85 protein-coding genes and 3 pseudogenes (1 of these 88 running past the window's edge) are annotated in these 115343 nt (G+C 46.9%); 46 read left to right on the forward strand and 42 right to left on the reverse strand.

Going from position 1 to position 115343, the window contains the following annotated elements; genetic code table 11:
- Window positions 1-4: 4 nt before the first annotated feature.
- From malG to malE, 3 pseudogenes are all read right to left on the reverse strand, one after another.
- Window positions 5-280: pseudogene (gene malG / locus AOT11_RS15870) on the reverse strand (maltose ABC transporter permease MalG); the annotation flags it as partial.
- Window positions 281-298: 18 nt separating this feature from the next.
- Window positions 299-1873: pseudogene (gene malF, locus AOT11_RS15875) on the reverse strand (maltose ABC transporter permease MalF).
- A 71-nt stretch (window positions 1874-1944) separates the two neighbouring features.
- A pseudogene (malE, locus tag AOT11_RS15880) lies at window positions 1945-3122 on the reverse strand (maltose/maltodextrin ABC transporter substrate-binding protein MalE).
- Window positions 3123-3791: 669 nt separating this feature from the next.
- Here malE and malK point away from each other — a divergent pair.
- The 10 genes from malK to AOT11_RS15935 all read left to right on the forward strand — a co-directional run bounded on the left by malK (window position 3792) and on the right by AOT11_RS15935 (window position 15582).
- Window positions 3792-4907: a maltose/maltodextrin ABC transporter ATP-binding protein MalK gene (gene malK / locus AOT11_RS15890; RefSeq protein ID WP_011082430.1), complete on the forward strand. Its 1116-nt coding sequence runs from the start codon at window positions 3792-3794 to the stop codon at window positions 4905-4907.
- Window positions 4908-5321: 414 nt separating this feature from the next.
- The gene (locus tag AOT11_RS15895; RefSeq protein ID WP_017422404.1) at window positions 5322-6722 is read left to right on the forward strand and encodes an undecaprenyl-phosphate glucose phosphotransferase; all 1401 of its coding nucleotides are present in this window, start codon (window positions 5322-5324) and stop codon (window positions 6720-6722) included.
- A 34-nt stretch (window positions 6723-6756) separates the two neighbouring features.
- Complete coding sequence (locus AOT11_RS15900) at window positions 6757-7971, forward strand: outer membrane beta-barrel protein (protein WP_017422403.1); 1215 nt, start codon at window positions 6757-6759, stop codon at window positions 7969-7971.
- 13 nt (window positions 7972-7984) lie between these two features.
- Window positions 7985-8518, forward strand: coding sequence for a polysaccharide biosynthesis/export family protein (locus AOT11_RS15905; RefSeq protein ID WP_017422402.1), 534 nt, complete (start codon window positions 7985-7987; stop codon window positions 8516-8518).
- Between the two features lie 19 nt (window positions 8519-8537).
- Window positions 8538-10718: a GumC family protein gene (locus AOT11_RS15910; protein ID WP_026050764.1), complete on the forward strand. Its 2181-nt coding sequence runs from the start codon at window positions 8538-8540 to the stop codon at window positions 10716-10718.
- Window positions 10719-10741: 23 nt separating this feature from the next.
- Entirely contained in the window at window positions 10742-11782 is a 1041-nt protein-coding gene (locus AOT11_RS15915; protein WP_017422400.1) for a glycosyltransferase, read from the forward strand.
- A gap of 217 nt (window positions 11783-11999) precedes the next feature.
- A complete protein-coding gene (locus AOT11_RS15920) occupies window positions 12000-12833 on the forward strand; it encodes a putative capsular polysaccharide synthesis family protein (protein ID WP_017422399.1) in 834 nt (277 codons plus the stop codon).
- A complete protein-coding gene (locus tag AOT11_RS15925) occupies window positions 12830-13861 on the forward strand; it encodes a glycosyltransferase (protein WP_017422398.1) in 1032 nt (343 codons plus the stop codon). Before AOT11_RS15920 ends, AOT11_RS15925 begins: the two co-directional genes overlap by 4 nt.
- A gap of 10 nt (window positions 13862-13871) precedes the next feature.
- Window positions 13872-15185: an MATE family efflux transporter gene (locus AOT11_RS15930; protein ID WP_026050765.1), complete on the forward strand. Its 1314-nt coding sequence runs from the start codon at window positions 13872-13874 to the stop codon at window positions 15183-15185.
- A gap of 73 nt (window positions 15186-15258) precedes the next feature.
- Window positions 15259-15582, forward strand: a complete 324-nt coding sequence (locus AOT11_RS15935) for a VanZ family protein (protein ID WP_011082421.1) — start codon at window positions 15259-15261, stop codon at window positions 15580-15582.
- 186 nt (window positions 15583-15768) lie between these two features.
- Here the strand turns inward: AOT11_RS15935 and AOT11_RS15940 are convergent, their stop codons facing one another.
- The 7 genes from AOT11_RS15940 to AOT11_RS15970 form a co-directional block, all read right to left on the reverse strand.
- Complete coding sequence (locus AOT11_RS15940; protein WP_017422396.1) at window positions 15769-17109, reverse strand: HlyD family type I secretion periplasmic adaptor subunit; 1341 nt, start codon at window positions 17107-17109, stop codon at window positions 15769-15771.
- The gene (locus AOT11_RS15945; protein ID WP_017422395.1) at window positions 17102-18814 is read right to left on the reverse strand and encodes a type I secretion system permease/ATPase; all 1713 of its coding nucleotides are present in this window, start codon (window positions 18812-18814) and stop codon (window positions 17102-17104) included. Before AOT11_RS15945 ends, AOT11_RS15940 begins: the two co-directional genes overlap by 8 nt.
- A gap of 44 nt (window positions 18815-18858) precedes the next feature.
- Window positions 18859-19431, reverse strand: a complete 573-nt coding sequence (gene cabA, locus AOT11_RS15950) for a biofilm matrix calcium-binding repeat protein CabA (protein WP_017422394.1) — start codon at window positions 19429-19431, stop codon at window positions 18859-18861.
- Window positions 19432-19718: 287 nt separating this feature from the next.
- A complete protein-coding gene (locus tag AOT11_RS15955) occupies window positions 19719-20378 on the reverse strand; it encodes a LuxR C-terminal-related transcriptional regulator (RefSeq protein WP_017422393.1) in 660 nt (219 codons plus the stop codon).
- Window positions 20379-20572: 194 nt separating this feature from the next.
- Window positions 20573-21238, reverse strand: coding sequence for a LuxR C-terminal-related transcriptional regulator (locus AOT11_RS15960; protein WP_026050768.1), 666 nt, complete (start codon window positions 21236-21238; stop codon window positions 20573-20575).
- A gap of 175 nt (window positions 21239-21413) precedes the next feature.
- On the reverse strand, window positions 21414-21614 hold the full coding sequence (locus AOT11_RS15965) for a hypothetical protein (RefSeq protein WP_011082415.1): 201 nt from the start codon (window positions 21612-21614) through the stop codon (window positions 21414-21416).
- A gap of 47 nt (window positions 21615-21661) precedes the next feature.
- Window positions 21662-23575, reverse strand: a complete 1914-nt coding sequence (locus AOT11_RS15970) for a methyl-accepting chemotaxis protein (protein WP_026050769.1) — start codon at window positions 23573-23575, stop codon at window positions 21662-21664.
- A 299-nt stretch (window positions 23576-23874) separates the two neighbouring features.
- On the opposite strand from AOT11_RS15970, the gene AOT11_RS15975 reads away from it, so the two are divergent.
- The 6 genes from AOT11_RS15975 to AOT11_RS16000 are packed head-to-tail and all read left to right on the forward strand — an operon-like array spanning window position 23875 to window position 30689.
- Window positions 23875-24831, forward strand: a complete 957-nt coding sequence (locus tag AOT11_RS15975) for an AAA family ATPase (RefSeq protein WP_026050770.1) — start codon at window positions 23875-23877, stop codon at window positions 24829-24831.
- A 3-nt stretch (window positions 24832-24834) separates the two neighbouring features.
- A complete protein-coding gene (locus AOT11_RS15980) occupies window positions 24835-25752 on the forward strand; it encodes a DUF58 domain-containing protein (RefSeq protein WP_017422389.1) in 918 nt (305 codons plus the stop codon).
- Window positions 25753-25757: 5 nt separating this feature from the next.
- Window positions 25758-26228, forward strand: a complete 471-nt coding sequence (locus AOT11_RS15985; protein ID WP_011082411.1) for a DUF4381 domain-containing protein — start codon at window positions 25758-25760, stop codon at window positions 26226-26228.
- A complete protein-coding gene (locus AOT11_RS15990; RefSeq protein WP_017422388.1) occupies window positions 26221-27192 on the forward strand; it encodes a vWA domain-containing protein in 972 nt (323 codons plus the stop codon). Before AOT11_RS15985 ends, AOT11_RS15990 begins: the two co-directional genes overlap by 8 nt.
- A complete protein-coding gene (locus AOT11_RS15995) occupies window positions 27185-29047 on the forward strand; it encodes a vWA domain-containing protein (protein ID WP_172840615.1) in 1863 nt (620 codons plus the stop codon). The genes AOT11_RS15990 and AOT11_RS15995 overlap by 8 nt, the downstream gene beginning before the upstream one ends.
- 10 nt (window positions 29048-29057) lie before the next feature.
- Entirely contained in the window at window positions 29058-30689 is a 1632-nt protein-coding gene (locus AOT11_RS16000; protein WP_017422385.1) for a BatD family protein, read from the forward strand.
- 83 nt (window positions 30690-30772) lie between these two features.
- Here the strand turns inward: AOT11_RS16000 and AOT11_RS16005 are convergent, their stop codons facing one another.
- The 5 genes from AOT11_RS16005 to AOT11_RS16025 all read right to left on the reverse strand — a co-directional run bounded on the left by AOT11_RS16005 (window position 30773) and on the right by AOT11_RS16025 (window position 36677).
- The gene (locus AOT11_RS16005; protein WP_172840616.1) at window positions 30773-32875 is read right to left on the reverse strand and encodes a sensor domain-containing diguanylate cyclase; all 2103 of its coding nucleotides are present in this window, start codon (window positions 32873-32875) and stop codon (window positions 30773-30775) included.
- Between the two features lie 266 nt (window positions 32876-33141).
- Window positions 33142-33891 carry a phosphate ABC transporter ATP-binding protein PstB gene (gene pstB, locus AOT11_RS16010; RefSeq protein ID WP_020480156.1) on the reverse strand — a complete coding sequence of 250 codons (750 nt, stop codon included), beginning with the start codon at window positions 33889-33891 and terminating at the stop codon, window positions 33142-33144.
- Window positions 33892-33949: 58 nt separating this feature from the next.
- Entirely contained in the window at window positions 33950-34813 is an 864-nt protein-coding gene (gene pstA, locus AOT11_RS16015) for a phosphate ABC transporter permease PstA (RefSeq protein ID WP_026050772.1), read from the reverse strand.
- A 21-nt stretch (window positions 34814-34834) separates the two neighbouring features.
- Entirely contained in the window at window positions 34835-35767 is a 933-nt protein-coding gene (gene pstC, locus AOT11_RS16020; protein WP_026050773.1) for a phosphate ABC transporter permease subunit PstC, read from the reverse strand.
- 88 nt (window positions 35768-35855) lie between these two features.
- Window positions 35856-36677 (reverse strand): phosphate ABC transporter substrate-binding protein, encoded by an 822-nt coding sequence (locus tag AOT11_RS16025; RefSeq protein WP_011082403.1) that lies wholly within the window; start codon window positions 36675-36677, stop codon window positions 35856-35858.
- A gap of 469 nt (window positions 36678-37146) precedes the next feature.
- Here AOT11_RS16025 and AOT11_RS16030 point away from each other — a divergent pair, with 469 nt between their 5' ends.
- Window positions 37147-38790, forward strand: a complete 1644-nt coding sequence (locus AOT11_RS16030) for a methyl-accepting chemotaxis protein (RefSeq protein ID WP_017422382.1) — start codon at window positions 37147-37149, stop codon at window positions 38788-38790.
- Window positions 38791-39101: 311 nt separating this feature from the next.
- On the forward strand, window positions 39102-40991 hold the full coding sequence (locus AOT11_RS16035; RefSeq protein WP_017422381.1) for a methyl-accepting chemotaxis protein: 1890 nt from the start codon (window positions 39102-39104) through the stop codon (window positions 40989-40991).
- A 110-nt stretch (window positions 40992-41101) separates the two neighbouring features.
- On the opposite strand, the gene AOT11_RS16040 is transcribed toward AOT11_RS16035, so the two are convergent.
- The 6 genes from AOT11_RS16040 to AOT11_RS16065 all read right to left on the reverse strand — a co-directional run bounded on the left by AOT11_RS16040 (window position 41102) and on the right by AOT11_RS16065 (window position 51201).
- Window positions 41102-41662, reverse strand: coding sequence for an Lcl C-terminal domain-containing protein (locus tag AOT11_RS16040; protein ID WP_026050774.1), 561 nt, complete (start codon window positions 41660-41662; stop codon window positions 41102-41104).
- A 1-nt stretch (window position 41663) separates the two neighbouring features.
- Entirely contained in the window at window positions 41664-43115 is a 1452-nt protein-coding gene (locus tag AOT11_RS23950) for an Lcl C-terminal domain-containing protein (RefSeq protein WP_017428823.1), read from the reverse strand.
- Between the two features lie 21 nt (window positions 43116-43136).
- Window positions 43137-45422: a proprotein convertase P-domain-containing protein gene (locus AOT11_RS16050; protein ID WP_017422380.1), complete on the reverse strand. Its 2286-nt coding sequence runs from the start codon at window positions 45420-45422 to the stop codon at window positions 43137-43139.
- A gap of 16 nt (window positions 45423-45438) precedes the next feature.
- Window positions 45439-47574: a TonB-dependent hemoglobin/transferrin/lactoferrin family receptor gene (locus AOT11_RS16055; RefSeq protein ID WP_017422379.1), complete on the reverse strand. Its 2136-nt coding sequence runs from the start codon at window positions 47572-47574 to the stop codon at window positions 45439-45441.
- Complete coding sequence (locus tag AOT11_RS16060; protein WP_017422378.1) at window positions 47575-49629, reverse strand: prolyl oligopeptidase family serine peptidase; 2055 nt, start codon at window positions 49627-49629, stop codon at window positions 47575-47577.
- 228 nt (window positions 49630-49857) lie between these two features.
- Window positions 49858-51201 (reverse strand): DEAD/DEAH box helicase, encoded by a 1344-nt coding sequence (locus AOT11_RS16065; protein WP_017422377.1) that lies wholly within the window; start codon window positions 51199-51201, stop codon window positions 49858-49860.
- Window positions 51202-51557: 356 nt separating this feature from the next.
- Here AOT11_RS16065 and AOT11_RS16070 point away from each other — a divergent pair, with 356 nt between their 5' ends.
- The gene (locus tag AOT11_RS16070) at window positions 51558-51836 is read left to right on the forward strand and encodes an Lpp/OprI family alanine-zipper lipoprotein (protein WP_011082394.1); all 279 of its coding nucleotides are present in this window, start codon (window positions 51558-51560) and stop codon (window positions 51834-51836) included.
- Between the two features lie 20 nt (window positions 51837-51856).
- On the opposite strand, the gene AOT11_RS16075 is transcribed toward AOT11_RS16070, so the two are convergent.
- Genes AOT11_RS16075 through AOT11_RS16090 form a run of 4 tightly spaced genes read right to left on the reverse strand, consistent with a single transcriptional unit; the run spans window position 51857 to window position 55942 of the window.
- Window positions 51857-52774 carry a L,D-transpeptidase family protein gene (locus AOT11_RS16075; protein WP_017422376.1) on the reverse strand — a complete coding sequence of 306 codons (918 nt, stop codon included), beginning with the start codon at window positions 52772-52774 and terminating at the stop codon, window positions 51857-51859.
- A complete protein-coding gene (phrB, locus tag AOT11_RS16080; protein WP_026050775.1) occupies window positions 52775-54184 on the reverse strand; it encodes a deoxyribodipyrimidine photo-lyase in 1410 nt (469 codons plus the stop codon).
- Window positions 54185-54192: 8 nt separating this feature from the next.
- Complete coding sequence (locus tag AOT11_RS16085; RefSeq protein ID WP_017422374.1) at window positions 54193-54999, reverse strand: MerR family transcriptional regulator; 807 nt, start codon at window positions 54997-54999, stop codon at window positions 54193-54195.
- Window positions 54989-55942: a YbgA family protein gene (locus AOT11_RS16090; RefSeq protein WP_026050776.1), complete on the reverse strand. Its 954-nt coding sequence runs from the start codon at window positions 55940-55942 to the stop codon at window positions 54989-54991. The genes AOT11_RS16085 and AOT11_RS16090 overlap by 11 nt, the downstream gene beginning before the upstream one ends.
- Before the next feature lie 415 nt (window positions 55943-56357).
- Between AOT11_RS16090 and deoD the strand changes: the two genes are divergently transcribed.
- From deoD to AOT11_RS16135, 9 genes are all read left to right on the forward strand, one after another.
- Window positions 56358-57068, forward strand: a complete 711-nt coding sequence (gene deoD, locus AOT11_RS16095; RefSeq protein ID WP_011082389.1) for a purine-nucleoside phosphorylase — start codon at window positions 56358-56360, stop codon at window positions 57066-57068.
- A gap of 50 nt (window positions 57069-57118) precedes the next feature.
- On the forward strand, window positions 57119-58588 hold the full coding sequence (locus AOT11_RS16100; RefSeq protein ID WP_026050777.1) for a lactate dehydrogenase: 1470 nt from the start codon (window positions 57119-57121) through the stop codon (window positions 58586-58588).
- 160 nt (window positions 58589-58748) lie between these two features.
- Window positions 58749-60248 (forward strand): tetratricopeptide repeat protein, encoded by a 1500-nt coding sequence (locus AOT11_RS16105; RefSeq protein ID WP_017422372.1) that lies wholly within the window; start codon window positions 58749-58751, stop codon window positions 60246-60248.
- Entirely contained in the window at window positions 60229-61812 is a 1584-nt protein-coding gene (locus AOT11_RS16110) for a GGDEF domain-containing protein (protein WP_015727569.1), read from the forward strand. The genes AOT11_RS16105 and AOT11_RS16110 overlap by 20 nt, the downstream gene beginning before the upstream one ends.
- A gap of 206 nt (window positions 61813-62018) precedes the next feature.
- A complete protein-coding gene (locus tag AOT11_RS16115) occupies window positions 62019-62399 on the forward strand; it encodes a DUF3302 domain-containing protein (protein ID WP_017422371.1) in 381 nt (126 codons plus the stop codon).
- 2 nt (window positions 62400-62401) lie between these two features.
- Window positions 62402-63532 (forward strand): HlyD family secretion protein, encoded by a 1131-nt coding sequence (locus tag AOT11_RS16120; protein ID WP_015727567.1) that lies wholly within the window; start codon window positions 62402-62404, stop codon window positions 63530-63532.
- A gap of 233 nt (window positions 63533-63765) precedes the next feature.
- Entirely contained in the window at window positions 63766-64314 is a 549-nt protein-coding gene (locus AOT11_RS16125) for an ECF-type riboflavin transporter substrate-binding protein (protein ID WP_017422370.1), read from the forward strand.
- A 6-nt stretch (window positions 64315-64320) separates the two neighbouring features.
- On the forward strand, window positions 64321-66045 hold the full coding sequence (locus AOT11_RS16130; RefSeq protein WP_017422369.1) for an ABC transporter ATP-binding protein: 1725 nt from the start codon (window positions 64321-64323) through the stop codon (window positions 66043-66045).
- Window positions 66042-66884, forward strand: coding sequence for an energy-coupling factor transporter transmembrane component T family protein (locus AOT11_RS16135; RefSeq protein ID WP_017422368.1), 843 nt, complete (start codon window positions 66042-66044; stop codon window positions 66882-66884). Before AOT11_RS16130 ends, AOT11_RS16135 begins: the two co-directional genes overlap by 4 nt.
- A gap of 57 nt (window positions 66885-66941) precedes the next feature.
- Here AOT11_RS16135 and AOT11_RS16140 read toward each other — a convergent pair whose 3' ends face one another.
- Window positions 66942-68123 (reverse strand): MFS transporter, encoded by a 1182-nt coding sequence (locus tag AOT11_RS16140; protein ID WP_017422367.1) that lies wholly within the window; start codon window positions 68121-68123, stop codon window positions 66942-66944.
- Window positions 68124-68274: 151 nt separating this feature from the next.
- On the reverse strand, window positions 68275-71541 hold the full coding sequence (locus AOT11_RS16145; protein WP_026050778.1) for a S41 family peptidase: 3267 nt from the start codon (window positions 71539-71541) through the stop codon (window positions 68275-68277).
- A 288-nt stretch (window positions 71542-71829) separates the two neighbouring features.
- Here AOT11_RS16145 and AOT11_RS16150 point away from each other — a divergent pair, with 288 nt between their 5' ends.
- Window positions 71830-72330: a GNAT family N-acetyltransferase gene (locus AOT11_RS16150; RefSeq protein ID WP_017422365.1), complete on the forward strand. Its 501-nt coding sequence runs from the start codon at window positions 71830-71832 to the stop codon at window positions 72328-72330.
- Window positions 72331-72384: 54 nt separating this feature from the next.
- Here the strand turns inward: AOT11_RS16150 and AOT11_RS16155 are convergent, their stop codons facing one another.
- A complete protein-coding gene (locus AOT11_RS16155) occupies window positions 72385-72660 on the reverse strand; it encodes a GNAT family N-acetyltransferase (protein ID WP_017422364.1) in 276 nt (91 codons plus the stop codon).
- A gap of 178 nt (window positions 72661-72838) precedes the next feature.
- On the opposite strand from AOT11_RS16155, the gene AOT11_RS16160 reads away from it, so the two are divergent.
- Window positions 72839-73585 carry a flagellar brake protein gene (locus AOT11_RS16160; RefSeq protein ID WP_017422363.1) on the forward strand — a complete coding sequence of 249 codons (747 nt, stop codon included), beginning with the start codon at window positions 72839-72841 and terminating at the stop codon, window positions 73583-73585.
- Between the two features lie 71 nt (window positions 73586-73656).
- Here the strand turns inward: AOT11_RS16160 and AOT11_RS16165 are convergent, their stop codons facing one another.
- Window positions 73657-75285 carry a methyl-accepting chemotaxis protein gene (locus tag AOT11_RS16165; protein WP_017422362.1) on the reverse strand — a complete coding sequence of 543 codons (1629 nt, stop codon included), beginning with the start codon at window positions 75283-75285 and terminating at the stop codon, window positions 73657-73659.
- A 208-nt stretch (window positions 75286-75493) separates the two neighbouring features.
- The gene (locus tag AOT11_RS16170; protein WP_011082374.1) at window positions 75494-75841 is read right to left on the reverse strand and encodes a hypothetical protein; all 348 of its coding nucleotides are present in this window, start codon (window positions 75839-75841) and stop codon (window positions 75494-75496) included.
- A gap of 259 nt (window positions 75842-76100) precedes the next feature.
- Between AOT11_RS16170 and AOT11_RS16175 the strand changes: the two genes are divergently transcribed.
- Window positions 76101-77204: a mechanosensitive ion channel family protein gene (locus AOT11_RS16175; RefSeq protein ID WP_017422360.1), complete on the forward strand. Its 1104-nt coding sequence runs from the start codon at window positions 76101-76103 to the stop codon at window positions 77202-77204.
- A 127-nt stretch (window positions 77205-77331) separates the two neighbouring features.
- On the opposite strand, the gene AOT11_RS16180 is transcribed toward AOT11_RS16175, so the two are convergent.
- The 7 genes from AOT11_RS16180 to AOT11_RS16210 all read right to left on the reverse strand — a co-directional run bounded on the left by AOT11_RS16180 (window position 77332) and on the right by AOT11_RS16210 (window position 98630).
- Complete coding sequence (locus AOT11_RS16180) at window positions 77332-78054, reverse strand: carbonic anhydrase (protein WP_026050779.1); 723 nt, start codon at window positions 78052-78054, stop codon at window positions 77332-77334.
- Window positions 78055-78286: 232 nt separating this feature from the next.
- Entirely contained in the window at window positions 78287-79195 is a 909-nt protein-coding gene (locus AOT11_RS16185; protein WP_017422358.1) for a PstS family phosphate ABC transporter substrate-binding protein, read from the reverse strand.
- Between the two features lie 27 nt (window positions 79196-79222).
- A complete protein-coding gene (locus AOT11_RS16190; RefSeq protein ID WP_017422357.1) occupies window positions 79223-79846 on the reverse strand; it encodes an OmpA family protein in 624 nt (207 codons plus the stop codon).
- Between the two features lies 1 nt (window position 79847).
- Complete coding sequence (locus tag AOT11_RS16195; RefSeq protein ID WP_017422356.1) at window positions 79848-81158, reverse strand: TolC family outer membrane protein; 1311 nt, start codon at window positions 81156-81158, stop codon at window positions 79848-79850.
- 17 nt (window positions 81159-81175) lie between these two features.
- Window positions 81176-82504, reverse strand: a complete 1329-nt coding sequence (locus AOT11_RS16200; RefSeq protein ID WP_017422355.1) for an HlyD family type I secretion periplasmic adaptor subunit — start codon at window positions 82502-82504, stop codon at window positions 81176-81178.
- Window positions 82501-84654: a type I secretion system permease/ATPase gene (locus tag AOT11_RS16205; RefSeq protein ID WP_017422354.1), complete on the reverse strand. Its 2154-nt coding sequence runs from the start codon at window positions 84652-84654 to the stop codon at window positions 82501-82503. The genes AOT11_RS16200 and AOT11_RS16205 overlap by 4 nt, the downstream gene beginning before the upstream one ends.
- A gap of 11 nt (window positions 84655-84665) precedes the next feature.
- On the reverse strand, window positions 84666-98630 hold the full coding sequence (locus AOT11_RS16210; protein ID WP_017422353.1) for a T1SS-143 repeat domain-containing protein: 13965 nt from the start codon (window positions 98628-98630) through the stop codon (window positions 84666-84668).
- A 301-nt stretch (window positions 98631-98931) separates the two neighbouring features.
- Between AOT11_RS16210 and AOT11_RS16215 the strand changes: the two genes are divergently transcribed.
- The 5 genes from AOT11_RS16215 to AOT11_RS16235 all read left to right on the forward strand — a co-directional run bounded on the left by AOT11_RS16215 (window position 98932) and on the right by AOT11_RS16235 (window position 103473).
- Window positions 98932-99294: a YgiW/YdeI family stress tolerance OB fold protein gene (locus AOT11_RS16215; RefSeq protein ID WP_026050781.1), complete on the forward strand. Its 363-nt coding sequence runs from the start codon at window positions 98932-98934 to the stop codon at window positions 99292-99294.
- A 203-nt stretch (window positions 99295-99497) separates the two neighbouring features.
- Window positions 99498-100532 (forward strand): IS110 family RNA-guided transposase, encoded by a 1035-nt coding sequence (locus AOT11_RS16220; RefSeq protein WP_017420759.1) that lies wholly within the window; start codon window positions 99498-99500, stop codon window positions 100530-100532.
- A gap of 326 nt (window positions 100533-100858) precedes the next feature.
- Window positions 100859-101779, forward strand: coding sequence for an IS5 family transposase (locus tag AOT11_RS16225; RefSeq protein ID WP_017420116.1), 921 nt, complete (start codon window positions 100859-100861; stop codon window positions 101777-101779).
- 514 nt (window positions 101780-102293) lie between these two features.
- Window positions 102294-102716: a hypothetical protein gene (locus AOT11_RS16230; RefSeq protein ID WP_017420115.1), complete on the forward strand. Its 423-nt coding sequence runs from the start codon at window positions 102294-102296 to the stop codon at window positions 102714-102716.
- A 52-nt stretch (window positions 102717-102768) separates the two neighbouring features.
- Window positions 102769-103473, forward strand: coding sequence for a hypothetical protein (locus AOT11_RS16235; protein ID WP_017428794.1), 705 nt, complete (start codon window positions 102769-102771; stop codon window positions 103471-103473).
- A gap of 114 nt (window positions 103474-103587) precedes the next feature.
- Here AOT11_RS16235 and AOT11_RS16240 read toward each other — a convergent pair whose 3' ends face one another.
- Window positions 103588-104520, reverse strand: a complete 933-nt coding sequence (locus AOT11_RS16240; protein ID WP_017420113.1) for a LysR family transcriptional regulator — start codon at window positions 104518-104520, stop codon at window positions 103588-103590.
- A gap of 113 nt (window positions 104521-104633) precedes the next feature.
- On the opposite strand from AOT11_RS16240, the gene AOT11_RS16245 reads away from it, so the two are divergent.
- The 6 genes from AOT11_RS16245 (at window position 104634) to AOT11_RS16270 (ending at window position 110265) form a co-directional block, all read left to right on the forward strand.
- Window positions 104634-105770, forward strand: a complete 1137-nt coding sequence (locus AOT11_RS16245) for a VarG family subclass B1-like metallo-beta-lactamase (protein WP_026050396.1) — start codon at window positions 104634-104636, stop codon at window positions 105768-105770.
- Between the two features lie 213 nt (window positions 105771-105983).
- Window positions 105984-106712, forward strand: a complete 729-nt coding sequence (locus AOT11_RS16250; protein WP_017420112.1) for a MipA/OmpV family protein — start codon at window positions 105984-105986, stop codon at window positions 106710-106712.
- A gap of 249 nt (window positions 106713-106961) precedes the next feature.
- Complete coding sequence (locus AOT11_RS16255) at window positions 106962-107426, forward strand: hypothetical protein (protein WP_017420111.1); 465 nt, start codon at window positions 106962-106964, stop codon at window positions 107424-107426.
- Window positions 107427-107462: 36 nt separating this feature from the next.
- On the forward strand, window positions 107463-108086 hold the full coding sequence (locus AOT11_RS16260; RefSeq protein WP_017420110.1) for a hypothetical protein: 624 nt from the start codon (window positions 107463-107465) through the stop codon (window positions 108084-108086).
- 116 nt (window positions 108087-108202) lie between these two features.
- On the forward strand, window positions 108203-108718 hold the full coding sequence (locus AOT11_RS16265; RefSeq protein ID WP_017420109.1) for a lipocalin family protein: 516 nt from the start codon (window positions 108203-108205) through the stop codon (window positions 108716-108718).
- Between the two features lie 1121 nt (window positions 108719-109839).
- Entirely contained in the window at window positions 109840-110265 is a 426-nt protein-coding gene (locus AOT11_RS16270; RefSeq protein WP_017420108.1) for a hypothetical protein, read from the forward strand.
- Between the two features lie 135 nt (window positions 110266-110400).
- Here AOT11_RS16270 and AOT11_RS16280 read toward each other — a convergent pair whose 3' ends face one another.
- Entirely contained in the window at window positions 110401-110679 is a 279-nt protein-coding gene (locus AOT11_RS16280; protein ID WP_017420107.1) for a type II toxin-antitoxin system RelE/ParE family toxin, read from the reverse strand.
- Window positions 110676-110960, reverse strand: a complete 285-nt coding sequence (locus AOT11_RS16285; protein WP_011082348.1) for a type II toxin-antitoxin system TacA family antitoxin — start codon at window positions 110958-110960, stop codon at window positions 110676-110678. Before AOT11_RS16285 ends, AOT11_RS16280 begins: the two co-directional genes overlap by 4 nt.
- A 217-nt stretch (window positions 110961-111177) precedes the next feature.
- Here AOT11_RS16285 and AOT11_RS16290 point away from each other — a divergent pair, with 217 nt between their 5' ends.
- The 4 genes from AOT11_RS16290 (at window position 111178) to AOT11_RS16305 (ending at window position 113480) form a co-directional block, all read left to right on the forward strand.
- Window positions 111178-111786: a hypothetical protein gene (locus AOT11_RS16290; protein WP_017420106.1), complete on the forward strand. Its 609-nt coding sequence runs from the start codon at window positions 111178-111180 to the stop codon at window positions 111784-111786.
- Window positions 111787-111920: 134 nt separating this feature from the next.
- Window positions 111921-112454: a hypothetical protein gene (locus AOT11_RS16295; RefSeq protein ID WP_017420105.1), complete on the forward strand. Its 534-nt coding sequence runs from the start codon at window positions 111921-111923 to the stop codon at window positions 112452-112454.
- A gap of 185 nt (window positions 112455-112639) precedes the next feature.
- A complete protein-coding gene (locus tag AOT11_RS16300) occupies window positions 112640-112903 on the forward strand; it encodes a hypothetical protein (RefSeq protein WP_011082346.1) in 264 nt (87 codons plus the stop codon).
- A 76-nt stretch (window positions 112904-112979) separates the two neighbouring features.
- Window positions 112980-113480 carry an opioid growth factor receptor-related protein gene (locus AOT11_RS16305; protein WP_017420104.1) on the forward strand — a complete coding sequence of 167 codons (501 nt, stop codon included), beginning with the start codon at window positions 112980-112982 and terminating at the stop codon, window positions 113478-113480.
- 79 nt (window positions 113481-113559) lie between these two features.
- Here the strand turns inward: AOT11_RS16305 and tdh are convergent, their stop codons facing one another.
- Both tdh and AOT11_RS16315 read right to left on the reverse strand, forming a co-directional pair.
- On the reverse strand, window positions 113560-114591 hold the full coding sequence (gene tdh, locus AOT11_RS16310) for an L-threonine 3-dehydrogenase (protein ID WP_017420103.1): 1032 nt from the start codon (window positions 114589-114591) through the stop codon (window positions 113560-113562).
- A gap of 114 nt (window positions 114592-114705) precedes the next feature.
- Window positions 114706-115343 carry the 3' portion of a glycine C-acetyltransferase gene (locus tag AOT11_RS16315; RefSeq protein WP_011082341.1) on the reverse strand. Its footprint extends 556 nt past the window's final position, so only the last 638 of its 1194 coding nucleotides appear in the window; its start codon lies off the right edge, out of view — the gene reads right to left on this strand; its stop codon occupies window positions 114706-114708.

The raw sequence follows: 115343 nt of genomic DNA on the forward strand, positions 1-115343 counted from the left end.
TACCTGCGACTTTTACCGAGTTCCATAACCAAGTGAGAACTGGGCAATGGCGGTGCGTAACAGAGCCATCTGCATTCGTCACCGGAGAAACCAAGAGCCAGCTTCCAGTGCTCCAATGACGGGTTATCTGGAATTAAGCTACCTGTCGCGAAGTTACCCTCACGGAACGAGATTGCCACGATCATCAACAAAGGGAAGATGATCATCGATAAGAAGGTCCACAACGCAATATGGGTTGCCCATACGCGGTATTAAGTGATTTACCTTGTACCATTGCCATGTTGTATGCTCCTTACCTTTAGTTCTGAGACAGCTTTGTGAAACGCAGGTTAAGTAGAGCCAGCGCGCCAACCAGTAGGAAAATCAGTGTTGCGATAGCACTTGCCAAACCGAAGTCTTGGCCGCCGCCGCCTTCAAACGCGATGCGGTAGGTGTAGCTCACCAACAAGTCGGTGTAACCGCAGGCTCTGAAGTACCAATCATGTTTGGACCACCTTGCGTCAACAACTGGATCATGACGAAGTGTTTTGAAGTTAAATGCAAAGCTTGCAATGGCCAGTGGAGTCAACGGCTTAATCATCAGCCGGCAACGTCACACGCGAGTGAAGTTTTGCACGAAATTGGCGCCATCAATCGCCGCAGGCTTCTTCACAAGTCTTCTCCGGAATCGCTTTCAATAGACCCATACAAAGGATCATCATGTAAGGGAAGCCAAGCCAAGTGTTCACAATCAGCACCATGCTTTTTGCCATGATGGGATTCAGAGAAACCAACTCGGGCTGATGCCAAACAGCGCCTTTAGCACCATGTTGATCTCACCAAAGCTTTGGTTAAACAGACCTTTAAAGATCAATATTGAGATAAACGCAGAACCGCATAAGGCAAAATCAGCAATACACGATAAATAGCACGGCCTTTTAGCTCTTCCCATTGCACGACACTCGCCAGCACCAAGCCAATCATGAGAGTGAGCACTAGGTGAGAATTGAGAAAACCACTGTCCAGATAAAGATACTGATGAATGGCTCTTTGATGCCGTCATCTTTCCAAACACGTTCAAAGTTATCGGTACCAATTTGCCACCACAAAACCTGGAGAGACGGTGTTGCCAACAAAGTTGCCTGCTTCATCCATCGCTTGTAAAAACCCACGTCCATATTCGGCTTGAGCAGTTCGCCAGTCTGATTGTTCTTCAGCGTTTCACCATCCGCTTGCATGGTCGTAAAGCGGCACCACACCAGCAAACTTGCGTAAGCCACTCATGCGGATGTCATCACCATTAGCCAAAGTGCAAATCGATGCTGCTCAGTGCAGTACGGTTGCTAACAATAGTCTTAATCGGCTCTTCTGTGCCTGTCACCGCATCCACTGGAGAAAGTCTAGATCGCTGATGGCGCTCCAAGAACAAACTCAGGTGTCGACAGTAGGACGTGCCATCTTTAATGACAATACGGTGACCAGAATCGGTTTTATACAGCGTAAACGGATAGCTTTCACCACTTTGGAAAGTACGGTCCAAAAGCACGCTTTGTGCACGATCGAGAGAAAGCTGGTTTTTAGCGCTGTAGTTGGTAAACGCAAGACCAACGGTGTATGCCAAAGGAAGAGGATGAACAAAATCATCCCGGCAATACCCGGATAAATGTAGCGATGAGCGTAAGTTTTTTTACTACCAAACACATACAACGCCAATGCGGTAAGAATCACGGTCAACATTGCAAAAGCAACCTCACCGCGAGAATACATTAGAATCGTTGCATAACCATTAATAAGACCGACCGTGCCAAGAAGCGCCATTTAATAAACACTTTTTTGCTGCCGGCAGGCTGGCTGCTGGAGCTGTCATAGCATCTGTACCTTGAACTGACTGCATAGGAACCTGCTAGCGATTATAATAAAAAGAAAAGAAAAGTAAGAGGAGTTACCCCTCCTTAAAAAGTTACATTATTTTGTCATTTGTTTTTCTGCGTCAGCCAGAGCAGCATCCACAGTTTGACGACCATCCACTACGTTAACGATCGCGTTTTTCGCCGCACCCCAGAATGCATTCATTTGTGGGATATTTGGCATGATTTCGCCTTCATTGCGTTGTCCATTGTCGCCGCAATACGAGCATCTGCATCAAGCTCACGTTGGAACGAGTTCAGTCAACAGCACCTAGCGGCTTATCGTTGTTCACCATACGTAGGCCATCATTTGTCAGTAGGTAGTTCTCAATGAACTCTACCGCTAGGTCTTTGTTTGGTGATGCCGTTGAGATGCCCGCAGTAAGAACGCCAACGAAAGGCTTAGAAGATTGACCATTGAACTTAGGCAGTGTAGTCACACCGTAGTTGATACCAGACTTCTCAATGTTGCCCCACGCCCAAGGACCGTTGATGGTCATCGCCGTCTTGCCTTGGTTAAATGCAGATTCAGAGACTGAGTAATCCATGTCTGGAAAATGATGCCTTTCTCAACCAGCGATTTAACGAAGTTCATTGCGTCTTTCACGCCATCTTTCGCGATGCCTGCGTCCTTAACGTCGTAACCTTCAGAAGTGTATTTGAACGCGTAACCACCATCAGCTGCCATTAGTGGCCATGTGAAGTACGTTCTTTTAGGTTCCACATGATGGCAGATTTGCCTTCTTTCTTCAGTTTCGCGTTTAGCGCTTCCACTTCTTCCCAGCTCTTTGGTGGGTTTGGAACGATATCTTTATTGTAGATAAGAGATAGAGACTCTACCGCGATTGGGTAGCCGATGATCTTGCCATCGTACTTCACTGCGTCCCATGCGAAATCCACAATGCCTTCTTGAACTTGTTTAGAAGGTTTGATTTCAGCCAACAGACCCGCTTCTGCGTAACCACCGAAACGGTCATGCGCCCAGAATACGATATCAGGACCGTCACCCGTTGCTGCCGTTTGTGGGAATTTATCTTGCAGCGCATCTGGGTGAGCAACCGTCACTTTAATACCTGTGTCTGCTTCAAACTTTTTGCCTACTTCTGCTAGACCATTGTAACCTTTGTCACCGTTGATCCAGATAGTCAGTTGTCCTTCTTCAATGGCAGCGTGTGCACCGAAAGAACCCAGTGCAACAAGAGTACCTAGTGCGACAGCGCTTAGAGCATTTTTCATGTTCGTATCCTTTTTATATTTTGATGTAGGGCTACTCCACAGAGGATGAGCCGTATTTCGACGTATATCATCTGAAAAAACCTGCTCTGTCTCATCCTCCTATCCTCTACGCCCCAGATATTATGGCGTATTTTCGTGATCTACATCGTCAGAGGTAAGAGAGCAAAATCACAAAAACGGCACTCGATGCGATCGAATTCACATTTAATGACGCGATTATTGTGATATTTGCCCACTCTGGGGGAAGAGGCGTAGCCCGCCCTCCTCCTTTTCTACTCCCCCTACAATTAATTGCCGTAGGAGGATGTAGGCAAGTGCTATATCGAAGAAACTGCACCCATCCAAGAGTGGATGGTAAGAACCCTTTCCCAGCAGGCCAACTTGGTCACTGTTTTTGCTGGTTTTCATTGCCATACGAGTGGAATGTCATTAGTTAAGATGTTAGTGGTAGTTTGTTATTCACGGGGGAGACATCTTGATGAATGTGGGGGAGAAAACTCGTATTTGGCTATGATGGGTGGCACTTTAATATAGGAACTCCATTTTTAAAGTGCCGCCCTGTTTTCTTACTGTTGCTTAACTTACCGATTCCTACTGTTACTGTCCGGCTCCATAATTCATATAATGATGGACAGTGAATTATAAAAAAATTGATCGAGGACGAGCTAAATGGCGAGTGTCACGTTAAAAAATGTTTGTAAAGCGTATGGCGACGTATTGATTTCTAAAAACGTTGATCTTGAGATCAACGAAGGCGAATTCGTAGTATTTGTCGGTCCATCGGGTTGTGGTAAATCGACATTGCTTCGTTGTATTGCAGGGTTAGAAGACATCACCTCTGGCGATCTTTATATCGGTGAAGAGCGTATGAATGATGTAGAGCCATCGAAACGTGGCGTAGGCATGGTTTTCCAGTCTTATGCACTTTATCCGCACCTAAATCTCTATGACAACATGTCATTCGGCCTTAAGTTAGCGAAAGCAGACAAAAAAGAGATCGACAAACGCGTAGAGCAAGCCGCTGAAATCCTACAACTTGGCCACCTACTCGAGCGTCTGCCAAAAGCCCTTTCGGGTGGTCAGCGTCAACGCGTGGCAATTGGTCGTACCCTTGTTTCACAGCCAAAAGTGTTCCTACTCGACGAACCCTTGTCTAACCTAGACGCAGCTCTACGCGTGCAAATGCGTGCCCAGATTACCAAACTGCAACGTCAACTTGGCTGTACCATGATTTACGTTACGCACGACCAAGTCGAAGCAATGACCATGGCTGACAAAATCGTGGTACTCGATGGCGGTTTTGTCTCTCAAGTTGGTAAACCCCTAGAGCTGTACCATTACCCTGAAAATCGTTTTGTTGCTGGCTTCATTGGTTCGCCAAAAATGAACTTTATGAGTGTGCAAATCGTGGATGTAGAGAGCGAACGCGTTCAAGTTAAGCTATCAAACGGCGTGACTTTCTGGGTCCCTGTGGATGGAACAACCGTCAACAAAGGTGATCGCATGTCTCTGGGAGTACGTCCTGAGCACCTAGTCTCCTCTGCACAAGGCGACGCAGTGATCGATGGTGAAGTGATGATCGTCGAGAAGCTGGGTAATGAAACGCAAGTCTACCTCAACCTAGAGAGTGCCGATGCGGATGTAATCTACCGCCAACCAGATACGTTGGACGTGGATTCTGGCGATCGCTTAGAAATTGGTATCCCAGCTCATCGCTGCCACCTATTCCACAGCGATGGCCGTGCGTGCAAGCGCCTATTTAATGAAAAAGGCGTAGAGCGTTAATACTATTTTAATCTTCATGTCTTTAAAGGCCTCTTCCTAGATAAGAGGCTTTTTTGTTTTTTATGCTATACCGACATTTCTTTGTATTTCTGACACTTTCTACTGATTATTCTCCGCTAGCATCTTGCACTATAGTTTTTCTCATTCCGCAATAACTAACACTTTTCTCGTTTTCTCGATTTTAGGTATTAGATTTTTATGATTTAGGTCTATTAACCGAAGGTCGAAATTTCATTCTTAATTCCACTAACCAAACTCACTCAAATTCTTACACTTCCTTGCAACTGTTGTTGATATTTCGCGAGGCAAATTGCGTCATATCAAACAACAGACACCATCACATTGAACTGTTAGCACGACATTGAGAAACGACACTCAAGGGCGGTAGCGTGCCAAATTTGACGGAATGACATTATGAATAACAAAGGATTGATTCGCTCACATGAGACTGAATTTTCTTTTCTGTATCGCTTGGCAGATCTAACGATCATCATCGGCTTTATGGCCTTGCTGACACTTTATCATTTGGCTGCCATTCCAAAAGACTACCTGATGTTAGCAATCGTCTCAGGGCTCATCTTTATTCTCTTTGCCGAAAGCGCGCAGCTGTATCGCTCATGGCGTACCAGTTCGATTCGACAACAGCTCACCTTGGCCTGCGCAGCGTGGCTAGCAACAAGTTTGCTGCAAATTGCCATTCACTTCTTCACCAAAACTCTGGATACCTACAACGAAGATATTGTAACCCCTTGGTTACTTATTACACCGATTCTACTCATGTGCTGGAGGATACTTTTTCGCTCGACTTTATCTTACCTCCGTCGCTTGGGACTAAACACACGTACCGCTATCATTGTTGGCCAAACACCGCATGGCATCACCTTGGCCAATGAACTAAAAAATCACACTGAGCACGGCGTGATCTTTCAAGGTTTCTATGATGAAAGAACCGTCGAGCGAGACGAGAGCAATGCAGACTATCCGATCAAAGGCAATGTTGCAGACGCATTGAGCAAAGCGAAAAATGGCGAAGTCGATTACGTCTATATTGCGATGCCAATGCACGCTAACGAACGTATCGCCAAGTTTCTACACCAGTTTTCAGACACCACCGCAAACACCTATCTCATTCCTGATTTCTTTACTTACAATCTGCTTCACTCTCGTTGGGATCAGATTGGGCAAGTCCAAACTCTCAGCGTCTTTGACACTCCGTTTGCCGGTTTTTCATCATGGCTTAAGCGTTTTGAAGATATCGTTTTTTCCAGCCTAATACTGCTGTTAATTTCACCAATCCTCATTGCAATCGCCATTGGTATCAAGTGCACATCTCGCGGTCCCGTGATTTTTAAGCAAGATCGATATGGTCTAGATGGACGCAAAATTCGCGTATGGAAATTTCGTTCCATGACGACCATGGAGCAAGGCTCTGACGTAAAACAAGCAACAAAAAATGACCCTCGGATTACACCATTTGGCGGTTTTCTGCGCCGTACGTCACTCGATGAGCTGCCCCAGTTCATTAACGTACTTCAAGGAACCATGTCCATTGTTGGCCCTCGTCCTCATGCGGTTTCGCACAACGAAGAATATCGCCAGATCGTTGATCGCTACATGCTTCGCCATAAGGTAAAACCAGGCATCACAGGATGGGCGCAAATCAACGGTTATCGTGGCGAAACCGACACCCTAGACAAAATGGAAAAGCGCGTTGAGTTCGACTTGGACTACATCCATCGTTGGTCAATTTGGATGGACATCAAAATCATCTTTCTCACCGTGTTTAAAGGCTTTACTGGTTCTAATGCTTACTAAGCCATACAGCCAATACTTAGTAAAAGGAATGACGATGAAACGCTATACCGGATTTGCCTTAGGTTTGTTACCCGTTTGGGTGGGTGCGGTCGAGCCACTTGCGTTTACGACCGAATCCGGCATTGAGTTTATCCCGACACTTCATACTTACTATCGATTTGATGACAATATCGCCAAGCAAGAAGCTGAATCCTCTCATGTCTCCACGATAGGTGTAAAACCCGCCCTATTGGCAAGGATTGACCGAAATCAGTACAAAGCGGATTTTATTTATGTTGCAGATTTTGGCCGTTCTTCAGATGAGCAGAATGACTATTTAGACCACAAGTTTCAAACAACCAATTATTTTACTTTTAATCATCGTAATCGTTTGGTTTTGGATTACCAGTTCCGCTTGGGTCACGAAACGCGTGGAGAAGGTCTGACCGAAGGTGAACAAATATCCTTAGCACTTCCAGAGCTCATCACATTTCAATCGAATCAGTTGAAAAGTAACTATGTGTTTGGTGCTATTGGTTCGCAAGGAAGGCTAGAGTTTGGCCTTAACTATTTAGACAAAACGTTTACCAAATATGAAAACGGCACCAGCACTCTGACAGCAACCAAATACAGCGATTTTAGAACCCCGTCTCTCCATAGTGAGTTCTACTATCGTCTGCGCCCTGAAACGTATTGGTTAGTCGGCTCCCAGCTTCACCTCACTGAGTATTTACATGAACGAGAATCCGTTGCCTCACGCGATGGAACCAGTACTTTTGTTTATACCGGTGTTAGTTGGGAAATAACCGGTAAAACCAAAGGCACCGCCAAGCTCGGCTATCAGATCAAGGAGTTTGATGACAAGCAACGCGCTACATTCGAAGGACTCAGTTGGGATATTGGCCTCAGTTGGCAACCTCAAGAGCATACGATCTGGACTTTGTTAACCACGCAAGCCGCGGTCAATCCAGAACAAGACGGTGACTACAACCTACAAACTCGCTACTCACTTCAGCTTGACCAAGCATGGAACAGTTATTTCGTCACGTCCCTAAAAGGACTCTATCAACAAGACGATTACACTGGCTCCTACCAAAGTGGCGTACTACGAAAGGAAGAGCGGTTTCAGCTTAGCGCAGAAGCCCAATACCAATTCCGGCGCTGGGCGAGAATTGACGCGGCTTGGCAGTACCAAGACAAAACATCCAACTGGTCTGGATACAGCTTTGATCAACACATTTGGACAGTGACCGCTAGGCTGTCGTTATAAGCATGGAGCAAACATGAAATTTTTACTCAAGGTGCTACTAGGGTTAAGTCTGATTCTGGCACCCTATGTCTCTGCATCAATATCCGACGCGGGCTACCAACTAAATAGTGGCGATTCGATATCCATTTTGGTGTATGGCGAGGATGACTTATCGATTCCCAATATTTTACTCACCTCCGATGGCCAAATTGACTACCCCTATTTAGGCCGAGTGCTGGTAAAAGGGAAAACCCCTAAAGAACTAAAAGAAGAGATCGAGCAAAAGCTAAAAGGGGACTATTTAGTGAACCCCAAAGTCATGGTCTCGATTAATAAGTTCCGCGCCTTTTATGTTAATGGCGAAGTAAGGCGTCCCGGTAGTTTTGAATATCAACCTGGATTGACCATTGAAAAAGCCATTGCCATTGCCGGAGGGCTAACAGACAGAGCCTCTCGTAGCAATATTCATCTCACACAAAGCCAAAATGGCGAAACCATAAAAAAAGTCTCACTAAGCCAGAAAGTGTCTCCTGGCGATATTGTCGTAATTGAACAGAGCTTCTTCTAGAGTGAACGGATACACTGCAATGAATGAAAATCAAACAAACCGTTATTACATCGGTAATAAAGAATTGTTCCAATTTGGAAGTTATCTAAAGGTCCTCAGAAAGCATTGGTTTAGTATTGTCACCCTTTCTTTGGTGATTACGTTAGCCGCAACTTGGTTTATCTATTCAAAACCATCGATTTACCAAGCGACGGCCACCATTTTAATTCAGGAAGAGCAGCGCAACGCATTATCGATCGAGGAAGTCTATGGTCTAGATACCACCAAAAAAGAGTACTTTCAGACACAAATAGCGATACTCCAATCTAACCACATCGCTGACAAGATCATCCAACAATTTGATCTTACCAATCATCCACACTTTACGGGGTCAAGCTCGCTCAAAACAAAGCTTAATGAGCTTAAGTCCGTTCCTTTGATACAAGATCTGTTGAATGTTTCACCGAACCCAACGGAAACCAATGAGTATCACTCTTCCTATTATGAAGCGTTACAAAGCTACAAAAACAGAGTTGATATTGATCCGATACGCAACACTCAGTTGGTCAAAGTCAGTTTCCGCTCCGCCGATCCGAAACTCGCAGCAGAAATCGCCAATGCCATCGGTCAAGCCTATATTGATTCCAACTTTGAGGCGAAACTGGCAGTAACGCAAAATGCAACCAATTGGCTGGACAGTAATGCCAGACAATTGGAAGACAAACTACACAAGTCAGAACAAGCACTACAACAATTTCTCACCACAGAAGGCCTCGTCGACATCAATGGCATCGATGATATTTACGCGAATGAATTGGAAGAGCTGAGTAAAAAACTCAACATTGCGATAGAAAAGAGAATTCAAGCACAAACCCTAAGTGATCTTCTGCTGCGAAAATCCGCACAAAACCTCGATAGCCTGCTTTCGATCGATGAGTTCGCTAATCAAGCCCAAATACGCGAACTCAAAATGCTGGAGAGTAACGCAGAGAAATTAGTGGGTGAACTTTCACAGCGTTATGGCCCTAAACACGACAAAATGATTCAAGCAAAAGCCCAATTACAAAATATCCAAGCGCGTTCGCAACAGTTGATCATGGAAATGGTGCTGAGCAAACAACAGGATCTCAAAGTAGCTCAGAGCTTTGAAAACAGCATTCGTCGAGAAATGAGCAACAAGAAGGCCGAAATCCAATTAGTGGGCGGAAAAAAAGCGGAATATGAGAAACTCAAACGAGATGTTGAAAGTAATCGAGAACTGCTCAAAGCGTTTGTAAACCGCGAAAAAGAGACCACGGCGACCAGTGATTTTCGTAACGTCAATGCTCGTTTTACAGACAAAGCTCTCGAACCACTTTTCCCTATTGCTCCGCAACGACTAAAACTCGTCATCATCTGTGCGGTGTTTGCGCTGTTTTTCTCATCTGCCGCAGCCATCATCTTAGATATGATTAAAGACGTGATCCGTACACCCGAAGATGTTGAGAACAAACTCGGTTTAAGCTGTATTGGTACCATACCTTACGTTCGCAGTCGCAAATTACGTAAACCAGGCGTCAGTTTCCAAGCCTATCTTGATCCTCAAAATCGCGTGTTTAGCGAAGCGTGTCGCTCCATCCGAACCTCGCTACTGTTACGTCTGGTGAACAGTAAGCAAAAAGTCTTGGTCTTTACGTCAGCCATACCTGAAGAAGGGAAAACCGCCACTTGTATCAACATCGCATCGACCTTCTCAAACTTAGAACGTGTACTTTTGATCGATTGCGATTTACGCCGACCTTCGCTAGAAAAACGTTTCAATATTCCCGCACAAGTTCCGGGTTTAAGCAACATCCTGACTATGAACACACCTTTAGAAGAGTGCATCGTTCGAATCGAAGAAGCGAATCTCGACGTCTTAACCGCGGGTCTGCTTCCGCCAAATCCACAAGAATTGCTGTCGTCAAAGCGATTCCAAAATCTCCTAAACACACTACAGGAAAAATACGATCGCATCATTATTGATACTCCTCCACTGCTTTCCGTCAGCGATGCATTGATTCTTGGCCAGTTGGCTCAAGGATTGATTACCGTCATTCGCTCAGACTCTACCAAAGTCGCTTTGGCTAAAACGGCGCTGTCGAAACAACGTCAGCACGATATTCCTTCATTTGGCGTTGTTATTTCTCAAGCAACAACACCACAAGAGGAAGCCCACTATGTCCAAAAATACGCTTATTAACTTGAGATAAAGAACGAAGCATCATGAGAATTTTACATATTATCAATGATCTATCTAAAAATGGTGGCGCGCAGAAGTTTTTGGTCGACCTCGTTACTGGCGAAGAGGCTAAGTACGACATAAAGATTCTGGTGCTTTGCCACGAAAATGATTATCTCGAAACGCTCAGTCATCATGGCATTGAGTGTTATGTATGGCAAACACTCACCTTTAAGGAAAAATGGGCTTTGTTTCGCTGGCCAGACATTGTTCATGGGCATCTTTATCCGTCGATCTATCTTGCACTGCTTGCCTTAGGTAAGAAAAAGCTGCAGACAGAACACAGTTCAAGCAATAGAAGACGCGACTATCCGGCATTTAAGTTTATGGAGTATCTCTTGTATCTAAGCCACGATCTTACCGTCAGTATTAGCGAGAAGGTGCAGGAAGAGTTGATCAAGTTCATGCCGAATTTTCGTCAGAAATACAAAGTCATTAACAATGGCGTTGATCTGTCATGCTTTTCGATGTCCGCGAGAACAGGCATCAAACATCCGGCTCAAATCAAAATAGGCATGGTGGGTCGACTGCATGAGCATAAAGATCATGAAGCGCTGATTAGAGCCGTCGCCCTACTCCCAACACAATACCAGTTACACCTAGCTGGCGATGGCCAAAAGCGAGAGGCGCTGGAATCTCTCGCTCAGCAGTTAGATATCACGAATCGAGTGTTTTTTCATGGTGTCGTCACCGATATCCCTACTTTCTTAGAGCAAATGGATCTCTATGTACAGTCTTCCCTCATTGAAGGATTTGGGTTGGCGGCTGTAGAAGCCATGGCGGCAGGTTTGCCTGTATTGAGCTCGAATGTTCCAGGATTGGATGATGTCATCGGCAACGCTAGTTATTTATTTGAAGTTTCTAACAGTGAAGAACTGGCGAATAAAATAATTCAAGTTTGCGACAGTAATGAGAATTATAGTGTAGCGAGTAAATATTCCATTTCACGTTGCAAGGAATTTACCATTGAGAAATTTAGAGACAGTTATTATAAAGCTTATGATGGACTATTCATCCAAGGATGATTAACCGTCAAAATTTCAATACCAACCCATAAAAATTATTTTCAAATATTATTTATATACCCAAACAACTTGGAGTTGCAGCCAACACCGCTGCAGTTTCAAGTAGGAAGGGTATATAAATTAAAGAAATACCATTCTTATTAATATTATTTTATTAATCAAAAATCATTCATCAAACCTGTGCTCAATCGCACGTTATAATCTATGGAATGGAACTATGAAATACTCATTGAATAGACAGTTTGAGAAAAATAAAGAGCTCAAATCCGATAATTTCGTCTTGGTGTACCAAATGGGAAAAGTCGGATCTTCTTCTATTGAGCATACGTTGAGTGACTACAATATACCTAGCTATCACATTCATACATTTGACGATCATGAAGAGTTTCAAATGTATCACAATCGTCAGGACGTCAAAAAGTTCTTTGATTTTAAAAATCGGACGATGTACCGCGTTATCCTGAATCATAGAAAACGACTTTTACAGAATCGAAATCATCTAAAAATCGTTACGCTTGTTCGAGATCCGATTGCCACTGTTCTCTCTCGTTTTTTCCAAGACCTTCATATTCAGTTTATCGAAGGAAAAAAGAACGATTCCATTCATCGAGACATGGAGAGGACTTATCAACATCTCGAGTTTTGTTTCGACCATTATATTAACCTTAATTACTTCGCGAATTGGTTCGATAATGAATTAAATAAAAATTTTGGTATTGACGTCATTAAAAGTGACATTGATAACAAGGAACAGTTTTATCTTTTCAAAAACAAGAAAACAGAAGTGATGCTAATAAAGTGCGAACATCTTAATAAATTAGATAGTGACATCGCTAAATTCCTCAACGTTGATGGCTTTATTTTAAAAAACAGTAATGAAGCAAAAAACAAGTGGTATTCAAATATCTATAGTCATTTCAAAAACAATTACGACTTTTCAAAGCTATTTTACATGTACGACCTACCACTCTACCGTCATTTATATTCAGAGGAAGAGAGAGCTCAATTTAAGAACAAATGGTTAAAGACACCAGGGACGAGTCAAAAATGAAAAAAGTACTGCATATTACAGAAGCATTTGGCGGTGGTGTACAAACTGCACTTTATAGCTACGTTTATTCATCAAGGAATGAACCTATTGAGCATCACCTTTTTGCCCGAGCCCGTGAAGAAGATTCTACGAAAGAAAACGGTAACAACCAATTTCAATCTTCCACCTTCATTGATGGTAATCTGGTTCAATTTTTCTTGAGTGCCAATCAACGTATCAAACAACTCCAGCCGGAGGTGATCCACCTCCACTCCAGCAAGGCGGGATTTCTTGGGCGATTTTTGACTGTGGGCAATGCAAAACTTATCTATACCCCGCATTGTTACGCGTTTGAACGAGAAGACATCTCGGTATATGCACAAAAATTCTATCGAATACTCGAAGGGATTCGCATTAAGAAATTTACTGCGATTGCTGGATGCAGCCAGCGTGAATGCGATTTAGCCATTTCGTTGGGAGCCAAAAAAGCGGAGTTACTGAATAACTACGTCACCTACCAATCTAACGCCGGCAACAGTGTTCCACGAGGCGAAAAGATAAACCTTGTAGCCTTAGGGCGAGTGGCGAAACAAAAAGATCCCCAATTTCTTTGTCAAGTTGCTGAACATATCTTGCAGCATAACTCTGCTATTCAGCTGAACATTACTTGGATAGGAGGCGGGGACCCTTCGTTAGAACAGCAGTTGCGTGACAAAGGTATCGAAGTCACTGGTATGTTGCCAAGAACAGAAGTGGTAGAACGCCTTCGCAATGCGGACATCTATTTACACACAGCAGCATGGGAAGGGATGCCTCTTACCATTCTCGAAGCGGCTAAACTGACTCGTCCTATGGTCATTCGCAAAATCGGCGCAACAAAAGATCTGGATTACCCATTCCTAGCCAGTACCCCGCAAGAAATGGCAAAACAGATCATCCACTGCGTAGAACACTTCGATACCATTCCATTCCAACAGTACTGTAGTGATATGAACAACACCTACAGTGAAGAAAAACAAAGATTGGCGCTCAGCAGCCTATATATTTGAGAATCATTTTATGCTCAGCGCGCTTAATCAAAAATTGTCTGGTTTGTCCCATGAGAAAAAAAAACTCGTTTCAATTGGGGTACAGACAGGGATCATGCGAATTTTATCGGCCTTGTTTGCGTTTATACTCACGATTGCTGTTGCAAGGTTCTCAGATGCCACGGTCGCCGGACAATTTTTCTATCTTTTTAATTTGGTCTCCTTCGTTGCTATCGTCAGTCAGCTTGGATTCAATGTTTCATTGGTGAAATACAATGCCATCGCTTTCAGTCAGAATTCGATACAGCAACAGAGCGAAAACTATACCATCTCAGTGCAAAGAAGTTTGGCCTTCTCTTTTTCTCTGTGCATTTTAGCCTTCATCGTTCAATTTACCTTTGGCGCATCACTCATCAATGTAAACATCACTCCTAGCCTCTTCGCTTTGTTTTCACTCACCATTCCACTTATCGTGTTAGCACAACTCAATAGCTATGCCTTACAAGCGATACGCCATGTTACTCCTGCGATATTTGCTTTGCAGATGGGTGTGAGCTGCTTTCTAGTCTTGTTCATTACGATATTGCATTTCTTTGAGATCATTAGTCTGATAAGCATGTTGCTGGCTCTGCTACTTTCAGCCTCTATGGTTGCATTGATATCAACGATCCAATGGCTTCGTTCAGGTCAATACTCCACTGTGCCCTTACCCGTTGCCCATAATGCGGAATTAACCGACAGTGCAAAACAGGTTTGGATTGGCAATATCTTTACCAACGTGATCCAGTGGGGCAGTTTGATCATCGCGGGATTCTATCTAACTGACAGCGATCTGGGTTTATTGGCTGCAGCTCAAAGGACTTCGCTGCTCATTGGATTTGTGCTGATCAGCGTGAATTTTATTGTCGCTCCAATGTTTGCCTCCTTATATCAGCAAGGAGAGATGAAAAAACTGAAAAAACTAAGCACCAACGCTTTCCGACTCAATATTTCTCTTTCTCTCATTCCAGTCATTGCTTGTACCTTTTATTCACAAGAAGTCATGACTCTCTTTGGTGCAGAGTTTGAGTCTGCAGGTATCTTGTTAGCCATATTGGCGCTTGGGCAGTTGGTGAATGTCGCCACCGGCTCGGTTGGCTTTCTCCTGTTGATGAGTGGCTACGAGAAAACAATGAAATACATCACCATAGCCTCTGGGAGCATTGCCATTATTTTGCTTTTGGCCCTGAGCCAAATGTATGGGGTGATTGGTGCCGCCAGTTCAATTGCAATCGGTATGGCAATACAGAATTTGGCCGCACTTTACTATGTAAAACGATACTTAGGCTTTGTACCCATCGGATAGAGACATGAGAAAATTAGGATTATTTGTCGTTTGCATCATGACAGTTTCACTTTCACTATGGAAAAGTAGTGGAATGGAAAGCCATGTTTACGAACAATTTGAATACTATATTGGTGGGAGCCGTGCTCTTCATTCCACATTAAGCTTTTTAATCGCTTACATGGCTGTTCTCGCTTTCCCTTCAATGTGCAAAGCCATATCCAATGACATATTTGCAATTCGACTTCTAGTCTTGTTGCTTTTTATTGTGTCACTCGATGAGCTATCGCAACTGTTTTTAAGCCATCGCACGTTTTCGACATCCGATATGATGACAAACTGGTTTGGAATTACTACTGGCTATCTTCTGGCTCGTCTTTATCTGTTTAAGTTTAAACCTTTGCTCAAGCAGCATTAAGTTCTCGAATAAACGTCGCCTACTGTGGGTACTATCTCGCAGTTCGACATGACCATTGCAGCCAAACACGATCCGATGACAATAAAAAAGGAGAACCTGAATTCTCCTTTCCTCATCCTCACTCACTTCACCTAACACTCACCGACCACATCTCGACACATCAGTAATTATTCGATCTCCACACCATTACTCTTCTCTGAAAGCACGATTAAAACTTTCTGTAATCGGTTTGAGAAGATAACTGATTGGTGTCCGTGGCCGAGACAAGATAAGCACTTCCGCATTCATTCCCGCCGTTAACTGATGCTGCTGAGCATCTTGGTCATTCAACGCAATTCTCGCCAAATAGTAGTCTTCTTTGTTTTGTTCAGACAGTTTGTCCGCTGAAACCGTCAGAACCTTACCATTGAGTGGTTCTTGAATACGCGCATTGAGTGCCGTAAGGCGCACTCTAGCATCTAAACCTGGAGAGATAAGATCGATATCTTGAGGACTGACTCTCGCTTCCACGATTAAGCTGTCATCGTCAGGAACCAATTCCAGTAACGTTTCACCACTACGAATCACACCTTGTTCGGTGAAAACTTTCATATTCACTACCTTGCCTGAAATTGGCGCGCGTATCCCAGTGCGTGTATAAATATCTTGAGCCACACGATACTCTTCTCGAATAGAGACAATTTCATTTTGCGCTTCTCTCAATTCAACGACCACTTCGTTGATTCGCTCGAGTGCCATTTCCTCTAAACGGGATTGGTTTTCGTCGATGCGTTTTTGCACTGTTAACGTTTGTCTATCAAGTTGACTCAAGGTACTTCTTACTTCAGTTGCTAATCTTTTAAACTGCAGCAACGTTGATTTACCGGAAAACCCCTGTTTTACTAATGTCTGATTACTCAGGATTTCTTCTTCGATTAACGAAAGTCTTTCCCGCTCAATTTTTTTGGTTTGATTCAAATTATTGAGCTCCAACTTTGCACCAGAAATCGTCTGATGAACGATATTGAGTTTACTTTCGAAGTAACGAGCTCTCGCCTCAAAAATCTTTTTTTGAATTTGCTGCGCCTCCAGCAATGTGTTTGAGATTGCCATTTTCTCGAGGTCACTTTCCCAAACAATCTCACTCGTATTATTAAACTCTGCTTTTAAACGACTCTCTTTTGCGACGGCATGGACAAACCGGCCTTTAAGAGATTCTAAACGCGACAAAGATTGCTGTTCAGAAAGCTGTATTAGTAGCTGGCCTTTCTCAACATAATCCCCTTCTTGGATCATTAAGCGTTCAACAATGCCACCTTCAAGATGTTGAATTGCCTGACGTTGACTGCTTACGGACAAATCACCATAGGCGATGGCTGCACTTTCAAGTTTTGCTGTTGCCGCCCAGTAGCCAATACCACCGCCAAATAGTGCAATAGATAAAAAACCCATAACAATGGGTCCTTTGATATTCAGAGTATCTTGTGGCGAAAAACGTTCTACAACGTCTAACGTCTCACCATTTCTCTCCGCTAATTGATTAGCCATGATTGACCCTCGGAATGTCTGTTTGACTCGATCCCATCAAACGCTTCAGTACTTCGTTCTTTTCGCCATACAGCTTAACTCGGCCTTCAGAGAGATAGAGCAGACGATCCATATTTCTCATCGTGCTCGGATTATGAGCGATAACGATCACGGTGGCTTTTTGATTTTTTAAGTGAGTAATGACATTTTGATACGCCGCTTCTCCTTCACCATCTAGGTTTGAATTCGCTTCGTCCAATATCACGACCGATGGGTCATCATAGATGGCTCTCGCCAACGCAACTCTCTGCCTTTCTCCACCAGATAACCCTCTCCCACCTTCTCCTATCTCAAAATCGTAACCTTTCGGCTTCTTGAGTATCATTTCATGGCAACCCGCCAGTTGAGCGGCCCGTATTACTTTTTCTGGCTGCTCTATTTTGAGTCGGGCGATATTTTCTCTGATGGTTCCGGGGAATAACTCTATTTCTTGAGACAAGTACCCTACATGCCTTCCCAAATCTTCTGATGCCCAGAGAGAAACATCCATTCCATCTAAGGTCACCTTTCCTGCTAAGGGCTTGATATTACCGACCAATAACTTAGCCAGCGTTGATTTCCCTGTGCCCGAAGGGCCGATAATACCAACCGCACAACCAGGAGGAATGGAAAATTGAGCGCCAGAGAGAACTGGCTCAGCAACACCGGGATGACGATAAGAAACGTTAGCTAACTCGAAATGCCCTCTGGGTCTGGGCAATGGCATATTGAGTTCATCAACCTGAACTTTGTCACTGATTTCTTTCAATCGACCATAAGCACTTTTAGCGAGGGATGCCGAACGCCAAGTCGTAATCGCTTGCTCCATTGGGGAGAGAGCTCTTCCCATCAAAATTGAGGCAGCAATCATGGCACCTGCGGTTATTTCATGCTCAATCACTAACCATGCCCCGCCACCTAGAAGTAAAATTTGTAGGCCACTACGAATGAACTTAGAAATATTGGCAATAAGGATTGAACGACTTACCGCATTATCTTCAACCACTTGCGTTTGCTGATTGTACTGATACCAATTCCTGAGGTAGTCATTCATCATCCCCATCGCAAGCATAGAATCGGCATTTTGTGCCGCGGTTTCTGCGTTAGCGATGGCGTTAACCGCTCGGTTATCACTATCGAGTGCCGCTTTACGAATCGCAAACTCATTAAATAAGCCTAAAGACAATAGAGTAAACGCGCCCCCTAAAGCGATTTGTCCTAAGACAGGGTGCAGCATATAAACGAAGAAAACGAACAGTGGTGTCCAAGGAGCGTCAAGCAAAGGGTAAAGCGAAGATCCACTAAAAAAAGATTTAAGCGTCTGCAAATCTCTCAATACCTGCGCAGTATAATTACGCCCAGTGTGTGTTTTAAAATGAACGGTTTGTCTTAACATTAGGCTAGAGAGACGGTTATCAATCCAAAAGCCAAAGCGTTTGCTAATATGTGCCCGTACCACTTCAAGTGCAGACATAGTTAATAAAGCCAACAGAACAATGACGGTCAGCAAAACCAATGTATCAACGGAGTATGACGAAATCACTCGGTTGTAAATTTGAAGCATGTAAATGGGTATAGAAAGTACAAGAATATTGATAAAAAAACTAAAAAAAAGTGACCATACAAATAGTGTTCTTAGTTTCTTCTTCACTTCCTTAAACGCGGAATTTTGCAAATTACTACCCACCTAGAAGTAGTGCTACGCAAAACGTAGCACTATTTATCTCTAATTTAGAATTGGAACATGTCATCCGCATGAGCGACAAAATCTGCTTCTGTCACACCAATCAACTTCACGGTAAATGCTCCACCATCGGAAAGAACTAGGTTACCCACTGCATCATAGCTTACTGACAGATCATCCACTGAATGAATCGTGGCACTGTCGATACGTACTGTGTCCTCACCAATAGTGAAATCCACCACTTTAGCCGTACCGTGTCCGTCAAACTTATCGGTAAAAATAAATTTGTCGGCGCCTTTTCCACCAATCAGGACATTGTCACCAGAGCCAGCAACCAAAATATCGTTATCTAGGCCACCATTCATATGGTTGTTACCATAAAGACCAAGTAATAAGTCATCCCCTGATCCGCCGCCAAGATAGTCATCCCCTAGCCCAGCTTTGAGGATGTCATTACCTCGTCCACCAACTAATCTATCATCGCCAGCCCCGCCGATAATTAGATCATTACCGCCGCCACCAACGATATTGTCGTTATCACCATGTCCTACGAACTTGTCATCGCTACCAGTATAGTTACTAAGAACATCTACATCTGCAGTTCCAGAATAAACAGCCATTTTTTTATCCCTCTTTTTGATTCCATTATTGGATATAGAACGTTATCGTTAAACAACATCTGACTTCACTACTTCAAGACATCAGAAGTATATGAAAGCTCATGCTCTATATGAGTTTGATTTTCGGTTGAGTTTTCACTCACCGAATAAGGAATCAATTACCAGGTTCATACTTTTCAACACTTATTCATGATAAAACAAACAGTTATTGCTAGTACTCTATATGATTAATAATGCTCGGTAACCTATAGAATTCGATAAACTATAGAAATAGTGGCCTGGTGGTTTTACAAATTTCGTTTTGCCCACGCAGTTGCCTGTGTTCGGTTTTTTACATCAATCTTTCGGAAAATATTATAAAGATGAGATTTAATCGTGTGCTCGCTGATAAAAAGAGAATCCGCAATTTCCATATTCGAACCACCTGCCTTAAGAAATTGTAATACTTGAATTTCTCTTCTGGTTAGCTCGATATCTAACTGTGGTTCTTCCTTCTTCGCTCCACCTTTTTCTTCATAATATGAGATAAGTTGCATCATTAATCTTCTCGGGAGCCAATTATCCCCTCGAGCGATCGCTTCAATCCCGCGACACAACTTATCTATGTTATCTTTTGCACCAAATACACCTTTAATGTAAGGCCATTTGATCAACTCTTCCGGCTCTAAGTCTTCCAGTAGATTCAGAAGTATTGTCCCTCTCAGATCACTCCTATTTTTGATAATATCAATATTATCCATTGATATATCCACAGAAAGATCAACAAGCAGAATACTTTCAGCATTTATTCTCTCTTTCGAGATTGGTTTCTTTGCATCAAGAATTTCAATTGTCATCCCAGTTTCAGCCATCAGAATATTTTTTAGATTCTCACTCTGAAGGCTTTGTTGAGTGACTAATACAATCGTTGTGTCTGCCATATTACAACCCATACTGAAACGTCTCATTCTAAAATTTTATACTTCATACTATTTTTGTTTTAAGAAGCACTCAGCTAATCGCAAAGTGCTAGAGACAACTTTAAGGCTGTTTTATTCACTTTTAAAATACTAATTAAGTAAAAGTGAATCTAAAATTTATTCATCTCATATGTGATACATTGATATCAGGAATGGTATATTTTTGTGATTAGCCGGCGGGATTAGATCGTAGAGGATGTGGGAGAAAGATGTTCCTTAGCCCAAATTAGGGCCTGAACTCTATTTTTAACATCAATCTTTTTAAAGATGTTGTGTAAATGCGTTTTCACTGTGTTTTCTCTAACAAAGAGCTTTCGTGCAATTTGTTGATTTGAATTCCCCAATGATAAAAGGGTTATTATTTGCTGCTCTCGTTTCGTCAACTTTGTAGATACGGTTTTTGAGATAGGTTTACTGTGCTGACGCAAAGTTGAAATAAATTCTTGTGATATTTTACGACTAAACCACATATCACCCGACAGGATCTTGTCAATTCCTAGTTCTAAAGTACTAATATCATCAGATAAATAAAATATTCCAGTCAACGAACGCCAAATACATAATTCTTCAATACTAATGTTATTTTGGCAATTAATCAGCACCTCTTGAACTTCTGAAAAGTTTTCATCTATAAAATTCAAATATGAAGAATAAAAATCCTCTTCAACAACACTATAATCGACAAGAATTGCCTTGATCGAAGAGTAACTCGTCGTTCGTTCATCTAACTCTTTTGGAGTGAGTAGATGAACGACCATATTGAGTTTTTTCTCAAGAATTTCTTTTAGCAGTGAGGATTGCAGACTGTCTTCCGTAATCAATATCACTTCCTTGTTTTGACTCTCCATGCTCCTCACAGCCCTTTATTCATCAGTTTAGCTGAGCATAAAATTTAGGCTCACAGCCAATAAAGTCAAGTATGAAAAAAAGACCGAGTAAAGCAAAAGTCTGAGATAAAGTAACGGGCAATAGTATGAAAAGCATGAAAAAGGGAAGCTTGCGCTTCCCTTAATTTTGAGGGGGTTAGTGAATCGGTGTTTCACCTTTTTGAGCATATTTACCAAAGTAATGCTCTAATACTTCAGGAGTCAGTTTTCCTTCGGCTTCCAGTCGCTTAAGCTCAGCAGCAATCTGCTTTTGCTCTTCAATCGACGGTAATTTCACTTCCGGCTCTTGACTGGCCTCTTCAGACATCATCTGCAATTCTTTTTCAAAATCACTCATTTTCACTTACCTAAAAATGTCAAAACTGTGAAGGATTCTACCTAAGTTTACAGTTTGAAGCTACCCACCATACTATCGAGACGACGCGACAACTCACGCAGCTCTTGACTTGCATCGGCCAACTCTTCTGCTGTGCTTGTCGTTACTTCATTGATGGCATTGATTTCTTCTATGTTCTGATTAATGGTATGAACCACGGTAGATTGCTCTTCCGTTGCGGTCGCCACTTGCGTATTGCGATCTGAAATATCAGCAATACGCTCAGAGATGCTCATCAGTACATTAACCGCTTCGTCTGTCGCACCAACGCCCTCAAAGGTGACCGCTTTACCTGCGTCCATCGCCGAAACTGCATCTTTGGCATCGTTTTGTAACTGGTTGATCATCTTTTGAATTTCTTCGGTGGAATCTGCCGTTCGACTTGCTAAGTTACGCACTTCGTCAGCAACAACAGCAAAGCCACGCCCTTGCTCGCCCGCACGGGCCGCTTCGATTGCCGCATTCAACGCCAGCAAATTGGTTTGATCCGAAATATCTCGAATAACATCAAGAATGGAGCCAATTTCTTGTGTTGTTGTCGCTAACTGCGATACTACTTGGCTCGTGGTTTCGACATCATCTGCAAGACGCGAAATGACGTTCTTCGCTTTTGTCACCACCTCTCGACCAAGTTGCGTATTGTCAGAGGCTTGATTCGCTGTATCTGCGGCCGTTGCTGCGTTCGAGGCGATTTCGCTGATGGTTGCGCCCATCTGATTGATGGCCGTCACCACTTGAATCGTCTGATCTCGCTGTTCTTGGCTGTTGTCGTGCGTCGTTGCCGCTTTCGATGAGACCGTTTCAGCCGCGCTATTGAGCGAGTTACTGGTCGCTGCCACTTCTTTCATCGTGGTATGAATTTTCTCGATAAATCCATTGAAGCCCATCGAGAGCTGAGCGATTTCATCTTTCCCTTTGATGTCAATGCGCTGCGCGAGATCGCCATCCCCTCGACCTAGGTCGGTGAAACGTTCAGCAATTTGTTGGATAGGTTTGGTAATACTGTTCGCGAGGATCACGCCCATGAAAATAAAGACAGCTGCCACAACTAAGGTCGTAATCAGCATTTGTTGCGCGGCGGCATCAAGGTCAGCAAAGACTTCATCCACAGGCACAATACCAACCACGTACCAGTTCATCGACGGCACATAGGCACTCGCGACGAAAACACGCTCACCATCGACTTCGGTTTCAAAGACCACGTCTTGCTGCTTGTTTAGCAGCGATGAAGGATTCTCTGCAACATAGCTAGAAAGAGGTTTACCGACGGCTTGTCTGTCTTTGTGGATTTGAATGTTACCTTGGCTGTCGACAAGGAACACGTAACCGGTTTTTTCAATCTTGAAACTGTTCAGTTTGCTGACCATTTCATCCATCGATTTAGACACACCAGACATGGTGAATCCCGATAGGTGTTGATAGTTGGCAAACATTTTCACTTCACCATTGGCTTCGGTAAAGATGCTCACCATTGTCGCCTGACCTGAGTTAGTGAAGCCGAAAAACCAACCATCCTGTGATTGAGTAAGCTGACGCAAGAAGCCATTTTGGTTCCAGTAATACGCCGTTTTTCTATTGGCCACCGACGCATCGTTCAAGCGGTATTGATCTTTGACGTTATTGAGTTGCTGCACCAACTTCGTTTGCCCTTCAGGGTTTTCCGTTTGTACGACGCTTTCGCGAACAAATTCGTTCTTCGCTAACTGCTCTGCCGCAGACAAGAGTTGCGATACATCTTTATCAACTTGCAAGTTAATCTGGCTCAAGATCAATGGCAATTCGATATCAACAAGACGATGGCTAATCACTTCACGTGATTGTTTTTGCGCCATAAAACCGAGAATGATGGTGGATGCAAGCACAGCAAAGGTTATCCCAAGGACAACTTTTTGCTTAATGCTCAAAGAGTTAAGATTAATCATATTTGGACCTTTAACAAGAATCACTTATTGTGGGTAATGCGCGATAAAGCAATACAAAAAGCGCAAAAATATAACATATATTTTGTTACATTCTTATGGGTATAGCTTATATCGGCCAAACAAACCCAAACTGAAGCAAAATCTTTCTTCACGATCACACTTCATCCTTGGAAGAAAAGTCTCGCGACTTCCCTTGAAACGCAAGCCTTTCACCCTCATGTGCTAATTTGTCGCTAACCATGGAACTTTCTTGGCTTTTTACGACCCAAGAAACCAAAACCAACCGAAGTAGTAGAATCATGCAACAACGTAGTTTTGATGCCTTAGCTAACTATTTACAGTCTCAAATCGTTGGCCAACCTGAATTAGTCAAACAGTTACTCATCGCGCTTCTTGCGGACGGACACATCTTAGTAGAGGGGCCTCCAGGTCTCGCTAAAACACGAGCCGTGAAAGCGCTATCAGAGTGCATTGAGGGTAATTTTCACCGTATCCAGTTTACCCCCGATCTCTTGCCTGCAGATTTAACGGGCACCGATATTTTCCGCCCAGAAAAAGGCGATTTTAAGTTTCAAGCTGGCCCTATCTTCAATCATTTGATCCTTGCCGATGAAATCAACCGAGCTCCGGCCAAAGTACAGGCCGCAATGCTCGAAGCCATGGCGGAAGGACAAGTCACCGCAGGACGAAATACCTATCCACTCCCAGAGCTGTTTTTGGTGATGGCAACACAAAACCCCATTGAGCAAGAAGGTACTTATCCTCTTCCAGAAGCCCAGCTTGACCGATTTTTGTTGCATCTTAATGTCGATTATCCAGACGCAGCTCATGAGCTGGCGATTTTGCGCATCAATCGCGGTGAAGCTAAAGGAGAACAGGCACCTGAAAAGCCTTTAGTCACACAACAAGAGATCTTTTCAGCCCGTCAAGAGGTGCTGAATATTCAAATGGCCGAGTCACTTGAGCACTATTTAGTGCGATTGGTGATGGCAACTCGCCAACCTTCTCACTACAACGGCGAACTTGCAGAATGGATTAGCATGGGAGTCAGCCCTCGCGCAACGATTGCCCTTGACCGATGTGCACGAGCGTATGCTTGGCTAGATGGACGTGACTATGTCACTCCAGGCGATATTCAGACAATGGCTTATCCTGTATTGAGACATCGCTTGCTGCTCTCCTACCGAGCTCAAGCGGAAGGGATTTCGGCCAACCAAGTGATCGATAAGCTGATTAGTTTAGTGGGAAGCGCCTAAGCCATGACCCCCGTTACATTGCCACCTCATTGCAATGGCGTGGCGTTATCGCTAGAAGAGTTGCTTTGCTACCAGAGCCAAGCCGTGCGCTGGATCCCTCCTGCCCGCAGCGTTTGGTCACATCTAAGTGGTGGCCATGCTAGCCGTGTTCGTGGGAGAGGCATGGATTTTGAAGAGGTTCGTCAGTACCAACAAGGTGACGATATTCGCAGTATCGATTGGCGAGTCACAGCCCGCACTGGTAAAGCGCACACTAAACTCTTTAGCGAAGACAAAGAACAAGCGGTGATCCTGTATTTGGATCTCAACAGCAGTATGTTTTTTGGTTCACGATACGTCTACAAATCTGTCCAAGCAGCGCATTTAGCCAGTGTAATTCTGTGGACGACATTGGCAAAAAAAGATCGCTTCGGCGCCATGATTGACGACGGCAAAACCTTATTCGAACATAAACCATCAGCCTTAGTGCGTAACGGTTTGGCTTTTCTCAATCAATTGACTCAACGTCATAATGAACAGCTGGGGCGAGCCACTGAAAGTCGACTCCCTTTCAGTCAAACCATTGAGAGGCTTAAACGGATGTCACCCAAAGGGTGTGAGATAATTTTTATCAGCGATTTCATCAAAATGAATGAGCAAGAGCTAAACCAAATCACACAGCTTAGACAACACAATAATTTGAGGCTGGTACAGCTTTATGACCCTTTGGAGCAGGGTGAAACCCGTTATCGAGGAAGTGTGCTCGCCAGTGATGGCCAACATTCTCGATGGTTTGATTTCGGTTCCAAAAAGCAAAAATTGGCTTTGAAGAACAACTTCGACCAACATCAACAATCTTTACGGCTGTTAAGTTATCGTAATGGAATACCGTTTAGCACCTTATCGAGTGCTGAATCTCTTATCAACCAATTATCCGTGTAATAATAATGACAACAAATTCAACACCTTTAGAGCTGCAACCTCTGATTTTACCTGCTGTCCCATCTTGGTTTCCTCTTGCTTGGGGATGGTGGGCTTCTTTCGCCAGCGTTGTTGTGGCTTTACTGCTTTTAACTGCCTTCTTTTTGTGGCGAAAAAAACGTCTCAAAGCAAAGCGTGCAGCACTCAAATTGTTTGTTAAACCCATCACGCCACATACGCCTTCGTCAGCCATCGAACTGCTAAGGCAAGCCGCGCTTTGTTACTACCCACGAGAAGCGATCGCGTCGCTGCATGGTGAGCAGTGGTACCAATTTCTTGACTTACAACTGGGTGAAACTCGTTTTAGCGACAAAATGCCGTTATGGCAGGCTGCGCTCTATCAGAACAAACACGGTGAGCATGACAGTGAGCTGGTCAACGATTGTTTAGTCTGGGTGGAAAAAGCACTCCCACCTAAGCGAGGTATGCGTGGCTGAAGGGTTTGAATTCCTCTGGTGGTGGGCGTTCTTTCTGCTTCCACTGCCATTTTTGGCCTATCACTGGCTGCCACAAGTCAGCAACAAGAACACATTGCGCCTCGCCTATCTGCCGAAAGAGATTGAGGCTGCAGGCGTAAAAAACAAATTCAGCAAACTGGTTACTTTACTTATTTGGTGCAGCCTGATTGTGGCTTCCGCAAGGCCAGTGTGGTTTGGTGAGCCTATTGAGCACTTCCCAGAGTATCGTGATCTCATGCTCGTTGTGGATCTCTCTGGCTCTATGCAGCAAGAAGACATCTTGCAAGAGGGTGATTACATTGATCGCTTGCGTGCCGTCAAAAACGTGGTGACTCAGTTCATTGAGCAGCGCCAAGGTGACAGGCTGGGCCTAGTATTGTTCGCTGATCATGCGTATTTGCAAACGCCCTTGACCGCAGATAGACAAACCGTGGCTAATCAACTCAATCAGACCATCATCGGCCTGATCGGGCAAAAAACCGCAATTGGAGATGGACTTGCTTTAGCCACCAAAACCTTTGTCGACAGTGAGGCGCCGCAACGAGTGGTCATTCTGCTCAGTGACGGCAGCAACACCGCTGGCACACTTGACCCCATCGAAGCCGCAAACATCGCCAAGAAATATGGCGTGAAAATTTACACCATCGGGATTGGCGCTGGTGAAATGGAAGTGAAGCAGTTTTTCATGACGCGAAAGGTTAATACCTCGGCAGATCTTGATGAAAAAACACTGACGAAAATTGCCACAATGACGGGTGGCCAATATTTCCGAGCCCGCGACGCGCAAGAGCTACAGACAATCTATCAAGCGATCAATCAGCTTGAACCCGTCTCTAAAGACGCACAAGTTTGGCGCCCTCAACAAGAGTGGTTTGTTTATCCTTTGAGTTTCGCTTTCGTGTTATCCATCTTATTGTTTGTATTACGGAGAAATCATGTCTGAACTGATTTTTCTTGAGCCCAAATGGCTATTCGGTTTGATTGTCCTACCTGTCGCTTGGTTATTTTGGCGCTTTAAAAGGCAAACATCGCAAGGCCCAGTGGCAGCCCATCTTAGCCAAACACCAACAAAAGGTGCAAAAAGCACCTGGTCAATACTATTGTGGTTGAGCGCTTGGGTTGTCGCCATCCTTGCGCTGGCATCACCAAGCTGGCAACACACCACGCGCCCCAACTTCAACAACCATCAAAATCGGGTTTTGGTCATGGATATGTCGCAATCCATGTATGCGCAAGACATTGCGCCAAGCCGTTTACAACAGGCAAGGTATAAGGTGCTCGACCTACTTCCGCAATGGAAAGAAGGCAATACCGCCTTAATTGCTTATGCAGGCGATGCCTATTTACTTAGCCCACTGACCAGTGACAGCCAGACGTTAGCGAATCTCATCCAGAACCTATCGCCTGACATCATGCCCTATCAAGGCTCACGTCTTACAAGCGCCTTGATGTTGGCCAAAGCACAACTCGAAAAAGCGGGAGCCGCAAAAGGCGATATCATCGTTATAAGTGATGATATTGATGATCAAGAACTGCAGGCAGCATTGAAGCTTGTTGCCAACTCCGCGATTCGAGTGTCCATTCTTGGGGTTGGTACACCAAACGGCTCGCCAGTTCCTCTGCCTAATGGCTCGTTGCTGACAAGTTCAACAGGACAAGTAGTGGTTGCTAAGTCTGATTTCAACAATATGGCAGCACTGGCGCAGAAAACGGGAGGCTACTTCGCCCCCATTCAATTTAGTAACCAAGACGTTGTAGAAATTGCCGCAGCAACGCAGGCCAATTCAGAGATGCATCAAGCAAAAGCCAACAATACACAGCAAAGCGAAGTCAGGGAAAATGGGGGTTACTGGTTGTTGCCACTCTTGTTACTGGCAGGATTAGGCTTATTCCGACGAGGCTTTGTTTGGATGGCATTCGTACTGAGCTTACCCCTGACTCAGATACCTAGCGCTCATGCCTCTGCGTTTCTTACCGCCGATCAACAAGGCAAGTCGTTGTTCGACCAAGGGCAATATAAAGCGGCAGCTGAGCAGTTTTCGAACCCGCAATGGAAAGGAAGCGCCGCATATAAAGCCGGAGAATATGAACAGGCGGCAACACTGTTTGCGCAATCAGACAGTGCAGAATCACTGTACAACTTGGGTAACGCACTGGCGCAAAACGGCCAGTATGATGACGCGCTAGAGGCCTACCAAAAGGCGCTTGCGAAAAACCCAAACCTCAAACAAGCAAAAACCAATCGCGAAGTTGTAGAAAAAGCAAAACAGCAACAGCAACAGCAACAGCAACAGCAACAGCAACAGCAACAGCAACAGCAACAGCAACAGCAACAGCAACAGCAACAGCAACAGCAACAGCAACAGCAACAGCAACAGCAACAGCAACAGCAACAGCAACAGCAACAGCAACAGCAACAGCAACAGCAACAGCAGTCTTCCAATCGCGATAATCAGAGTCAATCAGAAAATCGTGAAAATGCGCAAAACAAGGCGAAAGAAAAGGCTCGAGAAAGCGATGAACAAGGCGATGCTCAACGCCAGAAAAAACCGTCCGAACAGGGTGAAGAGCAAGTTAAGTCGAGCGATAAACCCGCGCAAGAAAGAGCCCCCAAAAGAGAGGCGGAACCGGAAAACGTAGAAGCACAGCAACCTGCGCCGAAAAACGCAGACGATCCAGACTTTAAAAAGCTGGAATCCGTTGAAAACGCACGCGATCCTGCTTATCTGCTTAAAGCACAAATGTTGCTGCAAGCACAGCAGAAACCGGCGCCTGATAATAAAGACAAAACATGGTAATGAGTAAGCTATGAATCGAATGACACCCTTTTTCATTTTGCTATCGACACTGTTTTTTACGCCTTTTCTGGCGGCAAAGAGTCTGGTTGCGAGCGTAAATAAAACCAAGGTTTCGAAAAATGAAGTGATTCAACTCACGGTGAGAGCCGATTATTCACTCGATGCCAATGACATTGATTTTTCTTCGTTAAGCCAAGACTTCTTCACCTCGAGTCCACGTTTTGTCAATTCAAGCAATTACATTAATGGCCAATCTTCAAAGCTCAGTGAGTGGACACTTTCCATCGCACCCAATCGCGCTGGCATCGTGACGATTCCTGCCTTCTCTGTTGATGGCGAAAGCACGGCGCCAATCCCATTAGAAGTGTCTGTCGATCAACACGAACCAAACGTGTCAGATATTATTCAATACTCGATGCAACTTGAAACCAGCACGCTCTATCCTCAGCAATCCACGCAGTTAAAGGTCGAGATTCGGATACTGGCGGATCCCCGTCGACTCGAAAATCCGCGTATCACCCCACCGTCCATTCAAGGCGTAGAGATAGAACCACAAGGGCAAACTCGCCAATTTCAGCGTGTTGAGCAGGGCCTTCAAGTCACCATTATTGAGCAGAACTATCAACTTACCGCCAACCAACCCGGTCTTTTTGAACTCAAAGGACCGTTGTTACGCGGCTCTTATATTTATGGTGACAGCTTAACGGGTTCGACCAAAATATTGACCTTAGATGGCAAGCCACAGAGTCAATCGATCAAGGTAAAAGCCATTCCTAACAATGCCGCACAGCCCTGGCTACCCGCTCAACAACTGTCGCTTGTTCAACAATGGCATCAAGATGACGGCGAGAACAACACCGTTGAGCAAGGCAGCAGCATCACGCGCGAAATCACTCTGACAGCAAAAGGGCTCAATGAAAACCAGTTGCCAACTCTCAAGTTTGACTACCCCGCATCAGTACGTGTGTACGATGAGAAGCCTGTATTTAAGACTCTTGAGAATGGTACAACCCAAATGACACTGAAGCAGGTGTTGATCCCAACCGAAACCGGTGATTTAAGCCTACCTTCACTGCAATTAGCGTGGTGGAACACGGTTTCTGACCAACAAGAAACGGCCGCACTCGAGGGGCGTCAACTCAAGGTGACACCGGGCTCGGCACAAGTGTTTACTTTGCCTGAGCAACCAACGCTGGCGAGTGAAACAAACCTTCGCCCAGACTCTACCCACCAAGAGCCTATTCAAAATACAACCATTTGGTTTTACTTAACCTGGACATTTGCCTCACTGTGGATTCTTACCCTCATTGCCGCTCTATACTGCTATAAACATCGCGGGACAAGTGCAGATAAGCCTCAGAATGCAACATCCAATAACGCGCTTGAATCGATGCAAGCATTGCAAAAAGCGATTGCTGACAACGATGCCGTCAAAATCGAAGCCCTGGTGCGCCAGTGGATGAAAACCGCCACGGTTTCTCAACCAGTAAAACAGGCAATTGAATCAGAGTTAAAAGCGATGCACCAAGCGACCTACTCGCGACAGCCTTCACCATGGCAGGCAGATCACTTACTTTCACTGATCAAGCAAAGCCGCTCAGCCTCAAGCGATAAAGCCTCTTTTGACATGCCAAAGCTCTAGCTCCGTTCAGACAGCAAAAAAACAACAAGGGCGAACAACACTGTTCGCCCTTTGTTCTTTCGCTCGCTTAGGTACCAGAAAAGTTACATCGCTTCAACCGACAGTGATTCATAACTGCAAACTCGGTTTCGCCCCTCCGCCTTAGCACGATAGAGAGCAACATCAGCCTGTTGATAGAGCTTATCAAAATGCAGATTGCGAGCTTGAACTTGATCGACCGCCACGCCGATAGAAACGGTTAGACGATCGCCATTTGGATTGACTTGATGCTTAATTTGCTCTTGCTCGATACACTGGCGGATGCATTCGGCACGCTGTAAAACGCCACTGGCCTCACTGCCAGCCATCAACATCACAAACTCCTCCCCACCAATGCGACAAAACACTTCTTCTTTGCCATTACTGTGGTGCTCAAGGATGTGGCCAATACGCATTAAGGCAATATCGCCTTCCAAATGACCATAATGATTGTTGAATAAGCCAAAGTGATCAATATCGATAAGGATCAGACCAAACGCGAGCACTTTTTCCTCTTCACTATGGCAGATGGACTCCATGACATGCTCTAGCATGCGTCGGTTGCCAAGACGGGTCAGTGGGTCCAATTTGGATAATACTTCGAGCTGACGGTTTGCTTCTTCCAACTCTTGGGTGCGCTTACGAACCTCTTTTTCCAAATTTTCGTTGAGCTCTCGTATCGCTTCTTGCGCTTGAGTGCGTTGCAACACTTCCGCCAGACTGGAGGCAAACATGCGGATCACTTCCCTAAGCTGCGAAGTCAGCGGTGAGCGAGTCAGCAAGTTGTCCACCGCAATAAACGCAATAGGACCATTGGTATTGCTGGTCAGCAACGTCATTGCCCCCCAGCCAAAACCGACGATATTGCAGTCATGGTAAATCGGCACGGAGTCTTCAAACGCAACCTCATTGGGCATTGAGCGCGCAAGATTAATCAAAGCAAAATCTTGTGTCTCACCAAAGAAATAGGACTCATCCACGACGTTGCCTTGAATATCCGTCCCCCAAGTGCCTTGCATGTAAGTGCAGTTTTCATCGGTAAGAAACACCGCCATGCGATCAACGCCAAGATGCTGAATCGCGAAGGAGACTGCCGATTTACACACATCACTCACCGTTGTGCAACGCGACAATTCAACCATGCTTGAATGGAGCATTCGCACATTTTGTTCTTGGCGTTTACGGATATAAATTTGCGATAACAGCGAACCAAACGATTGCAGCATCTGCTTTTGATAACTGGTGATCGGCTTACGGTGAATAAAATTATCCAGCGCCAGCCAACCGAACGGTTCATGGCCATCACGTAGAATCAACATCAAGTTCCACCCCTGCCCGACCACTTTCCCTGCGGTATAAAGCGGGGTTTCATTAGAGATCACCAGATTGGTGTCGCGTGAAGAGAGAGCGGTAACAAACTCTTCACCCAACTGATGAAGATCGTATTGCGTATGAAATTCACTGATGGTATTGCCGTGTTCATCGGTGCCATAAGTACCGTTGAAGCAGCGTTTTTTCATGTCGAGTAACATAAAAGTCGATCGATCAAACCCCAACCTGTCTCGTAGCGCTTCAACCGCTTTACGATAGAGATCGTTTAACGTGCTTGGGTTGGAGATTTCCAACGCCACTTCTTGCACCAACTTCATGTTGTCAATAAAACGTTCACGATGGTTAATTTCGTCAATGTACTGCGCTTCACGGATATCGCGATTTTTGATCTCTAATGACGCTTGTTTTTCCGCACGGATACATTGCCATCTGGCCGCAATCAACTGCATCGCATCGTGGGTTTTCTCGTAGATATGATCGGCAGACCCCGCTTTTACCCCTTGGATCAGAATGTAAGTTCGTAGCATGGGGAAGTTATCCAGCATCATGATGTAGCTGTTCCCCCCGAGGAGATCACGGTGATCCCAGTTACAGGTATTAATGGCTAAAGGAATTAAGCTCTCCGAGGTATCAAACTGCCTTGCCCATTGCCAAAAAGAGCTGGGAAAATCCACCAAAGGTGCTGGCTGCCCAGACCAAAAACGCAATGATAACGACGTATTCACGCAAGGATCATCAAATATCGCCATCGCATCCACTTCCATCAGTTCTGCGAGATATTCAAACATTGTCTCCGCCAGTAACCTATGGTCTCTGGTCGCCGACACCTTACGCATAAAGCTCCTGAAATTCACTTTGCCAACACCATTATTATTTTAGGGAATTGCGTTTAAAAGTAACCGTCCGACAATGTGCAATCAAACGCATTTCGAATCAGCTGTTAAGTCGTTCGCATTTTTGTCACGGCGATTGTCTTAAGCGAGAGAGAGACTGCATTTTGTTGCTGTGTGTTTGCAGTCCGAAAACAAAAAAGCCCCTCTGAGAGAGGGGCAAAAGTACCATCGCTTATAGTTATAATTCCGTTTAAACGTCAATTCGCAGATTAACCAAAATCGCCGTTTACATAGCCACGAGTGCGGTCATCACTTGGCTGGCTAAAGATCACTTGAGTATCGTTGTGCTCCACCAGCTCACCCATTAAGAAAAAGGCGGTACGATCAGAAATACGACGCGCCTGTTGCATGGAGTGCGTAACGATCACAATGGTGTAGTTCTTCTTCAACTCTTCCATCAACTCTTCAATTTTATGCGTCGCAATTGGGTCAAGCGCAGACGTTGGTTCATCCATTAGGATGACATCCGGCTCCATCGCAATGGTGCGCGCAATACATAAACGCTGTTGTTGACCACCAGAAAGACCAAAAGCATGCGATTTCAAGCGATCTTTCACCTCATCCCATAACGCCGCACCGCGTAGTGAACGCTCGACGACTTCATCAATGTGTTTTTTGTCTTTGATGCCTTGTGCACGCAAACCATACGCTACGTTCTCATAGATGCTCATCGGGAATGGGTTTGGCTTTTGGAACACCATGCCGACCTTAATACGCAGATCCGCCACATCAACGTTGCCATAGATGTCTTCGCCGTCCATTGCCAACTTGCCAGTAATCTTTACCCCTTCAATCAGGTCATTCATACGGTTCAGACAACGCAATAAGGTGGATTTACCACAACCAGATGGGCCAATAAGCGCCGTAACTTGGCGAACCGGGATCGGTAGGTTAATCGCTTTCAGCGCTTGGTTTTCACCGTAATACAAGTCTAGGTTTTCGATATCAAATTTGTTCATAGTCTTAATCTCTGAATTCTTTTCAATTAACGTCTTGAGCGTCTTTGGTTATTCGTCGTTAGTAAGTCGCTGTGTTAAAACGTTTTGCAATTAATTTGGTTACCATGTTGATCAACAGCACCACCACAATCAGTACGGTAGCTGTCCCGTACGCCTGGTTCCACTCATCAATGGTAAACAGCTCTGTTGTCAACTTATAGAGGTGTACTGTCAGCGTTCGGCCTGAATCCAGTAGTGAGTCTGGAATTCGTGCCACCATACCAGCGGTAAGGAACACTGGTGCTGATTCACCAATCACGCGGCCAATACTCAAAATCACCGAGGTTAAAATACCAGGCATTGCACTCGGCAAAATCAAACGCCAGATGGTATAGATTTTTGATGCACCGAGACCATACGAGCCTTCGCGGTAGGTTTGTGGTACCGCCATCAGCGCTTCTTCTGTCGTCCTGATGATCACCGGCAGGATAAGAATACTCAGCGTTAAGGCCCCCGAGAGAATCGAGAATCCCAGACCAAGAATGGCGACAAAGAATGTCATACCAAACAGACCAAAGATAATCGAAGGAATACCGGCCAAGGATTCAGTACAAAAGCGAATCACCTTAACCAATCGGCTGCCCACTTTGGCGTATTCTGTTAAGTAGATAGCCGTCATGATCCCTAGTGGAGCGGCGACAGCAATCGATGCCACAACCATGTAAATGGTCGAAATGATCATCGGGAAAATGCCATGCTCTTCACCTGTACGGGTGTAATTGTCGGAGATAAAGCTCCAATCCACATGCTGCAAGCCGTTAGAAAGGATGTACCAGATAATCCAGAACAAGAAGCCCACCGTCAGAGCGGCTGCCGCCCAAACCAGAGCATTAAGAATGTTGTCTTTTACTTGACGAGATTGTTTTAATTTTGCGCGTTCCATAAATGTCACCTTCACTTGCGATTACTTCGCTTTTTCTCGGTTGAGGTAAAGCAGCGCGGCATTCAACACCATGATAAATACCAACAGCACCACACCAGTTGCGTAAAGCGCGTTGGCGTGAACACCACTGGCGTATGACATTTCAATCGCAATGTTCGCCGTTAGCGTACGAGCTGAATCCAATAAGCCTTCAGGCATGGCAGGAGCATTTCCCATCACCATGATGATCGCCATGGTTTCACCCAGCGCACGGCCAATACCGAGGATAACGCCAGTCATGATGCCGCTGCGTGCCGCAGGAACGAGCAGTTTAAAAATAGTAAAGATTTTCGATGCACCCAATGCCAGTGAGCCTTCTTTATAAGCTCTCGGCACCGCACGAATCGAGGTTTCAGAAACGGTGATTACCGTAGGTAGGATCATCACACCAAGCACAATGATACCCGCTAAGATGGTGTTACCCGCAGGCACATCAAAGACGTTTTGGATCAATGGGACAATAATCACCAAGCCAAAGAAACCGTAAACGACCGAAGGGATACCTGCCAACAGTTCTACCGCGGGACGAATGATATCTGCGACACGTTTAGGCGCAATTTCAGCGATGAAAACCGCCGTCAGTACCCCAACAGGAACACCAACAAGCACCGCACCAAACGTCGATACCATCGAGGCAACGATCATGGTGGCGACACCATAAAGCGCCGGTGGTAACCAATCTTGGCCTAACACAATGCCTGAGACGCCCGCTTCTTGGAAAGCTGGAATACTTTCTCGGATGATGAAGTAGGCAATCACGGCTAGAGAAACAATACCGATAACCGCACTGGTCAAAAACAAGCCATGGAAAATACGTTCGCGCCAGTCAATGCGCTTTTGCGTACGTAAACGAGGTTTATCGATAGCTTTAGCTTCATTATTCATAAGCTTTTCACTATTTGTTGCGATGGTCATGAATCTAATCTCACGTTTCGAACAAGTCGAAGTGAATGGAAAACGCTCAGCCCTTTTCATTGGGCTGAGCAAACTTTTAAATCATTACTTAATTAACTGAGATGTAGCCTTTCTTCTCTACAATGGCTTGTGCTTCAGGGGTCAGCATCCAATCAAGGAACTTTTGCGTTTCAGCAGATGGTTTGCCCTGCTTGTAAAGAACAAGGAATGGACGAGCCACTTTGTACGAACCGTTTTTCACATTTGGAATAGACGCATCCGTGCCATCGATAGCTAGCGGGTGAACCGACTCATCAACAGTGCCAAGCGAGATGTAACCGATAGCGTAAGGGTTTGAAGCAACCATCGTTTTCAGTGCACCGTTACCGTTTGCCACTTGAGCACGTTGAGAGATGGCAGACACTTCTTTACCCGAAATTTTCTTCTTCAGTTTAAGAATGTCTTCAAACGCGCCACGTGTACCTGACGCTGTATCACGAGTAATCGCAACGATGGGTTTGTCTTCACCACCAACTTGTTTCCAGTTCGTCACTTCGCCTTTGTAGATGGCAGAAACTTGCTCAGCAGTCAGACCTTTCAGCGTGTTTTTGGGGTTAACAACCACTGCGATACCGTCACGAGCAATCACTTCTTCAACCAAAGCGGTTTCTTTCTCAGACGATTTTAGGTCACGTGAAGACATACCGAGATCAGCAGATCCATTTTTTGCTGCTTTAACACCTGCCGATGAACCTGGGCCTTGAACTTCAATAAAAACTTCTGGGTTTTTCTTCATGTATGTTTCAGAGAAAACTTCCATCAGTGGAGTTACGCTGCTTGAACCCACTGCAGAGATCGTTTCTTTTGCCGAAGCGGTTGTCACTGTCAGAGCACTCATAAGAGCGATTGCACCGATTACTGTCTTTTTCATCACAATATCCTTTATTGGCCAAATTGCCGTTGTGTTTCACTTGAACGATGCTCACTTTAGGATGTGAATATGACAGTTGTGTTTCACTTAATTGAACCCTCTGTGACACATTGCTGACAGTTGTGCGAATAAATCCACCAATCGAGTAGCATCAATGTGTAACAAATCGTATGAAGTAACCCCACCACCTCTATCAATAAAGCCGTTATGAAAGCGGTTTTATTGAAAAGCTCACTTTTTAGCCTAGACATTTTACTCTATGAAAAATCGTGCTTTACGCACATTGTGAGCACTCTCTGATAATTGCTATTTACCCGCCAATTTTGAGAGTGACTACAAACTACTAGTGACATTTGTAACGAAATAAGTCATTGAATACAGCAGGCGAATGGTTACAATCATCCACTAATAAAAATAAAACAATAATATTCATTCTCATTAATTATTTGTTCACAGAGGGTCGTTTTTAATGCGTCGTTTTTTAAATACACTTTCGATAAAAGCGCAGGTGTTGGTTCCTGTTGCTTTTACTATCGTTTTGTTGCTCGGGGGGGTCACCCTTGGCGCAAGCAACTTAAAACATGCTTTTGAGCGTGTAACCATTTCTACCGAACAACTCATCGTTCACAAAGGTGAATTAGGTGAAATTGTCGATAACATGTACGGAATGCGGATCAAGGCGATTTACAGCCTATTCCGCCCAGACGATCTGACCACACTGATCTCCGTGTTATCCGACAAGCAAAATGAAATTCGTTCACTGCTCAACGCGATTGAAACCGTACCGGGCCTGAAAAATGAAGTGGAACAGATGCGCCAAGCACTTAACCACTATGTCGATTACTCACGTGATGTGATGTTGCCTCTGCTCAAGGTAAAACACGGTGAAAGCTACCTCTCTTCCGATTTTCAACAACAGTACGATGTTGCGATGACCGCCTACCGCAAAGCCGGCGAAGAAATGGTTAAAGCAATTGATGTGCTTTCGCAAAAACTCAATCAAATTGCCATTGAAGACGTTAAAGATAACGGCAATCAACACAACGCTACGCTGACTTTCTCTGTTTTTGCCATGCTTGGTATTTTGGCCATCGCTGCGATTATTAGCATGGCTCTGGCTCATATGATCGTAAAACCGATTCGCTCGCTACAAACCACGATGCAAGCGGTCGCTAAAGGCGATCTGTTAGTAGAAGCTCAAGCGGAAGGTAAAAACGAAGTCGCACAGCTGGCTCAAGACGTGAACACCACGATTCATCAACTGCGTAATACCGTGGACGCATTGGTTCGTATTAGCGTTGATGTGGCATCGGCCTCAACAGAGCTTGCCGCTGTGATGGCACAATCAAGCGTCAATTCTGATCAAGAGAAAAATGAAGTGGAGCAAGTCGCCTCTGCCGTTAGCCAGTTAGAATCCACAGCCGCAGATGTCACCGCCAATGCGGTCAAAGCGGATACAGCTTCTAGCCAAGCAAACCAATTGGCAAAACACACTCTCAGCATGTTTGAACAAAATAATCGCGCCAACGATAAGATGGCTGAGCAGCTCAATCAAGCAGCAGGGGTAGTGACTTCGCTGAAAGTTCAGTCTGAGCAAATTGGTAAAGTGATTGAGGTGATTCAAAGCATCTCAGAGCAGACCAACCTACTGGCACTGAACGCGGCCATTGAGGCGGCTCGCGCTGGAGAAAGTGGTCGAGGCTTTGCTGTGGTTGCCGACGAAGTTCGTATGCTCGCCGCAAGAACGCAGGATTCAACCAAAGAGATCCAAGCCATTATTGAAGAGCTGCAAACGCAATCTGGACGCGCGAATGAGAGCATGAACTCCAGCCTTGAAACATTGGCGAGCAATCAAACACTGGCCGGTGAAGTGAGCCAAAGCCTAAGTGAGATTAGCCACTCAATTGAAGAGCTCACCTTGATCAGCGCTCAAGTGGCTACCGCGTCTGAAGAACAAAACCAAGTGACCAAAGATATCAACCAAAACTTGAGCAATATTTACGAGCTGGTGAGCCAAAATGTCACGGGCATTACTCAAGCTGCGGCAGCGAGCCAAGAACTCTCCTCTCTCGCGGAGAATCAAAAAGAGCAGTTGGGATATTTTAAAGTCTAACGTCAACACACCGATCACACGCCCTGCCTTTTGGTAGGGCGTTTTTTCATCGCCGACTCACTGTGTAAGTGAACTTAAGCAGCGCTTACATAGGCATACAAAGTCTATCTTCTTAAAAATCAGTCAGATAACAAAATATCTACGCCAATGATATTGGCGAGACAGGGCCACTCTTCTACTCTCCACTTAAGCCCTTCATCTTTAATCTTTTTCACTAGAAGAAAAAAGGTGACGAACAAATAACAGAATGACATTCCATTAATCAATTTAACAGTATAGAATACCAACAAACTGACCTATCTTTGACCATCATGAAACAATCCATGCTCACTCTAAAAAACAAAATTATCTTGTCTGTTTTGCTCTGCGTCCTCACCATAACGGGTGTCTTCATCTGGCAATCTTCCAGCATTTTGTGGCAGCAGACGCGCTCAGGCATCTACGCCCGAGCTACCAGCGTCTCTGAAGCCGCCGCTCCCGCTTTGCAATACTGGTTAGAGAATAATATCCAGATCCTCGAATCCGCCGCTCATATCGAGCAATTGACGCAAGCCAAAGAGGCCATGCGCCATGCTAAAGAGTCAGCGAAGTATTTGGATGTCTATTACGCCACTCGTGACGGAAGCCTTTATCTTTCTGGTCAGGATGCAAAATACCCCAACTATGACGCTCGTAATGCTGAGTGGTATCAGCAAGCACTCCAAGAAAATCGCAGTATCGTTTCCGCCCCGTATGTCAGCACTGAAACGCAGCAAGCTATGATCACACTCGCCACGCCAGTCAAAGTACGTGGAGAGATCATCGCCATTATGGGGGCGGATATTTCTCTTAAGAGCGTTCAGGACAATATTTCTGGCTACAAGGTGGGCGACAACGCCTATGCCATGCTGATCAACGAACAAGGCACCATTGTTGCTCATCCTCAGACCTCACTAGAGATGCAACCCTTCTCTGCGTATTCAAGTGAGATCTCGCTAGCGGGTATCCATCAAGCCATGGAGAACAATGAGATCCAACGCCTCAGCAGAAATGGCGCAGAAAAGTTGATCTATTTTGACAAAATCAACCATACCGACTGGATCCTAGCGATTGAAATGGATCGTCAAACAGAAGAACAAAGCTATTCGGAACTGTTGCAAAAATTGCTATTGGAAGGCGTGGTCATGACGTTGGTGCTGATCGTCATTATCTCGCTCTTCATTAATTATCTGCTGAAAGATTTCTACCAAGTCTCGCACGCGTTAAAAGCAATAGCGCAAGGTGAAGGCGATTTGACGCATGAGATCCAAATCAGCTCCAAAGATGAAGTTGGTCAGCTTGCTCAAAACTTCAATACCTTTGTCAAAAACATGCACGACATGGTGAGCCAAATCGTCGCGCTTTCTCAGCAGCTTAATCAACAAGCACAAGATGCGGCGCAACAAGCACAACACCGCAGCCAGCGTATTGCAACACAACAAGATGAAATTAATATGGTCGCGACCGCCGTAACGGAGATGTCGACGGCCACGCACGAAATTGCCTTGAATGCTGAAAATACTTCAAAAGAAGGCGAAGCCACTGTCGATGTATCTCGCCAAGGGGTCAGCGAAGTACAACGCAGTCAACAGTCGATCCTTGCATTAGCTTCCGATGTGGAACGATCTGCCGCTGAGCTTCAAGAGTTAGAGCACCACGTGCATAGCATCAGTAATATTCTCTCTGTCATTTCAGAGATTGCTGAACAAACTAACTTGTTGGCGCTGAATGCCGCCATTGAAGCCGCTCGCGCGGGTGAGCAAGGAAGAGGATTTGCCGTTGTGGCAGACGAAGTCCGCATTCTTAGCCAGCGCACCCATACGTCCACCAGCGAGATTCAAAAAACCATTGAGACATTGCAATCGGCCACGCACAAAGTCGTTAATACCATGACGGCAAGCCATGCCAACGCGCAGCAATCGGTGTCTGATGCAGAAACCGCTTGTCAAAGCTTGGAAAACATCATGGCGAGCGTGCAACGCATTAATGATATGTCGACGCAAATCGCCACCGCCGCGGAAGAACAATCGTTGGTGACCGAAGAAATCACCCGCAATACTCAAGCGGTGAATGACGTCTCCAATGAACTCGCACAGGCCGCCGTCACTGCAACCGAGCAAGCCAAACAATTGTCAGACTATTCCAAGCAACTGCATCAGCTCGTTTCACAATTTAAGCTTTAATACAAATCTCTGCGTCTTATAACAACGCTACTCTTCGCTTGACGAATAAACAAAAGCGCATCGAACCTCGATGCGCTTTTCTATTGCCAGTAGACTTAGATAGCCGTTATTTATTGCTCAGTCACCAATAAGACACTCAGGCCCTGAGTTTGTGCGTGGTGATACACTTCGCCATTGGCACTGTCAAAACTCAGTGCTGACGCGCCTTGAGTGGATGGTGTGTTACTCCAGATATAAACCGCCAAATTGCCCAGCTCTACCGTGTATGCCGACCCCCAAGCTCGAGCATTCAAAGATGGGGAATGGCACGCAGCCTCAGTTAAAGAGACTAACTCTTTAATATTGGCCATTCGCCAGCCACGCTTACCAGCAAAATTGAACAAGGCGTGGTTGGCGTTTTCGTCATCGACCGCTTGAGCCGTTTGCAACGCGCTTTGCCAGTTCTCTAACTGGGCTTCGCCTTCACAGCGCTCTTGAGCCTGATTCCACTGTTGGCCAACGGCACAACGCATCCAGGTTAAACCAGTTTGCTTGTCGGTTACGGTGCCGAGATCAGAGTAACTAAAACGGGCATTCGATGCCGTTGGGGTTAAGCCGTCTAAGCATTGCTGTTCTGCCCATACCGAACTTGAAGCAAGGAGCAGCGCCAATGTTGTGAGTGTTTTTTTCATCTTAGTTCCCTTTTGCTGCAACCATACGGACGGGTAGTTGGAAAGAGGTGCCGTAATCGGCTTCCACCATGTCGGAATAAATTTCAAAGTATTCGATTTGGCCGCGGTCTTCACCCAACAGTCGCACCGCCGCCGATTGGATACTGCCTTCGGTAGCATACGCGTTGTATTGAGTGAATTTCACCGTCGATGTCCATACGTAGCCATACGGATCCAGATCGGGATGCCCCAATGATTGCTGCGGGAAGTAACGCTGATTCAATCCTTTTTGTTGGCCGGTTTCCGTTTGAGATTGCTCGCCAAAATCGATGAGATTGTAGAACTCTTGCACCGTCGGTAAGCGCCAGTTGGTTTGCCCACACAAGGTTTGCTGACTGAGCAACTCCGCGTAATCTTGCGTGGTACAAATGTTGTCGCCTGCATCGTGGCACCCAGACGCCGCAAGGTCTTCCGCGTACGGTTCGAAACGAGGTAACTTGAGGGTAAAAATACGATCGCGATATTGAAGCGACTGCGCATCGGCACTCTTATTTTCCCAGATCAAGCCTGTACGCAGATCTTGAACACAAGACCACTGCTCAGCGTCATCTGCTAATGGGTTGCCATTGCCATCGAGCTTGACCAGTTTGAAGCCATTTTGTGTGCTTTCCTGCCTATCGAGTTGATCAAAACCAAATGAAGCATCTTGGCCCGGATAATGCCCGCTTGGCGCGTTTTCTAAGCTCACACTGTTGCCAGAGAATTGCTTAACAACCCCGGTATCGTTAATCACTTGGCGTTGTACTGGCTGGTTTCTGATCGCTTCGAGCCACTGCTCAATGGTTTGCTCACTCAAAGCATCCGTCGCTAAATGTTGCCCAGCAAACTGCAACTGGTGGGCAATTTGCGCCAAAATACGTGATTGCTCATGGCTGTTTACTTTACCCAGAACTCGGCGCACGTTGTCGTTCAACACCTCAAGGCCATTCGGTTGACCTATCGTCAGAAGATCGTCTCCCACCGCAACACCCACATCCGCTAACTGTTGTTGCAGTTTTTCCTTGGCAACCGTCACGGTAACGCCTTGGTTGACCATGGCAGAAATCAATGACGTGACTTCGTTGATCACCATGCCTTTTTCTTTACTCTGCCCCGGCGTAGAAAGATAGAGGGTTTGATTGCCCGCCAACGCCACCTCGGCTAATACTGGACGACGATAGAAAGTTTTGCTGGTCGACTGAAAACGAAACTGGCCATTGCCATCTAACGCGATGGTGCTTTCCGTTTGATCGCAGCGCGAGTTCTGGTTGTAGTCAACACACACTTTGGTGTTCGTGCTGTTCGCTTCCGCCAGCGCAACTTGACCGGATAATGAATAAGTGGGCGCCGTGTTGGTGGCACTGCCACCAGATGATGAGCCACCACAGCCTGCCAAGAGCAGCGCGGAGGCAATAAGGGAATAGTGTCGTTTCATGTTGTTTTCTTCTGCTTAGCTTCAATTTTGGCGAGAGCAAAACGCTCGAGCCACAAATATGGAAAAGAGCGCCCAGAGGACAAAGAGATTGAGTTGCCCACCCGATTTTTTCGAAGTGCTATCTGCACGGGTTTCATTACATTGGTATTGCTCAAACTGGCTAATGCCCCACGCGTTTAACCGGCCTTGATTGCCTTCGATGGAATCCATGATCTCTAGACGCCAGCGTCCCCAGGCTTGCTGACCAAGTAATGGCGCTAATTGCGCGTCGTGAGCCACGGTGAAATAGCCTTTGAAGCCGTTGCCCTGACTGATTTGGTGATTCCAAAGCACCAGCTTGTCACCTTTTGGTGAGGTCAAAGTGATAGACAAATCCGCCATTGATGCGTGGTCAATATCGAGATAAATGGCGAACTGTTCACCAATGGTGACGTCGCGATCAAGAAATGTCTGCGAGAAGATCTGTTGTCCAACGTTAAAACGGCCCTGCGCGTCAGTGCCGGCATCATTCAGTCGCGCGTCCATCTGCTGCGCACTATTGACCAACTGAGGTACACCTCGCACCAAGGTGATCGACTCTTGCCACTGCTGCTTTGCCAGCCAAGGCTGATGACGATAATCGGTCTCCACTTGCGCGACAAACGGCTGGCCACATACCAACCCTTCTGGTAGCTCCGAGCTAAGGGTAAGTGAATGGGTCAGTTGGCTCTGCTTCTCCACCAAGATCTGTTGCTGAAGAGAAAGTCTTGCCTCAACCTCTGCAGCTCGACCGTTGGCCACCAGCTCAATAGAGAGCGGTTTCGCATCCGTGATGTATTTACTTTCAAGACGGCTGGTGAACGGGGCTTTTAACAATCCGTGTCGTTTAAAGTGGCGTTGCAAAATCTCTGCATACGGTTTTTCAGGGTAAAGAGTGGCAGCGGCCAGCACGGTGCTTTCCGCCAAATCGTGCATCTTTACGCCGCGCCCGAGGCCATACATACCTTGCAAAACGATCGTATCGAACTGATGAAACACTCGCTCATCCCCGTCACCGAGCAAGGAGACTGACTCCTTCAGGGCCTGGAACAACGGTGTTGACCACAGTTCATCACCCAACTCGCCCCCAACACTTTCGTGTGCTCGATAGTGGCCATGTTCAAAATAGCGCGCACGTTGGTTCCACAAGCTTCGAGTTGAGAGACGATTTCCAAACACGCCATCCCAATTGAACACCGTATCCAGTTCAAACTCTTGGCCACGCCTTGCGGCATCGAGATATTGCTGACGATAACTGTTACTACCAGCCCAATAATCACCGAACCCTTCGCCGATCGCACCGCTATGGCCATATGCCCAATCAGGCACAATTTGATAGTGGATACCGTGGCCAAGCTCATGCAAGATAACATCGGCATCCATCGCATCTGGTGAAACACCACCCAAGCCAAACATCGCCGCCTGAGGGCCTTTATAATAGGTAGAATTGTTGGCAGACAGCCCACGTCCATCAAACTTTAGTGGCTCATTAAACAGCGCATAGCCCAGTGTTTTTGTGTATTCGAGCGAATGGTCAAGATGGTAAAACGCCATCACCGCCAAAAAACGCGGATCATTGCTATCCAGCGTTTGCAGATCCGTCAAGGCTGCAAAATGGCTAATCCCCGACGGCGCCGCGAAACCGCTTTCGTCTCTGACCGGTACACCATCTTGCGTCTCCACTGAAATCAGTGCTTTAGCATCCACTTCGACCACATTTCGGTTGCGTAAAAAATAACCCTGATCGGTTTTTAGTAAGCTGACCTTTCGACGTTGATATTCCATCGCGCCGGGGTAGTCATCCATGCTGTTCCAGCCACTGCTTGGGGCCGGAAGTTGTTGTTGCGTGCGAAGATCGGGGTCGAAGACCTGTATTTCAACCGTTTCGAGTTCGCCTTGTTCTAAGGCAGGAGGAAAATCCGCCTCTAATCTTCGAGGGTGTTCCAACTCCACCGCCGTGGTTGGCTCGCCATTGAGCAACACCGTGTTTTCTAAACTACGAAACACGCGCGCCACTCGGTGCTGCTGATCCGTTGTCACCACAAGGCTTTTTTGCTGTTGATACTGCCCATGTTGCCAAACATCAAAGTTATAGTGATGGCCCAACAGTGAGGTGGTTTGATACCTGAGTTTAAATTCGCCCAGATCAGCATAATGCTGCTGAACAAACTGCTGTACTTGCTCGACGCTATTCAAGGTCACTCGCTCTTCGGGGTAATCCCACTGCGCTGCGTCAACCATCGGATTCATCGCCAGTAGCAGGGCAAGTAAGGTGAGTTTGGTCTTCATCTTCGACTCCTTGCGCTTAGAACTGGTATTTCACGTTGGCCGTGAAGTAGCGCCCCGGCTCTGTGGAATAAGTGGTGTGGGCTTGTGAAATGCCCGCCACGTCTTGATAGCGAATGTATTCATTGTCGAACAGGTTGACGATGGAGGCACTCAACGTCAGATCCTTATTCCATTGATAAGAAGCAAACAGGTCGAAGCTGTGCCACGACTCCGTTTTGGCGCACGACACTTCTTGATTGAAGTCATTCACGCACACAGGTACACGGTCCATACTTGCTGCCCAGTTCCACAGCAATGATGCAGACCAGTTTTGCTTGGCGTAACTCAGCTCAACGTTACCTTCTACTGGCGTTAGGGTTCGAATGTATTCGCCTTGGTCATTTTTGCCGTCGACATAACCCGCTTTCGTCGCCAGTAACCATTGCTCGTTGATCTGGTGGGCAGCCGATAGCTCTGCACCGTAGGTTTCAACCCCGTTAAGGTTTTGGTATTGCTTCAGAGTCACAGGGCCAGCCATGCCCACTTCTTTGACATCAATGAAATCATCAAATTGTTGGTAAAACAGCGCAACATAAAGGCGTGAGGTGCCGTTATCAAACTTATGCCCCACCTCGAACGAATCACTGGTTTCGGCTTTGAGATCCATATTAGGAATGATGACAAACGGAGTGAATGGAATGTCTTCATGAGACACATAGCCGTATGCTTTGTCATACGTTGGCGCACGGTAACCATGGTTGTACGAAAAATAGATCTGATGAGCGTCAGCCACTTTTCTTGCGATAGAGAAGCTCGGTGACCACTCTTGGCTGTCGATATTCTTCATGGCGAAACCGTTGCTGTGTGCATCGCCATCTGGCGTAAGGCGATGAGCATCAAACCGCAGCCCCAATGTGGTTGTCCAGCGGCCATACTGCATCATTTCTAAACCATAGACGCCCACACTGAGCGCTTTGGCTGGTGTGAAAGGTTGTTTGCTGAACGCACTTGAGCCACCCGAAACCAAAGATTGACGCTCAGACGTTCTCGAATAGCGGTTGCTGTTTACTTTCAAGCCATAAGCAAGTTGGTGCTCAGTTTGAGCGGTGGCAAACGCCTTGGTCATATCAGCACGAAAGCCCACAAGCTGATCGCGAAATTCGTTGTTGTCTAAACTGCGCTTTTGCTCCGTAATGCCATTTTGATCCAGCCTGCCGTAGAGACGGTTGATATCTTCTACATCAGCCATGTCTCGCCAATACAACTTGGCTTTGGCTTCATCGAACCAAAAAGCGTCCACAGGCTGATATTCCAACCCAGCCGAAACGCCAAGATCCGTGACGTGCGAGTCTTCGTAGTACTGGTTTTGGTCCCATTTTCCATCCGCATGTATACCTGGGCTCCCTTCACGACGAATTTGCCCTTCACGATAGGCATCTGCGGCAATACTTAACATCAGCGCATCACCAACAAAATGGTTGAGCTGGTAATTGGCGCTCGCCCCTTCTAACTCACGCTGATAGTTATCTTGATGGAAGTTGCGTGTTTCCTCTCCCTGCCAATACGCGACCGTCAACAACGAGTCAGTGTTGCCTGATCGAAAGGCCAAATTACTCATCAGTTGGGTTTTATCACTGATGCCTGTGTACGTGGTGGCCACATCAGCATAGAAATCGTCATTTTTTAAGTAGTCACTTGGCTGCATCGATTCAATCACGACAGTGCCGCCCAGCGCGCCTGAACCGTGAATGGATGAACTGGCTCCTTTCACCACTTCAATACTTTTGACGTTGACCAAGTCAAAGGAGTTACGCCCCACTTTGTCATTGATGTCATTAGCACCAAAGCCATCGGCACTTTGCACGCCATCACGAACGATCATAATTCGGTTGCCCGTCATACCACGGATGGCGATGTTTTGTGGCCGACCCGCGCCTCCCGTGACACTGACGCCGGGCTCATTGCGCAGCGCATCGTACAGCTCCGTTTGGCCTTTTTTCTCGAGTTCTTTACCACTGATCACCGACACAGAGCCCGCCACTTCCGATAGCGGTTGCTCGATTTGATTGGCCGTCACGACGACCTCTTCCATCACGGCGTGGTCATTTTCAGCGTGCACGAAGTTGGCAGCGAGTACCGACAGTACCGCCGCTGAGACAGGCGTTAGTTTCATTTATTGCTCCGATTTATTCGATGTTTTGATCAGTGAAAGTAAAAAAGCATACTCTTTGGCTTGTTGCGCCAATCCTTTACGCCTGTCCATGGCGTGGCCTGAATCAAAATCCGTTTGCAACAAATAAGGCCCGGTTCCTGTACTAAGAGCCGCCAGTTTTGTCAGGTACTTCGCCCCTTCCCAATACGGCACACGCTGATCGTGCCAACCAATTTGCACCAACATTGGCGGATAAGTGGCCGATTGAAGGTTGAGATAAGGGTCGTAATCTTGCATCGCTTTTCGTTGAGCAGGCAACTCGGGATTACCCCATTCTCCATATTGCTGCTCAGTGAGCGGTAATCGGCTGTCTGACATGCTGTTGAGCACATCAACAAACGGCACTTTGATCACGGCCCCTGAAAACAGTTCCGGCTTTTGGTTGATCGCTGCCGCCACTAATGTACCGCCCGCACTGGATCCCATTAGGTAAATGTCGCGCTGCACCGGCTCTGCCCCCTTCGCATTCAAGCGAACATGGCGAAGTGTTTGAGCGGCGGCGACAAAATCAGCGATGGCGTTGCTTTTGTTGATCCCTTTCCCTGCATCGTGCCATGACGCACCAAAGTAGCCGCCCCCACGAACATGCGCCACTGCGTATATGGCGCCTTGATCAAGTAAGCTGATGGTCTGCGGCATAAAATAAGGTTTCATGGTAAAGCCGTAAGCACCGTAACCATAAAGAATCACTGGGGAAGTTGCCGTGAGCTTGTCACGACGGTACGCCAGTGTCACCGGAACCTCAACACCAGAAGATTGCACCAAAATCTGCTCCGTACGGTACAAACTGGGCTGGTAATTGGCGTAGCGATCTTGGGCGATCGCTTTGATGCTCAGCGAGCTCACGTCTAGCTCTCGCCAAGTCGGTGGCGTGGTCATCGACATGCTACGAATGCGCACTTTGTTACTGGCGAAATCGCCATTTCTCGAAACCCAAGCCGCTTCACCAGCGTGATTCAAGGGGATTTGCTTGCGTAGTTCACCACGGTAGCTTAATACCGAAAGTAATGAATCTGGACCCTGGCTAGCGCTCACCACAACACCTGCCGAAAACAGATAGAACTGATTCAGCGTCGTGATGTGATCACTAAAGCGTTGCCAATCAGTCGGTGCCTGCAACGGTGCCTGATAAAGCTGAAAATCACCAGCATGATTGCTCTGAACAAAAAGCGTTTGCTGGCTGATATCCGCATAATATTCCATCCCTTGTTCAGCTTTACGCAGAACAGCGGAGACTTCTCCAGTGCGCAAGTCGAGGATTTTTTGTTCGCTACTGTTTTCATTGTTGCTTTGCAATAGCGCGTAATTTGCATCACTGGCGGCATAAAACGACATCAACCAATCTGCTCGCGTTTCCTGCCACAAGCTGTGTTGACGACCCGTTTCGAGCTCAATCGCCATGATGTTCGATGGACGCTGAGACTGATCTTTTTCAATCACATAAACAGTCAAACCATCGCGAGAGAGCAACACTGGCGTGTCCAAATCTTTCGCAATTTCAACCATATGGCCTTGTTTTAAATCGACCAACACCGCTTGATATCGCTCGCTACCTTGACGATCTTCGGTAAAGAGCAAGTGTGTACGCTTTGCCGAGATGGCCCACTCACCCACTTGATAGTAAGCCGTGTTATTTTGTCGCTCGGCAAACGAGAACACCACTTCTGCTTGTTGAGTGAATGGGTCGCGGCGCATCAATTGCAAACTGCCGCCTTGGTTAGTTAGCTTCCATTCCTCTCCTTCACGATAACCCCATGGTTCTTCACCTTTCTCAGGCTGCATCGCTTGCCACTGCTCCTCGAGCATGTGTGCCAAACTCTCGCTTTCAAGCAATCTTTGTGCTGTAAGCTGATTCTGCTCTTCTAGGTAAGCACGCACTCGCGGTGAACTGCGTGAATCATCTCGCAGCCATTCATACTTGTCTTTAGCATCCTTATCCGTCACAGAGGAATTTTGAGCAAAACTCAACCCTGCCGGGAGCCATGCCAGCATCAAAAGAAGATGAATAAATTTCATAGTTTTGGAAGTTACATTTATAAAGCAAATGAAAGGACGCTAGTTTGCACTCAAATGCAAATAACATCAATTATCATTTACCAAAAAATAGTGATACAGATCGCAAATGCAAATGAGAATAGATATCAATTTAAGTAATTACTCAAATACAATCTTCCAGCAGAGAGGTAAAAAAAACGCCCCGGAACATCGGGGCGGTTTCTCATTTAGGCGATAACGCTAGGAAGGTTACTCTTCCGTTGGTGCGGCAGGTTTTTTCTTAGGAATAAACACTGAATCACCCACTGCCACATTTTGGTAGAAGCTCTTATCACGCTTCGCTGGTGCTTTCGACACAGCTTTCTTCTGTGGGCGTGCTTTCTTTGTCGTGTCTTGCTTCTTCGCACGAAAATCGGGCTTACGTGGTTTGATGCCTTTAAACTTGCCCTTAAGATCATCAAATTCAGAGAAAGCGATGTCTTGCTGAAGGTAAGCTTCTACACGTTTGAAGCTATCCCAGTCTTTCGGGCCGACCAAGGAGATGGCATCGCCTTTGTTGCCAGCACGGCCAGTACGACCAATACGGTGAACATACTCTTCGGTATGCTTTGGCATATCAAAGTTGATCACGTGCGTCACGGTTGAAATATCCAAACCACGCGATGCCACATCCGTCGTCACCAAGATCTTGAACACGGTACGCTCAAATTGGCTCATGATGGTATTGCGCTGATTTTGATTCAAACTGCCGCTTAGCGCGATCGCTTTCAGCTTTTTCTCATTCAGTTTTTCAGTCAGACGATCGGTATCCGAACGTGTCGCCGTGAAAATGATCACCTGACGGTATTCGGCTTCGCTCAACACACGCTCTAGAAGCGCTTCTTTGTGATCTAAGTGATCACACAAGTAGAAACGTTGAGTGATGTCTTTGTGCTCTTCATTCGACACACCGATGGCGATACGTTTCGGTGCATCCAGCATTTCTGATGCGATATCGTTCACTTCTGCGTGATCCAACGTAGCAGAGAACATTAACGTTTGACGACGGCGGTGCTTCGCAGCATTGTGGATGCGGCGTAGCTCTGGTGCAAAGCCCAGATCGAGCATACGGTCCGCTTCGTCTAGTACCAAGGTCTCAAGACCTTCTAAGAACACAGATTTGTGCTCTAAGTGATCCGCAAGACGCCCTGGAGTCGCGACAATGAACTTAGGGTAGCGTGCTAACGCTTTTACTTGATCGTTGAAGTTCTCACCACCCACGATCAAGGTTGCGTCGTAGGAAAGGCCGCCCAACATGGTACGAAGCTCTCCATACACTTGTTTTGCAAGTTCACGAGTAGGCGCAAGGATCACACCACGCGGGTCACGCGCTGACAATGCTTTTGTTTTTAAAGACTTATGAAGCATAGGCAAAACAAACGCCAGCGTTTTGCCAGAACCTGTTTTTGAGGATGCCAGCAAATCTTTACCAGCAATCGCAACTGGAATCGCTTGCTGTTGAATTTTCGTCGCTTTCTGAAAATCTAAGTGCTTTAGGTTCTTCAGTAGGCGATTATCTAAGCCTAAATCTTTAAATTGCAAAGGTTTCTCCACTATTTTGCACTATCTTGGCCGCTTATTTTGCCGCCGAGAGGGAATCAATAAAAACGCGCAATGATACCTTAAACCGCATAATAAAGGATAGAGATCACAGAAAAATTATCCACATTTCACAGGAAACATCGGCCTAAAAATTCGATTACCCAAGTTCATGTCAAGCAATAGGCTAACCAGATCCGACACACAACACAGAAAAACGTCTCATCTCTGTTAGAACTCGGTAAAAATCCTTCAATATGTGGACGTTGCTCACTTTTTAATTCGCTGTTGTCATTTATTGTCGCTACAATCAAAGAGTCATATGACATTAGTGTCAATAATGACAGACAATTATAGAACAAGGAGTTTTTATGAATAAGATCCTAATTGCAGCTGCCACCTCTTCTGTTCTTTTACTTGCCGGTTGTGCATCGGGGCCAGATGAACAAACCAAAGCAGCAATGGCGCAGGTAGAAGATCTTAAGAATCAAGTCGATGTACTGACAAAAGAAGTGGCTGCACTTAAGAGCAATCAAGCGGACGCTGAGATGAAAGCCAAAGAAGCTGCAACCGCAGCGATGGCAGCTCAAGAAGAAGCAGAACGTGCGAACGAGCGTATCGATAATATTGCTCAGTCGTACACGAAGTAATTGCTGTAATCTGCGTCGGGTTATTCAAAACCTGGCGCAGCTACCTCTACGGGCACACCATTTTGTGCCGCAATCACCGCTTTCGCTTTCGAATCATTCAGATTTAACTCGCTCAACCACCAATCCAACTCTATTGGCACAACTAACTCATCCTGAACCCCATTGCTTCTGGTGAGTGGCTCGTGCGCTTCAAGGTAAACAATTCGCCCCGGCTCAAGGGACACTTTCACCGGTTGGTTGATGATCTTCACTCTCTGTCCTTTGTCCACTTGAGAAAACAGCCATTCAATATCTTTTGGCTCCATGCGAATGCAACCAGCACTGACGCGCAAACCGATACCGAAATCTTTGTTCGTTCCGTGGATCAAATAATCACCGCTGCCATACGCTAAGCGAAGGGCGTACTCGCCCAACGGGTTATCTGGCCCAGCAGGGACAATTTTAGGCAGCTCGATGCCTTTTTCTCGATACTCTTTACGGATGGAAGCGGGAGGTGTCCAGGTTGGATTCGGTCGTTTTTCACGAATCGACGTCACCATTTCTGGCGTATCACGCCCGACTCGGCCAATCCCGACCGGAAAAACGTGCACCTTACCCAGCTCGGGCTCAAAATAATAAAGCCTTAACTCCGCTAAATTGATCACTATGCCTTGGTACTCCACGGGCGGAAGCACCATTTCACTAGGGATGGAAAGCACATAACCTTCCTGAGGCAGAAACGGGTCTACCCCTTTATTGGCTGCCATCAAGGCCAAAAAGCCCACATCATATTGCTTGGCGATGTTCGCCATGGTTTCGCCTTTTTCAACAACATGATGCTGGATGCGTCCAATTAACCGACTGCCTTCCGCGGGAAGATCATAAGTCGCAGCGTCGCTCGTCCAACTCAGCAATGCCGCACAGAAAAGCGTAATCAATGTGGGTTTTGGCATTTTCATTCAGAGACAATCCTTGGCTTGGGTAAACAAAGACAAGGTTATCTCTCTTTCCTGTTTGTGATCAACCATTGGCGCTGGGTAATCCAACTGCATGTGACCTGGCCAGTTCCACGGCTGGTGAACGAACTTACTCGGCACCTGCGCTAATTCTGGTAGCCAGTGCTTCACAAACTCGCCATTCGGGTCAAACTTCTCTCCCTGCGTAATTGGGTTGAAGATCCGAAAATAAGGTTGACCGTCACACCCTGTCGAGGCACACCATTGCCAGCCTCCATTGTTGGCCGCAAAGTCACCGTCCACCAGTTTCTGCATAAAGTATTGCTCGCCCAGCCGCCAGTTGACGTGCAAATCTTTGGTGAGAAAACTGGCCACGATCATGCGCAAGCGATTATGCATCCATCCCGTTTGGTTGAGTTGCCGCATCGCTGCATCCACAATGGGGTAGCCTGTTTCCCCTCGGCACCAACGTTCAAACCAGTCCGGTTTTGCTGGCCATAGCAGATGTTTTTCCCACTCGACAAAGCCCTGCCCTTTGACCAACTTGGGCTCGAAATGAATCAGGTGATGATAGAACTCACGCCAAATAAGCTCACTCAACCACACTTCACGACCATTCGACAGATAACTTTGCTGCCAATACAGTCGTGCAATACATTGCCTGACCGAAATGGCGCCAATCGCCAAATAAGGGGACAGCACGCTGGTGCCTGCCGTGGCAGGGAAATCTCGTTGCTCGTGATAGCGATCCACTTCCTCATGGCAGAAGCGTCTTAACGTCTCACGAATCTGTTGAGAATCAACAGACCATGCCTCGCTGCTTTCTCGTGGGTAGCTAAACGGCGCCTGCTCATGCCAAAGTGATGATTGCAGGGCTTCAGGCAATACAACCGGCTGCGCCGCTGAGGTTTTGATGATCTGTGGAGGAACAAACGATTTCAGCCACGCTTTTTTAAACGGTGTAAAGACTTTGAAATAGTCCCCCTGTTTATTCAACACACTGCCAGGTGCCTGCACACACTTATCTTCGACATCGAGGGCACCAATCTCTGATGATGCGAGCTGATTGATTAACTGTTCATCACGAACACGCTCATTGACTTCATATTCGCGGTTAAACACCACTTCACTAACCGCCAATTGTTCAGCCCAGCTCGCAACGCGTGTTGCGCTTTGTGCGTAGTCATCCACTTCGTCGTACAACAGCGGGATGTTGAGCGCGTTGAGTTCTTCCGCCAGCACCGCCAAACGCCGCGCAATGAGATCGGCCTGCATAGGCGCCATGTGATGATCACGCCATTGCAAACGGGTGGCCACAAAACAGGCAACCACCTCTTGTGAAGTCGCAATAGCATGATTGAGCGCTGTGTTGTCCACACTGCGCAAGTCTCTGCGTAACCAAACCAGCTTCATTACCATCCCTACCCAAACTGGAGTCGAGCCAGAACATCGCTCAACGTAACTTTGTTGTTATCGAGCATGGACTTAACCATGTTCATCTGTTTCTCTTGCAACGCTCGATGCGAGAAAATATGCACACGCTGATAGTGTTCGGTGACATCAGCAAAATCGAGCCCAGAAAGATCTTCCACTCCATCAATCAAGGTGACATACCAACCTTGTTCGCTTAACGTCACTGCCTCCATCCATCCCGCAATAAAATCGCCGCCTTCATAGGAAAGCAGTAGACACTTGCCTTTACTGGCCGCTTTCCGCTCTGCTTCAACAATAAAGGTGAGACGAGTATGCAGCATAGAACGAAGTAAGCCTTTTTGTAGGCTACGAGTGGTGCTTTTAACCCGTTCCAATGCCGTCATGACCGGATATAAGAACTGATCGCAAACCACCGAAAATGGATACTCTTTCAGAACCGTATTGAGCACCGACTCAGCCTTGCCTGCGTTCAGTACAGACAGAGCCGTCAACATTCGTTCGACTTCATCTAACTCACGACTCTCCGCTGCCAACGCGCCTTCGGCATCGGGGTTTACCAGCAGATCTTTCACCTTGCCGATGGCAATACCTTTAGCGAGCCAACCCTGAATTTCGCGAATCATCTCGATATTGTCTTCACTGTAGAGTCGATGCCCTTTCTCAGTACGTTCGGGTTGAACTAAATTGTAGCGACGCTGCCACGCCCTTAAAGTGACCGGCTTAACCCCCGTAATCTCAGAGACTTCGCGAATCGCATACCACTTTTCTACTGCATTTTCTTCATTACAAACCATAACGTAATTTCAACTCTTGTGGATAAGGCTTGAGGTATTTTTGGCTTTCCAAATAGCCATCAGGATGGGTATTGAGATAGTGGCGAATCAAGGTCAATGGTGCCAACAGTGGCAGCATACCTGTGCGATAATCATCGATCACTTGCGCCAACTCGCTTTTCTGCTCTTTGTTCAGTGCCGTTTTAAAATAGCCTTGAACATGCATCAACACATTGGTGTTGTTTTTACGGCTTGCTCGATGGGTTAGCGCGACCATCAACCCTTGACGGTATTCAACAGCAAACTCGTTGATATCATAATCGGCTATTTTGGCTACCAAGCGGCCCAAGGTTTTATAAGACTCTGGATGATGCGCCATCAAGGTCAGTTTGTAGCGAGAGTGGAACTCGACGATGCTTTTGCGCGACAACTGATTCAGCACGTTGGTATTAAAATCATGCAGGCAATAAACACGAGTGACGAAATTTTCACGCAGCACAGGATCGTTCAGGCGGCCATCTTCTTCCACCGGCAACCAAGGCATTTTGCGCATCAGAGTTTGGGTGTACAAACCAACGCCTTCTTTCTCCGCGCCATGAGCTTTGTAGACCTTGACCTTCTCCATGCCACAGGTGGGTGATTTTGCGCAGACAATGTAACCACTTAAAGAGTGTGCCATTAATCGATCAACTTGCTGCTCAGAGTAAGAGAGCATCTGCTCAGTGTAATCTTTGTCAGGGTTCTTTGTTTCCACCATCGCGATTCGTTCTTCATTCGAAATAAGGCGAATCGTCGGGCGCGGTACAGGCATTCCCATCCCCACCTCAGGGCAAACCGGCACAAAGGAGAAGTGTGGCATCAGTTCCTGCACCACAAAACGACTCTGTTTATGTCCCCCATCAAAACGGACTTGATCACCCAACACACATGCACTGATACCGATCTTTAGTGTAGAAGAACTCATGCTCATCACCCTTGTACAAAAAAATTACTTGTACAATTTATAGCAAGCAAACTTGAGTTGTACAAATATTTTTTTTGTACATATCTAGGAAAAATCCACAATTAACGTTACTAAACCATGTCATAGGTTATTAACATGTAACAAATCACCCATAAGTTGCGACGCTCCCACCCCCTCCCAACGCCCCTGTGACGCACTTCAAGCATGGCAAATCGATTGCCCCTTAAGTTTCAACATTTTTAGTTATCAATCGTGGTTATAAATGTATAATCAGGAGCTTTTGTGAGCCACCTCTCATGGAATGGCGAATTATCTAGCTAGTATTGCCTCAACGAACGAAAACAGTTTCAACAGAATTGGTAATTTGACTCTGTTTTTGATGACAATTACCTCAATAGAAATATTGGAGAATACTATGGCAACCCCACACATCAACGCACAACCAGGTGATTTTGCAGAAACCGTACTTATGCCAGGCGATCCGCTACGCGCTAAGTACATCGCAGAAACTTTCTTGGAAGATGTAAAACAAGTTTGTGACGTTCGTAACATGTTCGGCTTCACTGGCACTTACAAAGGTAAAAAAGTGTCTGTTATGGGCCACGGTATGGGTATCCCATCTGCATGTATCTATGTTCACGAACTGATCGCGGAATACGGCGTGAAAAATGTTATCCGCGTTGGTAGCTGTGGCGCGGTGCGCGACGACGTTAACCTGATGGACGTTGTGATCGGCATGGGTGCTTCGACGGATTCTAAAGTAAACCGTATCCGCTTTAACGATCACGATTTCGCTGCACTGGCGGATTACGGTCTATTGGAAGAAGCCGTTAAACAAGCACGTGCGCAAAACGTACCAGTAAAAGTCGGTAACGTATTCTCTGCGGATCTTTTCTACACACCAGAAGCAGACATCTTCGAGAAGATGGAAAAACTGGGCATCCTAGGTGTGGATATGGAAGCGGCTGGCATCTACGGTGTGGCTGCGGATCTGAAAGCAAAAGCACTGACTATTCTGACTGTTTCTGACCACATCATCCGTGGCGAGAAACTAAGCTCTGAAGATCGTCAGAAGTCGTTCAACGACATGATGAAAGTCGCGCTAGAAACAGCAATCAATCTTTAAGTTTTTTGGCTGGGTTCGCCCAGCCACCGAATAATCCCGAGGGGGCGATCGTGTCTAACGGCGAACTGCCAAAAGACGCAGATGGGTTACAACTCAACTTTTGTAAAACATTGGCGTGTGACAACTTTGGTCTGAGCGATGCAAAACGATACGTTTTGCAACATGCGAACCCTAAGCGTCCAGCGATGGTCTGTCGTGAATGTGGAGCTTTCCCCCCCTTACTTAACAACCGTGAAGTGTTGAATGAGCTGCATCGCTTACGTCAACTTCACAGTGATGGTTTGCCAGCGTGTCGCAACGACGACTGCGCAAACTTTGGCCTTTCTGTTCATACCCACAAACATCTCTACCATGCCTTTGGTTACAGTGGTGATCGCCAACGCTATCGCTGCAAAGCATGCCAATCCACGTTTGTCGATAAATGGTCTGGCGCCAACAAAAAGCTTCAGTTTCAAGAAAACTTAATGGGCCTGTTGTTCACCGGTTACTCGGTGCGCGAGATTTGCCGTAAACTGGCCATCAACCCAAAAACGTTTTATGACCATGTTGAACACATTGCCAGCCGTTGCCGCCGTAAATTGGCAACGATTGATGCGCGATGGGTCAACCATGCGCTCAATTACGAACTTGCTTCTCATTACCAACGTTTGCAACCCAATAGCGACAATGGTGTCTATTGGATGGCCACAGGCGATGCGCATTCTGGCTATATTCTTTGCCAACATGTGAACTACTCTGCCAAAGAAGAGCCACTAGGTACGGTTGATCACAACCCTTACGAAGCGATTTCACGTTTTGTTTCTCCGCAATACACCGCAGAGGCAAAAGAGCCAGAAAACACACCTTCTGACTATCTGCGTGAACGTATCGACCAGAAATACCAAACCATTTTGGCCCGCGGCAACGTTGAAGATCCAATGGGAAATATGGCAACCTTCAACTACCCGACGAAAGGCGCCGTAGTTCGTCCGCCTTACACCTCTTATGCGCATTATTTGCATGTGCTGGATATGTGTAATGAAGCTGGACGCGTCTCACTTTACATGCCACAAGATCCACTATTGCGCTCTGCGGCCCTGAGTGTTTGCCTCCCTCGAATCCAAAGTCAAAATGTTGACCTACTTTATGTCGACGAAGATCCCAGTTGGGATTTAAACCAATCATTTGAAAAGTTTGACATTGTCTACATGAGTTGGTGGCGAGATCGCTGGGCAATTGCCAACCAAGGCAGCAAACTCAAAGGTATTTGTTATCTTGCAGGTAACAAAAATCTGCCAGAACAATGGTTTAACAAAGCAACCACGCGAAATATCTCGTTCTATCAGTCACGTTTTCAGTTATTGTTTGAAGGGTTTGTCAACGAACCAAGACGAAAACTCAGACCGGGTGGCGTCTTACCATTGCTCGACATTTTCAGAGCTTGGCATAATTTGTGCTATCAAGATAAACATGGACAAACGCCAGCCCAACGACTAGGTGTTACAGAGAGCCCATTAACCATTAAACAGCTTCTGTCCTAGCACTATCGTCTGTCTGGGTTAAGATTATGTGAAACGACACCCAATATTGTCATTCATTTAGTATTAACTCAGTAAATTATTGCGGATGAATGATGCGAATTTTTGACACGTCAATATAATGAACGTGTTGTACGCCAACTGAATCGCATGGATGTAAATTTTGGATAAAAGCCAACTTCAGTTAGACGCTGAACTTAGACAAATCAAAGCCCGCGTAAATAGTGAGCCTGCGGAGGTACTGAAAATTGCCGAGCAGTGCTACATCCGCGCCGAGCAAATTGTCTACCCAGAAGCGGAAATTGAAGCCCTTTTAATCCAGTCGCACTGCTGTTGGTGTTTGATGGATTACCGCCGTGGTTTAAAACTCATCAAAGAAGCCCACAGCAAACAAAACCGCCTCGACAACGACGACCGACTACCTCAAATTCTCCACTTATATGCCCTACAATACTGGGGTCAAGCCAAATATTACTCTGCTCAGCAATACTGGATTAACGCGCTGGAACAATCCGCGTTGATTGATGAAACCGAGATACAGATTGAAGCGTTAATTGGCTTGGGCAACGTTTGGCGTATCACTAACGATTACAAACTGGCTGCGTCGACGCACGAACTCGCGGTTAAAGTCGCAAACAATGCACGTATTAACTGGGCGGAAGGCAAAGCGCGTATTTTGCTGGCTTGGGACTACTACCTGCTCAATAACTACGTGGAAATGCTGACCATCTTGGATGGGGCTAGCGAAGTGCTCAAAGACTACCCCGACAACACATGGCAAGCGGAAATCTGGGATTTTCGCGGTCTTGCCTTACTCGGCTTGGAGCGTTTGGATGCCGCCGACGAGGCAACCAAAAAAGCACATGATCTTGCGGTTGAACACAACCTTACTTGGATGAAAGCCCATTCCTTTATCAGCCGCGCGCGCTTAGAACTACTACGGAAAAATACCCTAAATGCTTCGGTCTTACTCGATCAAGCTGAAATCTCTGCGTTGCAATTTGATAATGGTGAACTGTTAAGCCAAATTTGCTTCCAACAATCCAAAGTGGCGGAAGAGCAAGGCAACTTTGAAGTGGCTTATCAAGCCTTTCGCAAGTATCGCCACTACTCGCTGCAAATGCTGCGAGAGCAAACTAACCGCGTTGGTCTAGACAAAGCACGTAGCTCCAAACGTCAGCTCGAACAGCGAGCACGCAAACTCATTAACCGTATTCGAGCCCAGCACGAATACGATCCAGAGCGTCAGTTTTCGAATGTGGTGTCTGAAACCTATTGGTGGGAACAACTGGTCTTATTTAAAACCGAACTCAAGCAGGCCAACCATTCCATCATCATGATCCAACATGCAGATCCTGCGTATCTGGAAGTGTGTACCGAGTTAGCGCATAGCTTGTCGACACCAAAAGATCTCATCTCTCGCTTGAGCAGCGATCGCGTAGCCATGTTAATCCGTGAAAAAGACGAACCTGCAGACGCCCTTTTTCATGTCGTCTCCACCATGATTTCGATCTACCCGTGGCAACGCCGAGGGCTGAACGGCCCGCTACCTCAACTCTCTTTGCAAGATATCCTCACCTTCCCATTCACACTGGAACAACTAGAGGATTCACACAGAACCAAGACCAAGGGAAAGAAAAAACATGGAAAAGCTGCTGAGTAAAGTAACTGATGCCGGTTTTGATCCAACCTCTGTGTCTGGTGAAGAAGCGATCATCTTATGGAACCACGTGAGGCAACACGTCGCCTCGACCAATACTGAAAAAGCCCACTGCTACATCATCAGTGCAGAATATCGTTTCAAGTTGAAACAAGTACAACTCAGTATTGATGAACTGAAAGAAGCCTTGTCGCTGCTCACTCTACCGGAAAATGCGGAAGACATTTTGACGGTCAAAGCCAATCTCAGCGAGCGATTGGTCGATATTGGGGATTACGCCGGTGCACTCAATGAATACGTTGGGGCATCAAACATTGCCGTCGAACACGGCTTTCTTGATGAGTATGTTACCTCAGTCTTGGGAATGGGTAACTTGTGCGACGCGTATGGCGATCATCAACGCGCGCTGCGCTATTACCAAAAAATCGATGGTATCGATCACGCCATCAGTAGCCGCTCATTACGCCTGCGTTACAAGCTCTACATGCTCGCTTGTTACATCAACCTTGGTCGTATTAGTGCAGCGAAGGATCTACTCAAAGAGTGTGAAGAACTGAGCATCCTCGTCAGTGACAAAATTCTTTCTGGGCAAATTCTTCTCTATCAAGCAAAAATCCATCGTCTTGAGAAAGATTACGTGTCGGCCCTGCTGTCGCTTTCCAAAGTTCAGTACATTTCAGGCAACTTGAACTCCACTTGGTTATCGGTCATGAACCGCATTGAGATGACCTACTCGCTTTGTGCTATTGGCAAAAAAGAGTTGGCGAATCTGCTGCTCACCAGTTCATCCAAAAACATCGAGATGAAAGCATCCCCTATCATTGCCAAGCAGTTTTATCAGGCAATGAGCGAAGTGCTTGCCGCTCAAGGGCTGTTCAAAGAGGCGTTAGTCTTCGAGAAAAAAGGCTTTCGTATCGAAAGCGATCTGATGAAACATATTCCCATCAGTGAGTTGGGGGCCGCTCAATTACGCCGTATCTCTCGTTTTGAGTTGCAGTTGAAATTAATCCTCTCTGAAATCGAAAACAAAGAGCTCAAAGAGACCACTCAGCAACACAAGAACACCGTTGCTCAACTACAACAAGACGTGTTTACCGATCCTCTTACAGCCTTGCATAACCGTCGTTGGTTGGATGTCAAACTGAAGGATCTGTTGCTTCACGACACTACATTTGCCTTGATGGTGATTGACATCGACCACTTTAAATCGATCAACGATGAGCTTAGCCATTTGGTGGGCGATAAAGCGATTGTCAATGTGTCATCGGAGTTGGCGGCGTATTTCCGTTTTCGTGGCGCTTCTTGCGTGCGTTTTGGTGGAGAGGAATTTTTGGTCATTCTTGAAAATACCGATTTGGCGAAAGCAGAGCTTCATGCCGAAAACTATCGTGAACGTATTTTCCAGTTTGGTTGGCGAGAAATTCTTGGTGAGCGTGGCCTAACGGTGTCGATTGGCATTACCATGCATCGTGACGGCGAAAATACCCAGCGCACCTTCTATCGTGCCGACAAAGCGTTGTATCGCGCGAAAGCCAACGGCCGTAACCAAGTTTGTATTGAAGAGTAACCTTTTCCTTTCGATTAAAGGCGGCACTGCCGCCTTTTTTGTTGCACTCAATACCCGACTTATGCACTCCTTGCGCTCCATCCCATAAGCACTTGATAGTTTTCATTATTGCCTTGCGCGAATGAGAGATTTCGCGAATACTTATCCCACTTGATTTACCTTTTGTTTACGCTTTTTCATCATTTCATTGAACGCAAGGAAGTAAGATGTTTCTCGATTATTTCGCATTGGGATTGCTTGTTTTCGTCGCTTTAGTGATTTTCTACGGCATTATCGTGATTCACGATATCCCTTACGAAATCGCCAAAGAACGTGAACACCCACACCAAGACGCTATTCACTACGCAGGCTGGGTGAGTTTATTCACTCTACACACCATTTGGCCTTTCCTTTGGATCTGGGCAACCTTATGGCGCAAAGAGCGCGGTTGGGGCTTCCAAAAACTTGAAGAAGAACAGCACGACATGCACCATCGCGTCGATCAATTAATTGATGAAGTCAAACAGCTTCGTGAAGAAGTGGATCAATTGAGAAATGCGCAACGTGTGCCTGCCACGCTCGTCATCACCAGTGAAGAGGAGAAGTAGTAATGGATTTACTGTTGATCCTCACTTACACCGCATTGTGTATTGCGATTTTTAAGATTTTTAAGATTCCATTGAATAAATGGACGGTACCTACCGCGGTTTTGGGTGGCGTAGTGCTCATCGGTACGCTGATTTTATTGATGAACTATAATCACCCATTCACTCAGTTGGGTAACCAAGTTTACTCAACCACCCCAATCGTGTCGGGCGTTCGCGGCCGCGTGATTGAAGTGCCCGTTCAAGCAAACCAAACGCTCAAGCAAGGGGATGTGCTGTTCCGTATTGATCCTATCCCGTTTGAAGCGGAAGTGGCCAAGCTCGAAGCCAAAGTCAAAGAAGCCAGCCAAGGGGCGCTTGGACTGGAGTCCACGCTGAAGGAAGCGGAAGCGGCCGTTATCAAAGCCATCGCCGAGCGTGATAAAGCGAAACGCGAATATGAACGTTATAAGCGTGGCTACGAGAAAGGCGCATTCACAGAGCAACAAATGGACACCACTCGTCAAGCATTCAAAGCTGCACAAGCCGCTCTTGAAGTCGCACAATCGAAGCAAGACCAAGCGCAGATTGCGTTGGATTCCGAAGTCGGTGGTGAAAACACTCAGGTCGCACAGCTATTAGCGGAATTGCGCAAAGCTCAGTTTGACCTTGAGCAAACGGTTGTACGCGCGCCGACCGACGGTTATGTCACCCAATTGGCGCTGCGCCCTGGTGTGATGTCAGTGCCATTGCCACTGGCGCCGGTGATGACGTTTGTCCACAGTGAAGAGAAAATCTACACGGCGGCATTTCGTCAGAACTCGCTTCAACGCCTACAACCGGGTTTTGAAGCTGAATTCATGTTCCGCGCCTTGCCAGGAAAAGTCTTTAAAGGTGAAGTGATTGAGGTGCTTCCAGCCATTGGTGAAAGCCAATTTCAAGCTCGTGGCGCACTACTCGGCACGGAAGCGCTGCGCACCAGTGGCCGCGTATTTGCGACGTTGCGAATCACCGATGATTTGAGCGAGTATCACCTGCCAATGGGCACTGCGGTGGAAGTGGCGGTGTACTCAGACAGCTTCACCCACGTTTCCATCATGCGTAAAGTGCTTATTCGTATGAAGAGCTGGCAAAACTACCTCTATCTCGATCATTAATTTTACGTTTTATTGTAATCAGGGGCTGACATTAAGCCCCTGATTGCTTTCTAGACATCCAGACAGATAGCATTCCCACTTGAGGGTTTCTTCTGTATAATGCGCGCCTTATTTTTCCACTTGCTGAAAAAATAATCCAAGGCGCAAAATCGCGCCACTTCTTGGTTAAGGCCTTGAAGGAAATAACGAAAACAGCAAGTTACGTTCTTTAGACAATTGAACTGAGGTTATCTATGAATCTTTCCGCTAAAACCGTTGTGGTGATTGCCATCGGTGCTGCTCTTTATGGTATTGGTGGGTTACCCATGTTTGGTATTCCCGTGTTTGCAAACACCACCCTCAAACCAGCCATGGCGGTTCTTGCCCTATTTTCGGTTCTGTTTGGTCCTTTAGTTGGTTTCTTGGTGGGCTTTATTGGCCACTGGGTCACGGATCTTTTTGCCGGCTGGGGCGTTTGGTTAACCTGGGTTCTTGGTTCGGGCATTGTCGGCCTGATCATTGGTCTGTTCCCTTCTCTTACTCGTAATCGCTTAGATAAAGGCGAGTTCAATCTCAAAGATTTCTCTCTATTTATCGTTCTCGCACTGCTTGGCAACGTATTTGGTTACGGCTGTTCCGCGTTTCTCGACACCATTTTGTATGCAGAACCGTTCACTAAAGTGTTCACACAGCTCACCATCATTGCTTCTGGTAACACTGTACTAATCGCTATCGTTGGCTACTTCATTTTGAAATCGGTCGCGAAGCGCAATAAACAAAGCCGCAACCTAACAGAGGCTTAATGTCGAATGACAATCGAATTTTCTAACTTCTCTTTTAGATATGAGTCGCTGGACAAACCGACGCTAAGAAATATCAATCTAAGGATAGAGAAAGGAGAGAAAATCGTCATTATTGGTCAAAGTGGTAGTGGTAAATCTACCCTTGGCCAGTGTTTAAATGGGCTTATCCCCCACGCAATCAAAGGTGAAGTTTCCGGTTCTTTGACCATCAACGGCCAAGAAACGGCGGCGTTTGCCATGCACCAGTTCACCGAACAGGTGGGGACTGTGCTGCAAGACACCGACAGCCAATTTGTCGGTTTAAGCATCGGTGAAGACATCGCGTTTGCACTTGAAAACCAGCTCACCTCGAACATTGAGATGTATTCACTGGTCAAAGCCACCGCGAAGATGGTCGACCTTCAGCAGATGCTGCAGCGCTCACCGCACGATCTCTCTGGCGGACAGAAACAACGCGTTTCGCTGGCAGGCATTCTCGTGGATGATGTCGACATTCTGCTGTTTGATGAACCGTTGGCAGCGCTCGATCCAAAAACTGGCAAGCGTACCATCGAAATCATTGATGAGTTGCATCGCAAGACAGGCAAAACCGTGGTCATCATCGAGCACCGCCTCGAGGATGTGCTACATCGTCACGTCGACCGCATCATTCTGATGGATGGCGGTGAGATTATTGCTGATACCACGCCAGACGAGCTGCTTGCTTCGCCATTATTGGCTCAATATGGCATTCGCGAACCGCTTTACTTAACGGCACTAAAATCCGCTGGTTGTCATCTTGCACTAGACGATCACCCCTCGAGTTTAAGCAAGTTACCCTTGGCTAATTATCAGCACGCGATGACAGATTGGTTCCACCAAGCGAACACGACAAGCCACCACGCTTCTTCAGAAACCTTACTTGACGTGCGCAATTTAACCTACTCCTACGACGGTGAGAAAAACGCATTAGAAGGGGTGAGTTTTGATGTGCAACGCGGCGAATTTGTCTCGATATTAGGCAAAAATGGCTCCGGTAAATCGACCATCACCAAGCTGATCATGGGCGTCATTGAGCCCGACAACGGCACGATACACTTAAACGGCCAAGATCTTAGCGAGCTGACCATTTTCGAGCGCAGTCAAAAAGTAGGCGTGGTGATGCAAAACCCTAACCATATGATTTCGCACCATATGATTTTTGATGAAGTTGCATTTGGCCTGCGCAATCGAGGTGGGGACGAACAGCAAGTCAACAGTAAAGTGCTTGAAGTGCTCGAATTGTGTGGTCTAAGCAAATATCGTCATTGGCCAATTGAAGCACTCAGCTACGGCCAGAAGAAACGCGTCACCATCGCTTCGATTCTCGCACTAGAGCCTGAGCTATTGATCCTCGATGAGCCAACCGCAGGTCAGGACTACCGAAACTACACCTCAATGCTGAGCTTCATTGAAAAACTCAATCGAGCGCTAGGCATCACCGTCGTGATCATTTCTCATGACATGCACTTGGTACTGGAATACACCACACGCTCCATCGTGATTGCAGATAGCCAGCTTGTGGCCGACGCGCCGATGACGGATGTTTTCAGTAACCCTGCATTGCTGGACAGAGCGAACCTAACCACCACCAGCCTGTACGAGCTTGCTACACGCTTGAACATTGCTGAAACAAACGCCTTTATGCAGCATTTTATTGATGTAGAAAAAGCTTCTCGCCGAGAGAAAACCGTTGAGAGAAATGTGGCATGAAAGACAACAAAATGAAGTTTGGTATCAATTACATCGATACCCAATCTCCGCTGCATAAGCTTAACGGCATCACCAAGTTTTTGCTGTTCATTGCGTGGGTGACGGTCGTTTTAACCACGTTTGACCTGCGCTTGATCAGCGTGTTGATTATCGTTGGCCTTGGGCTACTCAAGATGACCAAGGTGCCTTTTCATGTTTACAAGCCATTGCTACTCGGCACCGCCAGCGTATTGTTGATCAATGCCTTGTTTATGTTCGCCCTTGCGCCACAGCAAGGCAGTGAGTTCATGGGCTCGACGACCGTTTTATTGCCATTGCCCGGTCAATACTCTTTGACTCAGGAAACTTTGTTCTATCTACTGACGGTCACGCTCAAATATTTCAGCATGTTCCCGATTGCGTTGGTGTTTGTTTTCACAACCCATCCAACCGAGTTCGCCGCCAGTTTGAACCGTTTAGGCGTGCCGTACAAAATTGCTTATGCGGTGAGCTTAACACTGCGTTATTTGCCGGAAGTGAAAAAAGACTTCGTCAATATCATGCATGCACAGCAAGCAAGAGGGGTCGAACTGAGTAAAAAAGCACCCCTGTTCACGCGCATGAAAAACGTCGCGAAAATTCTTGGCCCACTGATTTTCTCAAGCCTCGATCGCGCCGATCAAATCTCCAACGCGATGACACTGCGTGGTTTTGGTCGCCACAACCAACGAACTTGGTACAGCTTAAGGCCGCTGAGCCGCTCTGATAAGCTGTGTATGATGGGCATTGCGCTTATGGTGACGCTGGCCATTGCCAAACGCCTCCTAGAGCCTCAGCTCTTCTGGTACCCGTTCTCATGATCACAAAGGGATGCACACTGCATCCCTTTGTTTTTTTGCCCCAATAGAACAAGCCTCTTAACTCCACTTTAGGATCCGAGTCTCGTTACCCTCTTCCGGTTTGGCGGGAATGTTGAAAGAAAGCAGCAAACTTATCGCCGCCATAAACGCGCCAATGTAAAACACGCTGGCAGGCGACACGAGCCAAATCACGCCGAATGTTACGGGGATCACCACCGCGGCAATGTGATTAATGGTAAAGGCCACTCCGGCCGTCGATGCCATGTCAGCAGGGTCTGCAATCTTTTGAAAATACGTTTTAATCGCCAACGCCAAGGCAAAAAAGAGATGGTCGATGATGTACAACGCGGCCGCCCATTCGGCGGACTGTACCAGCGCATAACCAACAAAGACAAAGATCAAACCGACGTATTCAAACGTCAATGCTTTGCGCTCGCCCACCACACCGATGAAACGGCCAATACGTTTGGCAAACAAAAAGTTGAAAAGGTAGTTTGCCAAAAACAGCAAGGTAATGTCGGCGGCGGAATAACCAAACTTTTCCACCATGAGGAAGCCTGCGAACACAGTAAAGATCTGCCTACGCGCCCCACTCATAAAGGTGAGTGCGTAGTAGAGCCAATAGCGTTTCCGCAGTACCAACTTCTTGTTCTGCACCACCGTCGTATGAAATTGAGGAAAAGCAAACGCCATGAGCATCACCAACACAAAGCCAACCCCACCCGCCAGCAGATAGACCATCTGAAAACTCAGTTGCCAGACCTCAAGCAGTAGCCAAATCGCACCGTAAGTGACCAATGACGCCAATGCGCCAATCGAGACCAATTTACCCAGCATCTCCGGTGCTTCTTCTTTACTTAGCCACTGCAATGACAGCGATTGCTTCAACGTTTCGAAATAGTGGAAGCCTGTCGACATCAGTAACGTCGTCGCTAACAAGCCAAACAGCGAAGGAAAGAACCCCGTCAATGCCGTCCCCAACGTCAACATCGCCAGTGAGATCAGCATGAAGCGCTGCTCTCGTACAAACAGCAAAACAAACACAACCGTAAAGGCAAGAAAACCGGGGATTTCCCGAACACTTTGCAGCAAACCAATATCGGCACCATCAAACTGTGCCTTTTCAATCACAAAGTTATTGAGCAACGCCATCCAAGTCGAAAACGCGATAGGGACGATGATAGAAATGAGCAATAAGAAATTTTGTGGTGTTTGCCAGCGATGGCGATGTGCACGCATGGGCTATCCTTAGTTCTGCGTTAGGTAAGAGTATTGTTATGCCACCATCATACCCATGAGACGCACATCAAGAAACCATCGAGATGAAAAAAGCAAAGGCTCAATACCACCTTCGTTGTATTGAGCCTTTGGTAACGATAACCCTTGAGAGTTACTGCGTTTTATCTAATTGCGCTAACAAGCTTTCAATCGCGACTTTCAGTTGGCGATCGTAATTTTTCGCAATGTCTTCTGGTGAGTTATAAACCAACACATCAGGCACCACTTCTTGGTTTTCGAACCATCGACCTTGGTCATCTTTGAAGCCGAGCTGCGGAATGCCATAAACCAAACTCTGCTCTTGTTGAGGTTCCCACAACACGGCCGTTCCTGTACCTGGCACTCGTTCACCCACCAACTGACCAATCCCCTCACGCTGGTAGAAATATGGCACAATCGAGCCATCGGAGTAGCTAGCGGCGTTTGCTAGCATGATGCTCGGTTTTGCCCAGCGCCGCTCAGGGAATGTCGACAACTGGTAACCATCACGCGTCACTTGAGCACTATGGCGCGTGCCGGAAAGGGTTTCCATCAGTTGATCATGCAAGTTCCCGCCCATGTTGTAGCGGATATCAATGATGACCCCTTCTTTGTCGTTGTACTCACCAAATAACTCATTTACTAAGGTTTCGTAGGACGCCGGTCCCATCTCGGGGATATGGATATAACCCAGTCTGCCTTGCGAGCGTTCTTCGGTCAGTGCTTTGCGCTGTTCAACCCACAGTTCGTAAGCCAACTGAGCCTCTTGTTCAAGCGACGTCGGCACCAGCAGCACACTTTGCGCGGCTTTATCACCCGGTTTGAGCACACTTAAACGAACACGTTTACCCGCTTTGTTATCCAGCAGTGGATAGATATCCATTTCCGGAGCCACCTCTATACCATCCACAGAGTAGATGATACTGCCCGCCTTGATCGGCGATTGGTAAATGTCCGCAGGACCACCAGGAATCACCGCTTTAACACGAACCCCTTTGCCACGGTATTGGTCATCGTAAAACAGCCCAAGTGACGCTGGCTCTGACCAAGTCGACTGATAGCGACCGTAACTTGCTCCGGTGTGTGACGCATTCAACTCACCAGACATTTCACTCAGTAACTCCGCAAAATCTTGGTAGTTATGAATCCCCGGCAGATAACGTTTATACGCCTCGCCATAGCCTTGCCAGTCCACGCCATGCATGCCTTTGTCATAAAAGCGGGTATCTGTTTGACGCCAAGCGTGATCAAAGATGTATTCCACTTCCGCACGGAAATCATAATTAGCGTCTGCTTGGTAATCGACATAGTTGCCCTCACCACTTGGCAGATGCAACTCTTCAATACCGTGCGCACCGATAATCACCAAGGTTTCGATATCCGGCTCCATCTTCACCGCGGCAACATCTTCACTACTGCGTGTAAACAGAACGTTCGTTTCCCCTGTTTGGGTATTGATGTCGGTAAACTCCACCTCATCACCAACCAAGTTTGCCACCAACAGGGATTGATTGTCCGGAGAAAGGTAGCTGAAAATTGGCGTCATGGAATACGGGGTAACCCGATAGGTACGATGCTTGAGCCCTTTACTCTCCACCACGGTCTCTTGTGGTGCTTGCTCGCCAGGCTCTTCGCCAGAGTCCGCGGCGCGCTCCTCTTCGAGCCAACGTTGCTCATCGTCCTTCTTCCAATTGAAATCCGCTTCTTGGTTGAGAACCGTCAAATAGATGTCTGACTGCACCGCCCACTTGTCGATCTCTCTCAAACTATTTCGATCGGTGCTCCAATAAATCATCTGCCCGTCGTGACTGAACTTCGGCTCACCCTCAATAAAACCGGTATTGGTAATTTGCAGTGGTTTTTCACTGCCATCCGCTTTTAGCAACACAATATCAGCGTTGTAGGAGGCTCGATTACGGGTCACCAAGTATTGGCTATCTGGCGACCATTCGTAACTCAGATCCTGATCAACGTAGGAATAGAGTTGCGAAGAGTCCAACAGCACGTGATAGCTGTCATTTTTGATGTCATACACCTTGATCGAGTTGCTGTTTTCGCGATAGGCGATCTTGCTCCCATCTGGAGAATACAGCGGCTGAGTTTGATCAACTGCTTCATCCGAGAGCTGTTCTTCTACCACATCAAACGAAGTGGAAAAGCTTCTGCCCGTATCATTGATGTAGCTGTGGAAGACATCCCAATTGCCATTTCTCTCCGATGCATAAAGCAATGAAAGGCCATCATTTGAGAAAGAAAGATAGCGCTCTGCTTGCGGGGTCTTGGTCACGCGCTTAGTCGCCCCTGAGAGCAAAGAAACCACATATACATCGCCTCTGGCGACTACGGCAACTTCTGGCGCCACCGGCGAAACCGCAATTTCAGTCGCTTCATGATTGAGGTTAACAAATCGCTTTCCTTTGCTGAGAAAGGATTGCCGAATAGTCACCTGTAATGGTTTGGCATCCGCTTCATCTTTGCCTTTAAACCAAATATCACCATCGTAGCCATAGGCGAGATCACCTTGCTGGCTAATCGATAAGAAACGCACGGGTAAAAATTCGTGTTGGGTTATCTGTACGGGTTCAGCCGACGGATCAGATAATACGCGCTGCCAAACATTAAAACTGCCTGAACGCTCAGACAAATAGTACATAGAGCGGCCATCTTCAGCCCACACCGCGTTACGGTCTTCACCACGATAATTGGTCAGTTTTGTGTGCTTAGCCGTTTTAGGGTCAAAGCGCCAGATATCGCGCGCAGCATCGGAGACATCACGTTTACGCCACTCTTGCTCCATCGGTGACGGCAAATCGGTATAGAGATACTCGCCTGTTTGCCCATTAATCGACAAACTGCTGATTGGATTGGCAAGCAGCAGCTTTTCACGCCCGCCACTCACATCCACTGAATATATCTGCGCTGACGCGCTGCCCGCGAAGCCATTGTTCACACTGCTCTCGATATCTCCGATCCGCGACGATCGAAAATAGATTTCTTGTCCATTCGGACTAAAAGCATAAGGGACATCTTTGCTAAAGTGATAAGTCAGTCGCTTTGCGTCTCCGCCGTTTGCGCTCACCAGAAAAACATCACCTGGCCCGAAGCGATCGGTCGTAAACGCAATGGATTCCCCGTCCGGTGACCAAATGGGATTTTCACTGTAACTGTCAGCAGAAGTGAGAGGAATGGCTTCTCCCCCTTTGCTTGCGATAAGCCAGATCTGCCCTGCGTAGGTAAACGCAATTCGTTGACCGTCTGGCGATAAAGCGATGTCTCGCAACCAAGTGGGTTGAGAGTTTGTGGTCGTTGTCGCAACACTTTCTTGAGCTAAGCTCGGATTTGAAAGACTGGCCAGTAAGACCAATGCAATCGAGTTGGCAGTAAAACGTTGAATTCGCATCCGTTTTCCTTGCGTTATTGTAATAGGAATGAGTTTAAATGAATCAAACACTGTTTTTTATACAGGTTTTTGACGATAGATAACAGGGAAAAATTCCATCCAAAAATCAAATAGGACCAGTGAATAATTGAACATTAATACAGCATTCTCTAATGCACTTTTATCCATAAGGCTTTGATGGTTATTTACTATTGTCATTTCTAACCTACTCAGTTTGTTAATAAAACTCTGGTTTTCATTAACAAATGCCGCTAGATTGATAAAACAACAACAAACAAGGAGAAATGCATGGAGATTACTATTCGCCCAACGTCAATTGAGGACGCCGAAGCACTCGTTGAGCTTTATTCTCAACCTAAGGCGCAACGTGAGACCCTGCAGCTCCCAAAACCGTCGGTGGCGATGTGGAAAGAAAGGCTAGCGAGCATACCGGCGGGTGTGTACAGCTATGTAGCACTCGTTGATGGAAAAGTGGTTGGCAATATTGGATTTCAGCACTCACAAAGGCCAAGAACCGCGCACTGCGCTTCATTTGGCATTGGCGTACACGATGATTTTCACGGCTTAGGCATTGGCAGCAAGTTGATCGAAACCGTCACGGAACTGGCTGACAACTGGCTCAATGTGAGAAGAATTCAGATCGAAGTGAATGTCGATAACGAAAAGGCGATTTCTCTTTATAAAAAGCATGGCTTTGTGATTGAAGGTGAAGCCGTCGATTCCTCGTTTCGCGAAGGGCGATTTATTAACACCTACTATATGGCAAGAATCAACCCAAATACTCAGTAGTTCACTTCAAATCGAGACAATTTAGCCCCAAAAAGCCAGCTTTCGCTGGCTTTTTCATGCTTTCAGATGATGCCACTCAGAGTGTCGTTCTAAATAATGTTTAACATAGCTACAAACTGGGACGATCTTGTAGCCTTGTGCTTCGATAATGGGCAATACGGCCTCCATCATCAATTTACCATACCCTCCACCTCGCAGCTCTTCTGGAACACGAGTGGAAGTGATGGACATTACATCATCGTGTAGCTGATAACGAACCGTTGCGTAGTACCCCCCCTCTAAATGGACTTGAAAAAGCGCATTTTTCTCGTCATGAGTGACATGATTCACAGTTTCTCTCCTTATTTTTGCGTAATCAGCATTGAATCAATAACAACAGCTAAATAAAATCTTTAACTGAACATATACACTAAACTTATTAAGCTAGATTCATTCAGTGTAGATGAACTTTGCGCTATGAATCCGCACAATTACAACGTTGCAGGCCGTTTCATTAGGATAAGGAACAATGAATTTACCTATGGCTAAACTCCAAGGACGCAATCACGCATTAGCGCCAAATCATGCTCAGCGCTTAACGAGCACCTTCAACAGTACCGATGCGCTTGCAATGATTGAACATGGTAGTGAAATCACACTCAATGTAACGACGCCCGTTGGAACCAAATTTTTAACCACAAGCCTATTTGTTGGGTCACATTCTGGCAATGCCATGCTGGTTGAGATACCGCAGATTTCTGAAGACGATCTTAAGTTTTACTTCCAAGAAGGCTTTTGGATAAACGTTAAAGCCCTTTCTCACCGAGGCGAAGGCGCCATCATCCATTTTCGTAGTCAACTGACTCACCGTTTAGGCGACCCATTCCCCGTTCTCGTACTCAGCGTGCCAAGCACCATGCAAGTGGCTCAACTTCGCAAAGAGACACGCTACGAGGTTAACCTCCCAGCGAAAGCTTACGTTAATGACTATAAGGTGGAATGTGAAATTCGCGACCTCTCTCGTGGCGGGTGTCGCTTTGTCACGGCGCCAATGAGCCGAACTTTCACTGTGGGTGATGAAGTGTCATTGGAGATTCTACTCGGGAAAGCAGGTGGGCCAACCTTGGCACCACTGAAAGGAAAAGTCTGTAATTTACAGCGTTCAACGCATTACGCGCGTTACGGCGTCGAATTTGATGATTTCGGCAAGCACAATGCGAAAAACTTACTTGGTCATTTGAAGTTTGACGGAACCAAGCTCAAACTCAAACATTAGGCGTGCCGATAAGTGACTTGCCGATAAAAGAAAACCGTCGCTAGGACGGTTTTCTTCGTTTTGAATGGTGATTACAGACGGAAGAAGCTCAATTGGGCTTTTTGTTTTTCCGCTAGATGAGAGAGTTCGTTACTCGCGCTGGCGCTTTGGCTGATGCCCGCTACGTTTTGGTTCACCAGTTCAGACATGTTCACGACGTTGCGGTTGATGTCTTGTGTCACTTGTGATTGTTCTTCTGCTGCCGTTGCCACTTGTGCATTCGAATCATTGATGTTCGCGACAGCTTCAGTAATACCAACCAGAGCATCATTCGCTCGTTGAGTCAATTCGTTGTTGCGCTCTAGCATGTTCAAGCTCTCTTGCATGCTGTCATTGGCTAGGCCAGATTGCAGTTGAAGCTGCTCAATGATCTCTTGAATTTCTTTGGTAGAATCTTGTGTACGAGCCGCCAACATACGTACTTCGTCTGCCACTACCGCAAAACCACGGCCAGATTCACCCGCACGGGCAGCTTCAATTGCCGCATTCAGTGCGAGCAGGTTGGTTTGTTCAGAAACGCCACGAATGACTTCAATCACATCGTTGATCTGAACGGATTGTTCTTTCAAGGTCAGTACCACGCGCGCAGCATCGTTCAGTGCTGATGACATCTGTTGGCTTGCTTCAGCACTCTCTTTAAAGATAGCCAAACCGGATTTTGCCAAACCGTCTGTCTCACGAGCGGTTGCATCTGCTGAAGTCGCGTTATCGCTAACGTTGTTCGCGGTACTTGCAAGCTCGTTCACTGCTGAAGCGACTTGTTCAATTTCCGCCAACTCTTGTTGCGCGTTTGCTTCAGATTGTGTCATGACAGCGGCAAGCTCTGTTGATGCTGATGCCACTTCTTCAGAAATACGGATCAGGTGTTCTACCGTGCTGTGCAACTGGCTCGCTGTGGTATTCACATCTTTGCTGAGATGTGCAATTTCATTGTCGCCATCGACGTCTGCACGAACAGAAAGGTTACCTTGTGAGAGTTCACGCATCACCGCTTGTAACTTGATCACCGGTGTCACAATCATGCCAGAGAGGAACCATGCCACCAACAAGGAGAGCGCCAACACACCAAGGACCGTAATGGTTGCCATGTTTTGTACATGAACGTTATCACGGTTACTTTTCGCCATGGTTTCAGAAGCGACACGGTTCACCTTCTGCGACATCGCGTTGATAGCCGATACCATGTCATCGCCCACTTTGCGGTAATCCGCGATAAAGCGGTTGTATTCTGCCGCCGAGACAGTGCCTTGATCATGGCGACCAAAGAAGCTCACCGCGCTGGTCGAATAGTCGATGTAGTTGTTGATCGCTTTACGCACTTCAGCCGCTTCTGTGCGGAAGTCGCCCTGCTTCGCCATCTGATCCAAATCCAGATTGATCTCTTTGGCACCTTGCTTCAGTTGCGCTAGAAATGCATCGCGACGGTTCGCATCGTAAATGGCATAAACCGCGCTAATTCGCAACGGGTAAACCGCGTCGTCAATCTTTGCCAATGTGTCTTTGTAGAAAACCAGAGAATTGGTGTTATGAGTGATGACATCTTGCTCTGCTTGCAATTTGTCTTTGGTGATCCAAAGAGAAACCAGCAAAGCCAGTGCAGTCAACATAACAGGAACTAAAACTTGGGTTCGAACGGACAAGTTTTTTAGAGAAAATTGCATTTAACGCCTCAATCTATCAAATGTTCGCTTCCGTGCTCTGGGAACAAAGCCAAAAGTTGGAAAGACGAAATTCTAGATCTTGGTCACGTTTTTGTCTATATAAAATGCTAATAATTTCATAACGTTAACGCCATAAAAATGACAAACGCCAAATTTACGACCATATGAAAACAAGTGAAAAAATGTAGAAGAATATGTATTTACAGCATCAATTAATTGGGTGCTCATATTCAATAATGACCTGATTGCCTTCCACATAGACGTTGCGGATCACCCCATCAACCGTGACCTTGTTTTGCAAAAAAATCGTCTGCGACGTCGAGAGGTCACGACGAGAAAGTGAAGGGATCACTTTGAAAGGTTGCACGTGTAGCTGCTCGCACAGTTGGTTGATAAAACCCAACGTCAGTGGCGTATCGCCACGTAGATAAGCAGAGAACTCGTGATGATTGAGGCCAAGACGTCGCGTCATTTCCATCTGCGTAATATGCATTTTTGCTTTTTGCGACATCCAGATATCGTAAAGCGCAATACGATCCTTCTCCGTAAATTCCATCACTTTTCCCCAATCATCCAATCTGAGTAGAAAACTCTCATGAATTAATAACTAAAGTGTTAGTTATAAGTCAAAAAACAGGCTGTTTTCTGCTTCAGAAACGGTACTTGTTGCACAAAACTCGATCATGTTCACACACAGCGGCTATAGGCAAAGCCAATCATTGAACCGAAAATCACTTTTTCTCATCGCTTTTTTGGGTTATTCACCGATTTTCTGATACCTTTCGGGTTTTGATTCAAACGATGAGTTTTTCAATATGAATGATTGGTTAATTGAGCTGCAACGAGCACTCTTTAGTAATCACAAGGATTGGTTCGGCAGCGTCCTGTTTATCACAGGTTGCAGCGCCATCGCATGGATCGTCTGGCGCGTCATCGCATCACGCTTGCATCAGTTGGCAGAGAAAACCCGACTTCACTGGGACGATCTTCTACTAGAAGCTTTTAGAGCCCCTATCAGCACTTTTATCTGGCTATGGCCAGGAACCATCTCCCTTGGCATTATCGTCCAAAGCCAAACCGGACAAAGCTTAGCTTGGCTTGGCACCGCGAAGCTCATCATGGTGATTTCACTGCTGGTTTGGATCGTCATGCGCTTTGTCAATCATGCAGAAGAGTATGTTTTAGCAGCTCAAAGCTACGATGAAACCACAGTGCAGGCCACTGCGAAGGTGGCGAGGTTATTTATTCTCACCATCGGCGCGCTGACCATGATGCAGGTGTTTGGTGTGAGCTTATCTGGTTTGTTAACCTTCGGTGGTGTGGGTGGCTTGATCGTCGGTTTAGCGGCCAAAGACCTTCTTTCAAACTTCTTTGGTGGTTTAATGATCTACTTTGACCGTCCATTCAAAGTTGGGGATTGGGTACGATCTCCGGATCGCCAAATTGAAGGCACCGTCGAGCGCATAGGTTGGCGAATGACCATTATTCGCACCTTTGATAAACGCCCTTTGTATGTACCCAATTCGGTGTTTAGCAATATTGTGGTGGAAAACCCTTCGCGCATGCTCAATCGTCGTATTTACGAAACCATTGGTGTGCGTTATGACGATTGCAATAAGCTACCTCAAATCATTGAGCAAGTGCGCGAGATGCTGAAACATCACCCCGATATCGATACCGATCAGACCTTGATCGTGAACTTTAACAGCTTTGGTTCTTCGTCACTTAACTTCTTCGTCTACACCTTCACCAAAACGGTGAACTGGGTTGAGTACCATGGAGTCAAGCAAGATGTACTGCTTAAAGTGATGGAGATTGTTCAAAAAAATGGGGCGGATATTGCATTCCCGACTCAAACATTGAAGTTTGACCCCGTTCAAGCTGGACTGGTGGAATCCAACCGCTCTCAATCGGAGTAACGTTCACCTTAGAACAAAACGCAAATACAAAAATCGAAGCCCGCGCTTGATGATTCAGCGCGGGCTTTTTTTAGATACGTGGCGCCAACTGACGTTGAATCACCAGTCAAAACGCCATCTTCAATCGTTACTCTTTGCTTAATACAACACGAGCATTAAGCGGCTGAACCGGACGGTTGTTTTGGCCCATAGCCTGCATCAATACGTGCGTCTGAGTGGACGACAGCTCGCTGGCTTCCTTAATCACAAACCAACGAACGCCCTCGCTACAAGGAGGCGTAGTGAGTGAACCGTTAAAGCGATAGTACTCGGCGTGCACAGGAATCAAGTCGTTAACGTCAAACGCTTGGGCAAGTTTTACTGCCTCACCCGCTTTTGGCACTTTTGCAATCAACGAGTTCAACGCTTGGTTTTGGCTACCCGACTCAAACATCACAGCAACCACCGCCAAGTTGCCCGCTTTGTCTGCATGCACAAAGTGCGCCTCTAGCGGATATTGCTTACCTTGGATCAAGTTTTCAGATGGCGTATGGAAGTGAAATTGCTTCAGTTCAAAGCTTTTACCGTCAATATCCAGTACATTCTTGCCTGATAGGCTTCCCTGTAATGTGTGACCATTGTTACTTAGCGCAATCACTTGGCCTGAATAGTGCAAATCTAAGCCTTTGAGATCAGCTTGTGTTGGCTGACGGATATCAATCGGGCTTTGGTTTTTCCCCATCGCACACTCTTTGGCAATCTCTCCCCAGTGCTCTGGTCCATGTTTACCCTCATAACCCCATTCGGCGGCATGGCATCCCATCGCCGTTAGACCGGTTGCAAGCACTGCAGCTATCACTGTTTTTTTCATTTTCTTTCCTTGCTTTCGTTGTGTTTTATAGAACCGCGCCATGGTAATCACAAACGATCAGAATCGGGCAATGTGCAATCTTTGTTTGCTGTCGAGATTTGGAAGCAGACACAATCATGGTGTAATTGAGATGATGATTAATTGGTAAGCGAGTGAGTTCGATTCCATAAAATAAGCCGAGATTTCTCTCGGCTCATCGTGATCATGTTGCTTCTCTCTGCGCGTTTTTAGGCTATTTGTAGCCACCATACACAATTGGCGCATCAAGCGAGAGGCGGACTCGATTACGGTGAATCGCCTCTGGTGGCAAACTAATAAAACCGTGCTCTGCAATGGTTTCCTGCCCCTCTTCGCCTAATGTTAAACCGACGAAATACTTCTCCGCATCGGTGAGGTAATGGCGATTGGGTGGCAAATTAAGGTAGAGATAATAGACGTTAGACAATGGGTAACGGCCAGACAAAATCGTCTCTTTGTTGAGGTCAAAACGCTCGCCATTGCGGTTGATGATATCAAGGCGGCGCACACCACTCTCAAGCTCTGCGTAGACGGTATAACCCATCAAATTTTTGTCATCGGCGATCGCGTCGATAAGTTGCTCACGCTCAGGATAAAACTGGGTAAGCGAGCTTTGAGGCGATTCACACTCCACCAGCTTAGCGAAGTTCAGATGCTTAGCCAGTTCGTTTTCCACCGCCACAGGTTTGATGGTTTGATACTCTTCGCCAAGAATCTTATTCCACTGCATGAGTTCAGGTTGCTCATGGCAACCGAAGATCAACTCCAATTCATCAATGGTAACCGCACCGATGGGGTTTTCTTGATTCACGACGATCGAAATAACATCAGAGGTAAAGAAAAGCTCCGTCGGGCGATAGCCATATTTGTGCTCAAACAAGGCGATTTCACTGTCGAGCCATTTGCGTGAACTGATACCCAGACGCGCTTGGTTGTCGATCATTGCGCCTTGCACATCGGCACTTTTTCGCGCGGTGATATCGAGCTCTGCCGATTGGATTAAATCGTTAGCAACCACCATCAATTCTTGTTCAACCAAAATACGCGAGCTTTCTTGTGCCCAAGCCCCCGCACTCAACGACAACCCAGCCAATGTAGCGATACAACCATTGATTAATTTCATTTTTGCTCCCTTCATGATTGCCACCCGTTATTGACGAACAGTGCGTTTGAGATTGGACGATTCTTGCTCTGAGGTGTAAATCGTCCATTTCGCTTCGGTTTTCATATCTGGCTGGGTGATCACCGCGATGGTGCGGCGTTTTCGGTCTTTGAGTTTCTCCGTCAACGCGGTCACTTGGGTAAATTCCTGCTCAGAAATACGCTCTGGTGCAATGCCGTTTTCGATTAACGCCTCTTTTAACACCGAGGTGCGCTTTTTCGCTAACACTTGGTTGTACTCATCGCTGCCTTCTGGGCTTGTGTCGCCAACCAGAATGACTTTTGCTTCTGTGCCTTGATTTAAAAGTGCCAGCAACTCATCAAACTCGCTCGACTGATCGAGATGAATATGGGCATCGTCAAAATTGAAGTAAACGGTTTTGATGTCCACTTTTTGATAAATTGTCCAACGAGTACAACCTTTGCTGTCCACTTCTGCCCCCAATGGCGTGTCCGCACAAATGTCACGCTGGTTGATCACCCCATCTTTATCGCTATCGCGCAGATCATCGATTTGATGTCGAGTCATGGTGGTGTCCGGCATTTGTGCGCAAGCCGCAAGCAACACAGGCAACACAGGCAACACTGCGCAGGCTAATAAATTCAGTCTCATATTATTTCTCCTTTGCCTGCCATTCTTGTGGATGTTCTACACGTAACGCATAGGTAAGCAGCCCCATTGCATTGAGCAATCGATACGCAGACAAGGTGTGGTCATACTGCGCAGCCACGTAGTTTCTGCGAGCTAAGAACACTTCCACTTTCGCATCCAGCACATCCAGTAGACTGCGTCTTCCAACCGTAAATTGTTGGATGTAGCCCTGCTCAGCCACTTTTGCAGAATCCACATTTTGTTGCAGCAGTTGCTTTTGCTTAGCCAACATATCGTAGGCGTGCCACGCCAATTCTGTTCCTTCTCTCACCTGACGTTCTGTGCGAATGCGAATCGCACGAGCTTGCTCCGCTCGCCATGCTGAAGACTCCACCCGCGCGTTGGTTGAACCGCCATTAAACAGATCGTAATCGAGAGTCAACATGATGCGCGCATCCTCATCACGCCCTTCCGCACCACCGATGTTCTCGTTTTTGTTGGCTTGCAGCTCCAGTTTGATCTCTGGGTAATAGCCACTTTTCTCACGCTTGATCTCTTTACGCGCCGCTTCAATATCTTGAATGGCTGCGCGAATTTCCGGATGATTGTCGACGGCTTGTTGCACCGCGACCTCACGACTGGGTGGCAGTAGCGCAAGATCAAAGACAGGATCCACCAACTCACGAGCAGGTTTGCCAACAAGACGAATAAACTGAGTTTCTAAATCATAAAGGTTGTTCTGCGCAGCTATCATGGACGATTTACTGGTCGCCACTCGCGCTGAAATCTGTGCCAAATCAGAATGGCTACTCAAGCCTTTGCCCGTTCTTTCCAGAATATCTTGATAGATCTCTTCATGTTCGCTGACATTACGCTCGGCAAGATCCAGCATGGTTTGCGCTTTGAGGTATTCTAAATAAACTTTCACCACATCCAAGGCAACGTTTTCCACATCAGAGAATAATGCCAAACGTTCAGATTCCGCTTCAAAGCTGAGACGATCGACATTGGCGGTGGTTTTCATGCCATCAAACAACAGTTGCGAAACTTTCACCCCAAGCTCACTGCGCGTGAGTCCACGATCATCGTCATCGATTTTTCGACCACTGTTGTAGTAGGTTTCCTCGTAACCAATCGCGCCGTAGAGCTTCACTTGTGGCAGATAAAAGCCCTCGGCTCCGTCCATATCTCGGATGACCGATTGATAGCGCGAGTACTGGGCAAGTACTTCTGGGCTGTAATCAATGGCCGCAGCCACCGACTCCTCCAATGAGATTGCATGTGCATGTGGCAGCGCCAGTGCCCATGACACCATGAGTAATTTTGAACGCATTCCCTTTCCTTTTCTGTTTAAGGCTCTCTTAACGCCGTCTCTTTGGCTCTGAGAAGCGGCTTAAGCCAATAGCTCAATACGGTTTTCTCTCCCGACAATATGTCGACCATCGCCTGCATGCCGGGGATAATTCTAAAATTCTGTTGTGATGCGTCATCGGCCATCAATTCAATGTGAGCACGATAATACGGGTCACCTTCTTCGGTTTTGAGTGAGTCAGCACTCACATACACCACTTTGCCTTTCTGCCCGCCATAGATAACGAAGTCATAAGCGGTAAACTTGACCGTGGCTTCTAAACCGACTTTGACATAAGCAATATCTTGTGGCGCGATTCTCGCTTCCACAATTAAGCGGCTATCGAGCGGCACCAACTCCATAATCGGTTCACCCGGGCGCACCACACCACCAATCGAGCGGATCAACACATCTTTTACCGTGCCATCCACCGGTGACAAAATTTCCGTGCGACGCAATTGATCGGCTATCGCCGATTGGCTTTCCTGTAGGCGCGCGAGCTCAGCCACCACTTCATTCAACTGACCACGCGCTTTGGTGCGAAAATCGAGTGCAATGCCGCGATAATCCGCAATCGACTCGGAATAAGCCGCTTTTTGTTTCTGTGCCAGCACTTTTGCACTAGAAATATCGCCTTGCAGCTTGACGTAGTCGCGCTTGAGTTTAAGCAGCTCCACTTCGGCCACTGCCCCTGTTTTCACGACATCTTCAAGCATGTTGAGCTCTTTCTGCACAATCGCCATGCTGTTTTCCAAGGTGCGAATGCTGTTTAACGTATCTTGATAGGCTTGAGACTGCTGCTCAATGCGCAAGGCGGATTCTTCCAGTTCCGAGTCCAGCTGTTCCAAACGTTGATGGTAATTTTCTCGCGCATTAAATTCGGCGCGAGTGACTTCATCTTGCCCACTTGGGTAAGGTTGCTTGGCAATGCGCACTTGTTGCTGCCAATCCGTGGATCGACCGTCAACCACGATGCTTTGCAGCTCGAGCTCCAAACGCTTTTTCTGCGCGAGCAAAGTTTGCAATTGCTGATCCGACTCTTGGTAAGAAGCGCGAAAACGGGTGTCATCGAGAACCATCAAAGGCTGCCCTTTCACCACTTTCTCCCCTTGCGACACCAACACTTGCTTAATAATGCCGCCTTCTAAACTCTGTATGGTTTGAATCGACAAGCTTGGCACCACTTTGCCGTCACCAACCACCACCTCATCTAAGGTCGCCCATGAGGCCCAAACCACTATCGCCATCACCAACGCAGCGCAAAGCCAAATGAGACGACGAGAACGGTAAGCAATGCGGTTATTCGACCACATGATCTGACTGCTCATGATTGCCCTCCTTTGACCACGCTCACTGATTTCACTCGGCTGCGCACTCTCGCAGAACCTTGTTGCGTGAAGATCTCATGCGGTGTGCCTTGCGCCACCAATTTACCTTTATCGAGCACCAAAATACGATCGCAAAGGGTAAGAAAACTCTGCTTATGTGAACTGATGACCACGGTTTTGTTCGCTGGCAAACGTTGTAAAGCGTGGAAAAAACGCTCTTCTGCCGCTTTGTCTAACGCACTGGTGGGTTCGTCCAAAAGCAGCATCGCAGGGTCGCGATAGATCGCGCGAGCGATCGCCACTGCCTGACGCTGTCCCCCTGAGAGAAAACGCCCCTGTTCACCCACCTGAGTTTCCAAGCCATTCGCTAAGCGAGGCATGTAATCATTGAGGCCAGAGAGCATCACCGCGTTAAGTAATCTTTGCTCATCAATGCTTTGGTCACCAAAGGTGATGTTTTCGTAGATGGTGCCATAAATCAGCCCTGGGTTTTGACCAACCCAGCCAATCCCAGCACGAATGACACTGGGCGGCCATAACTGCGCATCAATGGTTTCGTAGTACATTTGCCCAGCGGTTGGCAGCAACTGACGAGCAAGCAACGCCATTAAGGTGGACTTCCCAGAGCCAGCATTGCCGATAACACCAATTTTCTCTCCCGCTTTGATATCCAGTGAGATCGCTTCCAACGCGTGGATCTGCATCTCTGGGTAGGCGAAGCTGACGTTTCGCAAAGCAACATTACCGTGGAACTCGCCTCTGTCCATCACTTGATGTGACGTGGATTCTTGAGGCGTGGCCATGATCTGGTTGAGCCCTTCCATTGCGGTTTGCGTCTGCTGGTAACGCAGCATCAGCATAGAAAGCTGGTTGATCGAAGACGCAGCGCGCCCACTGAGCATCACAATGGCAATCAAGCCTCCCATGCTCAATCGCCCTTCGGCAATCTGATACACACCGAAAATGATCAAGGCGATCGTCACCACTTGCTGGCTCGACATAATGGAGTGAGAAACAATGTTGGAATAAAAACGCGAACGGGTTTGCCATTCCGACAACGCAGAAACCGTCTGTTCCCAGCGTTTTTGTGTCATCCCTTCTGCATTGTTTTGCTTGATATCCGTCAGAGCTGACAGGCTATCGTAAACATGGGCTTGGCGTTGCGTAGAAAGGCGCGCCGATTCGGTAAAGGTTTGTGCAATGCGACCTTTCATCACAAAACTGAGCAGCAATAACGCCGCCATGACCGCCAGCGGGATCAACATCATCGCGCCGCCTAACCAGCCAATCAGCAGGAGGAAGAACAGCGTAAACGGCAGATCGACTAAAGTAACCAGTGACACTGAGGTGAGGAAATCTTTTACGCTATCGAAATCTTGCAACTGGCGGGCAAATGCGCCCACCGACTGAGGTCGCTGCTCAAGGCGCATCCCCAGTACTTTTTGGAATAGTTGCGCTGACAGTTTGTTTTCAACATAGCGCCCCGCCATATCGGTCACCGAGCTGCGCGCTTCTCGTAATACCCAATCAAACACCACGACGATGATGACACCGACAGACAGCACCCAAAGAGTATGGAAGGCTTGATTCGGCACCACGCGGTCGTACACATTCATGGTAAACAGTGGCACGACCATCGCCAGCAAGTTAATGACAAACGAAGCCAGTAAGAGATCACGATACCAAGGACGCACTTCCATCAGCACTTGGCGAAACCAATGAACGGGCTTTTCTTCAATCAAACTCTCAACACGGCCATCAGCAGCAACCTGTGTCGAAAGCTGCCATACCCCCTCTTTCACTTGCGTTTTCAACTCATCCAAACTCAAGGTCAGGTCACTATTGGCCTCATGCGGCGATAAACAGCGGTATCGCTCGCCTTCTCGCCCCAAAATCAGCAGCGGGCTACCTTGCTTCTCCACGGCTAAACAGGGGAAAGTGGCCTGTTCCAGCAGCGACAAGTTGGTGAGGCCGACCTCTAGCTGCGCTTGCTCTGCCGCTCGTTGAAACAAGGCTTCACTCAATTGGCCATTTTCAAGGGGCAGACCATTGACCACCTTCAGGGCGTGACAACGAATACCAAAATGTTGGCATGCCCAAAGAATGGCCGTTAACCAGTGATCTTGTCTCTCTTCCACGATTGTGTTCATACCACTCCCAACTACTGAACAATCAGATTTTGATCATCGATCATTTGCTGAAGGATTTGTGCTTCGGTCAGCCCTGCGCCGTAATAATCCTCAAGATTCAGGTCTGTCAGTACGATGGTTTGCACCGCATTCACACCATCAGTCTTGATGTTGATATGCAGATCCGTACCGGTTTGCACTAGGTCGACAAATGGATCCGCACTCGCACCATCACTCACACCCAAACCAGACAAAATCGCACTAAGATCAATGGTGTCGCTGTTGGCAGACATATCAAACCCTGCGATGGTATCGACCGTCGCATCTCCCACCGAACCTAAACTGTCTGAGTTGAAGACAAACAGATCATCGCCACTGGTGGCGGTTAAGCTGCTGTCCCCTATCGCCAATAGCTGCACATCCAACACTTGGCTGAGTCCTGTCGCTGTCTGGCCGCCCAACTGTGCGCTTGGCGTCAGTGTGAGGGTGAAACTCTCGGCGCCGGTGTAGCCGGAGACAATACTGAGGTTGGCCACATCATTAACCGGAACGAGCCATTCGCCAGACTCTTTGCTGCCAGCCGACAGGAGCAAACCATCGGGTAATCCCGAAATGGTCAGATACCCTTCTTCTCCATCGGCAGGATTAACCATACTCATATCCAGATTGAGTGGAATCGACCCGCTCGCTTCAGCCACGATGGTGACGTAATCCAGCGTCAAAATAGGCTCATCGGGTACCGGAGCTAGCTCAACGACAATGCTTTGTGTTTGTGCCTCACCCAAATCGGTCGCAAGAGAGCCCAACACAATACTCTTGTCAAAAGTTTGCGCTGTCATGGTCAAGTTGAGGGTGCCAAAGGCATCCCCTGAGTAGAGTTGGATATTTCCGACCTCACTGGCACGTACAATCACTCTCGCCACCCAACTACCATCACCGTGCTGATTGAATGACGCTTCATGACCATCAACAATGATCTTATCCAGCCCGCTCAACGCAGAAGGATCGGAAGTCAATTCGGCATGCAAGGTTAGTACAATAAACTCATCACTATTGGTTTCATTGCTGCTGATGGTCACTGGGATAGAAAGCGCTTCTCCTTCCATGCCTGTGTATTGACTATCCAATCCAAAGAACTGCACATCATCACCCACTGGCAAAACGCCCACTGTCATCGAGCCAGAGGTGTGGACAATATCGGTGGTACCGATCTCTTGCGTGATTGCGTTGATGGTGAGTGGAATATCACCGCTGAAATCCAATGGTGGGAGAATATAAAGATCGGCAAGTCTGCTTGGATCAAGTTGCCACTCACTGCTGGGCATGCCATCGAAACTGCCACCATCGGCTCCGTTATTTGGCAGCAGTTCATAACTTGCACCCACTTTGTAAACCAGCACAGCCCCATCCGGTACGCCTTTGATCATAACGGATAGTGTTTCGGAACCATCTTGGTCAATGAGGCTCACATCAAGGCCGGACAACGCAATGTAACTGTCCTCATCCCCCAGTACGTTGCTTGCGTTAATGTTGGCGGCATCGGTCACCGGATCAATATGAATGGTGATGATGGAAACTTTGTCTTGCGTATCGGTTTGCGCGACGCAATCCGCAGCATCGGTAATATTGGCATGCACTTCCAAGCGAATATCACCACTGTAATGCGCCGGAGGGACAAGGCTGATATCGCCAAGTCGAGTCGCATCGTTAATGGTATACGTGCCATCACCGTTGTCGGTGAGCAGTCCAGTATCTGCCGGAGTTTCCACTAACGTGACGCCACTTGGCACTTTGATCATCAGGCTATTGATGGTCTCTTTACCCGTTGCGCTGTTACCCTCACCACTGATCGTTTGTCCCGCCTCAACACTGTCACCGAGTATCAGGCTCAAATTCAGATCCGTCACGCCATCTTCATCCATGGTAGTGACCGACGAGACCAGCATATCATCAACAATGGGTAGAATTTCGATATCAATGGCTTGTGTGGTAGTGACACTGTCACCATTACAGCCAGAGGTTTCTTTGATGTCCACTTCGAGAGAAAGGCAACCCGCAAAGTCCTCATCCAAACCGGTGATTTTTAAGCTCGCCATTGCTTCGGGCGGAATAACAAAACCGACGATGTTACCCGCGCTGTCATACTCAATAGTGACCCCTTCTCCCTCAATCATCACGCCGTCTGGCAGTTTATCAGCGCTAATAAAGAATGAGAGTTCGTTATTAGGATCACTGCCAATATTGCCATCGAGCAAACCCGATAAATCAAGGTCTTCTCCTTCGTTGAACTGCAGAGCGTCATCACCCGGAGTTAGATCGCCAGGGGGACCAACGGGCTCACAGCTGCCACCCCCGTCGTCATGCCCAGTAAATTGCACTCGGATCGGTGCGTCGATAAAGCGGGCATCCTCCCCATCAATCACACGTGCTGAGACCACTAAATTAATGATCTCGGTATTTTGTGTCGACGAAATCGTCGCATCCTTGAGGATCAGCGCTGCCAACTCTCGCACGCTATCACTGGTTAGGCCGTGCGCAGGGATCACCCAGTTTCCTTCACCGTCTTGAGTGGCACCATTCGGATGGTCGACAATCAAGGTTAAGCCTGTCGGCACTTTGATGACGATATAATCAAGATACTCAGAGCCATCCACGTCCATATCAACAAAACGCACCGCGTATGTGAGATCGACTGCTCCCCCCTCACTGTTGGCAAGCACCCGCGGATTGCCTTCTAATCGCGTATCGAGTTCAACGCGGGCATCAAAATTCACGGCGATGGTGGCATCAACATATTTCTGATCAATGGCGCCTGTACCAGAGGTATCCTGCACCAAATAAGTCACTGGGATATCGAGCGTACCGCTGAAATCCATCGGTCCTTTAGCCGTTAAACGACCGCTGTTTAACAACGATTCCAGATCGGGGGAAAGAGAGTCGGTCAAGCTCGCGACATCTAATCCACCCGTAGGAATCGTTATTTCAACGCCATCAAAATAGAGCGTGATTCCCTGCTCTGGTGCGTTAATCACATAACCGATGACTTCTTCACTGCCGTCGTTATCTGCACCTAATGATGGCCAAAGTGAAAGAGGAACTCGATTGTCTTCCACACCTAACGAACTGATGATGCTGCCTGAGTTTTGATCCACTTGCGGCTTGATTTCGATATCTACCGTCATCGGGAACTCGCCGGAGTCACCATCTGGCTCAGTGGAGATCACTTTAAGAGAGAGTTGCAGTTGACCACTGTAATCCTCAGGGACTTTGAGATACAAGTTAGCCAAATCGCTATTGGTCACTTGATAAATGATCCCTGTGGTTGGGTCTTCACCCGAGATCGGCAAACTCACTGGCTGCCCTGAAGCATCCACTAGCATCACGCCATCAGGAATACCCGTGATCAAAATGTTGATCACTTCGGAACCATCGTCATCTGACGTGATGAGTTCAAAATCCAACGGGATCAATTGATCTTCAATGAAATCGGTTTGATTGCTGATCACTTTGCTTTCGGCATCATAACCCCAATGTCCAGCACCGCCATCGATCGCGTGTGGTTCATCGACAACCCCGGTTAAACGGATAGTGATGGTTTCCGTACTGCTGTTGGCGGTTGGTGTCACTGGGACCAAACCATCCACCGTTGACTCCAGCGAAACGGCGGTCACTTTCACGGTCAAGGTTTCAGTCACCGAGCTGATGTCTTCTTTCGGAATCAAATAGATGTGGCCAGCCACCAGCTCAGCATCCGAGAACCAATAAGTGCCATCTTCCAAGCGAAGCGAGCTGCCCCCTTCGACACTCCAACCCTCTGCCACTTCAAGTTTGTAGTAGAGGGTTTCAGAACCATCGCTATCGGTGAGATGCCCTTTAATAGCGTCGTGGAGGTTCAACGGCTGATCTTCTAAGCCCGCAATATTTTTCACGGACAGTGATGGCGTATCGGCATCTGGGCGCACATTGATGGTCACTTGCTGGGAAGCGACTGCCGTTTGATCGCTTGGACTAGCAAAGCTACTACCCGCTTCCGTTGCTACTGCGGTGACCGTAAAGGTGAACTGTCCAGAAATATTGGTATCGGATCGAATCGTCATGCGATTCAACTCTTCTTCGCTGTAAGCGGTGGTTTCGTTGACTTGGCTGCCATCGAGCCAAACGGTAATTCCCGCAGGAATGCCGGAGATCAGATAGCTGAGGCTCTCTGAGCTGTCGCTGTCGACAAGATCGGCGTTCAACGTCAGCAATAATGGCTCTGAAGCGTCTTCAACAAGGGTATAGTCATACTGTGAATCGGCTTGCCATGTAGGCACATCCGCAACGGGGAACACATTGACATTAATGGTATCCGCCAAGGTTTCACTGCCTGTGGTACTGGCGATGATCGCGCTGACCGCCAAAACGATCGTAGCGGTATTGCTGGCTAAATGCGTGGCAGGTTGATAGGTCAATGCGCCTGACACCGTCACTTGGTTGCCAATCATCAGCAACTGACTACCCGAGAGAATGACTTTGCCACCCACGGCATTGAGCGCGACACCATCAAGGTATAAGGTGCCTCCTTGCAGAGAATTGGCATCAATCTCTATCGAGTCCACCGTTTCACCTTGATCGCGGTCGCCTAGTGCAACCACGATGGACAGTGTCCCTTGCTCATCTTCACGCATTTCCACATCATCAACACGTAAGATGCCGGCTGTGTCATCCAAGACCAGCGTTGCGGTGCTGGTCACTTGGTCGCCGTCCCCATCGATAACCACATAGCTTACCGTGTCAGAAATCGCAGGAACCGTGGTCACATTTGGGTTTGTGGTTAGTTCGAATGTGCCATCTTGATGCACAACCAGTGAGCCGTACACCTCACTTGGCACATTCGGGTTAACGAGTTGGATGGTCACTGGCGTGCCATCCGCCGAGAGTGGATAAGTTGTACCGCGATACGTCACGCTGCTGATTTCAGCACCATCGGCACCCATCACCGACTCAGGCAGCAAGTTCGTGGTGTAACTGTCTCCTTCCACCAGCTCGACACTGGTGTTCTGCGCAATGGGCACATCATCCGTCACCGTCACGGTTAAAGTTTCAGTGGAGGAGATGTCGCCATCGGCATCGATAACCCACATATCAAAAGGCAGATCAAGTAAGTTGGTACCATTGCCATCAGGGTGATCCAGCGCACCAGAAAGGACAAAATCGACTTTGCCGTTGTTGTTCGGGCGAATTTTGAACACCACTTCGCCATCACTGCTTTTTGCCACAAACCAGCCGTTGCTGTTTTGCGCATACAGGGTTATCGCTAAACCGCCACTGGTAAAGCCTTGAGCGTTGAACGCGGCGATGTCGATCTGAATATCAGCCACATCATCACTACCACCATCGACATTCAGTACATGCGTGACGGTCTCGCTGCCCGATGCGATGCCATCATCCGTAATACCGTGCTCGTCTACCACCACTTGACCAGCGACACTTAATGTTGGCGTTTCGCCATCAAAGATGATCAAGGTGCTATTGCTGGTCACGGAAGTGCCGTCGGTATCCGTCGCGGTGACGGGTAATGCAACACTCAACTGTTTATCGTTAGTCAGTTTACTGTGATCAACGGGCAAATAGAGATGCACCGACAGTGTGACCTGATTGGTGCTATCTGGCGCAAAGTTTACGCCATCCGGCAACTGCACAGAGAATACCGCCGTGCCATCACTGAGAATGGCATCATAACTGCCGTCACCGTTCACACGCCAAACCAACGCCTCACCATTATGGGTAAGCGCATTGTTGTTGCGATCCACCACCGCTTGGCCATTACTCACTGACAAGGTCACCGCAACGATAGGGTCGGTGTCCGCCGATACCACCAGATTGACACTTGCTTCACTGGTAATGCCCGCGGGAATCAAGTTGTCTTTCGGCAGCTCAGTCACCACTAAAGTTGCCGACGTCAGCTCACCTTGGTGACCGTCTTGGATTTCGATGTCTAAAGGCAAGCGCTGTATATCGCCATCGGTATCGCGTATGGTGATCACGAGAGGAATCGCGTCAATTTCATCCTCATCGTGCTGATCTAACGCTCGATAAAGAATGAAATCGTAGTTAATCAGTGAGTTGTTTTCTGCATTTGGCTCTTGAATACGCACTTCAAACACCAAGTGGTTCAGATCCCCGACATAGGCTTGAAGCGTGTTGCCATCTGGAGAAACCACGTACGAAATCTCTTCCCCACCACTGGTTAGAGTGGGCTGCCCAGCCAGTTCAAAATAGAGCGAGCCAATAGGATCGCTTCCCACCGCGACATTGACTGAACCACTGTCACTGATACTCGATTGAGTCAGCAACCCTTCTTCGTTTAAGAACACACCATTTGCATTTGATAACGTAGGATTGGTGCCATCTTCAATTCGCCAAACAAAATCTCCAGAGATCAGCGCCGTACCATCACTGTCGGTGCCTGTGATGGTGACAGGTAAACGAGTGACATCATCACCGTTGTACTGGTTAATTGGCCGATTTAAAGTAAGAGTGAGTGACGCGTTCACATCACTACCACTGATCGCCGCGTCACTGAGGGTGAGCGTAAAGATAACATCGCCATTGTGTGCTGTGGCACTGATCGTTTTACCATCCGAACTTAACTGATAGCTCAGCGTCAATAAACTCTCACCACTGGTCAAATTAAGGGATTCAAAATCCGCTAAAGCCTTTTCATCAAAACGCAAAGAGTTGGCATCGGGATTATCTGAGCCACCAGTCACCGTGATGCTTGTTGTCACCACTTGTGCCCCATCGCTGAGCAGATTTTCTGTCAGGGTTTGGCTGCCTGGTTCAATTCGCCCAGCCTCACCATCGTGAATATCGATCACCACATTCGCGGAGTCGTAATCGTAGTTTTTATCCCCTGCGATGTAGGAAAACGTCACTTGCTGGCTTTGGCTATGGTCGAGATCTCGACTGACCGCCATGGTCCAACGACCGTCGGAATAGATGGTGAGGATTCCCTCTGGTAGCACTAAGCTCAGTGGTGCGCTTTGCGAAACCACATGCGTTTCGCCATTAATGAAAATGCTCTTCACCAACAGTGGCGCATCAAGATCAAAATCGTTGGCGAGCAGATTACCAAACTCATTGTGCCCTTCCGTTGTCAGGTAGTGGTCATCAAAGGAGATCGGTTGAGAGTCGAGCACGACGATGGAAACAGGCGCCACGACGGTTTCACTGGTGCCATCGGTATCCGTTTGTGTGGCCTGGATAAGCAAAGAGGTATGGGTAGAATCCAGATCGCGAATTTCATCGAGCGGCTTTTTCAGGCTGATCTTCACTTGGTCATCCACTATCTCGGCCGTCAGTACCTGTGCCCCATCGGTTCGCGTAGCCGTTAAGCTCAACCCGTCTGTCGAAATGGCGATCGTGATAGCTTGCCCCTGCGAAGTCAGCTCGGTGAAGGCACTTTGGTCAGCATGGAAAGCAAAATCACCAAACTGGATGTTGAGATCAACCGTCGCATTTTGCTGTCCAAGGATACCAACGAGCGCTTCGATGAACACCGCACCATCTGGGTAGATCACCGTCGGCATGGTGTCCGTTGCTGGGTTACCCGCTAAATCTGTTACGTCTGCTTGAATTTGCCACTCTGCATTTTGATCCAACGAAGCAATGTCAACACCGTTGATCGTCCATGAGCCTGAAACATCAACAAGTGTGGTGTAAGTCAGCGTATTTGTTCCGTCTGTAATCGTCACCGTTACGGTTTGATTTTCTTCCGCGCTGGTCGTGCCCTGAAGGGTTGTTAAGCTGCCCGAACGAAAATCCACCACGCTCAAACCATCGAGCGTATCGATATCTATTTGTGGTGGCAAAGTATCAATCACATGCAGCGAATCACTGGCCGTTGCCACATTGCCCGCCACATCACTGACCGACGCCGTCACCACAATCGGCCCGTCAGCAAGACTAGAGAGATCCGCATCGGCGACTTCCCAGCGTCCGTTGACCACTGTGGAGCTAAACGTCAGCACTTTGCCCGCTTGATCCGTCACCGTAACGGAAACTGTTTGACCCTCTTCGACAAAAAAGACTCGGCCAAACAGATCGGTGGCGGTCACTTCAGTTGCATTAAGCAGCGCATCACTGCCTGAGGCCACATTCACGCTGATCACTGCGCGCGTGTCTTTGACAATGGTATCGGTGTCCACGGTGGGATTGCCAGCGACGTCAATCGTCTGCGTATTGACGATGAGCTCACCCTCAGCAAGCGCAGAGAGATCTTCGCTGATTGACCAACTGTTGCCGCTCACTGTGGTTGTGAAGGTTAAGCGATGACCAAGATGATCAATCACTTCAATGTCAATGCGCTGGCCATCTTCCACATTGCTCACGGTCCCAGCGATACCACTGGTGGTGATTTCGGCCTTGTTGAAGAATTCATCACCATTGCCTTGGAAATCGGTGCTGATCTCCGCCAAGGTGTCTTTGATCGTGGAATCACTCGCCGACACGGAATGGCCATAGACGTCGTGAATTTCCGCTTCCACCATCAGTGGCCCTTCCGCCAATGAGCTAAGATCAACCGGGCTCACTTGATAGGCGTTATCGGAAACGCGTGTGGTAAAGGTCAGCACCTTGCCATCTACATCCGTGACGGTAATGGTGACGAGGCGTAAATTCTCGACATCCACCGTGTTACCGTGAATACGCACTGCGGGCACTTCAAACTGGTTTTCGTAGCCATCGCCACCATCGTCAATCACCACGGTGATCTCTGCACTATCAACCAGCGGAGGAAAGACAATCGCATCTTCAATCACGATGGGCAGTGGCGTTAGTACCGTTTCAGTGGTGCCATCGGCATCGGTTTGCGTTCCTGCAATCATCAGGTCCGTGAGTAGGCGCTGCGAATCGCCGTGATCCACCGGCAGGAACAGTTGCAACTGAACTTGAGCATTCGAGGCAATATGCGCCGTCAGTAAAATTTCGCCATCGGCACGGATGGCGGTTAAGGTCAGCCCATCGGCTGACAGCGTGGTCGTAATGCTTTGACCAAACGAAGTCAGACTTTCTAGATCCGTTTGCACGTCATGGAAACGAAATTGCGCTTGTTCCACATTGATATCGGATGTTGCACCGCTACTGCCAATCGCCACCGTCAAATCTTCATACACGGTCACCACATCAGGGAAGGTGAGCGTCGGCATATCATCCACCGCGCTGTTTCCTGCGGCATCAGTCACCGTGGCGGTGAGTGTCCATGTCGCGCGGTTGTTCAAGTCGCTCACATCAATGGCTGCAAATTGCCAGTTCCCCGCGGCATCCACGCTGGTGGTGACACTGATGCTTTGAGTGCCATCGCTGATGGTCACCACCACGGGTTGACCGACTTCGGCCCCTGTAGTGGTGCCTTGCAACGCAGTGCTGGTACCCAATTTAAACTGCAAAATGTTGAGGCCATCGAGCGTATCTATGTCAATGGTTGGAGCCGTGGTGTCTACCGTCGCGCTATCGGTTGCCGTTGCTGGGTTGCCTGCGACATCGACGGTCGAGACGGTGGCGGAGATCTCGCCATCCACAAAGCCAGAAAGATCGAGATTCTCGATCGCCCATGCCCCTCCAACAATCGTGGTTTGCAGTGTCATGGTGTTGCCTGCGGAGTCCGACAGCACCACATTCACGCTTTGGCCATCTTCAATGTGACTGACCAAACCGCCGATTTTTACCGAAGTCAACTCTTCTGGATTCAATAAGTCGTCGTCACCACTTTCAATTTCAACCGTAATGGACGCTTGAGTATCTTTCACTATGGTGTGATGTGAGGTGGTAGGGTTGCCCGCGACATCAAGGGTTTGAGCGTGTACCGTCAGCTCACCATCACTTAACGTACTTAAATCAACCTCCAATGACCATTGCTCGCCCGATACCACAGTGGTAAAAGTCAGTCGTCCGCCTTGCCCATCGATGATTTCAACGTTGATGGTTTGTCCATCTTCAACATTGGCCACGTGGCCATTGAGCATGGTGGTAGCTACTTCGAACTGATTTAAAAATGCATCCCCTTGGCCGTCAAAGGCGACATCCATTTCTGCCAAGGTGTCTTTGATGGTGGCGTCGTTGGCGGTGATGACGTTGCCATAGGCATCATGAATTTCTGCCTCGACCGTGAGCGGACCTTCAGCAAGCGAGCTCAAATCGACAGGGAAAAACTGATATTGGTTGTTCTCAACTCGGGTGGTGAAAGTAAGCGTCGCGCCCAACGAATCGGTCACGGTAATGGTGACTAAACGCAAATCTTGAACATCCACCGTATTGCCGTGTATCCGCGTGCCTGGTACTTCGAGAGCATTTTCGTAGCCATCGCCGCCATCGTCGATAGTAACCGTCAACGACGCGCTATCCACCAAGGGTGGGAAGACAATCGAGTCCTCAATCACAATCGGTAACGGTGCAATCACTGTTTCTGTGGTGCCGTCGGCGTCCGTTTGGGTGCCTTCCAACAAAATTTGCGTCAGCAAGCGTTGCGCTTCACCATGGTCAACGGGCAAAAAGAGGGACAACTTAACTTGGCTATTGGTTTCAATCGCAGCGGTTAATACCGTTGCCCCATCGCCACGGACAAGGCTCAAGGATAGACCATCGGTTGAAATCACCACTGACACGGATTGACCAAGAGAGGTAAGTGCGGCGAGATCGGACTGCGTGTCGTGGAAAGTAAACTGGGCATTATCGATATTGATGTCCGACAACGCCTCGCTGCTGTCGAGAATCACCGATATGTCTTCCCACAAAGAGACGGTGTCTGGAATATCCAGTGTTGGCGTCTCATCGCTGGCGCTATTGCCTGCGGCATCGGTCACCGTAGCAGTTAAGGTCCAACTTTTCGCAGCATCCAGCGCACTGACATCGATGGACGAAAACGACCACAAGCCAGACGCATCCACCGTTGTGGTCACCGAGATGGTCTGAGTGCCGTCGCTGATGGTCACCACAACTGGCTGTCCGGGCTCTGCCCCTGTTGTGCTGCCTTGCAGTGCGGTTTCCGTGCCTTGCTTAAATTGAACAATCCCAAGGCCGGTTAAGGTATCAATGTCAATGGTGGGCGCCGTGGTATCCACGATCGCCGTATCTTCTGCTGTGGCAGGGTTACCCGCCACATCGATGGTACTGGCGGTGGCGTGGATGTCGCCATCCGTAAGAGACGAAAGGTCGAGATCTGTGAGTGACCACGCGCCCGATACGACTACGGTAGTAAACACTAACTTCGCCCCAGAGGCATCCGTCACCACCACTTGCACCGCTTGGCCATCTTCAACATGGCTGACAACGCCAGAAAGCGTCACAGAACTCAGTTCGGTCGGATTCAGCGCCTCGTCCTCGCCACTGTCGATGGCGATGGTAATCGCTGCTTGCGTATCTTTTATGATGGTATCACTCGCGGTGGTGACATTACCGGCAACGTCGATGGTCTCCGTATTAAGCGTCAACTCGCCATCCACCAGCGACGAAAGATCAGCCTCGATTGTCCACGTATTGCCCGCCACAAGAGTCGAGAACGTTAAGGTGTTCCCTAGAGCATCGATCACCTCGATATCAATACGCTGACCATCTTCTACCTCGGTGACTCGACCTGTCAGTACGGTTTTGCTCACTTCAAACTGATTGAGAAACGCATCGCCATTGCCTTCAAACTCCGCGGTGATGTCTGCCAAGGTATCCTTGATGGTGCTATCTGTGGCTTGAATGGTCTTGCCATAGACATCGTCGATATGAGCCTCTACGCTTAACGGCCCTTCGGTTAAGCCTGTCAAGTCAACTGGCGAGATTTGGTAACGGTTGTTTTCTACTCGAGTGGTGAAAGTCAGCGTATTGCCATCCACATCGGTCACAGTGATCGTCACTAATCGGAGATTTTCCACATCGGTGGTGGTGCCATGAATGACGACGGCGGGGGTTTCTTGCGCATTCTCGTAGCCATCGCCACCATCATCGATGGTGACGGTGATCGCCGCGCTGTCAACCAGTGGAGGAAACACAATCGCATCGCCAATCACCACCGCCACCGGCGCAACCACCGTTTCACTTGTACCATCACTGTCGGTTTGCGTGCCTTGAATCATCAGCTCCGTCAGTAAACGTTGGGTGTCACCGTGATCGACCGGCAAAAAGAGTTGAATTTTGACTTCTTGATTGTTGAGAATGTGGGCCGACAACACCACTTGACCATCGGCTCGCAGCGCCGAAAGAGAAAGACCATCGGCAGAAAGTACCACCGAGATGGATTGACCAAGCGAGGTCAGTGAAGACAGGCTACTTTGCTCATCAATGAACGTGAAATCGGCATTGTCGATATTGATTTGCGAAAGCGCGTCGCTGCTGCCAAGAGCAACGGCAATATCCTCATTAACGTTGACCATATCAGGCACCATCAGGCTAGGCATACCGTCGCTTGCGCGGTTGCCAGCGAGATCCGTCACCGTTGCGTTCAATTGCCATTCCAAATTGGCATCCAATGTCGAAAGGTCAATGCTGTCGAACGACCAATTGCCAGCCGCATCAACTTGGGTGAGCGCTTCAACCGTATTCACCCCATCGGTGATGGTGACTAAAACCGGCTGCCCAGCTTCGGCGCCCGAGGTGGTACCTTGCAAGGCCGTGTCTGCCCCGGATTTAAAATCGATGATCTGCAACCCGGTTAAGGTATCAATATCGATGGTAGGAAAAGTGGTATCTAGCCCTGCGCTGTCGGTTGCAACAGCAGGGTTACCCGCAACATCTTTCGTCATCGCCAAGACGCGAAAATCACCATCGGCAAACTGAGAAACATCGATGTTGTCGATCGACCATTGATTACCCGACACCGAGGTAACAAACCACTGCGCATGGCCTGCCGAGTCCACTAGGACAACACGAATCGCTTGTCCGTCTTCAACATTCGTCACCTCACCGTAGACACGAACGTTGCCACTCTCGGCATCACTCACCAAATCATCATCGGCAGAGTCAATGGCTACCGTAATGGAAGCTTGTGTGTCTTTGACAATGGTATCGCTTGCACTTGCGGGGTTGCCCGCTACGTCGATGGTTTGAGCATGAATCGTCAGTGGGCCTTCCGCAAGGCTGCTTAAATCTTCGTTGATCGACCAAGTTCCACCATTGACCGTAGTGGTAAAACGTAGGGTTTGGCCCAAGCTATCGATCACTTCGATATCGATGCGCTGCCCATCTTCAACATGGCTAACGGTGCCTGTCAGGCCCGAGGAAGAGATTTCAAAACGGTTAAAGAACTCATCGCCTCGGCCATCAAACTCAGTGGTGATCTCCGCCAAAGTATCTTTGATTGTGGTGTCAGAGGCTTGAATAAAGTTGTCGAGTTCATCGGTAATGGTTGCGGTGACGGTCAAGGTACCTTCATCAAACCCACTGGCGTCAATACCTTCAATGCGGTACTCGCCTTGAAAAACCGTAGCGCTAAACACTTGCTGTTGACCGGAAGCGTCAGACAAAACCAGCTGAACGATACGGCCATCCTCTACGTCTGTCGTGGTACCGAAAATCGCAATGCTCGGTACTTCCAGCGCATTTTCGTAACCATCGCCACCATCAGCTATCGTCACCGTGATCGTGGCATCATCATCCAAGAGATAAAATTGCGCATCTGGGCTTTCACGCTCAGGCGTGTTTTCATAGTCTGTCGGCAGCGTGTCGTAACCGGATTGAGCCAACACCTCACGCAGTTCAGGGCGAATGAAACCGAGTAAGCTCGCGCTTTCAGAAGCGAGGTCCTGATCTGAAGATTGCGCTTCGTTTGGCGTTGTAGGGCGTTGGTATACTGGCTCTGCGTCAATGGGATCGTCAATGTTAACGGCATCACTATCATTAATAGGTAGCGGTGTTTCTTTAACGTACTTCACCGTTGGGTCAACCACCTCGTCGGCTTGTACGGCAACCCACTGACCATCAGGCATTACCTTCCAAAGTACGCCGTCGATTTCGATATAAAGTACCGGTTTCATTGTCATTTCCCTATGCCACTGCGCTTACTGCTACAAATTTAATGCATACCAAACAAACTCACAAGGCTTGACCTATCATTTAAGCTTATGTTTTTTAAATTAAATCCACATTTCATTAGCGGATTCACATATCAAATAAGCCTCTCTCAATTATTGAACAAATTGATACCATTGAATTCAGTTCGTTTCATAACCAAATCCATCACTCAATATTCATCTAACACTTTGTCTTAGCGAAAGCTTCACGATTGCTTCACATTTGATGATGAATAATCAAAACCATCAAAAAGAGGAAGTCATTATGAAAAAAATCCTATTAGTGCCATTTGTTTTGCTTGCATCTCACTCCGCTTTTGCAGCTTTCGACGCTCAACAACAGCAAGGTGGTTTTACGGGTCCAACAGTGGGCGGCGTCAATACAGTAGCCAATGCACTGACCGCGCGCGATGATACGGCCGTTGAACTGACAGGGAACATCGTTCAATCCCTCGGAAATGAAATCTACCTATTTAAAGATGCGACTGGCGAAATTCAGGTGGAAATCGATCACGAAGATTGGCGTGGGCAGAATGTCGCTCCAAAAGATAAAGTGCTCATCATTGGTGAAGTAGACAGTGAACTCGTGTCGACAAAAATCGATGTGGACTCTATCCAAAAACTGTAAATAACACCTGCCTCTGTGTTGCTCTGCGTACCAAACGACGTTGAAACGCCATTACTCAACTCGTTTGGTATTCTTCAAATTCGCTAACGTTTATTTTGAACAACATTGACAGACACACAGACTTTGATGTGATGGACGCACCTCCCTTCTAGCGTCGTTGTACCAAACTAATAGTACAACCATTGAGAGCAGGAGTAACAAGTATGCCTATTAAAGTTGTCGGTATTGATATAGCGAAAAATCTCTTCCAAGTATGTGTGCTGGGTACAAATGGACAAATTTTATCAAACAGAAAGGTAAAGCGAGATAAGCTTCTAGATACTGTCCGCCAACTACCTGAGCAAACTGCTCTTGCAATGGAGTCATGTGCAACTTCTCATCATTGGGGCAGAATATTTCAAGAGCTAGGATACACAGTGGCTCTTATTCCAGCTCAGCATGTAAAACCATTTGTTGGGCGGCAAAAGAACGATGCTAATGATGCAAGAGCCATTTGCGAAGCCTATTCTAGACCTAATCTTCACTTCGTTCCTGTTAAGTCTGTTGAACAACAAGACCTCAAAGCGATACGCAGTGTCCGTAAACGTTTGGTAGAGAACAGAACTGCCTTGGCGAACCAGATCAGAGGATTGGCTGCTGAATACGGGGTAGTATTTCCTCTCTCCATTAAAGCTTTACGAAGTCATTTACCGCTAGCTCTTGAAGACGCAGAGAATGCTCTTTCCCCAGTAATGAGGAACTTACTGCAAACTTTATACTGTGACTTTGTCAGTCTTAGCGAAGAGATAGATGAAATGACCCAAAGTGTCACCATGTTGAGTCAGCAAAATCCAAAATATGAGGCTATTCGGAATATTCCTGGTTTTGGTCCGATTTTGACAGCGGCTCTGATTAGTGAGGTAGGTGCTGGAAACCAATTCCAAAATGGTCGCCAGTTCTCAGCATGGTGTGGCCTAGTTCCAAAACAAAATAGTACAGGTGGAAAAAGTAGTCTCGGCTCTCTATCGAAGAATGGCAATCGCGAATTGAGAGCATTACTTATCCACGGTGCTCGCGCAGTGGTTCGGTGCGGAGCTAACAAAGCGGATGCTATGGGAGTATGGTTGAGAGGACTCATTGCACGCCGAGGCAAAGCAAAAGCGATTGTCGCTCTTGCAAACAAGCTCGGTCGGGTAGCATGGCACATCTTGGCGAAAAATAGCGAATACGATATTAATCAGGCATTTAAGCCTGTTTGATTAAAAATACTAAGTTCTAAGGAGATATCCTCAAGAAGCAACTGAGTTTGCAATAGCTGATGAATAAACGGTGAACCATCCTTACTACACTCTGATAACGCAACGAGGTTATTGAAACCGAGGCTTTGAAAAGACAGTGAGGAGCGGATTACATCATGGCGCAGGTCACGTAGTAGACCTAGAAAGACGTCGGATATATGTTAGCGACCGTATCATTGAATCAGTCATTGCATCCTGAGGTGCGTCCATATATGTTGCGTAATTCGAGGGAACTAAATCAGAAGGTTGCGATCTGATCGGCTAAGTAAGTTAATTATCCTAGTCTCATGCCTAAACCTCGCTACAAAACAACGAACTGGAAACAGTACAACAAAGCCTTAATCAACCGTGGTTCACTCACTTTCTGGATTGATGAAGAAGCCATTCGCCAGTGGAAGCAGAGCAAACAAGATAAACGAGGTAGACCTCGTCAGTTCAGCGACTTAGCCATTACTACTGCGCTTATGGTGAAACGAGTTTTCTCAATGCCGTTGAGAGCATTGCAAGGGTTTATCGATTCTGTTTTTTCATTGGCTAACGTCCCTATAGTCTGCCCACATTACAGTTGTATCAGTCGAAGAGCTAAGCAAGTCGAGGTTTCATTTAAACCAAAGAGTAGAGGTGCAATACAGCATCTAGCTATTGATGCAACAGGTCTCAAGGTTTATGGCGAAGGTGAGTGGAAGGTCAAGAAGCATGGTACTGACGGGAAGCGAAGAGTCTGGAGAAAGTTGCATTTAGCGGTAGACACCAGCACTCACGAAATCGTCGCGGCAGAACTGAGTTTATCTAATGTTACCGATGCAGAAGTCCTTCCTAACTTGCTCAAGCAAACACGCCGAAGAATTATCGAGATATCTGGCGATGGCGCTTATGACACAAGGGATTGCTACGATGCCATACGGTTCAAACGAGCTGTCCCACTCATCCCTCCAAGAGAAGGGGCAGCCTTCTGGGAGAATGGTCACCCTAGGAACTTAGCGGTAGGTTGCCAAAAGCTCTACGGCTCCAACAATAAGTGGAAAAAGCGGTACGGCTATCATCAACGCTCACTATCAGAGACAGCAATGCATCGAGTGAAGCAGTTGTTAGGTGGGCGATTAAGTCTGAGAAACTACAATGCTCAGGTTGGTGAAACTTACGCCATGATTAAAGCGCTGAACAAACTTACAGGGCTTGGTATACCCGAAACGATGGTGATCACCTAACAATTAGTCATGTTAGGCGTGTTTTCGAATTAGGAAACAAAGCCGCGTAAAGGGGTTGTGAGTCGATAATCAATACTTTTTCTACTGTCATTTTTACTCTCTCTTTATCAACAACACTCCTTGTCTGTTTTGTAAGACACACAGCTTAATTGCTTGTAGGAAAATTCTGTTATTACCACGTCATAAATTGTTCTCTGCCATGACACTTCCATAACAAGCCACTAAATTAGCAATAGCCAAATTGCATTCAAACAACACTAACCAACTGATTTAAAATAACTAAACTCAATTACCACCTCAAAATTCTCAACAATGAGACTTTGAAGATAATCAGAGCATCCAGTACAAACCCAGAGGCTCTACTACAAAGCCATGGCAATTAATAAGCAGAAACTTATATAAAAATAATATGTGACACTCTACCAAAATAAATACAATTGATATTCATTCTCATTTGATTGCACTATACATTTCCAGATGGGAATGTTCCCAAATCAAAAAAATAGGAAGTATCATGAAAACGATAAAATTGCTTGGCCTACTGACACTTATTGCTTCATCTGTTGCCTCTGCAAACACAGCCATTACTTTTCCTGGTGAAGGCAGTTCGGTGCCAAACGCCCCCGTCACTTTCCCAACCTCTTCAAAAACACCAATCACTTTTTACAATGGCTACACCATCAAAGATGGGATTTTCCGTTCAGAAGTAAACACATGTGTTGTTGAAGTCGCTAATCCTGAATACGAAGCAAAACTTATTTGGGAAGGAAAAACGCCAAAATTGCTTATTGTGGGTAACACCGACCCATTCCCATGTCGCGCTGGCTTTACCGAGGCAATGGAAGTCAACCTAACCGCATTTTTGCAAAACATTCCCACCCATATCTTTGAATATTTGGAAGTGGCGAACCGCGTCAATATGCAACGTAGCTTCTAACTTCCACACGAACGCCTACCAAATCAGCCGCCAGATCTTCGGATCTGGCGATTTGCATAGAGTCACCGTTTCAACGCACGTCTTTACGCCCTCACTCAAGGCCTTGATTGAGGATAACCAAGCCGAAATCACTCGGATATTGTTGTTAGAAAGTGGCTTCAATCTGCTTTGTGTGGTCGCTCTACTCCATCTGCTTCCTTTGGCACTGATGGATAAAGCATTTATGGTGTTTTTTGTTTTACAGGCGGGTGGTTTTTTATTGGTACAAAGACGCAAGAAAGCGTGGTTATCTTTCGCTGTCTCCGTCTGTTTGTCTTTTGCCATCTTGGTCTGGATCAGCCAAGCCGAGCAAACCCAAGTACTCGGCTCCGGACAATTGCAGTTGTTTGGCACCGCAGTGCTGTGGCAACTAAAGGCGATTTACACCCTGTGGTTATTGCAACTGTTGTTGGTGGAATATCGCTATATTTTGCCCAAAGTGACGATACTGCTGGCGGATTTGGCCTCGCTGATCATTGCGTTGCAAGCAGAGGATTTCTTCCACGCTCGCATTGTTACCGCCAGCCATTTCTTGTTTTTGAGCCTCTGTTTTGACTTCAAAAGCCGAGATTGGGGAGGCAGGGAGTTCGCGGTGCTGCCATCGCTGGTCGCCATTCAAAAGCCCAATATTGCCAAGTGGATTAACTACTCCTGCCTAGCTTTGGCGTTGTTGTGTGCTTTGCACCTCGCCAGCAGTTTGGCGATCTTCCCCCAGTGAAGCTGAAAGGCCCGTTTTAAGCATCAGAGGTACAAATGATTGTGCCTCTTTTTTATCATTGCCTTGAGATATTACTTTGAAATTTGACATAGCTAAGCACGCGGTTTTGCGTGCTTAACGCCTTGCTTCTATCTCTTCATCCACCATGTTTTTGATCTCTTGCCGAACCCACTGGTGCGCGGGGTTGCTGTGGTGAATCAAATGCCAAAATTGTTCAACCCGAAAATCTGCGGTGTAAAATGGCAGTTCAGCAACGGTTATCTCATAACGATGGCTTAAATGGCTAACTAAACGCCTTGGCAACGTTGCAATCAGATCAGTGTTGATCAACAACTCCGGCACCATTGAAAAATGCGGCAGTGACGCCACCACTTCGCGCTGCTGGTTCAGCCTTTTTAGCTCATGGTCGATATCGGTTTTTCCCAACCCATTACCTGAGACGATTACGTGTCGGCTTTGGCAGTAACGCTCCAACGTCATGGATTGATTGGCAAGCGCGTGATTTCGGCACATCACCACCGCGTAGTTATCATTGAAGAGTCGCTGCTTAAACACATTGGTGGGGGAATCATCGGTCGAATACAGCAGCAGATCCGCCACTTTCTCTAAGTAATCGTGCAATGGCATGTACGCGTTATACGGCACAATTTGCAGTTTCAACTTGGGGGCTCGCTGCTGAAAACGCGCCAACAGCTTTGGCACAATCATCATCATTTCAAAATCCAGTGCACCTATGGTGAACACCCCTGCGTGCTGCAACGGATCAAACGCATCATCCACCAGCATCTGCCGAATCGTATTCAATGAGCTTTCTAACTCGCGACGAAGGTATTCCCCCTTAGCGGTTAAACGGTACTCGCGGTTGACCTTCACCAACAGTGGATCGCCAAATTGTTCGCGCAGACGCATCAATGCTCGACTTACCGCAGGCTGACTCATGTTCAACGCTTGAGCTGCTTGGCTAATATGCTTGTGAATCAACAGTTTTTCTAAAATAGTTAACAGATTTAAGTCAATACTGCGCAAATTGATCTCGGGAGCGACCATCAAAATACCTAATAATTTCCTGCGTGAGTGATATACATACTATAACAATCATGCATTTTTGATATATGTGTTTCTCATTTATCTTCTTCCTCACCTGATGAGGAGAGAAAAAAATGAAACGATTCACCTTTGCTTTAGCCCCAATCACTGCCGCACTGCTGTCTTTCAATGCTGGCGCTGCAAACCACAACCACAACCACAGCCACGATCAACAACGTGCGATTGTTTTCCCAGGCGAAACAGTGCAGAGCACACTGCCTAGCGAAGTCGAACCATCGGCCACTCAAGTGCTCAAAGTGGGCCAGAAAATCAACAATCTCTACGAGCGCCAGTTTGACGACAGCAAAGCCACCGTGCAGAAGCTGGGCAAAAACACCTATTGGATTGGCGTCAACTATTACAATGCCACGGTAATCGTTAACGAAGATTCGGTGATGCTGATTGACCCATTAGGCGATGGCCGCATCGATGCGCTTTTCAAAGGCGTGCAATCCATCACCAACAAGCCGATTACCACCATTATGTACTCACACTACCACCTTGATCATGTTGGTGGTGGCAACCAATTGGTCGAGCTGATCAAGCAAAACTATCCGAGCGTGAACAAAGTACGCGTGATTGCCAGCCAAGCAGTGGCCAACAAAATCGCCCAGCATGCAGAAACCAATGAAAACGGCGTAAAAACAACAAAAGTGCCAGCACCAACTGATGTCTACGACCTAAGAAAACCGAAGGTGGTGAAGTTCGGTTCCGTCAAAGTGCATTTGATCGCGCCAGCAGGCTCTGGCCATACCCCAGATAACACCATGATTCTGATTCCGAGTGATCGCGTGCTGCATTTCGCTGACATGATTAACCCTGACCAATTGCCGTTTTACAACTTTGCTGGCGCAGAGCACTTCCACGGTTATGAAGAAGATCTCGAAAACTTGCTCGGTAAACACCTTGGCTGGCAATGGGATTTCATTAATGGTGGCCACGGCAACATCGGTTCAAAACAGGATGTGAAAGATCTACTGCAATACATCGCCGATGTAAGGGCGGAAGTGGGCAAACAACTTGAAGTGGTGCCTTACACGCCAATGCTCAGCGATGGTAACCATTTCGTTTGGTTTAAACGTTGGCAAGAAGAGATTACCCGCAACGTACACACCGCATTAGCAAGTAAATATGGCCACATGTACGGTTTTAATTCCGGAGCGGTTGAAACTCATGCAGCAATGATTCTTGCCGATATGATTGATCATTAATTCATCGTCAAACCACTTCAAAAACACCACCCTGCCCATCGTGGCTGGGTGGCGTTTCAAAAGTAATTCTCTGTTTTTACTCTGCTTTATTCGCCATCAACACAAAGCCCTTTTGCAAACAAACCCAAAAACAACGAATTAAGCCCACCTTGATGTAAGAAAACCGCCACTTAGCCGTTCTTTTATAAAACGAAAAGAAAAAGGAAGTTAGCCATGAAAAATCTTATGCGCGGCATGCGCGTGTCCATTCCCCTGCTGGTACTGTCTGCTCCCGTGTGGGCACAAGAGCAATACCAAGATTACGCGTTTGTTGGCGCGGGTGTCACCTACGGCGAATCCGCATTTTCAACGGATGGGGCCAAAGCTGGCATTGAACCCTCTTTGTTTTACAACGGACAATACGGCTTTATTGATGGCAGCTTAGCCAATTATTCTCTCACTCCTTGGTTGGGTCTGTCGGGTAACCTGCGTTTTGCCGAAGTGTCGGACGATTTTGATGACATTCCCCGCGGCATCAAAAACCGTGATGGTAATGCCGATCTTGGTATCACCGTGGGTACGGTTGGCGCACGCCTCACCTACCTACAAGATGTCACCAATGTTCACGACGGTTATGAGATTCAACTCCACCTTGGTCGCGCTTTTGATACCCCGTTTGATCAGTGGGTGCTCTCCCCTTATGTTGAAGTGGATTACCGATCCAAAAAACTCTCGCAGCATCTTTACAACGTCTCAGCGCAAGAATCTGCGGCTTCCGGTTTAGCGCAATTTGACGCGGATGAGACTTGGGTTTACAAGGCAGGTTTGATTTCACTCTATGACATCACCGAGCAGTGGCTAGCCATTGCCAAAGTGGAGTTTGAACATCACGATTCGAGTAGCCCGTTGATTCAAAACGACCTTGCTTGGCAAATCAGCTTAGGCGGGGCGTATAAGTTTTAATAACTCAAATTCCCACAAAACTCCCCTCTAGGGAATAACCAAAGCGCTCGAACAACGAGCGCTTTTTATTTTCAACGAACAGCAATAAGTAAGAATAAGCGAGCCAAATCAAACACAAGCATTAATTAACATATACGTATGAGTTCACATTTATACTGCAGTGAGTACAGACGCCCTATTGTAAGATCCTCTCTTTATCCACAAGCCTTTTAACAAGGCCTTGACCTTTTTGAGTTTTAGGTGACTTACATGTTTAGACCATTGATTAGCCTCGCTTTTCTAGCAACATTAACAGGCTGTGTTTCCACGCCTTATGTTGAACCCACTGGAGAAAATGTCTCTACCATCAAGTTTCACAACCAAGGTCGCGGCAACGCGGAAGTTTTTATCTACAAAGAAGCGGCTCAGTGCACTGGCAAACAAAAGGCTGCTGAGGTAGAAAAAATGGCCTACAAAAACGTCACCGTGTTATCAGACACTCCACAAAGTTTCTCATTTGGTTTTGGCTTCTCCGACTATGTGAGTCAAAAATCCTGTTCAATCACAGGTACGTTCACACCAAAGGCCAAAACGGATTACGAAGTGCTTATAGTCTCCTCTTATGGCGGATGTGTCGTCTACTTGTATGAAATACAAAATGGCCAAAAAGTACCCGCACAAGGAGAACAGCGAGAATATTCCGAACCAGTTGCGGGGGACAGCTGGTGTGAGTAGTAAAGCGCGTGTATCAATAAGCGATGGGGAGAAAACATGATCAAACTTTGGCAAATCGTGCTAGCCGCACTCGCGTTAACCGGCTGTGCTGCAACCGGCACTACTCCGCAAGATACCACCACGGAAAACAACGCGCCTTCAGATGCAGCACCTGTAGAAAGCTCACCTGTAACCGAGGAAACCGATGCCTATTTCGTTCTGGGTAACGTCACGAGTATTTACGACATCAAACTCTCCCTTGGCAGCGTTGATTTCGAGACCGGACGTTTTACAGAGGATTGGTTTTCTTCGTTGTGGTATCGCTACACGGAAGACAGGCGTTATATCGTGGGTAAAGCGAAGCCGGGCAGTTTCATTGCCATCACTTCGACAAAAGCCACCGATGCATCGGGCACACATTTGGGCACCTTTACCCCTTGTAACCAAACCTTGGTCTTTCGCTTACCTTATTTGGGTCCTGATTTCTACGTCACTGATGTCAACTACCATTGGCACAATACCTCCATTTCTCCCGTCTATTCTGATGGGATAGAAGAGGCGAAAAAAGCTTTCGCTGTTCAGTATCTAGAGCAAGCCCCTTACCGCCAGTTAGATGCCGACTTATACAAAGACTGTGAAACGCTTAGTGCAGACCCGACAATTTTGACTCGACCATTTTAACCCGTTCACTTATGCACTTTTCTGTCGAAAACCCAACTTCATGTTGGGTTTTGTATTTTTAGTTCAAACGCTTAGACTTGAAGGAAACGTGAAACTCATTTTTTCAGGAGCGAATTGTGAGAAAAATTCTACTGTTGGCACTTTCAATGACGCTGACTGGTTGTCTTGGTATGCCAGAAACCGTCAAACCCGTCGACGAGTTCAACCTACAAAATTATTTGGGGAAATGGTACGAAATCGCCCGCCTCGACCACTCTTTTGAAGAAGGCTTAACTCAAGTTACCGCCGAATACACCTTAAAAGACGATGGCGGTGTCGCGGTACTCAACAAAGGCTTTTTGGCCGATGAAAACCAATGGAAAGAAGCCGAAGGAAAAGCCTACTTCGTCAATGGCGACTCTGAAGGTTACTTGAAAGTCTCGTTTTTTGGCCCGTTTTACGGCTCTTATGTGGTGTTTGCACTCGACAAAACCGACTACCAATACGCCTTTGTCTCTGGCCCTAATACTGACTATTTATGGCTTTTAGCACGAACCCCGACCGTCGACCAATCGCTCATCGATACTTTCGTCTCCATGGCCAAAGAACGGGGATTTGATACCGAGCGCCTAATCTTTGTTGAGCAGAAATAACGCCAGAGATAAGAACGCTTAACGATCACGCTTTCTCTAGGAGGCGCTCTTCAAGCTCGTCATTCTGGACAGCGAGGTACGAGCGTGATGCAGAATCCATTCCGCAGAGCGCGCTGGAAATTCATTGAGAAAACCGCAGCTCTAGCGCTTGTCGACAAATGGATTCCTAGTCGCACTTAGGCTTGCTGGAATGACAGACTGTGAGCTCTGTCTTTATCGACCTCTTCACTTGCATCTCTGCTTAAAGAGCCCCCCAAACACCGCTCTTTAAGCTCGTCATTCTGGATAGCGAGGCACGAACGTGATGCAGAATCCATCCCGCAGAGTGCGCCGGAAGTTCGGTGAGAAAACCGCAGCTCTAGCGCTCGTCGATGAATGGATTCCTAGTCGCGCCTAGGCTTGCTGGAATGACAAGCGGTGAGCTCTGTGTTTATCGGCCTCTTCACTGACACCTGCCGCTTAAAGAGCCCTCACAAAACACCGCTCTTTACGCTCGTCATTCTGGACAGCGAGGTACGAGCGTGATGCAGAATCCATCCTGCAGAGTGCGCTGGAAGTTCGGTGAGAAAACCGTAGTTCTAGCGCTTGTCTATAAATGGATTCCTAGTCGCGCCTAGGCTTGCTGGAATGACAGGCGGTGAGCTCTGTGTTTATCGGCCTCTTCACTGACACCTGGCGCTTAAAGAGCCCTCACAAAACACCGCTCTTTAAGCTCGTCATTCTGGACAGCGAGGTACGAGCGTGATGCAGAATCCATCCTGCAGAGTGCGCTGGAAGTTTGTTGAGAAAACCATAGTGTCAGCGCTCATTACAAGACGGTCTAAACCTCCAGTCATTTATAAATTTTTCCTCTATATATCAAACCATTAACTAGCAATAAAAGTGTGATAATAACCACTTAAAGCGTAATGACTTTATTGAGTGTTATGCTAGTATTTGCGCATTAAGTTAGCATTCATTGTGAAACCTAAAACACAATTGCAAAGGTTAGATAAACACAGTGATTGCTAGAAGTAATTATGTTCTCGCTGCCAAACATTGAGGTCGACCGAGTTTTACGTATTTTGGTGCTCTAAGCATTGCGTATTATTTCATAATACTTCCTTCCGTACGGAGGACATATGGATCAAATCAAAGTTACCAATGCGATTGTTACATTTCTTCTAGGTCTCGTTATTGCGGTAACGGTTTCAGGAGGAGCCTTTCTTACTACAGCCATTAAGTATCCTTTTGACTTTATATTTATTGGATTAGGTGGCTTTTTAGCGTTTGGAGTATCTCATTTCTCGGTCAAATATATGCAGAGAGGCTTTTGGAAAGAGTCTGTATTGATGTACTTACTCTACTATTATGGCTCGTTTGGCTTATTTTCGGATGGTCATGCTGCAGGGTGGGCCCACAGCGAAGGGATCTTAGAAAAGTTAGTGATGTCACAAATGTATATTTTGATATCAGTATTTTCGTTGTTTATTCCACTTTTGTTTATTGCTTTGACCATTACTCATACCTTTTGGCTTTACTCTGAAGTGAAAAAAGCGCGAACATAACGAGGCGTTTAAGTGGGATTCATGCCGCGTGGCATTTTCACTATGCGTTGCGTTTAGTGCTTAAGGCGGTATGCAGCGGCATCGGTATGGCGTTGCTCACCCCTTAAGCGGGCGTTAGTTCCCCGGAGGAAGCAATCAATCCGTAGGGAATTTTTGTTTCTGGTGGAGGACACGCATAACTCGGATGATATCGCCCTCGACCCAGTAAGAGATAACCATCGAAATCTCAGGAATAATGAGTAATCGACCGAGGATGCCATCTCGTTGTACACCCATTAAAGGTTGTTCAAGCAAGTTTTCTACTTTTGCTTCAATGAGGTTGTCAGTTTTTTCTGCCGCATCAGGGTTGAAGTCATAGAGAAACTCGAAGATCTTTTCACGATCATTAAGTGACTCTTCTTCCCATAAAATCATTGCTTACCTCGATTACGGATTCTGGCTTTGCGCTCTTCCATTCGAGATTTAGCAGTTTGGTGCTCAATGAAAACGGATTTTCCTGAGTCAAACTTCTCAAATGCTAGATTTACTTGTTCAGTTAGCCATGCATCGTGAGACAATGTTTTTCTTTGTTGTTCAGCGAGTTGCTCAGTAAGTTCACGGCATGCGTCACTAAGAGTGCGACCTTGGCTCTCAGCCATTTGTTGAGCTAGGCGTTTTGTTTCTTCATCAACACGAAATTGAATTCTAGTGTCCATGATGTATTCCTTTGTTGGCGTGTGTACAAATGTTAGCACTAGGCTTTGAGATGGGCAACTAACAAACAATTTAAGAATGATTCCCAACGCATGGCATTTTTCATTCCATCGTTGGGTTTCGTGTTTAAGGTGCAATAGTTTCGTGATAGGGTTGCTCACACCTTAACAGGGAGTTTGTTTCTCTCGAATAACAACGGTTTAGAGATAAATATTTAGTATGTCAGAAGTCATTTCATCAATATCAGATATTATTGTCGGTTTAAGTGCACTTGGTACGTTTGGAATCGCATGTTACGGTGTTACAAATTGGAAAAGAGAATTAAAAGGGAAAAACAATTTCGAAATATCAAAAAATTTAATGAAATCTGTATATAACTATCGAGATGCGATTCAATCATCTCGCTCAATGATTATCCTCGGAAGTTCTCAATATTTGGAAGAGTTGGATAATAATAAAGAACAAAAATTAGAAGTATGGAAAAAATTATTTGACAAACGATGGAAGCCTGTAAGAGAGTCTGTTCAGGAATTATCATCCCTTTCTTTGGAAACTGAGGTTTTATTAGGCAAAGAAGTAAAAAAATTGATTGTTGCATTAAAAGATATAGCATTAGATTTAAGACATGCCATGGATGCTGTTATTGAATATCAAAATGATCCTAAGCCAGAAATATTAGATTTCTACAAAAAACATCCGGATGTTTGGAAACATATAGAATTTAAAGTAGTCAAAGATCCGTACGAGAAAGATAATATGTCTATAGAAATAAAAGATACAATTAACAAACTCGAATCGATTCTCATAAGTCATTTAAAGCGCAATTAACAAACAGTTAAAGTGGGAATTGAAACGCATGGCATTTTTACTATGCGTTGGTTTTTGTATAAGTCAAAACACGGAAATATCATATTGCCTAGTTTATACCTTAGGCAACTCATGTTAACCCATATTATAAAATTATGAAAATCGAAGATTTAATTAATAAAATTGAAGAAGATAAATTTAACGAAAAACAGTTAATAAATTTGTACAACAATGCATTCTCAAAGCAAGAGATCGACGAAGCTGAAAAAGAGTCGTTGATAGAAGCTATTGAGAAAAACACCCGTTTACGTTTTCCTCGAGCCGCCAAGCGGATCTTTGGTGCCAAAGAATCTGTTGCTAGTCAAAAACTCGAATCACTTTATGTTAAGTTGGCAAGTAAGTACGATTTCACGCACAACCGTTTGAAAAATGGCGTTAAAGCAGGAGGTCGAATGATATCTGGCGAATACTATATTGATGTTTATTTGTCTTATAAGAATTTCCAGAATCAGGGTGCAGCCATCGCTTTAACTCAGGAAAATATCGACGCAGAACTAGAAGTTACCGTAAAACGTTACTGCACCCATAATGAAAACTCTGGTGAGATTAAAAAACGCACGGATACCATGGACGCCTTTGAGTCTTGTGCTAACACGTATGATGAATATCTATCAGAAGTTATCAATTAGAAAACGATGAAAGTCCCCCCAACGCATCCCCACATGCGTTGGGCTTAGAACTCAAATCGGCAACCCCCACATCACTACATACCCGCCCTGCGGCGTGGTCTCTGTCGCTTTCATGTGACCAAGCAATCACTATGCGCAACTGAGAACTTATAAAATGGCTAAAATTCCAAATAATAGAGTGCGTTATGGTTTTTACTAGCAAAGTTAAAGTCGTGATTTCTGCCATTGCTATCGTCTTGTCTTCCATTTTGATTTCGATTGATATGTTTGGTGTGATCCCGTTTTTGGTGCTTGTTGTGTCGCTTTTTACCCTGATCATTCAAGGTGGTTTATGCTTATTAGGCTACAAAAATGGCGATGCTTTTGACGCATACCAAGATCTTGAGCGGACGGAAGCAACGGCACTCACAAACTTATTCAAAGATAAGAAAGAGTGTGAAAAACGTTAGCCACCGTTTCACTGTGGCGTTGTGAAGGCTTCACTCAAAACACATTCCCCACTACAGAGTTTTTATAGGATTTTCAATGAGTGAGATCGCTCGTTTCATCTCTGGCGAAGCGCCAGATAAGTTTGGTCGCAACATAGAACAGTTGCTGGCTTACAACCACTTTTGGTTGGAGCACGACCACAAATACATACAAGTGCTGTTTCCGATTGACGAGGGAACCAAGTTCAATCAACACGCTCCTCTTGTAACAGTGCAAGACAGAGAGCAATTTGCCAACTCTTTAGCCCTTCGCACCGCGCATTTGAAGGCCCTCGACCTCATGCTCGAATTTTGGGGCATGGTGAGAAATGGCGATGAAATCTCATCGTTACTGCCGCTCAGCCCTACTAATCATGTCTGGCTTAAACACCACGACCACAACCAACTACGATTAACGCGAGCAATTCGCAGCTTGTATCTATTGGGTAATGAGCGCATTGCACGCAACCTGTGTGATTTCCTTCTCTCTGCCGCCAAGCAAGTGGGCAGTGTCTCGGAGAAAACGCAGCAGTATTGGTGCCATGCTCTAGAAGAGTGAGAAACGCGAAGCATACCGATGGATGACAACGAAAAAGCGCCCCTTTCGGAGCGCTTTCGTTGTTTTTGGCTAGAGCCGATTATTCCCAATCAAGAATCACTTTGCCTGACATGCCACTGCGCATTATGTCGAAGCCTTGCTGGAAATCATCCACTTTGAAGTGGTGAGTGATGATTGGTGTTAGGTCAAGGCCAGATTGAATCAAGCTTGCCATCTTGTACCAAGTTTCAAACATTTCACGGCCATAGATACCTTTGATCACCAAGCCTTTGAAGATCACTTGGTTCCAATCGATACCCATGTCTGATGGTGGAATGCCAAGCAGTGCAATGCGGCCACCGTGGTTCATGGTTTTCAGCATTGAGTTGAATGCGGATGGGTTGCCCGACATCTCTAGGCCCACATCGAAGCCTTCTGTCATACTTAGCTCTGCCATCACATCGTCAAGCTTCTGCTCGGCAACGTTCACCGCGCGAGTCACGCCCATTTTGCGTGCTAGGTCGAGGCGGTATTCGTTCACATCGGTGATCACGACGTGACGCGCACCAACGTGCTTCGCAACCGCTGCCGCCATGATGCCGATTGGACCAGCGCCGGTGATCAGTACATCTTCACCAACCAGATCGAACGACAGCGCAGTGTGTACTGCGTTGCCAAACGGGTCGAAGATAGACGCAAGATCATCAGAGATGTTTGCAGGGATCTTAAAGGCGTTGAACGCAGGGATCACAAGGTATTCAGAGAAACAACCTGTGCGGTTTACGCCCACACCAATGGTGTTGCGGCACAAGTGCGTGCGGCCGCCACGGCAGTTACGACAGTGGCCACACGTGATGTGACCTTCGCCAGAAACGCGGTCGCCGATTTCAAAACCACGGACTTCTTGGCCAATGCCAACCACTTCACCCACGTATTCATGACCAACCACCATAGGAACTGGGATGGTTTTTTGTGACCATTCGTCCCAGTTGTAGATGTGTACGTCGGTACCACAAATCGCGGTTTTCTTAATTTTGATCAGCAGATCGTTGTGGCCAAGAACAGGCTTGTCCACTTCGGTCATCCAAATGCCTTCTTCTGGCTTTAGCTTTGATAGTGCTTTGATTTTCATAATTTAGCCTTAAATAAAGGTACTAGGTACTAGGTACTAGGTACTAGGTACTAGGTACTAGGTACTAGGTACTAGGTACTAGGTACTAGGTACTAGGTACTAGGTACTAGGACCCTAGATGATACCCATGTCTTTGCCCACTTCGATGAAGGCATCGATAGCGCGGTCTAGTTGCTCGCGTGAGTGCGCTGCAGACATTTGCGTACGAATACGCGCTTGGCCTTTTGGCACTACAGGGAAAGAGAAACCAATGACGTAGATGCCTTTTGCAAGCGCACGCTCAGCAAACTCTGCGGCCACTTTGGCATCGCCTAGCATGATTGGAATAATGGCGTGATCGGCACCACCCATGGTGAAGCCAGCCGCTTCCATACGGGTGCGGAAGTGCGCTGCGTTTTCCCATAGGCGCTCACGTAGATCGCCACTTTCTTGTAGCAAATCCAATACGCGAATTGAGGCTGCAACAATCGCTGGTGCCACTGAGTTTGAGAATAGGTATGGACGAGAACGCTGACGTAGCCAGTCGATCACTTCTGCTTTTGCGGATGTGTAACCGCCTGATGCGCCACCCATTGCTTTACCAAGTGTGCCAGTGATGATGTCGATGCGATCCATCACGTTGTGGTACTCGTGCGTACCAGCGCCGTTTTTGCCCATAAAGCCGACCGCGTGAGAGTCATCGACCATCACAAGTGCGTTGTATTTATCCGCAAGGTCACAAATTGCTGGTAGGTTCGCAACCACACCATCCA

It is taken from the genome of Vibrio vulnificus NBRC 15645 = ATCC 27562 (genome assembly GCF_002224265.1).
In the GTDB taxonomy this organism is placed as follows: domain Bacteria; phylum Pseudomonadota; class Gammaproteobacteria; order Enterobacterales; family Vibrionaceae; genus Vibrio; species Vibrio vulnificus.

Bases quoted from the DNA above. Each gene is read 5' to 3' on its own strand.
- AOT11_RS16300 (WP_011082346.1), top strand. From the start codon at position 112,640: ATGGTTTTTACTAGCAAAGTTAAAGTCGTGATTTCTGCCATTGCTATC.
- AOT11_RS16225 (WP_017420116.1), top strand. From the start codon at position 100,859: ATGCCTAAACCTCGCTACAAAACAACGAACTGGAAACAGTACAACAAA.
- AOT11_RS16000 (WP_017422385.1), top strand. From the start codon at position 29,058: ATGAATCGAATGACACCCTTTTTCATTTTGCTATCGACACTGTTTTTT.
- AOT11_RS16030 (WP_017422382.1), top strand. From the start codon at position 37,147: ATGCGTCGTTTTTTAAATACACTTTCGATAAAAGCGCAGGTGTTGGTT.
- AOT11_RS16240 (WP_017420113.1), bottom strand. From the start codon at position 104,520: ATGGTCGCTCCCGAGATCAATTTGCGCAGTATTGACTTAAATCTGTTA.
- AOT11_RS15920 (WP_017422399.1), top strand. From the start codon at position 12,000: ATGAAATACTCATTGAATAGACAGTTTGAGAAAAATAAAGAGCTCAAA.
- AOT11_RS16125 (WP_017422370.1), top strand. From the start codon at position 63,766: ATGAATCTTTCCGCTAAAACCGTTGTGGTGATTGCCATCGGTGCTGCT.
- AOT11_RS16140 (WP_017422367.1), bottom strand. From the start codon at position 68,123: ATGCGTGCACATCGCCATCGCTGGCAAACACCACAAAATTTCTTATTG.
- AOT11_RS15965 (WP_011082415.1), bottom strand. From the start codon at position 21,614: ATGAGTGATTTTGAAAAAGAATTGCAGATGATGTCTGAAGAGGCCAGT.
- AOT11_RS16090 (WP_026050776.1), bottom strand. From the start codon at position 55,942: ATGAGTTCTTCTACACTAAAGATCGGTATCAGTGCATGTGTGTTGGGT.
- AOT11_RS16085 (WP_017422374.1), bottom strand. From the start codon at position 54,999: ATGGTTTGTAATGAAGAAAATGCAGTAGAAAAGTGGTATGCGATTCGC.
- deoD (WP_011082389.1), top strand. From the start codon at position 56,358: ATGGCAACCCCACACATCAACGCACAACCAGGTGATTTTGCAGAAACC.
- AOT11_RS15905 (WP_017422402.1), top strand. From the start codon at position 7,985: ATGAAATTTTTACTCAAGGTGCTACTAGGGTTAAGTCTGATTCTGGCA.
- cabA (WP_017422394.1), bottom strand. From the start codon at position 19,431: ATGGCTGTTTATTCTGGAACTGCAGATGTAGATGTTCTTAGTAACTAT.
- AOT11_RS16270 (WP_017420108.1), top strand. From the start codon at position 109,840: ATGGATCAAATCAAAGTTACCAATGCGATTGTTACATTTCTTCTAGGT.
- AOT11_RS16280 (WP_017420107.1), bottom strand. From the start codon at position 110,679: ATGATTTTATGGGAAGAAGAGTCACTTAATGATCGTGAAAAGATCTTC.
- AOT11_RS15970 (WP_026050769.1), bottom strand. From the start codon at position 23,575: ATGATTAATCTTAACTCTTTGAGCATTAAGCAAAAAGTTGTCCTTGGG.
- AOT11_RS16205 (WP_017422354.1), bottom strand. From the start codon at position 84,654: ATGAACACAATCGTGGAAGAGAGACAAGATCACTGGTTAACGGCCATT.
- AOT11_RS15940 (WP_017422396.1), bottom strand. From the start codon at position 17,109: ATGGCTAATCAATTAGCGGAGAGAAATGGTGAGACGTTAGACGTTGTA.
- AOT11_RS16040 (WP_026050774.1), bottom strand. From the start codon at position 41,662: ATGAAAAAAACACTCACAACATTGGCGCTGCTCCTTGCTTCAAGTTCG.
- AOT11_RS15895 (WP_017422404.1), top strand. From the start codon at position 5,322: ATGAATAACAAAGGATTGATTCGCTCACATGAGACTGAATTTTCTTTT.
- AOT11_RS16055 (WP_017422379.1), bottom strand. From the start codon at position 47,574: ATGAAACTAACGCCTGTCTCAGCGGCGGTACTGTCGGTACTCGCTGCC.
- AOT11_RS16180 (WP_026050779.1), bottom strand. From the start codon at position 78,054: ATGAAAAAAACAGTGATAGCTGCAGTGCTTGCAACCGGTCTAACGGCG.
- AOT11_RS15980 (WP_017422389.1), top strand. From the start codon at position 24,835: ATGACCCCCGTTACATTGCCACCTCATTGCAATGGCGTGGCGTTATCG.
- AOT11_RS16035 (WP_017422381.1), top strand. From the start codon at position 39,102: ATGAAACAATCCATGCTCACTCTAAAAAACAAAATTATCTTGTCTGTT.
- AOT11_RS16165 (WP_017422362.1), bottom strand. From the start codon at position 75,285: ATGCAATTTTCTCTAAAAAACTTGTCCGTTCGAACCCAAGTTTTAGTT.
- AOT11_RS16290 (WP_017420106.1), top strand. From the start codon at position 111,178: ATGTCAGAAGTCATTTCATCAATATCAGATATTATTGTCGGTTTAAGT.
- AOT11_RS16130 (WP_017422369.1), top strand. From the start codon at position 64,321: ATGACAATCGAATTTTCTAACTTCTCTTTTAGATATGAGTCGCTGGAC.
- tdh (WP_017420103.1), bottom strand. From the start codon at position 114,591: ATGAAAATCAAAGCACTATCAAAGCTAAAGCCAGAAGAAGGCATTTGG.
- AOT11_RS16295 (WP_017420105.1), top strand. From the start codon at position 111,921: ATGAAAATCGAAGATTTAATTAATAAAATTGAAGAAGATAAATTTAAC.
- AOT11_RS16175 (WP_017422360.1), top strand. From the start codon at position 76,101: ATGAATGATTGGTTAATTGAGCTGCAACGAGCACTCTTTAGTAATCAC.
- AOT11_RS16145 (WP_026050778.1), bottom strand. From the start codon at position 71,541: ATGCGAATTCAACGTTTTACTGCCAACTCGATTGCATTGGTCTTACTG.
- AOT11_RS16285 (WP_011082348.1), bottom strand. From the start codon at position 110,960: ATGGACACTAGAATTCAATTTCGTGTTGATGAAGAAACAAAACGCCTA.
- AOT11_RS16115 (WP_017422371.1), top strand. From the start codon at position 62,019: ATGTTTCTCGATTATTTCGCATTGGGATTGCTTGTTTTCGTCGCTTTA.
- AOT11_RS16200 (WP_017422355.1), bottom strand. From the start codon at position 82,504: ATGAGCAGTCAGATCATGTGGTCGAATAACCGCATTGCTTACCGTTCT.
- AOT11_RS16075 (WP_017422376.1), bottom strand. From the start codon at position 52,774: ATGAAAATGCCAAAACCCACATTGATTACGCTTTTCTGTGCGGCATTG.
- AOT11_RS16170 (WP_011082374.1), bottom strand. From the start codon at position 75,841: ATGGAATTTACGGAGAAGGATCGTATTGCGCTTTACGATATCTGGATG.
- AOT11_RS16025 (WP_011082403.1), bottom strand. From the start codon at position 36,677: ATGAAAAAGACAGTAATCGGTGCAATCGCTCTTATGAGTGCTCTGACA.
- AOT11_RS16050 (WP_017422380.1), bottom strand. From the start codon at position 45,422: ATGAAGACCAAACTCACCTTACTTGCCCTGCTACTGGCGATGAATCCG.
- AOT11_RS16305 (WP_017420104.1), top strand. From the start codon at position 112,980: ATGAGTGAGATCGCTCGTTTCATCTCTGGCGAAGCGCCAGATAAGTTT.
- AOT11_RS16060 (WP_017422378.1), bottom strand. From the start codon at position 49,629: ATGAAATTTATTCATCTTCTTTTGATGCTGGCATGGCTCCCGGCAGGG.
- AOT11_RS16215 (WP_026050781.1), top strand. From the start codon at position 98,932: ATGAAAAAAATCCTATTAGTGCCATTTGTTTTGCTTGCATCTCACTCC.
- AOT11_RS15960 (WP_026050768.1), bottom strand. From the start codon at position 21,238: ATGGAGAGTCAAAACAAGGAAGTGATATTGATTACGGAAGACAGTCTG.
- AOT11_RS16120 (WP_015727567.1), top strand. From the start codon at position 62,402: ATGGATTTACTGTTGATCCTCACTTACACCGCATTGTGTATTGCGATT.
- phrB (WP_026050775.1), bottom strand. From the start codon at position 54,184: ATGAAGCTGGTTTGGTTACGCAGAGACTTGCGCAGTGTGGACAACACA.
- AOT11_RS16110 (WP_015727569.1), top strand. From the start codon at position 60,229: ATGGAAAAGCTGCTGAGTAAAGTAACTGATGCCGGTTTTGATCCAACC.
- AOT11_RS16190 (WP_017422357.1), bottom strand. From the start codon at position 79,846: ATGAGACTGAATTTATTAGCCTGCGCAGTGTTGCCTGTGTTGCCTGTG.
- AOT11_RS16185 (WP_017422358.1), bottom strand. From the start codon at position 79,195: ATGAAATTAATCAATGGTTGTATCGCTACATTGGCTGGGTTGTCGTTG.
- AOT11_RS16195 (WP_017422356.1), bottom strand. From the start codon at position 81,158: ATGCGTTCAAAATTACTCATGGTGTCATGGGCACTGGCGCTGCCACAT.
- AOT11_RS15985 (WP_011082411.1), top strand. From the start codon at position 25,758: ATGACAACAAATTCAACACCTTTAGAGCTGCAACCTCTGATTTTACCT.
- AOT11_RS16250 (WP_017420112.1), top strand. From the start codon at position 105,984: ATGAAAAATCTTATGCGCGGCATGCGCGTGTCCATTCCCCTGCTGGTA.
- AOT11_RS16245 (WP_026050396.1), top strand. From the start codon at position 104,634: ATGAAACGATTCACCTTTGCTTTAGCCCCAATCACTGCCGCACTGCTG.
- AOT11_RS15995 (WP_172840615.1), top strand. From the start codon at position 27,185: ATGTCTGAACTGATTTTTCTTGAGCCCAAATGGCTATTCGGTTTGATT.
- AOT11_RS16150 (WP_017422365.1), top strand. From the start codon at position 71,830: ATGGAGATTACTATTCGCCCAACGTCAATTGAGGACGCCGAAGCACTC.
- AOT11_RS15935 (WP_011082421.1), top strand. From the start codon at position 15,259: ATGGAAAGCCATGTTTACGAACAATTTGAATACTATATTGGTGGGAGC.
- AOT11_RS15915 (WP_017422400.1), top strand. From the start codon at position 10,742: ATGAGAATTTTACATATTATCAATGATCTATCTAAAAATGGTGGCGCG.
- AOT11_RS16135 (WP_017422368.1), top strand. From the start codon at position 66,042: ATGAAAGACAACAAAATGAAGTTTGGTATCAATTACATCGATACCCAA.
- AOT11_RS16230 (WP_017420115.1), top strand. From the start codon at position 102,294: ATGAAAACGATAAAATTGCTTGGCCTACTGACACTTATTGCTTCATCT.
- AOT11_RS16005 (WP_172840616.1), bottom strand. From the start codon at position 32,875: ATGCGTAAGGTGTCGGCGACCAGAGACCATAGGTTACTGGCGGAGACA.
- AOT11_RS16220 (WP_017420759.1), top strand. From the start codon at position 99,498: ATGCCTATTAAAGTTGTCGGTATTGATATAGCGAAAAATCTCTTCCAA.
- pstC (WP_026050773.1), bottom strand. From the start codon at position 35,767: ATGACCATCGCAACAAATAGTGAAAAGCTTATGAATAATGAAGCTAAA.
- pstA (WP_026050772.1), bottom strand. From the start codon at position 34,813: ATGGAACGCGCAAAATTAAAACAATCTCGTCAAGTAAAAGACAACATT.
- AOT11_RS15930 (WP_026050765.1), top strand. From the start codon at position 13,872: ATGCTCAGCGCGCTTAATCAAAAATTGTCTGGTTTGTCCCATGAGAAA.
- AOT11_RS16070 (WP_011082394.1), top strand. From the start codon at position 51,558: ATGAATAAGATCCTAATTGCAGCTGCCACCTCTTCTGTTCTTTTACTT.
- AOT11_RS23950 (WP_017428823.1), bottom strand. From the start codon at position 43,115: ATGAAACGACACTATTCCCTTATTGCCTCCGCGCTGCTCTTGGCAGGC.
- AOT11_RS16260 (WP_017420110.1), top strand. From the start codon at position 107,463: ATGATCAAACTTTGGCAAATCGTGCTAGCCGCACTCGCGTTAACCGGC.
- AOT11_RS16210 (WP_017422353.1), bottom strand. From the start codon at position 98,630: ATGAAACCGGTACTTTATATCGAAATCGACGGCGTACTTTGGAAGGTA.
- AOT11_RS15955 (WP_017422393.1), bottom strand. From the start codon at position 20,378: ATGAGACGTTTCAGTATGGGTTGTAATATGGCAGACACAACGATTGTA.
- pstB (WP_020480156.1), bottom strand. From the start codon at position 33,891: ATGAACAAATTTGATATCGAAAACCTAGACTTGTATTACGGTGAAAAC.
- AOT11_RS15925 (WP_017422398.1), top strand. From the start codon at position 12,830: ATGAAAAAAGTACTGCATATTACAGAAGCATTTGGCGGTGGTGTACAA.
- AOT11_RS16255 (WP_017420111.1), top strand. From the start codon at position 106,962: ATGTTTAGACCATTGATTAGCCTCGCTTTTCTAGCAACATTAACAGGC.
- AOT11_RS16160 (WP_017422363.1), top strand. From the start codon at position 72,839: ATGAATTTACCTATGGCTAAACTCCAAGGACGCAATCACGCATTAGCG.
- AOT11_RS15900 (WP_017422403.1), top strand. From the start codon at position 6,757: ATGAAACGCTATACCGGATTTGCCTTAGGTTTGTTACCCGTTTGGGTG.
- malK (WP_011082430.1), top strand. From the start codon at position 3,792: ATGGCGAGTGTCACGTTAAAAAATGTTTGTAAAGCGTATGGCGACGTA.
- AOT11_RS15975 (WP_026050770.1), top strand. From the start codon at position 23,875: ATGCAACAACGTAGTTTTGATGCCTTAGCTAACTATTTACAGTCTCAA.
- AOT11_RS15910 (WP_026050764.1), top strand. From the start codon at position 8,538: ATGAATGAAAATCAAACAAACCGTTATTACATCGGTAATAAAGAATTG.